Source organism: Vibrio sp. 10N.286.52.C3 (genome assembly GCF_041468865.1).
GTDB lineage: Bacteria > Pseudomonadota > Gammaproteobacteria > Enterobacterales > Vibrionaceae > Vibrio > Vibrio crassostreae_C.
Window position 1 is genome coordinate 1 of the sequence record NZ_JBFRJM010000017.1, and the last position, 88,223, is coordinate 88,223.

Sequence of the window (88,223 nt, forward strand, 5' to 3'; positions counted from 1 at the left end):
GGAATGCTCCGAAATATGCACAAAAAGAGGTTTGTTTATGAATACGAATATGTTGTCTGAAAATTTACAAGCCGAAGCACTTATTGACGATGTTAATCAGGGATTGTTTTATCCTGTTTTTCAACCGATAACTAATGGCAATGGAACTGTCGGTGCTGAGGTTTTGTTACGTTGGGAAAAAGGGCACGATGTTGAATCGTCAATTCGCTGTCTGTTAGACTCTAAGAAGATTGCATGGTTTACTCAAATATTCTTGTTAAGAGTGTCCGAGGAATTATTGTCTCAGAAGAAAATGATTGATTTTCTGACTATTAATATCTCCCCTGATCACGTTTTAAGTTTCACTTTTCTACGTGATATTTCCCCAATTTGGCAAGCATGTAATAAGTTGGGTATAACCTTATGGATTGAGCTTACTGAGAATGAACAATACCCGGTTGGCATTGACGAGAAAAGGATGATGTCCCAGTTTGGAGTATGTCGTGGTCTTGGAATTAAAATCGCGATAGATGACTATGGCAGTGGTTATAACACTGGTGAAGCACTGATTAGGGTTGTTAAACCGAACATAGTGAAAATAGATCGGTCGTTAATGAGAAACCGGAGTGATAATTCGACCTTTTGGGAGCGTCTTAGATTTTTAGCTCGGAAGTATCAGATTGAATTGTTATCTGAAGGTATAGAAAACCATGAAGATTTACGTTTTGCACAATCGCAGGGCATAGATTATTTTCAGGGCTATCACTTAGGCAAACCTGGCTCATTGAGTCAATTGTCGAAACAAGGTGCAGCATATTGCTGATCTACTTAAAAATAGCGTGAATAAATTCGGGTTACTTTTAGTGTGTAAAGCATCATCGTTAGTTTCAAGAGTTTTAGGTTTGCCGGAACATAATGCCATTCTATTAGTTTAATCATGCCTACTTAGTATCAAGTGTTTAATGCCTGCCAGTTTATCTATTTATAACCATTTGTTAGCATTGGGACAAACAACAAAACATTGGAATCGTTATGTCGCAGTCACCTTTGGATCAAAAGGCCTTGGAGCAAGAGCTTTCAGGTCAACAGCCCTCCTTATCTCAAATTAATGTGTTTCCGGTTAAATCAGTAGGTGGGATTGCACTCTCTTCTGCTTGGGTCGAAAAACAGGGCCTTACCTTCGACAGACGTTTTATGTTGGCCTTGGCTGACGGCTCAATGGTGACGGCGCGTAAGTACCCTAAAATGGTCAAGGTGTCTTCTAGCTTGCAGCCAGACGGTTTGATTTTTACTTACGAAGGCAAAGAACCGCTGCGCCTAAAATATGCAAACTTCAAGATGCAAGAAGCGCCTGCAACAGTGTGGAAAGATAGCTTCACTGCGTATACCACCAACGACGAGGCGGATGATTGGTTTAGCGATGTGCTTGGTGTTCGCGTAGAACTTCTGTTCTGTGGTGAGCAATCTAATCGTGTTCGAGAAAAGCTTGGTCAGAATGTCAGTTTCGCCGATGGTTACCCGATGTTAATCATCAGCCAAGCTTCGCTTGATGAGTTGAATCGCCGTAGTCCTGAAACGCATTCCATGGATCAGTTCCGCACCAATTTTGTCGTCTCAAACACTGAAGCGTTTGCTGAAGATGGTTGGAAGCGCATTCGAATTGGTGAGGTTGAATTTGAAGCGGTGAAGCCTTGTGAGCGCTGTATCCTAACGACAGTCGATGTTGAGAGCGGCGAATTCAGAGCAACAAAAGAGCCACTCAATACCTTTTCTACGTTCAGAGCCAACGAGCGCGGTGGCGTTTTCTTTGGCCAAAACCTTGTGGCTAAAAATGAAGGCTTAGTCAAAGCCGGTGATGTTGTTGAAGTATTAGAAACTAAAGAAAAAGAGCACTACGAAGATACATGGGTAGAATCGCTACACTTAACTTGCGTTGAGCGTGAAGAGATCGCCCGAGACTTTACGACGTTCTGGCTAGAACCAGCGAAAGAGAACTACGCATTACCAAGCTATCAGCCAGGGCAACATCTACCGATTGAAATGGTAATTAATGGCGAAAAAGTGTCTCGTCGTTACACGTTATCTTCGAGCCCATCACGCGCAGGTCGTTTGGCGATTTCCGTGAAGCGAGTGGACGATGGTCAAATCTCAAACTGGCTCAATGATCACTTCCAAGTCGGTGATACGCTTGTTGCTCAAAATCCAGATGGCGCTTTCTATTTAGAACAAAACCCTAAGCACCCACTGCTGCTTTTGTCTGCGGGTAGCGGTATTACGCCAATGTTGTCGATGCTTCGTTATTTAGCCGACCATGCTCAGATTGATGATGTGGTTTTCTATCATCAATGCAGCAGCGAAGAAGATATCCCTTATCAAGCGGAGATCGATCAAATTGCCAATGACCATGCAGGATTGCGTGTTATCTATTCGTTAAGCCAGCCAGCGAAAGAGTGGGATGGTTTATCAGGACGTTTGAGCGTGTCTCATGTAGCTAAAATCGAAGAACTACACAAACGCCAAGCGTTCGTGTGTGGCCCTGATGGCTTTATGGATAATGCCAAGAAACTGCTGATTCAAATGGGGCTTAACCCTCAGCATTACCATCAAGAAGCGTTTGGTGTCGCTCAGTCGACTGAGAAAGCTGTGAAGCAACTGCAATTGAGTGTCAATGGCTACTTGTTCGAAGGTAATAATCAATCCACTTTGCTAGAGCAAGCTGAGTCAGCGGGCGTGTCTATCGCTTCTAGTTGCCGTGCGGGCTTCTGCGGTGCTTGTAAAGTGACCCTTGAGTCCGGGCAAGTTCATCAACCTGATGTACCGGCGTTGCAAGAGCATGAACGCAACATGGGGCAAATACTGGCGTGTTGCAGTGTGCCTCAAACTGATATCGAAGTTGTAGACTAACTCGGTAGGTCGGAAGGCCAGAAAGAAAAGCACATTGAATAGAAAAGGCCGGAAGTTCACTGAAATGAACTTCCGGCCTTTTTGATTCTAAGATTAATTCAAACAATTAATCGTAGATCGTTGGGATCGGTTGACGCTTGTGCTGTGTTGCTTTGTAGATGCCTACTAAGCGGTCTGACACGTCTTGAGGGACTTCTTTACCTTCAAGGAAATCATCGATTTGGTCGTAAGAAAGGTTCAATGCTGCTTCGTCGGCTTTCTGTGGATCAAGCTCTTCTAGGTCGGCAGTAGGCACTTTCTTAACCAATAGCTCTGGCGCACCTAGCGTTGCTGCAAGTTCACGAACTTGACGCTTGTTCAGGCCAAACAAAGGCGCTAAATCACATGCGCCGTCACCGTGCTTGGTGTAGAAGCCAGTGATATTTTCAGCTGAGTGGTCAGTACCGATGACAAGACCGCCAACGTAACCTGCAATTTCGTATTGTGCGATCATGCGAGCTCGAGCTTTCACATTGCCTTTCACAAAGTCGATTTTTGCTGAATCTGTTGGTAGTAGGCCTGTGCCCTCTAGAGCAATGTGAGATGCAGCGTGAAGCCCATCAACACCCGCTTTAATGTTTACAGAAACAGATTGAGAAGGCTGAATGAAAGACAGCGCAAGTTGCGCTTCGTCTTCATCTTTTTGTTCACCGTAAGGCAGGCGAACCGCGATGAATTGGTAGTCGTTGCTACCAGCGTTTTCATTTAGGCTATCAACGGCCATTTGTGCTAAACGGCCACAAGTTGTCGAATCCACACCGCCACTGATACCAAGGATCAGAGACTTGCAGCCTGACTGCTGAAGTTTCGTTTTAATAAAGTCCACACGACGAGTCACTTCGAAGTGAGGGTCAATTGAAGGTAGTACGCGCATTTCGTCACGAATTAACTGTTCCATTCGTATTCCTTTCCTGCAAGCAAATTAAAAATCTAGTGTTATCATACCTAAATCATCCGATTTAAAAACCTCTTTGCACAAGCTTAGAAAGAGAAGGCAGTAATAAACAATGGAAAAAATAGCCATTTTCGGTAGTGCGTTTAATCCACCGAGCTTAGGGCACAAAAGTGTGATTGATTCGTTGGCTCACTTTGACAAAATTCTACTCGTTCCAAGTATTGCCCATGCTTGGGGAAAAGAGATGCTAGACTTTGATATGAGATGTCAGTTAGTTAACGCATTTATTAGCGATCTTTCACTGGATCAAGTGGAGCTTTCTTTGATCGAAAAGAGCCTATTTACCCCAGGTGAAAGCGTCACGACTTATGCAGTGCTCAGTGAACTTCAAAAGTTACATCGTGACGCTGAACTGACGTTTGTTATTGGCCCAGATAACTTCTTTAAGTTCTCATCTTTCTATAAATCAGATGAGATTACCGAGCAGTGGTCTGTAATGGCTTGCCCTGAAAAAGTGAAAATTCGCAGCACAGACATACGTAATGCACTGATAAGTGGAAGCGATGTTGCAAAACTGAGTACAAAGTCAGTTACAAAGATGTTGCAAGATAGTGTACTGTATCAGATAATGTAAGTTCACTAATCAAGAGGTCAGAGGACTATGCTAAAGAGCGCGATATCAGCGACGTTGATCATGGCAGCATGTAGTATGCCTGCGTATGCTGAGTGTGATTTTTTTAGCTTAGATTCAATCATGCTGACTTCTGATGAAGATGACAATTGTCTAGATTTCTCGACCAGCATTGAGTCTTTTGGCCAACGTATGATGGAAATCAGTGGGCTGAGCGATGATGAACCTGAAAGCACACCGGACTATTGGTCTGATTGGGTACTTCAAAGTAAAGACTCGCCATTGCTGACACAAAGCATTGAGTCAAACTATGTTGGCTTGGGTATGTGGTTTCCAGAAGACCTTGAAGACGAGGAGTATGATATGTCTACAGAGGAGTGGTTGATGAATCATGGTCTTCAACTCAGCATCGGTTTTGGCGAGAAAGTCGAAGGGCAGCCGCGTATGCGCTTTGATTATCGTTGGCACGACTCACGTGACGCCGACCTAATGATGCAGGTTGAGTTGCCATTTTAGACAGGCAGATGCACAGATAGATTGCTATCTACGTCTAAATAGTAAAAATTAAAAAAGCCGCAAAAACTCAGTTTTTGCGGCTTTTTAGTATCTGGCTTGCGAGTTTTAATACCAGCACTCACTTTCCGCCAAGCTATAAATCTTCACCAAAAACAAGCATACACAGTTGCTCGAACTCTTCTTCTTTACCTGAGAACAGATCATCAATCACAAGTGAACGTTTTTGACCTGACTGCATGCGCTTCTTCGCTTCTCGCATCACCATCACCAGAGTGTGCTCTTGTGGCAGGTTTGAATCATCAATGTTCCATTGATTGAATCGCTGAGAAAGAGCACTTTCGCAAAGCAGGGGTTTAAACGACAACACTTCTTGCTTCAATACAGAAAGCATATCTTTAAACGCTTGTTCCGTATTATTGGCATTAGAAGCGCGAGCTTTGGTTTGTTCTAGCTTTTCTAGTAGTGCCGAAGAGAGGTTCGTTTGCGTGATGTAACCCGCTTGTCTTGGGAATGAATCCGTCAAACGAACAGAAAAATCGACACGGTTAACCTGAGTGTTTGGAAAGTAGGTCAGTGACGTTAGGCAGTCGTATGGAATCCAGACGCTTTGTCCTGGTTCAACGGCATACTCTTGTTTGCCTAACTTAATCAAAACCAAGCCACTTTGAACCGATACAAGGCTATGTTTAAGTACTTTCTTGCGTGGTGTGATCACCAAGTGTGAAAAGTAAGCCGATGTATATTCAATAGCGAAGTTCATAGATAGTACCTTAATTTTGGGGCGTCAAGATTACCGTTAATCTTAAAGAATGCCAACAATAACAGGGGATTTTCAATGTTTCTGGTCTGACCTTGTCAAAAGTATGGGCTCTGTAGCTGCGAGAAGTCAAAACAACGCGTAGAATGAGCCAGCTTTTTATTATATGAATTAAAAAATGACCTCTCCAACCGATCCATATGTTGATATTCGTCCTTACGGCGATGATGAAATTCCAGCGGCACTAAACCGTCTTATTAATGATGAAGAATTTATCAGTGCAATCTTGCACTACCGTTTTTCAAACCATGCGTCTTGGTTCAAAGCATTAATGAGCCCGATTTTGCGTGTGTACTTAAAAATGAAGTGGAGCAAGCTGACTAGCGTTGAATCCATTCAGATTGAAGTGAAAAAGTACTTACGCGACACGTTAGCGAAAACCACTAACGGTGTGACGTACACGGGTATCGAGTCACTGGATGCGAACCAAGCTTATCTGTTTGTATCAAACCATCGTGACATTGCTATGGATCCTGCGTTAGTAAATTACGCTCTGCATCAAAATAATCATCAGACTTGTCGTATCGCTATCGGAGACAACCTGTTGAAAAAGCCATGTGCGACTGAATTGATGCGTTTAAACAAGAGCTTCATCGTAAAGCGTTCTTTGAAAGGACCGCGTGAGATGATGAAAGCGCTAGGGCAGTTGTCTTCTTACATTAAGCACTCTCTAGAAACGGGCAACTCAATCTGGATCGCTCAAAAGGAAGGTCGTGCGAAAGACGGTAACGATTTTACTGAGCCAGCAATTTTGAAAATGTTCCACGTTGAAGGACGTAAGCAAAAAATTGCTTTCCCTGAATACGTGAAGTCATTGAAGATTGTTCCTGTGGCTATTTCTTACGAGAACGACCCATGTGACACGGCTAAAGCGATAGAGCTTTTCGAAAAAGACGTAAACGGCAGTTACGAAAAGGGTGAGTTTGAAGATATCGAAAGTATCATTCAAGGCATCATCGGTGATAAAGGACGCGTTCACGTTGGTTTCGGTCAGGTTATCGACCAAGATTTTGATACGCCTGAAGCGCTTGCTGAAGAGATCGATCGTCAGATCCACGATAACTACAAACTGTTCCCAGTAAACTTGCTGGCAGCAGAAAAAGAAGATGAGTCGATTACAGCGGCCGTTAAACAAGAGTTTGAAGCTAAACTGTCGAGCCTGCCACAAGGTGCGCGTCAGTACTTGATCGATAGCTACGCCAACCCAGTGAAGAACATTGGTTAACGAGCGTTAGTTAGCTTGCTAGTTGATTAGCAACTTGATTGAATTGAAAAAGGAGCCTTGGGCTCCTTTTTTGTTTCTGAATCACCATTTGTTGCTGCGATCGAGCATTAGAGCATTAGAGCATTAGAGCATTAGCCTGAATTAGCGAGCGACTGCACCACCGAGATCTAGATTGGTTGGCCATTTGGTTACGGTGTTGCCGCCCAGATAGATGTTGCCTTTGACTGTCATGGTCTCGGGGAATGTTGTAATCCCAGAACCACCTATATAAAGGTCGCCGTCAATCACGATCCCGTTGGGTAACTCGGTTAAAGGAGTGCGGATCACGCTCAGATCGCCTTTTACTCTAAAGCCATTCGGTAGCCTTTCCAGTGGAGTGTCGGTGAGGTTGATAAAGCCGCCCACTCTTACACCTCTTGGCCAGCTGGTGATTTGGCTGCCAATCAAGTCGACGTAACCTTTTATCTTAACCCCGCTCGGGACTCGAGCGAGTTGGCTGTTAGAGCCTTTAAGGCTGCCGTTCACTTCTAACCCTTTGGGTAGGCGTGTGATCGCAGTATTCTCTATATTGAGATTACCATCTACCACCAAGCCAGTTGGAAGTGATGTATAAGGCTTATTTCGTAGATATAAGTTTCCGTAATTATCGAGATGGTTCAATATTTGATAGTGATCGAGTGGTTCAGCACTGACATTTGTTATGGTTAAGGAACCAATAATAAGTGCAATTATTCTGAGCATAACAGGCTTCTTATTACGATAGACGCTTACACTATAATGGAAAAATTAATCTCGCATAGTGTTTTACCCATTTGGCGGTAGATTAACGAGGAATGGAGCAAAGATGATAGGTAAATCAATGATTAGAGTAAATATACGAATTATTAAGGTCTTTCTGATAGCCGCTTCATTGTTTGGCTCAATGTCTGCGAGTGCCAATAAAGTAATTTCAACGCCCGGTAAAGCTGCGGTAGTGGTGACACAAGGCAGTCAACAGCAACGAGTTTGTTATTATGATGACAAGGCTTATAGTATTGGGGCAGTGTTAGAGGTAGGGGGCGTAGTGATTCAGTGCGCTGCAGAAAATGATTTTGAGCAAAATGGGTCACTGGCTTGGGTTCAATTAAAAAAAGACGAGTAATTCACTCGTCTTTTAATAAGCATATAAATGCTTATATTAACGCGCTAGAGAGCGAGTCTTAAGTTCAAAAATAATCTTCTCAGCGCTAACTTCAAATTTAAAGCGAGCGTGCAACTCTGTGCTTTCTTCAGTCATCTCTGATGCTTCGAACTCAACGTTGCTAGACACTTGTTTAGCAAGTTCAACATACTTAGCAAACTCAGCTTCAATCAGTGCTTTTGAGTTTCCGTAAACCGTTACTTCAGCAACATCGTCGCCTTCTTTAATGATGAACCCGATTTCGCCTGCACAGCCGCAAGCCTCACATACATCGTTGTTACCAATATCTTGGCTCATAAATAATCCTCTTACAAAGTCTGAGGTTATTCTAACGAGCAATTTGAACTGTATCTACAAAAATTAAAACCTTTGAACTAATTTATACTGGTATGCTATGTTGTTTGTTAAGGTGTTTGATGAATATCTATATTCGCGCCGCCAAATATGTATGTGATTTACCTCACGTTTTGTTGAAGAGGAATGTTATTAATATGTCAGAATATCATTCACTTAGTTGCGCCAGAAATGATTTTATAAGACTATCTATCGCTTGATAGGTATTTATACAATGAATTTTTCGTTGGGTATTTCATATTCTAAGTAGTTATTTAAACTTATCGACTTAGGATTGTAAGGTGATTTTCGAAGAATAATTAGACAAAGTGTCCAAAGAGGCATCACTGTAAAATTGTTCGTACATAGTATTTGTGTGAATTTAGTTATAAATACTTGCGAAAAAATACCTTGCTCACATAATGCTGATAACGATTTTCATTCTGACTTCATTTGATTGAGTTAGATGGATTTACAAAGAGAAGAGCCTGAATATGCCAAAGCGTAGTAAAGAAGATACAGAAATCACGATCCAGAAAATCATGGATGCCGTTGTAGACCAGCTACTAAGATTGGGTTACGACAAGATGTCATACACGACGTTGAGTCAACAAACGGGTGTTTCTCGTACAGGTATAAGTCATCACTTTCCAAAGAAAACGGATTTTACTGCTGCTCTAGACGGTCGTATTTTCAAGATGTTCGTGGAACACATTGACTTCGAAAATGGCCTTGACGCATTTTCAGCTAGCTGGGTTGCAGCACTTGAAGACGCTGAGTTCCTAGCAATCTTACGTTTACTTTTCCATCATATCGTTACTGCTGAGAGCGCGCATGAGTTCGCTGCAAACGGTATTGATCGTCTATACAAGCTGACTGAAACTCAGTTTGGCGATACTAGCGGTAAAGAACTAGAGTGGTTGATTGGTAAATCATTGATTCGTATGAGCCAATAATCAGCACTCAATAAAAGAAGCTCCTGCGGGGGCTTTTTTTGTGCCTGCCGTTTCACTTCTTGTGCGTTTTTCTCTCAATCCCACACCGATGTTGCTGTTTGCTGAATGATGTTATTTCTTTTCTTTTTATATGCTTACGCCCGCGGCTTGTTTTTCTCTTCAGTGTTAAAAGCTAAGTAACCCTAACAAGTAGAGTTCATTTCTAGAGCCTCAAATGCTCAAGGTGAGTCGTTTTGGTGCTTGCTGTTGTGGTTGTTAATAAAATTGAGTTTAAGCCGAGAGAGTGGCTGTGAGCCAATAAAAAGCCCCGAACAAATCGAGGCTTAGGATTACGTCATTGTTATCAAGAACGAATACTCAAAACGAGTCGCTCCTTAATCGGACTTATTGTGCGGGGTGAACCTGAGGGAAGCTCATGGTTGGGTGTTTTTCTACGATACTTTTGTAACCATACACATCTTCTATCATCGAAGGTTTCAGTGCATCCCAAGGCTTGCCATCACACACCAAATTGCCATCTTTCAATACCACCAATCGATCGGAATACTGCGCGGCTAAGTTGAGATCATGCAAAACCACGATAACCGCGGCATTGTGGTTATCGGCTAATTCTCTCGCAATCTTTAAGGTGTTGTGCTGGTGGGCAAGATCCAGTGCAGAGGTTGGTTCATCAAGCATCAAAATACATTGGTCACCAGAGTGGTGAAGCTGAGTTAATACTCGAGCCAAGTGCACTCGCTGCTTTTCACCGCCTGATAGTGAAGGGTAAAGCCTTTCACTCAGGTGAGTCACATCAGCAACATCCATTTTTTGGCTAGCAATGCTAGTTAGTTTTTTGTTGGATTCTTGCAGAGGAATCCCACCAAGCTCGACAACTTCATGTGCCAAGAATGGGAAGGTCAAGGTGCTGTGTTGAGGAAGCATAGCAAGGTGCTTAGCTAACTTGTGAGAAGGCCACTTGTCTTTGCTGTGTCCAAAGTATTGAATATCGCCGTTGCTTGATATCTCTTGGCATAAAGCTTTAAGCAGCGTGCTTTTACCTGCGCCATTTGGCCCAAGCAGTGTAGTTACCTTTCCCGCTTCAATCTCAATAGAAACGCCATCTAATATCACTTTACTGCCGAACTTCACTTCGATATCGGTCGCTTTTAAAGCTGAAGGAAACATTAAAGGATTCTCCCTTTCTGTTGAAATAGTAGATATAAGAAGAATGGGGCACCGATAATCGCAGTGACAATACCTACAGGTAGCTCTGCCGGAGCAAGTACCACACGTGAGAACATGTCTGCGGCGGTTAGCAGCAGTGCGCCTAGTACCGCTGATAGTGGCAACAGAACTCGGTGGTCAGGGCCTGCTAACATGCGACCTAAATGTGGGATAACCAATCCAATAAAACCAATCATGCCAGACAGGCTAACTGTGATACCAACGCCCGCAGCCGTCAGTAGAATCAGCTTTCGTTTCAGCTTTTGAACTGGGATACCAAGGTGTTGCGCTTCTGACTCGCCCAGTAATAGAGCATTTAGAGACATCGCTTGGCGGTAGAAAACAACAAACAAGCCAACGAGCGTGACAGCTGCCAGCAAAATTCCTGACCACTTAGCGCCCGCCAATGAACCCATCGACCACAATGAAAGATCGCGCAGCATTTGGTCATCAGCAATGAAATTCAAGAAGCCAATACCTGCGCCAGAGAGCGCACTGATCGCCACACCCGCCAACAACATGATGGTGACAGAGGTGCCGAATTTACCTGTACCCAGCTTATACACCAGCAGCGTGGTTAAAGCGCCGCCAAGAAAAGCGAACACAGGAACCGCAGCAAAGTTCATGAAAGCAGGGTATTGAAGCGATAGCTCAGAGAACAAAACGATAGCCAGTGCAGCACCTAATGCTGCGCCCGCAGACACACCTATGATGCCAGGTTCTGCAAGTGGGTTTCGAAACAAACCCTGCATCACTGCACCACACAAGGCGAGGATCGCACCAATCAGCATGCACAAGATGGTTCTAGGTAAGCGGATCTCTTGAATCACTAAGTTGATGTGAGGTGCTAAGTCATTGTTTGGTTTAATTAAGCTCGCTGCGCTGTCAGCTAAGCTAATGTTCATTGGCCCAACAGTGATCGAGTACAGCGCGACAAAAGCTAGGGTTGCACCTAGAGCTAACATCGACGTTTTCAGTGGGACGGAGCGTAACAACATAAAGGGCCTCAATATCTATCGCTAACTTCGACCTCCTTCAACAACAGCGTGAGTCAGTTGGTGAGGGAAGCGAATTAGCGATAGCAGAAATAGGGTGGTTGAGTTATAGCGGGTAGATAAGTGCGTTTAGACGCTTTGCTTCAGAGAGGCTTTCTAGGCCAAGCCCGCCAACCAAAGCACTGCCATTTACGGTAATGATTTGCTTGTTCATACCTGCAGGCGTTGCCGCTAACATAGGTAGCGATTTCAGGATGGCATCAGCACCGCCCATTTTTTGGTAGCTACGACCACTGACTAAAATCACATCTGGCTGCATTTCTACCAGTGATTCCATCGACAGTGGCTTGTAAGACGTTAAGCTCTGAGCGGCAGGGTTGATACCGCCAGCTAACTCGATGATTGCGTTTGGTGATGTTTCACCGCCAGCAACGTTGGCAGGGCGACCTTCATGCAGCAACAGGAATAGAACTTTCTTCGCTTCGTTGCTTGGTACTTGGTTCGCTTTCAGTGCTGCGATCTTTTGATTCACATCGGTTTTCACTTGCTGCGAGTGGTCTTCGGTATGGGTGATCTTTGCGATTTGGTCGATACGCTTTAATAGCCCTTCCACGTTTGCTTCAGTGTTAACAATCTCTACATCGACGCCTGCCGATTTTAATTGAGAGATAGCGTTGTCTGGTCCCATTTCATCCGAGCCAATCAATGTGGTTGGCTCTAGGGCGAGTAGACCTTCAGCAGACAGGTTTCGGTGATAACCAATCTTTGGCAGGTTTTCTCCTTGAGGGAAGTGGCTGGTCACATCAATCGCGACTAACTGCTCTTCGGCACCTAATGCCAAAACCAATTCAGTAACGGCACTGCCAGCACTGATGATTCGAGGTTGTTCAGCGTCGTTGGCCATTGCGGGTGCGCTAAGTGCCAGGCTGATTGCAGCTAATGAAAGAAGAGGTGTCTTGGTCTTTAATTTATTGAGCACGTTTAAGTTGTTCATAATAAGTTCTTTATATTTTCTTTTTGTATCGCGAAGATACTCAGTGAGCAGTCCGTTCGCATTGTGAGTTCGAATCGATAGAGAGGCTTAGTCTGCTTGTTTAGTTTTATCAACCAGAAGCCAAACCTCGTGAAAATTGAGTGTCGCTCTAGCCATCGTCCGTGAGCAATTGAGTCGCTGGTATTCCGTTTTCTTGAAGGAATGAAAGCAACTTCACTAGGTTCTCCACGTTAGCGGCTTTATCTGCGCCAATGATGATCGGTTTTTTATCCGTTGAACCAGTCTCTTCTAACAGGGCAATCTTGAAATTTTCCCAGTCGATGTATTCTTGGCCGTTAATTGCCCAGTAGGGTTCGCGGTCTAAAATATTGACGCTAATCGAATCCTTGTGGACTTCAGAAACGTTTTTGACATCCGAGCTTGGTAGCTCAACTTCCAGTGACTCCAGCTTTACTGATGCCGTAAGCAATAGAAAAACCATCACGATAAAAATGATGTCGAGCAGCGGTGTTAAGTCTGGCGCTAGGCTCTGTGTGTGAGATGAGTGGGGCGTTTTAATCATGCTTGACTCACATCACCGATAGAGGTTTTGTTGATAGGCTTACCTTGAGTATCATCAGACTGATTGGTTTGAATCGACATGCCTTCTAGCCACACATTCACATAGTTCAATGTATGCTCCAATTGAGCCAGCACTCGATCGGCCCATAGCCCTAGTAGCTGAGCACCAGAAATAGCAGGAAGCGCAATCATCAAACCTGCTGCTGTGGTTCGCATTGCTAATCCAAGACCGTCTGCCAAATCATTAGGCGTGATGCTGCCTGTTGTCGCGGCAACGCCTTTAAACATCTCAATAAGACCAAGTACCGTACCAAGCAAGCCGATGAGTGGGCTGATCACGCCGATCAAACCAAGCAGTCTTAAACCTGCATGAAGCTGGTGGCGTTTTTCTTGTAGCCAGATCCCAGCGGCATCTTCACGTAACCCTTTTGAGAAAGAGTGGTGAGCAAGCAACATTGACACGCCCTTGTACAAGAGCGGGCGTTTACCTGAAATCGACTGAGCAAGCGCTTCAATCTCTTTGCTGTTGGTTGGTGAGGTTTGGTTTAACTCGCGACGAATGGCACGTTTGCCCACACCAATGCTGAGCATGACTTGGAAGACACGTTCAGCGATGATCATTGCTGTTAATGCTGAGCAGATAAGAAGAGGCCAAGTCATTAAGCCAAGTTGATCTTGTAAGTAACTGATTTGTTGCATGATTAATCCAACCTAAAACGAACAGGTATTTGTACTCGGTGAGCAATCGCTCGACCATTGACAGTGTGAGGTGAGAATTTCCATTGTTTAATGGCATCTAATGCGGCGTTATCGAGCATTAGCGCGCCTGATGAATTTACTAATGCTTGTTTAATTTGTTTGCCTTCAGCGTCTAGCCAGATCTCATAAGTCGCGACACCTTCAACGCCACGACGTCTTGCTTGGCGAGGGTAATTCGGTGGGGTAGGACGCGCAGAGAACGAAGGCTTAGTAACTAAAACCGGCTCTTGGTTTGATACGCCTTGGTTTACTTCCTGAGACTGGTTGGCAGATTCGTCCATATTCTTATCGACTTTCTTGTCGGCCAGTTTCTCTGGTTGAGTGGCTGGCTCTGGGCGTTCTTTCTTCACCACCTTTTTCTCAGTCACTGGTTTCTTTTGAACAGGCTTTTTCTCGACAACCTTCTTTTCAATCACTTTTTTCTCAACTTTCTTTGGTTGAGGTTTATTGGTGATCGCTTTTTTCTTTGGGGTTGGCTTAGTTTGCTTTGGCTCAACCGTTTTTGGTTCGGCTTGTGAGACGGTTTCTTTTATTGGCTCAGGTTTAACTGGCTCTGTGATTGTTTTTTGCTGAGCTTGTGAAGGAACGCTCTTAGGAGTGAAGTTGATCGATACCGTGTTCGATTGGCTACCTGCAGGCATCGCAAATACTTTGGATTCTTGAGCGACAAACAACAACGCGGCATGAATCACTAACGATGCACCGCCTGCAATAACATATCTAGGAACGTTCACAATCAATCCTTTACCAAATCAAAATTCTGTATCGGATTATTGCTTAGAATCTAAATAAGATCAATTATCAATTGCATTATCATTTGCGTGTATTTATGATTCTCTCAGTTTTTAGCGAATAGTCTTCCAGACTTTGCTATGTAAGTGTTTAGAGAGATTATATGAGTCTTAATATTTATAAGTTTGACGAATCAATCTTGGGCGTTTCTAGCCCTGATCCGCTTCGTTTTGCGTTTGCGAAAAAGCATTCTGCACACGCCGGAGGAAGTTCAATTCCGGTCGACCCCAGTAAGAAGTTAGAACTCTTTGACGAACTGATGCTGAGTGAAGGGAAAAAACAGGATACGCGTTGCTTGTATATCCACATTCCTTTCTGTCGTGTGCGTTGTACGTTCTGCAATTTCTTCCAAAATGCCGCAAGCCGTAAATTAGTGGATGAGTATTTCGATGCACTGATGGTCGAGCTAAAGCAGAAAGCCAAAACACCTTGGGCTCAGTCTGGACTATTTCACGCCGTCTATATTGGTGGCGGAACTCCCACCGATTTGTCGTCTCAACAAGTTGAGCAGCTGGGTAAAGCGATTCGTCAATATTTCCCACTAGCAAACGATGTTGAGATGACATTGGAAGGGCGCATCAATCGATTTGGTGACGAGATGTTTGATCGTGCGCTTGAAGGTGGCTTCAATCGTTTCTCGTTCGGTATTCAAAGTTTCAATACTCAGGTTCGACGTAGTGCTAAGCGTCTAGATGACCGAGAGGTTGTGCTAGAACGTATCAGTTCACTAAGCCGCACCGAGCAAGCGCCAATCGTTCTTGATCTGTTATACGGATTACCACACCAATCTATGGAAGTGTTCCAACAAGATTTAGAAGACTACATGTCTACTGGCGCACACGGCATTGACCTCTACCAACTGATTGTTGCGGGCAATGCACCTATGCTTAATCTTGTTGAGAAAGGAAAAATCCCACCGCCTGCGAATACGCCAGATAAGGCGAGCATGTATTTGGCGGGTGTGGAGTTCATGGCAAAAAATAAGGTCAAGCAACTGAGCGTAAACCACTGGACTCGTGATAACCGCGAACGCAGCATTTACAACAGCTTAGCGAAAACTTATGCCGAAGTTCTACCCATTGGTTGTGGCGCTGGTGGCAACATCGGCGGTCATGGTGTGATGCAGCATCGAACTTTAGACAGCTACATGGAGTCTATAAAGCAAGGTCAATTACCTATTGCCATGATGACTAAGCAAAGCTCATTAGAGCCTATCTTCTCAACATTAAAGGCAGGTTTCGATTCTGGTGTTGTTAGAAGAAGTACGCTACCGAGATTTATGGGGCAAGATACGTTCGACTACCTCAAGCCTTTGTTCGCGCATTGGGAAAAGAACGGTTTAGTTGAGCTTTCGGAAGATTATCTGAGCCTGACTATTGCTGGCAGCTTTTGGGCGGTAAGCCTAGCGCAGAGTGTGATTCAAGTGCTTAACGCTGAATACCAAGCTATGCACCCAGCGCCTAAAGCGTCAGGTTCGGGCGTACACCCGCATGCAAGTTTGAAGCACGCTTAATATCGAATTTTTAGTTTATAACTTACTCGTTTATACGGAACATATTCAATGACAGATACAACATTAGAAATGACAGAAACTCTAGAACAACGCGTAGCTCTAATTTTAGAAGAAGAGCCAAAACTACTGCCAACAGCAATTGCTGAGAAGCTAGGTGTTTCAGAGGTTGAAGTGGTTGCTGCTTTTCCAAACGACATGGCGGTAATGCTAGATGGCAGCCGTGCTCAAGATATTCTAGAAGGTTTAGTGGGTTGGGGCCCTGTGACCACTATCGTGCATTCATTTGGTTCTATCTTTGAAGTTAAAGCGCCATTCCCGAAAGGTAAGGTAGCGCGTGGTTACTACAACCTAATGGGCAAAGAGGGCGAGCTTCATGGTCACCTTAAACTTGATAACGTTAAACATATCGGTTTGGTGAGCAAGGCGTTCATGGGTCGTGAAAGTCATTACTTCGGCTTCTTCAGTGAAACCGGTGAGAACATTTTTAAGATTTACCTAGGCCGCAACGAAAAGCGTGAGCTTATTGCCGACCAAGTAGAACGCTTCAAAGCGCTAAAAGAACAAGCTTAAGTTCAATTTACAGTAAATAATCAGCAGCAATCTTACATAGGGTTGCCAACTGGCTTAAACAAGACATCAATGCTCGAGGATCGTTTAGTTCGCTAATGATCGCTCAACCTTGGGCAAAAATAATAAATCAGAGAAAGTGAAGAAAGGAATTACCCATGGAACAGCAAGTAAAACAAGAACGTCTACAAGGTCGCCTAGGTCCAGAAATTAAAGAGTTTCGCCAAGAGCGCCGTACCCTTCAACTTGCAACGGTTGATGAAGAAGGTCGCCCGAACGTAAGTTACGCACCTTTCGTTCAGAACCAAGAAGGTTACTTTGTTCTAATTTCTGATATTGCTCGTCATGCTCGCAACTTGAAAGCGAACCCTCAGGTCTCTTTGATGATGATTGAAGACGAAGAGAGCTCGAAGCAACTTTACGCACGTAAACGTTTAACGTTTGATGCTCAAGCAAGTGTTGTAGATCGTGAAACGGAACTTTGGACTCAAGTGATTGGCCAGATGCAAGAGCGTTTTGGTGAAATCATTGATGGTTTGAGCCAACTTCAAGACTTCTCTCTGTTTAACCTTAAAGCTGAGAACGGCCTGTTCGTTAAAGGCTTTGGTCAGGCATACCAAGTGTCAGGCGACGATCTGGTGGATTTCGTTCACCTACAAGAAGGTCACAAAAAAGTATCTAACGAGTAATCTCGTTTAATCGATTTCTTTAGGAGCCCTCCAATGTGAGGGCTTTTTTATGTCTAAATCAAAGAGTTTGGTATATTGACGTTTGATGACTATTTATGTGTAAGGATCGGTACGTGAAACCAGTAAGTCGAGATTGGGACGAGTTCTGTTACCCGTTTATTTATGAAGACAGTCCTATCTGTGATTTTGAGATTTTGTCGGATGAACTTTGTTGCCGAGTTGGATTGGTATTGTCTTTAGAGCTAGAGCCTCAGGTTCGTGAGATCCTGCAACGCTTGCAGCCAAACATCTACCATTTGAATGGCTCTGTGCGCGGTAAGCTTGCCATCACCGAGTCTGAATTGGTCGAGCTCAAGCAAGATTATCATCGTATCCGTGAGCAGTTAGAAGGGGGGGTTAAAGGCTTTGTCTTACCCGGTGGACACCGAGTGTCTAGTGAACTTCACTTGTGTCGTTGTCAGGCTAAGAAAGTTGTGCGAGCTTTGGTGAGTATTGAACATCATGAAAGCAAAAAGTCGCCAGACCCGATTCTTTTTAAATACGCCAACCTAGTCGCGAACACTCTCTATGCATTGGCCTCTTTTACCAATCATGTGAATGAAGTCGAGGAAGTGGAATTTGTGAGTAAGAGCTACTCTATGCCGAAAAAGTCTATGCCAGAAAACAAAGACTAACGGTTAGCTCTATTCTTATTAAGATTTGAAGAAAGAAGAGACTAAGAAGCTAAACCATTGAGCACTATGCCAGGTTTAGCTTCTATAACAGAGCCTAAGCAGCCGTAGAGGCGCCGTTTAAGACTTTTGCGCCGCGTAGCATAGCTTCGATTAATTCACCCGCGTTGAACTTCTCAAGCGCTTCATGCGCCCCCACCTGATTAGCACGGTCGACACAGATCTCACTGGACAGTGAGGTATGCAAAATACAGTAAGCGTGACTTAAAGCGCTGTCGTTTTGCACTTCAAATGCAAGCTCATAACCATCTAATCCCGGCATCTCGATATCACTCACCAGAAGATCAATGGCATTGCCAGCGCTGGCTTGACGTCGCATCAGGTCAATCGCATCTAAGCCATTGTTACAGATGCTATAAGGGATGTTGATGCTGTCTAGAGCGTCAGATAGTTGCTTACGTGCAATTAACGAGTCATCAACCAACAAGATGTTCAACGCTTTGAGACGTTCCCTTTCTACATCGGTCAGCATCGGGATATGAGCATTCTCATAAGCTGGGTAGATCTTAGAAAGCAGCAGTTCCACATCGAGCATTTGCACAATACGGTCTTCAAAACGTGTAATACCCGTTACAAACACATTGCGACCCACACTGGTGGGTGGAGATTCAATACTCTTCCAGTCGCATTCAATGATCTTATCAATCGAACGAACCAAGAACGCCACAACGGTTCTTAAACAGTCGGTGACGATGAGTACGCAATCTTGGTATTCAGCGGGTGTTATCGGACGGAAGCCAATCGCAGCGGACATATCAATCACAGGAACCGTAAGGTCGCGGATAGTCACTGTACCAATCACGTGATGATGAGAGTAGGGGATCTGAGTCATCGGCTGAAAAGGGACGATCTCTCTGACCTTAAGCGTGCCAATCGCAAAACTTTGAGTGAGGGATAACTTGAACATCAACATTCCCTGTGACTGACTCGCTTTACTGATCGGTTTGGCCATAAGTGGCTCCTACTTAATACGCGCTTAATTTATAAGGATTAATTTAAAGGGAAATGGAAGCCGCAGCAAGTCGCGATGCGGTTTTTAGTGGCCTTTAAGGCAGTTGTTTTCGCTTATAGAGTGAAGAATAGCGGTTCTTGGGTTAAAATCACGTTAAACGCTGGCTGTCGATGGATTTATGTCGATAAGCCGTTAGCGGCAAACAGATTTACAACAGTCAGTTCATTAGCGATGTTCAAAGCAACCGTCGAAAGTAAACTGGCAGCAACAAACTGAGAATTATCATGGCAAGAACAGCAGCAGCGCTTCATATTTTGGTGAAGCATAAAGAACTAGCAGAAGACATCATGACGCAGCTTAAAAAGGGCGCTAAATTTCAAACGTTAGCGAAGAAACATTCAACCTGTCCATCAGGTAAAAAGGGCGGCGACCTAGGCGAGTTCAAAAAAGGTCAAATGGTGCCTCAGTTTGATAAGGTTTGTTTCTCTGGCGAGACGCTAGTACCACACCTTGTGAAAACAAAATTTGGTTGGCATGTGGTTAAGGTTCTTTACAGAACTTAGCAATAAATATGTGATAGATTGAATAAAAGGAGCGTATATACGCTCCTTTTTTGTGACTTTTTTGCGCGTTTTAAAGCAATACGGTTGAGTGTTCATCCCAGACGTTATGCGATAATTGGTGCTACGCCCTCAACCATCCACCGTGAGTAATTGGTAGGAGGAGGAGGGTTTTTAATGAGTAACTCATATAATAAATGCCATTCTTGAGGAAATTTATTGCAGCTTTGCCTTTTAGCCTTTGCCTTTTCTAAAAAGCTGTAAACGAGTTTGGTAGGAGAACAACATGGAGAGTTCAGCTATGTTAAGCAAACCAGCGACAGATGTCATATTGCATGCCTTTGACTGGTGCTACGCTGACGTAATGAAGAACGCCCCACTGATCCAAGAGTTGGGTTATAAATCTGTTTTAGTATCACCGGCGATGAAATCGCTGCGCGGCCCTAAAGGTTGCGATCGAAATTCTGGCACTCAATGGTGGCAACGCTATCAGCCCCAAGACTATCGTGTGATCGATAATCAGTTGGGTGACACACAAGATTTTAAAGCGATGGTCGACACGTTAAAGCGACATGGGCTTCGTACTTATGTGGATGTGGTGTTTAACCACATGGCCAACGAATCGGGTATCCGCGGTGATCTAACGTATCCCAATCAGCAAGACATGGCGTCTTATCAAAAAGATGCTGACTATTATGAATCCATACGTTTGTTTGGTGACCTTTCTGAGCCTCTATTTGATGAGAACGACTTCGTGGAGGCGTTTGGCATCAAGAACTGGAAAGACACTTGGGAAGTGCAAAACGGGCGTATTACCGGTGGCGCGAGCGACCCTGGCCTGCCAACGCTGCTTGATAACGATAATGTGGTGGCACAGCAAAGAGCCTACCTAAAAGCACTGAAAGAGATTGGTGTGAAAGGGTTTCGCATTGACGCGGCAAAGCACATGACACTGGCACATCTACGCAAGGTGTGGACGGATGACATCTGCGAAGAAATGCACATCTTCGGTGAGATCATTACCGATGGCGGCGCGACAGAAGAAGAGTATGAGCTGTTCCTTGAGCCTTATCTTAAACACACTCGCTTAGGCGCTTACGATTTCCCGTTGTTCAACACCATCTTCAAAGCATTTGAAGAGCAGGGCAGCTTTAAGTCTTTGATTAACCCATACTGTTTTGGTCAGGCTCTGTCGAATATGCGAGCGATCACGTTTGCGGTCACTCATGATATTCCCAATAACGAGGTGTTTTTGGAGCATGTGATGGATGAAGTGGATGAGCGATTGGCTCATGCTTTCATTCTTGGTCGAGACGGCGGTGTGCCGCTTGTTTACAGTGAACTGAGCACCAGCGGTATTCTGGACAAGAGCGGTCAGCCTCGTTGGCTTAACGACTGGCAAGCGCCTTACATGAAAAGCATGATTCAATTCCATAACCATGTTCATGGCGAAGCGATGCGTGTGGTTGAAGCGAATGATGATTTGTTGGTGTTTGTCCGTGGCGATAAAGGCATTGTGGTGATCAACAAGTCGAAGCGAAGCAAAACAGCCTCATTAAATTGGACTGGTGCGGTAACCGATTTACTGTCGGATGATGTGTTTGAATGTGTTGGTAAGGATTTAACCATCAAGGTGGAATCGAACCAATGTATGATGTTAACGACGAATGAATTGAAGCCTGTCACGAGTTAACTTGGATAGACTAGAAAGAGAAGCCCCGCTTACTGGCAATCAGTAATCGGGGCTTTTTATTTTAAGCTATTGCTCGGTAACTAAACCAAATGGCGACTCAGCCAAACGGCAACTGAGCCAAACCTTGGTTAAACCGTAAACTTATTCAATAGCTCGTCTTGTTGGCGAACATTGTCAGTTTGCTGCTGCATTGCGGTATTCGCTTCTTGGGCCGCTGTTGATACTTGTGTTGAAAGGTCTTTGATCTTAACAGTGTTGTTATTGATCTCTTCCGCTACTAAGCTCTGCTCTTCTGCCGCTGAAGCAATCTGGATGTTCATATCTGAGATGCGTTGAATCGCGTCACGGATACGGTCAAGTGAAGAGTTCGCTTGCTGAGCGCGTTCAACGGCGTCAGTGGCTGTGTCTTTACTTTGGTTCATCGCGTTCGATACTGAGCTTGCACCCGCTTGGAGCTGCTCGATCATGTTGCGGATTTCCGTAGTTGATTCTTGAGTACGTTGTGCCAGAGTACGAACTTCATCGGCAACGACTGCGAAACCACGGCCTGATTCACCAGCACGCGCCGCTTCAATAGCCGCATTCAATGCCAGTAGGTTGGTTTGGTCTGCAATATCGTTGATTACTTTTAGAATTGTTTCGATGTTGGCTGTTGCTGATTCAAGTACTTGTACTTCGGCAACCGCTTGGTCGATACGTGCTGAAAGGTTATCAATCGCTTGAGTGGTGTCACTTACGACAGATGTGCCGTCTAGCGTTGCTTCGTCTGCTTCACGGGCTGCCGCTGCTGCGCCTTGAGCATTGTTTGCAACTTCAGTTGCAGTAACCGCCATCTCGTTCATTGCAGTCGCTAACTGTTCAAGCTCTTCCAGTTGGGTATTCATCGCTTTCGCTGATTCGCCTGCACCTTTAACCGTGATTTCAGTACCACGCTTAATTTCAACACCAATCGCTTTCGATTGAATGATCTGATTTTGCAGGTTTTCAGTAAAGGTGTTGAAACCTTTCGCTAGGTCAGAGAACTCTTGGTCTGTGTTGGTATCTAGGCGCTTAGTTAAATCACCTTGACCGCTCGCCACATCTTGAATGGCTTGGTTAAGCGCATCCAGTGGACGCATTAACACACGAATCAGAACAGTCAGTGCAATGATGCTGAGAATAACTGCAATCAACGAGTAGATCATTGAGCTGTTCTTCAATTCTTCAACGGTTTGGAACGCGATCTCTTCATCGAGGATTGCACCTATATACCAATCTTCACTAGGGATGTGGGTGAAATTAACTAGGAACATTTTGCCGTCGACTTCAATTTCTTGAGAGCCTTCACGAATAGTCGCTTGTGGCATGTAGCTTGATAGCGTTTCACCGTTGTTTTTCGCATTTGGGTGAGCAATCGTGGTGCCGTCGGCTGTTACTAGGAACAGGTAACCCGCATCAAACAAGTTCACTTGGTTGACCAAGGTAGCAAGGTTCGTCAATTCTAGGTCGTAGAACATACCCGCAGTAAAGCGGCCGTTGTCTTTAACTGGAGTACCTACTGATATGATGACTTTCTTACTTGATGCATCCACATAAGGAGCGGTAACAACTAAACTGTTTTTGGATTTAGCATCAATGTACCAAGGACGAATTCGTGGGTCGTAGTCTGGACCGGCATCCCAACCATCATCATTTTCAATAACGAAACCGTTTGCTTCATAACCAAAACCAACCGCTAGGAAGCTGTTTTTAAGCTTTGGCTTTTCTAAGATTTCTTTAACGTAAGCGCGATCTTCAGGGTTGATCTCGATGACTTCAGTCGTCGATTGAGCCAACGCTTTCTTGGCGTTCATCTCCGATACGACGGTATTTTTCACGCCCGAGACCATCTCTTTCAGGCTCGCATTGACGTGGTTTTCTACTGCACTTCTTACGGTGTAAAGTTGTTGTATTGAAAGCAATGATACTGTCACTAGCAGCAAGGCTGATGATGCAGCAACCACCTTATGGCTAAATTTCATTGAGTTTTCCCCTTCTCACAGGCTTTGCGAAGACTAAAGTTAATCGTGTTTTTGTAATTATATATATCGACTAGATTGGATTTTACTTGAATGTAATTTCACAAAATAGACTACAAAAATACAACAACCTAAACAATGCAAAATTCACTAAAGCGCATATTTGTTGCTTTTAGTATTTGGTTAAATGAGTTGGGGAATGGGGCTAGACGGAGTTTAAGGAGGAATTAAGAATGTATTAATTTGATAGTTATGCGTTCAGTTTTCTATTAAAAAGAGGCGGGGTGAACAAACGATATGAAATCAAATGACATGCAGAGCTTATAAATTAATTGAACTCCAAATAATACTGTGTATATATTTTCGCAAATAAAAAGCCCCACAAAAGTGAGGCTTTATAAACTGAATCTTTATTGAGTTACATAAGTAGTATCTAATTTAGAATATTAGATGCGCTACACCAGCGATAACTGGAAGCGTAATTAACGTACGTAGAATAAAGATAATAAACAGTTCTAAGATGTTCACTGGAATCTTACTGCCTAGAAGTAGAGCGCCCACCTCAGACATGTAGATCAGCTGAGTTACCGACATTGCTGCAATAACAAAGCGAGTCATCTCGTTGTCGATAGAAGCCGCAAGGATTGCTGGGATAAACATGTCCGCAAAACCAACAACAATCGTTTCAGATGCTGCAACCGCTTCAGGAACACCAAGTAGCTCTAGGAATGGAATGAAAGGCTGACCTAGGATTGAGAACACAGACGTGTATTCCGCAATAACCAGTGCCATTGTACCTAAACCCATAACAACAGGCAGTACGCCAAATACCATATCTACGGCGTTACGAACGCCTTCGCCAAATACAGATTTAGCCGACTTTACTTGAGATGCTTTATTTACCGCTAGCTCAAGACCCCAAGAGAACGTTGAGTGACCTGCTGGGATCGCGTCAGCGTCTTTGTGCGGCTTGCTGCCATCAATGAAAGTATCTTTCTTCATGCTTAGTGGTGGAAGGCGAGGGATGATCACCGCTGCCACAATACCCGCTAAACAGATTGCTGCGTAGAAAGGTAGGAACAGGTGCTCTAGTTCTACCTGAGCAATAACCACAAGACTGAATGTGATAGATACTGCTGAGAAAGTCGTACCAACAACCGCAGCTTCACGCTGAGTGTAGAATTTCTTCTCGTACTGTTTGCTTGTAAGCAGGATACCAACACTGCCGTCACCCAACCAAGAAGCCATACAGTCAATAGCACTGCGGCCTGGTAGGTTGAAGATTGGACGCATGATTTTACTTAGTAGCGTGCCAAACAGCTCTAGTAGACCAAAGTTAAGTAGAAGCGGAAGTAGCAAACCAGCAAAGATGAATACTGAGAACAGTGTCGGAAGCAGGCCTTCTAGAACCAGACCACCAGTATTTTCTTCCCAAATAACCTCAGGGCCAACTTGGAAGAAAGCCATAACGGCTGCAGCACCACCAATTAAACGAACCAGCAACCACAGTGGAGATGGGTTGAAAAGGCCGTTTAAAAATGAATTTGATGTAATGAATGTAGGCTTAAAAATGGTGCTTAAAACTGAAGCTACAGACATGAAAGCAACGATCGCAGTGATGATAGGGACTAGATATTCACCGAAAACCGCTTGAATTGATTTGGCTAAGATAGCTACAGGGATGGTTAGATCACCTTGATAGCTGATTGGCGCCATGAAAAGGAATAAACCAATCAATGATGGGATTAAGAAAACCCAGAAACTGCCTTTAGATTTCTCTGTTTGAGCAGTATTCTTGTTGTTAGACATGTTATTGTTCTCGAATTTCTACACGTAAAAAAGCCACATCCTTGGCATTTTTATTCACTAAACGTCCGTATTTTCTCATTGGGTGCAAGATTACCCAGTATTAATATCGCTTGCAATACTATTCATCAAATATCGCTAAATATTCATACTGGTTATTCTGCAACGTATTAAGAGTTTAGAATAAAGTGTTGCGGATGTTACGTAGTTTGAGGTTATATTGCCAGATATTTATAAATTGACTGGGGTTTCAGTTCGATAGGTCAAGTATAACCAGTAGCTAAACGCAATAATGAAAGCAAAAGAGGCAGGGAAAGCCAATGCCAAGATTTCGAAGCGTTGGAACAGACAAGCGCCAATTAAGCCGCCAAACAGGAAGCCAACCACAATGAAAATTAGCAGTTTGGCTTTACGGCGGTCAAAAGGCATCCCCTTTAAGCGAGCGCCAATCATGATCCCAAGATCGGTAATGATCCCGCTCATGTGTGTTGTTCGAATGATTGCCCCGCTGTAAGTGGTGATCATCGCGTTCTGCAAACCACACGCGGCTGAAGCGAAATACTGACCTGAAGTATAGCCTTGCAACAGTGTCCACAGCGCCAAAAACAGCAATCCACCCTCAATACATAGTGCAACACCGTAACGGCGTCCTAACTTCAATGCTTGGTTTTCAATAAAGAACCCGCTGAACGCCGCACCTAACATGAAGCTCATGATCACCAATAGGAGGTGAACAGAAGCCGAGGTCGGTGTAAGCAGGCTACTGCCTAGCAAAGACATGGTGCCGGAGATATGGGAGATAGCTTGATGTTGGAAGCCAAGTAAGCCGATAGCATTAACACTGCCAGCAAGACCAGCTAACAAAAGGGCGCCGTATTCAACCCAGCGAGGTAACTTAGAAATCATGTGGTTCACCCTGGGTTAAATAGAGGAGCAAGATTATAACGCTAGACAAAAGATACGCTAGCGCTGTGAAGCGGTGATATTTGATCTTAGGCAACAGTATTGCAGTTTGTTTTAATACTGTTGCTATATAAAGATAACGGTCAATAACGAGATAAAGATAACGCTCAATGACGAACTAGTTGTAATGGCTCATTTGGTGGTCGAACTTAACCCAACCGTGTTTGCGTTCTTCATAAACCGAAAAGCTCGGCAGTGGGAAGTCTTGCTCTTTAAATAATCCGAGCGGGACGATATAAAAATCAGCGGCGGCAACCGACTGCAAAAGCATGGTGGTGCCACACTTGGGACAAAACTGATAGGTGACTTCATTACCCGTATCGCTGATGCGTGAAAAAGAGGTCACTTCACCGCTGAGTGTAACTTGTTCTATTGGGAACCGAGCCTGAATGCCGAACACACTTCCGGTGCGTTTCTGACACTCATAGCAATGGCAGACAGATGTACGTTGAGGTTCACCTCGGCATACTAGGTTGACTGCTCCACAGCGGCATTCGCAACTTCTGATATTTCTATCTTTAATATGATTGATATCCATCCATGCTCCACTTCTGGTTAACCCTGTATTGATAATTATACTAAAGCCCTTTATGGTCTGCACAACTGGATGAAAACAAAAGAATATAATTGCCCATGAAAAAGAAAATCTTACCTATCCCTCTGATTCTACTGATTCCAATTGTCATGCTGGTTGTCGTGATAGTGGCGGGTATTTATCGATTTAGCTTAAGTGACGAAGAGATCTTGGCGAAGTTTCCTTCTTCTCAAGTGAGTTATGACCCAGTCGTAGAAACCGTTTTTGATTTGAAGACGACCAATCCATGGACAATTAAAGTTCCTGAGACTAACGCCTACGCTTTTATCAATGAAGTTGATGAGCCTAGAGCCATCGCGTTTGGACGCTATGACTCAGGTGTTGAGCGCGGTGTGGTAACGGTAGACACAAATAATCTTTCAGCCGCCACGCTGGGCAAGGCGAGTTTCTTTGTCGCGCCGATGTGGATATCTAACCAAGGCAGCGGTGTGTTCTATTATCTAGGCCTGTTTAAACATGACCAGCAACGAAGCCGCGTGGTGTTAGTCGACCAACTTTTACTGGGTGACCGTATACAAATTCAGACATTGGAGGTCGCTCAGCTGCCAGATTCGCAATCACAGAATAAACTTACTGGGGAAGGTTTTATCGGCTTTACTCAGCATTCTGCGGAACAATCATTTGCAGAACCCCCTTCTGAAAAGGTGTTAATGAGTTTTTCTTTTGATACGCAATCAATTGGTAAGCAATAACGTTTGCGTGAATGTAAGGATCTGTTGTTTATGTGAGTCAAATTACATATTATCTTAGTTAGATGAATGAAATTTAGACACACTTAGCTTTGTGTCCGCTTATTTTTACAAATGGAGCTTGCGAATGATTAATAAACGTTTTTTTAAGACGAAAGATGAAGTTGAAGTGACCTTCGAGCTAGAAGCTCAGGAAGCGAACTCTGTATCCATCGTTGCTGACTTTCTTGATTGGAAAGCCACCCCAATGAAAAAACTGGCCAAAGGGAAGGTTTACAAGTTTAAAACTCGTCTACCTAAAGATGGCGAGTTTCAATTCCGCTACCTAGTTGATGACCAACAATGGGTGAACGATGCGAATGCCGATCGTTACATCCCAAATGAATTTGGTGAAGACAACTGCCTAGTGTCGACGGTAAACGCATAATCTTTTCTTAAAACCAGCGACTAATTCGCTTCGTTTATTAATTATTCGAAACGGAATAACGTCAACCAATAGAAAGCAGAAACTAGCCGTTTCTGCTTTTTTATTTTTAAATTTAGCGGTTAATTTTATTTCTTATCTAGTGGCTCTTCATCTACGGCAACTCAATGACTTAGGCTAAGTTGGGAAGATTCACATCATATTATGACAATGCATTGATGATTTATGCGTTTGAAAAGCATATCCTATGCCTTTATATCGTAGAAAGACCTGTTTACCGTGTATTCAAAAATATTTCCCTCTCCGTTTGCTGAGCTTTCACCTGTAAAAAAAGTAGCTATTTTGGGACTGCCACTTATTGCTGCGATTGGTGTTGCTTTGCAATCGTCACAATCGGATCTGACGAAAACGATCGATCTTGATTTGCCCGACTCAACCGTTATTGAGTCAATTCTGTCACCATCTTCTGTTACCGTTATTGAGCCGCCGACATTTGAGTATCAAATTCAAACGGGCGATAACTTGAGTAGCATCTTCACTCAGCTTGGATTTTCTTACAAATCGATGATGAGCGTGATGGAAACTGATTTGAACTTCCTTGCTTTAGATACGCTTCGTCCGGGTAATACATTACGCTTTTGGCGTGATGAAGCGACCGGCGACCTTTCTAAAATGGAACTTCAATTTAGCGTCGCGGACAAAGTGGTTTACCGATTACTTGATGACGGCAGCTACGAATTCGAAGACATCTCTATTCCTGGTGAATGGAAGCAAAAACCTTTAGTGGGTGATATTCAAGGCAGCTTCTCTATGTCGGCGAACAAGGTTGGCCTGAGCAGTCTTGAGATTGACCATATTGTGACTCTTCTTAAAGATAAGCTGAACTTTAGCCGAGACCTACGTGCTGGCGATCAGTTTGAAGTGCTTCAAAAAGCGCAATATGTTGATGGTGTTGCAACCGGAAAACGTGAAATTGAAGCAATTAAGATCATGAATCGTAACCGCGTTGTGTCAGCATACTTACACACTGACGGACAATATTACGATGCTAATGGCGATAGCTTACAACGTGCTTTCCAACGTTACCCAGTGAGCAGTAGCTGGCGCCAAAGTTCTCAGTTTAACCCTAAGCGCTTACACCCTGTGACTGGCCGCATTTCACCGCACAACGGTACGGATTTCGCGACACCAATTGGCACACCTGTTCAAGCAACGGGTGATGGCAAAGTGATCATGACGCGTAAACACCCTTATGCGGGTAACTATGTGGTGATTCAACACGGTAGCACTTATAAAACGCGCTACTTGCACTTAAGCAAGATCCTTGTTCGTAAAGGACAAACGGTATCTCGTGGACAGCGTATTGGCCTATCGGGTAAAACGGGTCGAGTGACAGGTGCTCACTTGCACTATGAACTGATCGAACGTGGTCGCCCTGTTGATGCGATGAAAGCGAATATCCCAATGGCCGATTCTGTGCCTAAAAAGGAAAAAGCGACATTCACAGCCGCGAGAGATGAAGCCGACAAGCTATTGAAGGCAGCGTTAGAAACGCGCAATCTAGCAATGGTTAATAATGCTAGTAAGTAGCTAGCCATTAAACTGTTTTAAAGCCGCAAGAGCATCACAAAGCACAGTCAGTGTTAAGTGATGCTCTTGCGGCTTTTTAGTTCTCAATAGAAGGTTCGGTAAGGGTTTAAACTAAAGGCTCTAAGTGCGCGACATAGCTAACGATAGCTTCAGGCCGCATTGGAGGTGAGTAGAGGTAACCTTGGATCTTGTCACATCCCATCGCGTGCAGCTTTTCTAATTGCTCACGCTTCTCAACACCTTCCGCAACCAAAGATACATCGAGTCTATGGGCCAGTTGAACAATCAGCCATACTACGCTCTCTGAGGTCGAACTAGTTAACAAGTCTCGAATAAAGGTCGCATCAATTTTAATGCAATCGATAGGGTAGCTGTGGATGTAGTTCAAACTGGAGTAGCCTGTACCAAAGTCGTCGAGTGCAATCGTGAAGCCTTGTCCTCTCAGAAAGTTAAGCGCGGATTTTGTCTCTTGTGTTGGCGATAACAGAACGGTTTCGGTTAACTCGATAACAAACTCATTCGCCTTAAAATGGTGCTGTTCAATGGTTCGAGTCAGGTAGGATATATAACGTTTCGAATCAGTAAGCTCGTGCGCAGAGCAGTTGATTCCAAGTTTAACCTTGTAGCCCAAGCCTTGCTCTAGTGTGGTTTTAGCGCGGCACACCAATTCAATAATGCGTTCACCTAATTCGACAATCAGCCCTGACTCTTCTGCCACTTGAATAAACTCTACGGGTGAGATGTCTCCATGTCTGGCGGTTTTCCAGCGAGTCAGTACCTCGAAATATTCCCATTGCGTTTCACCTTGACCCACAATCGGCTGTACCACTACGTACATTCCATTGCTGTCGGGGATATAGCTTTGTGAAATTGGGTTTTCCAGCTCACTTCGTAGCGCTGCGACTAGCTCGGTTTTTCTTTGGTAACGAACTCTTAAGTGAGTGTCATAACATTGAATATGAGTATCTTGGCTGTGTTTACACTCTTTAAGCGCCAAGCTGGTATTGAAGATGATTTGCTCAACGTCTTTGTTGTCTCCATCCGAACTGGCAATACCGATGCTGACGTCGAAATCTATCTTGATATCAACGCTACTGTAGCCCTGCTTAATTTTGGCCAGTATTTGTTCGCACACGGCTATCGGATCAGAATGGTAGGTGATGAAGGCGAACTCGTTGCCAGCAGTCCGGAAAGTCAGGTTGCTTTCAGGTAAAGTTCGGCGCAATATTTCTGCGACAAACTGCAGCACCTTGTCGCCAATATAATTACCGTGCATATCATTAATGGCTTTGAAGCTATTGATATCGAGTAAAGCCAATGTAAACGGAGTGACGCTCTGTTGAGTAATCGACTCTAAGGTATCTGATAAACAGCTTCGGTTGAGTAACCCGGTTAGGCTGTCGTGTGACACCTCATAACTAAGCTGATTTACAAGTTGTTCGGAACGGTCGTTAAACCACATTTCACGCAAGGTATGGATGATGATGTCGGCGAACAATTGATGGTGCTTTACCACGTCTTGTTGCTGATCAGGGCTAAGAGGCGAGGTGAACGTTGAAAACAGCACGCCCATCACTTCGCCACTTTGAGTTTGAGTCGGGATCGCGATGGAGTTTTGTGAGGTGATTTCCTGCCTAAATGCCGATGTTGGCAATGACTGGACGACGTACTGAGCAAACGAGCAATCTGGGTGTCTTTGGTTGACGGCTTGTTGGTAGATGTGACCATGGCGCGCATTGATTTTGTCATGCAATACATGATCAGAATGGGCGATCACCAAAGGAACGGTTTGGTCAGGGAAGTACTTCTTCTCAATGATGCTGGTGTATTGAGTATCAAAGGTCTGATGTAAAGTAAGCACAGCTGACTCTAAAAGGTCGATACCTTCCAATTTCAGCAAACGGCCAATGCGCTCTGTGTCTATCATGCTATTGTGCGTATGTTGAGTCATAGCCACCACCCCTAGTTAACCAGATTCACTGTGTAAGCGGTATACGTATTATCTTGTATATGTGCGAACTTGTATAATCTATATGCGTCAAGTTTATTATTGACCGTGTTGTATAACTTTTCAAATTAAAACGTGACTTATTTCACAGAGCTTGCGTGCTACGCTCTTTGTCTAGCCTGTCTTTCAGATGGTCCAAAAAGAGCTTGGTTCGCGTGTGCGAGTAATCAAGCTTAGGGTAGTACGCGTAAACCATCACTTCGTCGGCGGTAATATTTGGCAATACTGGAACTAATGTCCCTTGCTTTAGATCCTCTTTGATCATCGCTTTGATGGTTAACAGTACGCCCATTCCTCGCTTCGCAGCATGAAACAAAGCCTCTGGATTAGTGGTCGCAAAGTTACCGTTTAACGTTATTCGCTGCCCTTTGGTGAGTGCTACTTCACGGGTCGGACGCTCTCCCCAAATTAACGAGTTGTGTTGCTCCAAATCTTGCTCGCAAGTGGGGTAGCCGTGTTTGGCAAGATAGCTTGGTGCTGCATAGAAGCTGGCTCTGTGTTCAAACAGCGGTGTTTTCTTGAAGCTTAATGAGTTGAGTTGTTCTAGTTCACGACTGATCACCAGATCTAAGCCCAGTTCAGGTAATTGGCCTGGCGTGGTCGTGATCAGCTGCACCTTAATATCAGGGTATTTTTCTAAGAAGTCGTCCATGTATTGCACCAGAAACTTAGAGCCAACCGCAATCGTAGCGCCAATCTTTAATAGGCCTGCTGGGGTTTGGTTAACCGAGCGAGTCTCATCAATAATGGACTGCCAATTGTCGAGCTGATCCTTGGCTCGCAGGTAAAAGAGCGCACCTGCTTCGGTTTGGCTAATTGATCGCGTGGTGCGCTTTAACAGTTGGGTGCCTATGCGCTCTTCTAGCCAGTTCACTCTTTTGCTGATCGCCGAGCTGGTGGTGTTAAGTTTTCGAGCAGCACCATTGAAGCTACCTTCTTCCACTACTCTGACATAGCTTTTTACGTTAAGAATCCAATCCATATTATTTCCTGTTAGGACTTAATAAAATTCCAATTTAGCTAATTATCAATTATTGGTTTTGAATGTAAACTCATCTAATGAACAAATATCAAACGAATAGGGAATTTTTTGAGCCAATCGACCTTTAAAAAAACGCCGTTACTCTTAGCAATGATGATTATTGCTACGGGGCAGGTGGGTGTGAGCATCTACTTGCCAGCATTGCCGTTAATTGCTTCTGACTTAAGTGCTACTCAAGTAGATGTACAGCTGCTCGTCACGCTGTTTCTGGTGGGTTTTGGCTTGTCTCAGCTATTTTACGGACCGATGTCCGATGCGGTGGGAAGAAGACCTATCTTCTTGTTAGGTCAGGGTGTTTATTTGATTGGTACAGTCGTTTGTGTTGTGTTTTCTGACAATATGACGGCGCTAGAAGTTGGTCGCTTGCTGCAAGGTTTAGGGGCGGGCAGTGCCTCGGTTCTTGGGCGAAGTGTGCTTCGTGACAGCTATGATGGTTCACAGCTTACCAAAGCGTTGTCTTATATCTCGATCACCGCGTCGATTATGCCGATCATCGCGCCTGTATTTGGTGGCTGGATTTCATTCCACCTTGGTTGGCAGGCGGTGTTCCTTTTCGTTCTATTGTATTTACTGGCGATATTCACACTGGGTTACTTCGTGTTGCATGAAACTCTGCCATATGGGAAGAGCCGTTTTGAAATCAGCCAAGTGGTAAAGAACTACGGACGCTTGTTAACGAATCGCCAAGTGATAAGCAGCGCCAGTTATAACTGGATGAGTTATATGGCGAGTTTGGTATCGTTATCTTTATTCCCATTCTTAATGCAAGAGCAATTGGGGCTGACCGCCGCTGAGTATGGTTCATTGATGATTGTCCCTTCGGCAGGCTTACTGATCGGTAGCGTGGCTTTGAACTTGCTCAATCGTAGGTTTAGCACTCCGCAATTGATGAGCCTTGCGATTTTGATTATTTTGGCTTCGGGAACTTGGCTTCTTACTCATGAGTTATCCATCTTTAACTTGGTTTGGGCGTTTACTTGGTTGGCGATAGCACAAGGCATTTCGTTCCCATTATCAATCAGCATGTTATTAGAACCTCATAAGAAGCAAGCGGGCGCAGTATCGGCATTGTCGGGCTCTATTCAGATGTGTTTAGCGGGTTTATTGGGTGGGTATCTAGTAGAGAGTTGGGTCACGACTCATCTACAGTTAGGCGTGTTCTACCTCATTATTGGCGCAGCCATGGGCGGAGTGCTTTGGTCTTCAACCAAAATGAACAACAAAGGCGATACTGTTGAAGTGGAATATAGCTAAACACTAAATTCACTATCGTTTAACGCACCATCGTTAATACGTTGTATTTGTGCTGATGGTTTTCTACAATGCTTCGGTCCATTGAATAGGTAAAAACAAAATGCAGCAAAATGAATTTGAAGTACTGGTAAAAGCTATCTGCGCACTAGATGGCCTGCCTCAAGCGCTTGAGCTATTGAAATCCAATGAGGATACAGAAGTCGCTGAGGCTGCTGCATCACTGACTGGTCAATTTGCACTTGCTGAAGTGGAAGGCGAAAAGCGTATTTACCACGTGACGCTTCAAGAAAATGAACAAGGCGAAGAGCAAGAGTACATCGAACATGTTATGAATGAAGGCGATGACTTAATCAAATTTGCAGCTTGGTTCTTTGAAACGATGTTTGAATTGAAGCAAAAAGACACATACCAAATTGCCGGTAAAACTTACAGACAGCCAAAGCGCAGCTAGGTTTCTCAGTAAAGCATTTTAGAAAGCAGCTCTATTGAGCTGCTTTTTTTATCAGTGTCTAAATCAATGTCTTGGGTTGTTATTAGGAATGGAGCATTAAGCTCAAACCAGAATTTAGGTTAACTCATTGATATACAAAAACAATGCTGATTAGCACAGAGACAAAATTAGGCTAATTGCAAATGAATGCTTAATATTGCATTAAAGTGTGATTTAGATCTTGTTTTTGGGCGTTTTAAGTGTAGAATCCGCGCTAAAGAAAGTTGATTATGTGCGGAGATAAGCATGAATTACGAACTAGGCCACGCATACCTTGGTCAAATGGCAGCAAAAAACATGATGCACGAAGCATTGTACGGCACTTCAAAGCCAAAGAAACCATCGTTCTTTAAGCGAATGATGAAGAAAATGGCTAAATAAGCATTTTCAAAAACGGAATTTTAAAAGGCCTTAAACTCGATGAAGTTTAAGGCCTTTTTCGTTTTAGCGATTGGTGAAAGTTATCGCTTTGTTTTGTTGTGGATGGACACAAAAAACACTAATTAAGCTTCTGACTAATGGCTTTTAATGAACTCAGCCAGCAGATTGATTGGATAAGTCGACCACATTATTAGGGATGCTATCTAAGCCATTCTCTTTCATCCACGCTTCTAAGTTATCGGCACCACCGATGTACTTACCATCAAGCCAGATCTGCGGGACGGTGACCGGTGTTTTCTCACCAATGTGTGCTTTTACCTCTGGAATCATACGGTACAAAGCGGCGCTATCTTTTACGACATCGTGGTATTGGTATTCAACACCCGCTTCATCCAGCATTTTCTTCGCTTTAACACAGAATGGGCAGGTCGCCTTACCATAAACGATGTTGCCTTTTAGGCTGTCTCGTTTGGTCCACTCTTTGATCACCGATTGGATTAACACACCGCGATTCAGCGCTTCACCTTGGCTGACCACTTTGCCTTCAACAACAAGGATTGGAGCATGCCAAGAGCCTAGTTTTAGCGGCTCCCACCAGTGAGACAACCAATCTTTCACTTCCAGTTCGACATCGACATCGGCCAACTCATTCTCAAAAGTATCCTTCAGAATGTCTTTGGTAAGGGTACATTCTCCACATGGGATATTAACTTTAAATGGACCCCAACTGCCTGCCCAACGGTATAGTGTAATCTTGACTGGTTTCTTCATGGTTACGGCCTCGTTTGAATTCTCTTATCCATATAGAACGGACTGTTGAACTATTTATTTCACTAACCCTAAACTTTCTTCAGTTTTGACGGCTTTTTCGTTTCCCAGTGCGTTATAAATGCGACTGACGCAATAATAATAGCAGCCCCGAGCCATAAACGACCCGGTGGAACCCAGCTAAATACAATCCAACCTGCTAGGACATTTAGCGGTAATTTTGCGTGGTCAAAAGGTTGTACGAATGAAGCATCAGCGACTGAGTAGGCTTTTACAATTGCCCATTGAGCAAGTGCCGTCATAACACCGATGACAATTAAGATCGCCCAAATCGTACCGCCACTTGGCGTCTGCCAATCTGGCGCAGCAAGTAGGATGTTAAATGGTGTAATCAATAGTAAAAGGTAGACCACCATGGTAGAAGGGCTGTCTTGTGAAGAGAGCTTTTTCACCATCAGTGAGTAGCATGCCCAGAAGAAAGCGGCACCGACTGGTAATAACGTTGCCCAGTTAAAATCTTCAGCCCACGGCTCTAGAATCACCATCGCACCCACGAAGCCTGCTAAGGTCGCGCCCCAGCGAGCAGCCCCAACTTTCTCTTTTAAGAAAAGCCCTGAACCAATGGTTGCAAACAATGGCGATGTCATGAGAAGGGCAATGCCTTGCCAAATTGGTACTGGGTAAGCCAGTGCCCATATCCAAAGTTGAATACCAATAACAGACAAGAAGACACGGAATACGTGCAATTTGAGGTTGTCGGTTTTTAGCGCGCGGCGAATACCCAGCGTTTTTAGGTAAGGAAGAATAGCGAATAACGCGATGGCGTATTGAATGACGGCAACGGTGGTAGAAGTCAGTCCGAAATGAATGCTAGCAATTTGAGTTAGGCTGTTAATAACGGCAAAGGCTAGGCCTGCGGTTAGCATCCAGCTAGCGCCTTGGATCGGATGGTGTTGTGACATGATGCTTCTAATTATTTGATGTGGTTCACCTATGATACGGATTTAGCACCACTTAACCAGAAAAAGCATTGATGAAGTCAGTCAGAATATTTGAATATGAAAAAAGGTTGAGCCATTGCCCAACCTTTTTAGTCTGTATCTAAAGTCGATTTAGATTAGAAGTCGTAACGTACACCTAGGCGAAGAGAGTCTTCACTTTGTGTTTCTAAACCTGCAACTTTTACGTCGTCTAGATTGTTTAATTGGTAAGCAACGTATGTACGGATAGATTTGTTGAACTTGTAAGTACCAGTCAGCTCAAAGAAGTCAGCTGTGTCTACAGTTAAGTTCTGTGTCGCGTCTTTTTCTTGTTTTTGGTACAAAGCAGCCAATTCAAACTGATCTGTTAGTTTGTACTTAGCCGCAACTTCTACACCAGAGAACTCAGTTTTTGCTTTGTCGTCTAGGTCACCCATTGTGTAGGTTGCACCTAGATATAGAGCATCCATTTTGTAATTAATACCAGCGATTACAGCCGTTGCTGAACCATTACCAGTACCGTTGTCGTTACCTGAGTAACCAAGACCAAAACCTAAGCCCATTGGTAGTGTGTAAATACCAGAGATACCGTAACCGTCAGTATCTTTGTCTTCACCAGCAATCAAACTTGCTTTAAGAGAAAGTGCGTCTGCGTCGTAAGCGTATACAAACGTGTTATTGATTTGCTCGTCACCTGCATTGATGAATGCTTTTTGGTCACCAGAGTAGATAGTAACATCCGACATTTCTGAGATTTGAGCTGCAGCTGTATCTTGACGACCTACTGATACTGCGCCGAAGTTACCTTCAAAACCTGCATACATGTAACGTTGCTTAAAGTTGTCAGTTTCATCATTGTCAGCTGAAGAATTTACGCCTTGTTCTGCTTCGTAGAAACCAAAACCAGATAGGTCGCTAGTGATTTCTGTAGTACCGCCAACATTTAAACGTACACGGCTTTTATTTTTCATTGTTCCGTCGATTTCTTTACCGCCTGAACCAATGAAATCACCACGGAATTCCGCACGACCGCCAATTTTAAGTTCTGTACCGTCAGAGCTGTAAACTGTTGCTGCTAGAGATGAACCTGAAACTAGTGCCGCTACCACTGCAGAAGCTAGAACTGCCTTTTTCATAATCACTTACCTTGTATTTTAAAATCCGTGAGCAATGTGCTCTCCGTTTCGATATGAAGCTAATTTAGAGCAGATAAATTAAGCTTTCATTTCCATAAAATTACATTTTCGTGAATGGGGAACTTTTTTAAGTGTTGATTTTATTGCATTTTTATTTCATGCGACTGAGTGTTCTATGAATAGTTATACAAGTTGCGTGTATTTCAAAGGTCACATTGGCAAGTTTTACCTTGCAATCACGTATGTCGATGGTGGTGAATTTTGGCTGCGCTGAGAGCTTGTTAATCTGATTAACTGCTTGTACTGGTAAGGATATCCTCTATGATGCAAAAACTTAGAAGAGAATAGATTCTGCTCAACAATATGGAGACGTTGGATGAAAACAGAGTACTTAGGCGATGTTTTACAAGGTAGGCAGGTTATTGGCTCCTTGAATGTTGAAGACCTACCCGTTGGAGAGCACCAGTTTTGGTTTCAAGTCACCAGTGATGGGCTAGGGCAACCTAAGAACATGCCGGTTTCTGTTTTCAAAGGCAGTCAAGAAGGTCCTAGTTTGATGATCACCGCCGGTATTCACGGTGATGAGCTAAACGGAGTGTTGGCTGCACAGCAAATTATCAGGGACTTAGTCGGTAAAACGCTCAAAGGCACGGTAACGATTGTACCTACTGTGAATCTGTCTGGCTTGCTGAACCATAGCCGTGATTTCATCTCTTCGGATCCGGGTTCTTGCCCTGCTAATCTTAATCGACTCTTTCCGGGTGACGCGAATGGCTTGGCTGCGGAGCGCTTTGTTGCGTCTTTGTGGGAGCGTTTGCTTAAGCATAATGCCACCTTCGCCGTTGACCTCCACACTCAAACTCGTGGCGCAGTTTATCCACTTTATGTGTTTGCTGATTACCGCATAGAACAATGTTTGGATATGGCGAGGCTGATGCAGCCCGATTGTGTTCTGAATGACCCTGGTGACCCAGGTATTTTGGAAACGGTTTGGAATCGAAGTGGAATTCCGAGCATCACGGTGGAAGTTGGGATGGGGAAATTTACTCAGCCTGACATGATTCAACGAGCGGTAGACGGTGTTTTTAACATGCTGTCTTATTATGAAATGTTCGAGGTTGAAATAAATCATCCCGAGAAAATGCAGCTGCCGAGTATGGATTGGATAGAGGGTAATGATGTGGTTTCTATCCGCGCTGATATTGGTGGTTTCGTATTGCCGCAGGTTGAGCTTCTGCAGAGCGTAGAGCAAGATGATCTGTTGGCTATTCAATATGACGCTTTTGGTAATGAGTGTCGCCGTTATCACGCGCCGTCTGCCGGACGTGTCCTTAGCTATAACGTGGATGCGTTAAGGGAGCCGGGTGCGCTTGTTTGTCGTTTGCTAAGTTAAGGCTCAGTCGGTTTGACGTTTCCGTGTTAATGCACTGTGTTGTTATCTAAAACACGTAAAAAAAGACCGAGCTAGGCTCGGTCAAAGGACAGTTGTCTAGAGTAAGCACGTCTTGGACTCATCGAGAGAACTGCTTTTAGAGTAGCGAGGCTAGATTAAGAATCCATTGCAAGATAGTGACACTTCGACTGCTTTTCTGTTTCAAAAATAATATTGAAAACATTACCTTAAGCTCATCAAAAGCCGACTGTGAGTTACGCAGGTCGGCTTTTTATTCACTTCTCTTTCGAATTTTTATCTCTATCTACAGTCGATTAAAAAGCGTCATCCACGATATCTTTAAGTCGGTCGTAAGGCACATACCCTGGTAAAACATTTCCGTTCATCATCATGGTTGGAGTGCCCGTTAAGCCGAGTGCACTGAACGTTTGATGGTTAGTGGTTAGAACCTGGTTTTGTTCGTGAGTTGTTTTTAATTCCGCCTCTGTTCCCGTCTTCTTGGCAACGGCTTCTAGTGAGCTTTTCGAGTGAATACCGCTTTTCGCCATCAGCAATCTATCAACTTCAGGGAATGCTTCTGGGTTATCTTTCCATACTTTCATCGCGTATAGCGCCGCGTTGGTGTCTAGCCCCGCAACTTGTTGTTGCTTAAACGATAAGTACACGTTGATCACTTTAATGTCGCTGTTTTCAGAGGCTAATTGAACCAAGCCTTTTTCCAAGCGCTTACAGTAAGGGCAGTTATAGTCGGTAAAGTTAATGATGACCGATTTGCCATCCGGATTGCCCGTGATTGGGTGAGCGTCATTGTTGTACAACCAATCATGGCTTCCTGCTTGAGCTTTCTTCGATTGTTCTTGCCCTGCTACGTACTGCTCTAAGCTGGTATGTAAGCCAGAGATCGTAGAAGGGTTCTCTTTCAGAAATTGGTTAATCTCTTCAAGTTGCTGGGTTTGTTCTGTGCTTAACTCAGCGAAGGCAGTGGTGCTCATTAGTGAGCCTAAAATCAGTGTACTAATCAGATGTTTTTTCATGCTATTTGTTCTCTAATTCTTGATAATCGTGAGCGCTCATTGGGTCGCGCTCACGGAAACTCTGTTCGTTAAACGGGCTAAATCGAGTTATTCACCTTTCTTTGCTCTGTTTTTCTTTGTAGCGAGTTAGGCAAAGTAGGTTCTCAACCAAAGCCCTATCGGGGAAGTAATGCCTGTTGCGATACTGCTAATCTTTCCATCTTTGATGATGACGATGCTTGGAGTGACATTAACGCCCCAACTTCTGCTGATAGATCCAGAAAGATCATTGATCACAGGGAAGTCATACTCTTTCGCCTCTAAGTAGCGCTGAACACGCTCGTCTGGACCAGACGATAGAGCGACCGAAACCACCTGATGGGAATCACTGAAGCTATTGACGGTTGGGCTTACAAATTTGCAGGCGCCACACCAAGTCGCCCAAAAATAGACAATGACTGGCTTACCATTTTTGCTTAGCTCGATAACATCAATATCTTCGCCTTGGAGCGATTGACCCACAATTGGAATCGCGTCGCCCTGAGGCATGCTTCTGCTGTGATAAAAGTCCATCGCAAATGAAACCACGCCAACGATCAATATCATTGAAACCAGTTCCTTTCCCCACTTCTTAAGACGACTTGGCTTTTTGGCCTCACCCTTTACAGCGTCGTCTTCAATCGTGCTAGATTTATCTTCATTGTTGGGAGTCTTCATCAGTTATCTCGCAGCGTCGATGGCTTGAACGACAGTGTCACTGTTGAGAATGACAGGCAGTGGAATACCGCTTTTATAGCTCGGGCCGTAGACGATATTAAATGGCACACCAAATCGCCCATTACTTTGTAAGTATTGAGTGACACTTTCACTTGGTGTTGTCCAATCACCTTTCATCAAAACAATGTCTTCTTGCTGTAGGTGACTGTAGACAGGGTCTTGAAGGATGACGCCGATCTTGTTGGCTTTACAAGTGATACACCAATCAGCAGTCACATCAACAAACACCGTTTTGCCTTCATCAACGAGCTGAGGGATTTGCTTCGCATCCAGCTTTTGCCAAGCGAGATCGTCAACAATCGGAGTCGCCCAGTTATCAGCGGTGACACTACCGACGATCAATGCAGCACCAAACACCAAGGTTGTGGTTGCGACGATAGGAATAAGTACCTTGCGGCCCAACTTACGGCCAATCCAAATCAATACTGTAATCACGATAAACAGTGACAACAAGATCGTCGGGAATTTACCAATAAATGGGCTCATTAGGCTTGCTAACCATAGACTGGTAATGAACATCATTAAGCCAAATACCAGCTTAACTCTGAACATCCATGCCCCAGGTTTTGGAAGCAGTTTTGTAAGACTCGGGAACAGCGCGAAAATCAACCAAGGTGCACTCATACCGATGCCGAGTGCGATAAAGATAGCCCACAACTCTTGGTAGCTTGCCCCAAGTGCATAAGCAACTGCGGTTCCTAAGAACGGAGCACTACACGGCGTTGCCAACAGCGTCGCAAACATGCCTTGAATAAAGTGGCCTGAATGTGAGTCATCACCTTTGGTTGCCATCCAAGTGTTTAAACCTGATGGTAGTCTGAATTCGAATAATCCAAGTAGATTAATCGAGAACAGCAAAGTGATGATCAGCATGAACCCGATGAACCAAACATTTTGGAACTGGATTCCCCAACCAATCGCATTGCCACCCATTTTTAGAACGGTCATGCCAAGGGCTAGGAATGCAAATGATGTAATGACACCTGACGCAGAAGCTAAGAATGAGAGTCGGATATGACGATTAGATGCGCCTTGGTTTTGAATGATGCTGTTTAGCTTCATTCCTAATACAGGCAGCACACACGGCATAATATTGAGGATTAAACCACCAATTAAAGCGAAGCCTATCATCGCCAAAAAGCCGTTGTTGCTTGTTTGGTAAGCGATCGGTTCTGAGCCAACTTTGGCCGTCATCTCTTCGGCGAAATTAGTGTCTGAAACGGTGACACTCACGTTACGGTCCGTTAAGTCGACTTCACCTATCCAGTTGCTCACATCAAATACGGCCGTCATTGTATTGTCTGTGATGTGGACGCTTGGTTGAGAGAAGAAGTCATCAATCACTTCTTGCCCGTCAATCAACACCATCGGCTTATCCCAGCCATTTTTACTTGTCAGCTGAGTAACCAGTTGCTGCTTGCTCTTGTCCCAAAATAGACCATTGACTGAAGTGCGATTAGCTTCTCGTGGAGATTGGCTCATGCCTTGGTTGAACAAGAACATCGCTTCTTCATCGAGCGCTAAAGTTTGTGGGTCAATCGGCAGTTCGATATCGTAATCGGTTAACACACAGATATTGGTACACGACGGAAAGGTAAACGATGCCCTGAATATCGCAGGCTTCGTGTTGTCTTTCAGGGATAAAGTGACAGGAAAGCTGACATGTTTTTTGTAGCCTAACGTCATGACGTCAAGCTGCTCGTAGTATTTAGGTATCGGCCAGTGCCACTCTACTGACTCAATGTTTGTTGAACCAGACCAGTCCCAGCTTGGCGGAATGCCACCTTCGCCTGGGCTGCGCCAATAGGTTTTCCAGTCGCCGTCGAGCACGACATCGAGCACGGTTTGGATCTTAGAGCCGTCATCCGACTGTTCACCCGTCGACATCATTCGCATTTTAACAGGCGGATGCTCAGGCACACTAAGCCAGCCCGTTGTCTGTGCCAAGGCGGTAAATGACGTCATAACCAAAAGGGCAGTGACTAAGGTTTTCGCGCATGTACGCATAGAGAATGCCAATGAATCGACAAACTTAGTTAGTAGTGTGTTGTACACAAATGTATCTCCAAAAAATAAATAAAAGGGTGTAGTAGCCCGGTTATTTACTCTCTAAATATACAGTGCTTTAGATGCAATCGGTGTTTTGTCGGTCGAGTAGAGCGATGATTGTCTCTAGATAATCTCGAGATGTGAGGAGGTAAGTTAAACGCAACAGCAATAATAAGTACGAATGGGATCAGCCAGCCGGTTTTTGGGGCGGCAAAGGTCAGCATTTTTGAACTTAGGCTGCATGAACTTGAATTGGGGGACGTTAACATTTTTGAGGCTTCTAAGCCGAAAACACTGGCGTATAGAGTGGCCATTTTTTCTGAAGAAGCGATGTCGGTTTGAGGGTTACTGGTTTCTGTATGAGTTTGTGCGCCAACTAGGACTGATTGACCATTAGCGGATGCAGATAACGATACTTTCTTTACGGCCAGAGTGCTCGCCAGACAAGTTACGATAACCAGTCCGGTAAGGAAGAGCGCCCAAAGCGAATGCTTTTGTCGGCGGTTCTTTGTGGATAAGAAAAGTAGTGATGTGTTCAGCAAATTAGTCAGTAATCAAATTTGTTATTAGTTAAAGCCAGCTCATTGAATTGTGGCTAGCTTAGATAAGTTCTCTTCGCGCCACAAGTCATAAAATGGTTAAAGTGAAACTATGTATAAACGCGGAAAACGGCAGGTACACGATAAACGACGCATAAACACCAATTCACGCGAATACGACCTAGAGTTCTAGCTAAAGTTCACAACAACTGAAAGTTATCGCTAATTATTCTGTATCGAGTGGTCTAACCAAGATGAGGCGATACAAAAAAGCCCAACAGATCGTCAGTGAACGTGTTGGGCTTTAATCATTGGTGCTATTGGAAAGGCTTAGTGAGTGCGGCGAGGGCCGTTACGTACCAAGTCTTTACCGTTATCAAACACCTCTTTGGTGATCCAGCGAGCAAGCAGAACTTTGTGGCTGCTATTGAATACAGCAACGAAGTGACGACCATCTGAATTATTGGTTGCCATGCCTACACCTTCAACGCCTTCAAGGCCTAAACCGCCAGCTTCCACTGAAATTAGGAATTGCTCTAGTTCTTCTAGAGACTCAATAATATCAAGTTCGTTGTTCATTTTTATGCTCTCTTGCTGTGAGCCAACATCGTATTTAGGGCGCTTTAGTGCTGTGCTCGAATGAAGATATTGGCTGTTGTTCTTTGTTGGATGCGTACTCTACAGGTCATAAGAGGGGATTGGAACTCTCAAATATTAGAAGCAGGCTGATAATTTGCGAATTTTTAACATAACATACGTTTAAATGCTTGTTATCCATATTCTTTTTACTACTATTTATAGGGTCAATTTAGACAGTGATAGGAATTAATATGATGAAGGTTTGGCGTTGTCTATTGTTAATGTTGGCGTTTGTCGCATTTGGAAGTTATGCGCAGAGCGTTGAGAAAATCGCAGAAGTACAAGATCAGTTAATGCTCGATCTAGCAACATTAGAAACGGCGCATGATGCTGAGAAGCCCTTTCTTGAAGATATCTTAAGGCGTAAGAATCAGGGCCTACGCGAAGAGATTTTTTCACAGCTATCGTCAGATAAAAAAGAGGGGCTGGATGTCACTCTTGCTCAGCAGGTCGAACTGCTACAAAAATTGCTGTCGTTGAATGAAACTAAAATCGTTTCAATGAGTAAAGAAAACCGTTCAGCTGAAGGTGACGCTAAAAAACGCCTTGAATTGCGTATTCAAAAACGAATCGGAATGATGGATGTCTATTATCAGCAGCTTGCTAAGACATTAGATTGGTCGAAAGAGCGTGATGTTGATGTTGCGGTTCCTGAAGGTGAGCTCAAAACGGCACTTGTTTCTCGTTCTCAATATCTTACTAATGCAATTCTATACACGGATACACAACGTCAAGATTTAGAACGCCGGTTATCTTATGTAAGTGAAGAAGAGAAAGCGACGATTAAAACTGAGCTTGAACGCTTCAGTGAGCGAACCAGTGTCATGGTGGCGAGCTTAGAAGAAACCATCACGCTAATGGAACCGTTTGGCGTGGATGTGACTTCGTACAAACGTGTTTTGCTAGCGACGACAGGTGACATTAACGCCGATGTGTTGGATGTTGATGTTGCACTGGAGCTGTTGGATGGTTGGCTTCGTTCGTTCAGTTCATGGGCTTTTGAAAATACCCCTTCTTTTATCGTTAAACTTGCTCTGTTTCTCGGTATTTTGTATGTAACTCGCCTTATTGCTAACGTGGCTCGCAAAACCGTTCGTAAGAGTGTTTCGCACTCTAAAATGGACTTCAGTGTATTGATGCAGGACTTCTTTGTATCCATCGCATCTAAAGCGGTCGTGTTTATTGGTTTGCTTATCGCACTGTCTCAAATAGGGATAGAGCTAGCACCTCTTCTTACTGGTTTCGGTGTAGCCGGTGTCATCATTGGTTTCGCATTGCAAGACACACTATCTAACTTTGCATCGGGTTTGATGATCTTGATCTACCGTCCTTATGACGTCGGTGACATGGTTAAAGTGGCAGGCGTGCAAGGCACGGTAAAAGACATGAGCTTAGTATCGACGACTGTTCAAACCATTGATAACCAACGCTTGGTGATCCCAAACAACAAGATTTGGGGTGACGTGATCAACAACATCACGGCAGAACGTGTAAGACGTGTTGATATGGTTTTCGGTATTGGTTATTCAGATGATATCGATAAAGCGAAAGCGGTATTGAACGACATCATTCTTGCACACCCTCTAGTGTTGAAAAAACCAGAGCATATGATCAAGCTTCATACCTTGAATACGTCTTCTGTTGATTTCGTAGTACGACCTTGGGTTAAGACTGATGACTATTGGGATGTGTACTGGGATGTAACGGAAACCGTGAAGAAACGCTTCGATGAAGAAGGCATCACGATTCCATTCCCTCAACGAGATGTACATATTTACAATCACGAAGAGAACTAAACGAAAGATCTAGTATGAAAAGCTATTACGAAAAAGCTAAGCATGGCTTAGAGCCATCATTCTTAATGTGATATCAAATGGACGCTGAACAAGCGTCCATTTTTATTGGTTGCCGCTTATGTTGAGCTTCATTCTTTTATGTCACTCAACCACCTTAGAATTACGTTATGATGGGGTAGGCTTAATCTGGAAAGTTGAAATCGAATGGACGATTCACAGCAAAAAACGAATACTAGAAATACAACGGTAAGAAAAGCGACGCGAATTGAAAGTGTTATGAACTCTGCGATGTGGCATTTAACTCAGAGAGACATGACGGAAAGCGAGTTAGTGGCGAAGCTCAAAGTGAAAACCGACAATCAAGAATGGATCGATGAAACTCTAGGGACATTGAAAGGCTTCGGGTATCTCAAGTCTGACCAAGTGTTTGCAGAACAATTCGTGGAACAAGCTTTTTCTGGTGAATTTGGTTCTCGATATATTGTCGAAAAACTGAAGAAGAAGGGTCTGACGGACTCTATGATTTCTGATGCGATTCATAAGGTGTCCTTCGAAAAGTCTATTGATGAACAAACCATCTTGATAGAACGAATCAACCACTATTACTCAAGCTTTACTATGAGCCGTGAAAAGCTAGTCGCGACCCTGCAAAAGCGTGGCTTTAGCTATCAACAAGTTAAGGTAGCGATTGACCAGCACCCACAAGCGCATCAACTGAAAAGTAACATTCAAATTAAGGCCGAGAAAGCCGATTTGGAAAAAGAGGTGTTGAAGTATGCTCGTAAAGGCAAGGGCCTGACTGCCATTCAGCAAGAGCTTAGGCAGCGACAAATCGACACAAGTGAACTGTCATCGCTAATCGAACGATTGATTAACGAAGAGCAACTAGACTTCTATTCTTCGTGTTTAGAACAGTTACAGAAGAAATCTTACGATCTAAATGATCATAAAGAACGATCCAAGGCTTACGCGATGCTAAGTCGAAAGGGGTTCTCTTCTGACGAGATCAAATTTGCATTGAGTGAAGATAACGAATAACTAAGCCGGAAAAATTTCCTATTGTAGTATGTTGGTTTGTCCTAAGTAACTATTGGACATTTCCAAGTTACGATAGTCAAAACACTATAGCCTTTCGGATTACCTTTACTATTGCTAACTAACGGTTGGACACACTTTTCTCCGCTAGGCTTAAGGTGCTGCATGAAAACTGCTATGAACCGTCTTGAACAAACGATAATTTGAACTGCCACATTCACGTAATACGCAAATTTCGAATTGTATTGGCGTAGATATTTTTAACCCCCAACTCCATCTTGATGCGAGCTGAACTATTGGCAGAGTGGATTCTTATTTTTGGTGGTTGGAAACGATTAACAATAACCTGCTCTTCAATCCACACAACGACGTCATAGCCAGTCCCGTGCGTATCATCTCCAAGATCGTGGTCTAAGCTAATTTCTTCTACCTCTCCAGACTGGAGCAACTTTATAGCCTCTTCGGGCCAATAGACTCTTTTCCATCCTTCTGGAGCTATTCTTTCATCATCAAGATAGACTTTCATACGCTCACCATAATCAATAGACATATTTATGCCGAGAACGATTAATTTACAAACGACTTCCAGACCAGTCTGTTCTCGATCTCAATCCAGATCATGTCGGTGCAGTTTTGAAGCATTTTCTATATTATCCAACATCTTATCTACGATATCTCGAGTCGCCCAATGTAGAGAAACTCGTTCGTTTTCTATCTTCAAATAACCATGAGGATGCGGTGACAGAGTAGAGATATTTTCCAGCAATGAGTCTAACAAATCGCCGATTACATTCCTTGCTTTAGTGTATTCGGCCGTTTCTTTATGGGTCAAACGCCAACTCCTATAGGTAGCCATATGGTATGGCGGCTTTTCTTCTAGAGTGCCGAAGAAAACATAACCCTTGGCTTCCTTCAGCTTTGGATAGATATCGAGTACTTCGAAGATAATTTGCTCTTGTTTTTTCATAACTAAGTCAGCATTGCTCTTAATAGCAAGTAGGATATCGATGTGAGCGACACCTAATGTCTTATTGATGCCTCCTCGGGCGAGACGTTACATGACGTCTGTCAACGTAATGTTACCTAAAGTACTAAATAATAAAGAATAAATTTAAAAGGATAGGCCACAATATGAGTGACATCGCTCAGGAGCGCAGAAGAAAGAGTGCTATTTTAAGAAACTTAGTTATGGTTGATAGCATACCTGTTTACCCTCAACAAGGCTCAACAACCGCAGCTATTCATCGCACCTTACTTGATGAAGGGTATGAGATTTCCAAAAGAACGGTTCAAAGAGATCTTGAGAAGCTTGCTGAGTGGGCTGCTTTAGATTATGAAGACGATGAGCGAGGGTATCGACGTTGGTTCAGGGATTTAAAGAAGCCAGACGTAATGGATGTTGTACCTGCCTCAGAGGCTTTCCTTCTTGTGCTGTCGGAGAAACTACTTCGTAAAACAGTTCCAGTAAATTTATCTGAGAAACTCGAAGAGTGGCTTAACAAAGCCGACGCAAAGTTATCAGCAAAGCACTTGTTTTCAAACTGGAAAAGTAAAGTTAATGTAGTTTCAGATAGTTATCCTCTTATCTACGATGAGTGTCATATTGATGAGGAGTACAGAAAAGTTATTTATGATTGTGTTCTCAATGAGGAGCAATTACAGATTTCGTATCAATCAAACAAGTCAGAACAGTCAAAAGATTACACACTAAACCCTCTTGGTCTGATAATCCGAGATCAAAGTCACTACCTAGTGGCGACGAAAGATATAACTCCTGAAGCGCCTCAGCTTTTTTTATTCCACAGGATCTTATTTGCTGAGAAGCTGTATCTGGATATAACAACACCAAAGACGTTTTCAATTGAAGATTACTTTGCGAAAAACCCGACTGGTTGGCTACTCGGAGACAACGTTGAGGGAATTATACTAAAGGTAAAGGGTTACGCATTAGATGTACTGACTCACAATAAATTAGCGCAAGATCAAGTCTTGGAGCAGTACGATGATACATGGTGGAAAGTAACGTTTTCATGTTACCCCACCTACGACTTGATAAGCTGGATACTCAAGTTTAGCCAAGATGTGATTTGTGAGGCACCGAGCGAACTAAGAATTAATGTATTTAAGAGACTAAAACGCTCTTTGGACAACTATAAATAGAGGATATATGGACACCATCAAACTCAAGACATCTAGCAGTATGACGTTGCCAGAGGATACTCACATGGTAACTCAATTTACACAGTGGTTTCTCGATATTCAAGATAATGCAATTCAGGAAAAGAAAGCTAAAGCCAAAGCAAAGGGAGATGAAAGTCAATGGCAGAAAGAGATCTGGAAAAGTCCTGAAAAAAATGCCGCCATTAAACATAGATTTCGAGACGAGGGAGAGCGATTAGGTTTTAAATCTCGACCATCCTACAAAACAAACGCAGGTGAATGGTTATATGACTTCGTCTGGCGTGAGTTCGATGATAATAACCACTTGAAACGCGTTGCTCTTGCTATGGAAATTGAAGTTTCTGATCAAAGCTTTGTGTATGACTTCAACAAGCTACTTCAGGCTGAATCTAGATATAAGATCATGGTTTTTCAGGTCAAAACTGAAGCTGAGGTTGAAGCAACGTTTCGGGTGCTACAAAAAGCAGCGGCCATTTATGAAACCCGAGTCCCAAGCCATTACTTACTTGTAGGGTGGTGTACTTCAAACAACTGCTTCTCTTTTTTAGACTTCAAGAAAAATTGTAGCGAGTAAACGATAATAGTCTCACCCAGACGAATGGCGGCAAACGTTAGCTGTCGCCATTATGCTTGTCGATACTATAACAAAACTTGCTTTGCATAAGCTTCCAACATTAAAAAATGTTGGTCAATGTAATCGTTGTTGTTTAGTGAAGAGTAACAACTCTAAGTTGAAAAGGGGCAAAAATGAGTTATGTCACTACTCATTTTTGCCTTTTTCATTAGCATTAAAACTCAATCTATCGACCGTATTGCTCAATAATAAAGTGCTCAAAATCATCACACATTTGGTCATTCGACTTTGCATTATTCGCTAATTCAGTTGCTCCATCAACGATCGATACCTTCGCATTCAAATCCGCGACTGGTGCACGTTCTCTTGTCGACAGCTGTTTGATTTTTTGCTCCTCAATCGCCCAAGCCTCCTCTGGCGATAAGTTACACTCGTCAGCGAGATATTTGGCATTAAAACCTTCCCCAGTCAGGCTTTCGATTGTACCGTTATGGTTCACGCTATTGCCTTTATGCCAATAGTGTTTCGCCAACAAAGGCCCGATCTCTGGGTTATCTGTTAAGTAACCAAACTTGTCGGTGAAATAAGCTCGTGTTTGATACACCGCCATATGAGCCAATAGATAACCTTGGTATGAGCAAGATGCTTCATCAGACAATAAGTGAGGGATCGCCATCAGTGGACGAGGGCTGCAAGACAATCCAAGAATTGCCTTTTCACTGCTACGAGCAAGTGCCGTGATTTTTTCAGGCGTGAGGTCTTCATCAGCTAATTCGTACAGGGCTCGCTCGAAATATGGAACCACAAGAATGCTGCGTTCTTGGTAAGCTCGGAAGGGCTGTTTATTGTCGATGATGGCTTTAATTAGATCATCTGGCACAGGTTGCCCGTCCGCATTTAGAGCGTACTGTTTTAGCCAGTCAGCGTCATTTAACAAGCTGTCGCAGAACATGGATTGTGTTTCAGCATAAGCCATCGAAGTCGGCGCAAACTCTTGAGAGAAACAAGGGGCGTTCATTTTTACATTAGCAAAATGCGCCGCGTGACCACCTTCGTGAAATAGTGTGTTAATCCCATCATAGCCACTGCCTATTTGATCGGGCTTAGCGTTGCTAGTGAAATTAACTTGGGCCGCAACCCAAGCATCTTGGTCATAGAAAGAAGGGATAGGGCCATGGCAGAAGCCATTAGGGTATTTTCCTTTGCGATCAAGTAAATCGAGTTTCAATGTCGCTTGAGAGTATTCAATGTTGAGGCGACCAAAAGACTCTATCCAGCGTCTTAATGATTTTGAGAACGGAACATACGGGTCAAGGTCATTCATAACATCACCAGCGAAAGAGTAGGTGAAGTTATGAGCTTCGAGTGCACTTTTGCCTTTCTGCTTAGCTAAGTTCGCTAGGCTTTGTTGATGGCTATCACGCGTGCGTGCTTCGAAGTCATCCAGAATCGTAAACAGTTGTTCTGTCGTCATCTGTTCGGTTTTTACCACCGAGTAATCAAAGAAGGTTTTAAACCCCAGTGATTGAGCAAATTGGTTACGTTTTTTGATCAGCTCAATAAAGCCGTTAACCAGCAGCCATTGCTCTAAATCTAATAATGCTTGATGTGCAGAAAGCCTAACTTGTTCATTACCATTACTTCTAACGGCTGAACCTAAAACGGGCAGCGATCCTTCTGTTTCATCACCTGTTTCATTTACGTAAGTCATTACATGATTCTGTTTTTTCTCAAACAGTTCAGCCTCAAACTTTATGAGATCGGATTTAAGCTTCTGTGACTGCTCAGACTCAATAGCGTGAGATCTAAAGGTCGCCAACCAACCATTCAAGCCTGTCAGCGTACTCTCTTTTTCGAGAGGATCTTGAATTTCATCAATAGCAGCGAGTTGCGTTTCGATAGCAGTAATCTGTTCGGCAGAGCTTAGAAATTCCGTCCACTGAGTCTGTGCGAGTGTCGAACCATCGTGGTCGTCACTGATACCCATATATGTATCCCAAAAGAAGTCTTCTTTCGCTTTATGAGTCGCAAGATACTTTTGATTCAATTGGTTGAGATAGTTCGTTGCAGTCATGACATTCCTTGAAATTTAACCAGTAATTTCAACATTATGACACATTCATTGAATGTATTTTGTGACGATAGATATAACTGAATGCAGTCACAGCCTATCGGTTTTCTTTACAGCGTATTAGTGATAATTAACTGTTAATGGTTTGTTGTTTGCTAGTATTAACTAAAGAGAGTGTGCTGATTTCTCCGGCTTTTTATTGAGTAAATTGATGTTCTCAAGGTCAGCGTTTTTGTAAGGAAGAGGTTTAGGATGGATCCTATTTTATATATCGAAGTTGGTGGTGTTGTGTGGCAAGTATTCCCTGATGGGACTTGGCTTCAATTACCTGCTACGCAGCCAAAAGTTGAAGGCGTGCAAGTCGTCAGCATTGAACCTCAGAATTTACAAGAGGCTCAGCCCCTAACCGAACCACAAATCGCCGCAGTTGAACAACAGTTGGAAAAGGTGGTCACCGAACTCGTCAACAACATTGAAAGCGCACCTCAACAGCCTAACTCAGTAAATGATCAACCTAGTTCCAGCGCCTCTTTTATTGCTTATGTTCGTTCCACCTTAGATGAAACGCTCGCTGAGGCGGGTTTTGATACGCGTCCTGCAGAATATGCCGACGAAGATACAACCTCGAATGAGGGTAACCTTGATATTCTGTTACCTAGTGCACTATTAACCGTTGATATTTTGGATGGTGGAGACGGTTACGAAAATCAGTTTGAAGTACCAAGTGTCACGATTACGGGCACGGCAGTGGATGTTCGAGACGGGCGTACCGTTGTTCTGACCATCACTGATGTTAACGGAAACACAGTAACCACCACAGCCATCACAAGCGATGAAACGTATGTCGTCAATGGCGTCGACCTCTCTTCATTGGAGGAGGGGGATCTTCAAGTCGATGCTGTCATTGCTGATGATTTTGGCAATAGCATTGCAGCTAACGATTCCACAATCAAAGACACATTAGCCAACATTGAGGTTGACTTCGATGGCTTTGGTGATGAGTTTTACAATCAATTTGAAATATCGAATGGGGTGCTAGTTGGTACGATTGCCAATGTAGAAGATGGGCAAACCATCAACATTTCAATTACCGATAGCCAAGGAACGATACAAGAATACACAACGGAAGTATCCGGCGGAACTTGGACTCTGACTCTTCAAGACTACTCAAGCTTTGCAGAAGGTGAGCTAACCGTTGTTGCCAATACTATCGATATTGCTGGAAACCCTACAACAGCGACCGACACGATCGTGAAAGATACGCTAGCGGACATCACCGCTGCGGTTGATGATGGTGGCGACGGTGTCCTCAATAGCTTCGAAATTCAGTCGGCTAAATTCTTTGGTACGGTACAGAACGTAGAAGATGGCCAAACGGTCAATATTCGTATTTCTGACAGCACAACGAATGTCATTGTTCTGACGGCAACTGTGATTGATGGTGCTTGGTCAGTTGAAGGCGTGGATCTAACCAGCTTTTCCGATGGTGGCATTCAAATTGAGGCTGACACTGTTGACGTTGCCGGTAACCCTGCTTCTGCAATAAATAGCGCAGGGCAAATTGATATTGATACTGTTTCGCCTGTTATAGACATTGATACGCTAGACGGTTTTAGTATTTTGGCATTTCGTGGCGGCCAACTTACAACCATGCAAGGCACAACCAATGTTGCCGAAGGTCTTCCTGTTTATATTGAAGTTAATGATGGCTCTCAGACTCTTGTGTTTGAGGGTGTTGTTGATGCATCAGGTAATTGGGTTGTTGAAAATATAGATGTCTCGTCCCTAAACTTGGCGTCAGAATGGACGGTTGATGCCAAAGTTTTCAATACGGTAGGCAATCAAGCTATCGATGATATGCCAAGCATTATACTGCCCGAGTCGGTTGTGTTCTCAGAAACTGTTGTCGGGATTTTTGGAAATCAAACTCAGACCTCTGATATTCGCATCGATTATGCGGACTTCTCTTTTAGCGATGATCAAAGCATCGCAGAGTCACTAACTTCTCAAACCCTATCGATAACCGTTGCTGTATCGGCTGATAAACAAAGCCTCATTGGCACACGAAGCGATGGGCAAAAAGTATTCGATGCGTCAATTTCCGGCAGCAACGTAAATATCAATTTTTATAAGGCGATTGATCAGGAAGCTGGGTTAGATTCAATTCTGACGGCTTTGCTCATCGAAGGTTTGCAAACCGATGCTGATGGTACAACGGAGTTAGTGATAGGACGTTTACCTATTGTCATCAAAGATTCTGAACCTCTGGTTTTTGATGAGTCTTATCAAATGATCGAGGGTGAGATTGCGTCAGGGAACGTGTTGAATAACGACATCGATTTGGATACTCAACTTACGATAAAAAGTGTTGAAGTTGATGGTACGACCAAGACGATTGTTGGTGGCTCTCCGGTTTCATTTGCTACTAGCGAAGGCACCTTGACCGTATTTGCGAATGGCCACTGGACGTTCGTCGCCAACAGGAATTTGGACCACACAGTTGATCAGAACATCACCTTCAACTATGTTGCTGGCGACATCAGTAATGATTTCGGAAACGGCACTGCGGTCATTGATATTTTTGATGGTGATGCAGGGCTAGTTGTTGATGGGACAACGACCAGCTCTGAAGGTGATGTGTCTGATGGAATTCAAACTGTAGTCGGCCAGTTTACCGTTTCCGCCGGATCAGATAATCCAGATCCCGCTTCTATTGTATTTAATGCTAATACTCTGGTGCAGTTAGACGCCTTGGGCTTGACGACCGGAGATGAGAACTTTCCTCTAACCTACACGTTAGCGAATGATGGTAAAACGATTACCGCACAAGCAAATGGTGAAACGATATTCACGCTAACGTTGAGTGCAGTCGCTAGTGGTATCGATGTTCTAGCAGATGTCACATTAGTGTTAGAACAGCCTATCAACCACCTGTTCAGCAACGACTCCATCACCCTGCCACTTATTATTGATGGAACGGATTTAGATGGCACTTCTTTAAAACAAGGGCAATTCGACTGGATCATCCAGGATGGAGCCGACCCAATATTAACTTCAACTAGCAATGCTGCTGTGGACGAATCAGATCTTATTCACGGCAGTGTTTCAGATACTGGCACTTTCAATCTCAACGTCGGAAGTGACTTTGTTGAGTCTGTATTTTTTGATGTTGGAGATCAGCCGCAGTTGTTTAGTGGGGGTGTACAGATCATCTATGTGGTCTCTGCAGACGGAAATGAACTTACTGGTTATGTTGGCTCTGAAAGTGCTGAAAATAAAGCGTTCACCTTGAGCTTTACCTCTCTGTCAGGTGAGACCGATACTGATGTCACTTACACCTTTGAACTATTCAAGGGCCTCGACCAAACGAATGGAACCGACCAAATTCCTTTTGTCATCACAGCAAAAGATGATGACAACGATGAAACTCAATTAACCTTGAACGTCTCGATTACGGATGGTGGGGAGCCTACGATTGGCTCTGGCATGGTCGAGTTGAGTGAAAACCCTGTTGCTGATACAACCCCGTCTGGTGTTGGAACAACAGCGAGTGCAAGCTTAGCCGTGAGTGCGGGCAACGATCCACTCGTGTTCTTGGGGTTAGATGTGACAACTGGCCAAGCCGTTCTTGATAGTGACGGTGAGGCGGTGACACGTAATGGTGAAGCATTGTCTTGGCGAGATAATGGGGATGGAACGTTTGATGCGGTATTGTCGAATGGCGATGCTGTTTTCCAAGTGAGACTTCCTGAAGATTTTAGCTTAGAAGCCAATGGTTCCACGAATGTCACGGTTGAGATTGATTTGTACCAGTCAATAGACCACGGAACCGGTGTGAAGGACACAGAGCTGTCGATTCCAGCCTCAATCGTCACAATCGATTCAGACGGTTCACGAGATACACAAGAATCTGATATTAAGATTTACGATGGTGCAAACCCTAAAATTACTGTTATCGGAAGCATTTCTGTTGATGAAGACGGTCTGCTTGGAGACAGCGAACAGGTTGGTGTTGAAGATTCTAGCCCTTCGTTAGGAATAATCGAAGGTTCCGATGATGTTGTCTCTGTGACGGTCGACACCGCTGCGTTTGATGCACTTTCATATTCGAGTGCAGGGAAAGACATTTCACTGCAAGCTGTCGATTCTGATGGTTGGTATTACGGTCAAGATTCTGATGGAAACAATATATTTAGGATTCGTTTTAATACTGACGGGACAACAGAGTTCGACCTTTATGCACCTCTCGATCACGCCAATGCTGATGGAGAGAATAATCTAGCCCTCAATTTTGAACTGGTGGTCAACGATGCGGACGGCGATAGCTCTGATCCGGCAATTTATTCTGTCAACGTAAAAGATGATGTGCCGACTGTTCGAGATGGTTCTATCGAGTTAGTTGAGGGAGATGATCTGAGTGGCCAATTCCTCACCGAAGAGTTTACTGGGGCTGATGGTGCCGTCATTGTTAGCTTCGAATATCGTGGTGCTACCTACACTTTTACTGATGCAATTACGTCAATCGAGATTGATTTGATTAATAGTTTTGATGGTACCGTGTATGGTCAGTTTACGCTTCACTCAGATGGTCGCTATCAATTAATTACAAATCAAAATGTAGCTACAAATCCAAATGATCCTAAGTTAGTGGATGAAATTGAGTACCTAGTCCGAGATACAGACGGCGATGAAGTCACTAGTAGTGCCACACTTGTTCTAGATGATAACGAAGGCTTTATCCGTTATGAAGATTCGGAAACCACAGAAGACAATGACGCGATTATCGTTGTAAGTGTGGCAACCGGCGATGTCGACCAAAGCGAAACCGTTACTGCTATCGAGTTCTCAGAAGCATCGCTAAACGGTGGTAGCTTGTACCTTGATGGGGTGTTGCTTCAAGTTGTAGACGGCAAGGTCACCTTGTCTGGAAGTCAATTGGCAGCGATTGATAGTCAGTTCACTGGGCCTAATGGACAGTTGACTTATCGTCCCGCGCTTCATGAATCCAATACCACCTCAACGGTTATCCTAGCGATCAACGCAATCATTAGCACTGATACGGATCCTAAAGAACTGACGGCTGATGTTGCAGTGTCTGTTTTACCGGTGGCTGATGCACCGGATTGGTCGGCTTCCGTATTCTCCTATCATTCAGTAGAAGATGACTCAGACCCAGTCAGTTTGGACATAACAGCTCAGCTGGTGGATCAAGATACGTCAGAAACATTGAGCTACCAGATTAGTGGGATTCCTGACGGCTTGAATTTGACGTTAAATGGCAACGCAGTTAAAGAAGGGAAATCTTACACACAGGCTCAGATTGATAAAATGGAAATCAGGGCTGACGACAACCTAGCGGGTCGCTTTGAGTTTGAGATTACTGCGGTTGCAACAGAGTCTGGCAATTCATTCGCTGACCCAGATGATAAAACGGCAAGTATTGTACATACCGTTACTGTCGATATTTCACCTGATGCTGATACTCCTCATGTGTCTGTTAAAGACTACAAGGGACTAGAGGATGAAGCTATTTACCTCAAAGACGTTATTGAAGGCGCTTTGGCGGACACCGATGGTTCTGAATCGTTAAGTTATATTATCCAAGTTCAAGATGGCTGGTCTGTTGAAGGTGATGGTACCGCAAAGATAGGCAATAATTCCTATTCAGTCACTGCCGAAGCTATCGCCAATGGTGTTGCTTATATCCAGCCTAAAGAAGACATCAGTTCCTTTACTGAAGATCTGTCAATAGACGTAACAGCAATAGCGACTGAGTCGACGATCGATTCACTTATTCCTATCAATGGGCAAGCGTCAAGTGATACAAAAACCATCAATATCTTTTTGAAAGGTGTTGTGGATGAACCTATCGCGGTAGACGGTGGTAATGGTCATTGGCAATACGACAGTGACAGTAAAGTCATCAGCAACCAATCGGTCTTGAATGAAGATGGGTTAATACAGCTCGACTTCCTCATACAAACGACGGATGACGATGTTTCAGAAGAGATCAACATACTGCTTACTAACATTCCTGAAGGCACTTTGCTGGTGGATGCGTTGGGTGAACCAGTATCGCTGACGATTGCGTATGTTGATGATGTGACAGGGCCCGTATTCCAAGTCTCTAACGCTCAACTGGATGATCTGTATCTCAAGCCAGTTCTTGATTTTAGTGGTGAATTAGAACTCACCGTTATTGCTATCTCAACTGAGCCCGATGGTGATTCGGGCGAGTTTCCTATGACACTTAAAGTAGAGCTAGCGCCGGTCGTTGATCAAGAAGACGGTCAAGTGGTCAGTACTCAAGGCATCGAAGACAGTCAAATCGGCCTGAACCTTGAACCTTCAGTGAATCAGGATATTGATGGCAGCGAATCCTTGACGGGATATGTCATTGATAGCCTACCTGCAGATCTCACTCTTTATTTTGATGGGAGTGTTATTCAGGTCCCAGCTTCAGGCTTAGATTTGGATACTCTACTGGACTCAACAACGCCAACGCTTTCGGATCTTCTAAGCAGCGGCAGGCTTTCTGTTACAGCGACAGAAGATTTAAGCGGAACATTCTCAATTCCTATCACCTATGAAGTCACGGATACCTCTCCAACTGGTGCAACGGATATTAAAGATATTACCGGATCCATTAACGTGACTGTCGATGCTCGTGTCGAGCTAGATACTCGATTAGAAGGCTCTACAGAGCTGTTACAGAGTACAGATGGCTCGCCTGTTGATATCTCTAACGCCGTGACGTTCGTCGACGCGGATATCGATGGGTCAGAGTACCTCGATTATATTTTGATCGAGATTCCCGACGGCTATTCGTTGATTGTTGAGCACCCTAATGGTGCCGCTCAAGATAGCTCTGGGAATTGGATCATATCTGCGGATGGGTTAACGAGTGACTCTTTCCAAGAACTCGCAGCGTACATTTTAGATAATGCGACGATTTCCAGCCCAAGTGATACTCCGGTACTGGATATTGTGGTTCGTGCTCGTGTGATTGATGGTGATGATGCGAGATATATTGATGCGACTTTCCCGCTGCAAATTACTGGTCATGACGGCGGTGGCGGTTCTTGTGACCCTGTTGGCCCACCAAGCCCGATTCAACCCGATGGCGAAATTAAAACACCTGAAGGGGAAGATATTGATCTCACTGGCTTGCTAAACACCGATGTTGGCAGTGATCCAGACAATGAAATCTCTTTCTATATTCCTGCCGATTCACTTCCTGAAGGCGTTGAGATCTCCGGTGATGGTGTGATTGCTGAATACGATGCTTCTGGTGAGATCGTCGGTTATTCAATCACTGCAGATGGACTTTCGAAACTAACGTTAACGGGCTTGGATGAAGATTTTGCAGGGTGTATTGATTTCACCATAGAGACAATTGAGACCTCACCATGTAGCGGTGATACGGTGACGACGGCCCAAACCATTAGTATCCAAGTTCTGCCTGTGGTCGATGACATTACGGTTGAAGCCGACTCCACAACCATTCAAGAAGACATCGCGACAGACCTTAACCTTGAACTGGTTCTTGGTGATAGCGTTGAAGATGGACAATTAATCACTGGTGAAGGCAATAGCGCTACCGGTAAAGAAACCGTTAACTCTCTAACGGTGAGCATTTCGAATGGAGCGACCTTGTCTGAAACTCCAACTGACACCGGGTTGTTAGTTGATAATGGCGATGGGACTTGGACGGTCACAGCCCCTAGCCGTTTGAGTGATGTGTTAGTTACGCCACCTGAGCATTACAGTGGTGAAATTACCCTCACTGTGACAGCAAATATTACCGATGAAGCGGATTGCGTGACAGAAACGGATACGCAAGATAAAACGACCGTAGTCACGATCACCGTTGAGCCAGTCGCTGATGCGGCGAACTTGGTGACAGAGGATATAGTCGGCGACGAGGATAACTACATTTCATTGTCATCACTTAGCGCAGAGCTGATTGACCAAGATGGTTCTGAAAACATGTCGCTTTCGTTGAAGGGAGTTCCTGAAGGCGCAGTTGTCGCGATTAAAATCGGAGACAACTATGAGTTGGTTCCAAACAATGGTGCTGATGGCGGTACCTTCGATGGAAACCCTACCTATGAGTGGCAGTTAGATCCAAGTCAGTTATCTAATCTAGTCATTCTGCCACCAAGAGACTTTAGTGGTGACATTAATCTGTCTCTAGAGGCGATTACTCAAGAAATTGGTACGACGGATATCCGTTATACACAATCTGAATTCACTGTAGGTGTTAACCCTATAGGTGACAAAGTTGAGTTCTTCGATTTACCTGAACAGCTCACTGGAAGTGAAGATGATGGCATCGTGATTCCTCTTGATGCCAATAGCTTTGAAACTAACAGTGATGAGTTTTTAGCAATTACGGTAACAGTGAATGGAACTTCGGACCCATCAGGGTTAGTTGGGTTAGACCGAATTCGAATTGGATCAGAAACCAGTTCTTTCACCAGTGTTGGTGGCATCATACAGGCGACGATCCTCGTTAAAGCAAGTTCTGTTGATGAGCTCGAATTCTTTGCAGGCGATGCGTTTGGAAACCTCGATATTACGATTACCGGCCGAACGGTTGATCAAAATACGGTACTCGGTGAGTTAGTGGTCGACACGGGTGACCCGAGCTCGCAAGACATGACGCTTATTATCACACCAGAGCCTGATGCACCGTTATTGAGCGTTGAATATTCTTCGATCGTGGCAGAAGCAAGTGGCACGATTCCTCTTGGTTTAGACCTTTCTCTTGTAAACCCTGCTGATTCAGAAGTGGGCTTCATTACAATTCATGATATTCCCGCAGGTTTGACGTTCTCACACGGCTCTATGGTCTATGGTCAATATGTGGTGGACTTGGCAGATGTGCCTAACCTAGCGATTACCGGGGGCTACAACAGTGGTGATCAATTTGACCTAACGATAGAGCCGTCTGCAGAGATAGGCAATAACCAAGCGGTCGGGTTACCCCAAACCGTATCGATTGAGTTTGTCGCTGAAGGGGATTCTACGATTACCGCGACAGATGATAACGATCTGTTGATTGGCGGTACAGGCTCTGACAATTTTGTGTTCGCATCTTCAGGCTTAGGGAGTGCAGAAGCACCAAGCTACGATGTGATTCAAGATTTTGATGCGTCTCCAGACACTGATGCAATTGACCTCTCGGGTATTTTGGGAAGCCTAGGGCTTAATACAGGGCTAGGGGCAACACAATATCTAGATTTAGAAGAATCTGGTGAAGGTGTGACCATTTCTATTAAACCTAATGGTGACGAAGACGTTCAACAAAACATCTTGCTAGCTGATGTCACGTACGACGATCTGTATCAAGGTGACAGTAGCAGTGCATTAGAAGCACAAATTTTACAAAAAATGATAGAAGACAATAATTTAACGCTGTAAGTTAGATGTACAGTCTATAAAAGGAAGTTTAGATTGGTAGAACAAAAAGACAGTTGGCTAGCTTGTGTTGAGTGGTTGTGTGAGCATTTTAATGTTCGCAGTCACCCTTCCAAAATAGTGTCTGGCCTACCTTTAAATGAAGGCAGGCTCAATGAATCCCTTTTTCCAAGAGCGATTGAGAAATCGGGGTTAACGCTGAGCCACGTTAAAAAAGAATTATTGAATCAATGTCAGTTCCCTGTTGTTGCTGTTGAGTCCGCGACAGGGTCTCCTCTTGTCGTAACCCAAAGCTCCGTTGGAGACTTTCAAGTATTGAATTGTGAATCCAACTTAAGCCAACAAATTCTCCTTAAAGACTTAGTCATTAAAGTGGATGCATTTGTTTGGCAAGTGGGTGCTCAAGCGCTTGATGACGCCCGTGTTCAGGCACATGAGCGCAATGACAGTAAATCCAACACCCGTTGGTTGTGGCGGGTGGTCAAAGAAGTGAAGCCTTGGTATCGCGATCTGTTTATCGCTTCGTTCTTGATCAACGTGCTTGCGCTAGTGGTTCCGTTATTTACCATGAATGTGTACGACCGTGTTGTGCCAAACCAAGCGTTTAACACGCTTTGGGTATTAGCAGCAGGCGTTGGTATCGTTGTTATTTTTGATTGGGTATTGAGAAGCTCACGAAGCTCTGTGACTGATATGGCTGGGCGCTATATTGATAACAAGTTGTCTTCTCAGCTGTTCTCGAAAGTCCTTGGTATGAAGCTCGAAAATCGACCTCAATCGGTAGGCGCATTTGCCAGACAGCTTCAAGACTTCGATAGCGTGAAAGATTTCTTCACTTCTATCTCGTTAGTCACTTTAGTCGATCTGCCATTCACTTTGTTATTCCTACTGCTTATCGGCTGGCTCGGTGGCGCAATGATGTTCATACCTGTCGCGATCATGCTTGTTTTGATTGTGCTGAGCATCGCGATGAAAGGCAAGGTCGAGAAAACATTCGATGAAACCGCACGTCTCTCGACACAAAGACAAGCCCAGCTGTTTGATTGCTTAACAACCCTTCCGGATATCAAGCAAAACAATGCTGAGGGTATTACCCAGAAGCGTTGGGAACAGACGATTTCGTCGCTCTCTCAATGGCAGACTAAATCTCGTCATTACTCCAATATCGTGACGCACTCTATTCAGTCCAGTCAGCAGATCGTTACCATCACTCTGATCATCTTCGGCGTGTATCAGATCTCTGAAGGCTTGCTGAGTATGGGTGGTTTGATAGCCGTTGTGATGTTGAGTGGGCGCGCTGCAAGTTCGGTGAACCAGCTTTCTCTTCTATTGCTGAGGTTCCAGCAAACACGTTCGGCCGTTGAAGGGCTGAATCAGATTATGGAGCTACCTCAGGAAGAGTCCAAACACCAAGTTATCGACAAAGGAGACTTTGATGGTGGGGTTAGGTTAGATGAAGTGACGTTTACTTATCCAGAGACTCAAAGCCCTGCATTAAAGGAGATTTCCCTAGAGATCAAACCGGGTGAGCGAGTTGGTCTTGTCGGTGCGGCAGGCGCGGGTAAAACAACTCTACTATCGATTGTTGCGCGCCAGTATTTGCCAACAACAGGACAAGCTTTCTATCAAGAAATCGATGGGCAATTATGGCCAACCAGCGTTCTGCGTAGTGGCATGGGTTGGGTAGGGCAAACCACTAATCTTATTTTTGGCAGTGTTTACGACAACGTTACGCTTGGTGCGACCAACGTTGATGAAGAAAAGCTAAGACAAGCTCTTCAACAGTCGGGTTTGAATGGTTACATGGGGCGCCTAAGCAATGGCCTTGAAACACCTGTCGGTGAGGGTGGTCGGTTACTTTCTGGTGGTCAGCGTCAAGCCGTTGCCATCGCGAGAGCTCTGTATCGTTGTCCAAAGTTGTTGATTATGGATGAGCCAACCAGTGCATTAGATAGTCAAGCTGAGATTCAATTCTTCAATGCGCTGCAAAGTATGCCGAGAGAAACCTCAATGCTAATCAGCTCCCATAAGTCTTCATTCTTGATGATGTGTGATCGAGTGATTGTATTGGATAAAGGTCAAATCGTGGCAGAAGGTGAACCTAAAGAAATTCTCTCTTTACAGAAGAAAAGTGTACCTAAAGGTACGAGCCGGTTTAAGACGGTATCTGTGGTGAAGGGAGGTCGTCATGAGTAATGATATTCAATGGACCAACAACCACTTAGCATTCCGCTCTCGAAAGCTGATTTGGTTGAGTGCTCTACTCATTGTATCAATTATCGGTTGGGCTACGTGGGCAACATTAGAAGAAGTCGTGATCGGTGAAGGTAAAGTCGTTCCAAGTCTTTCGGTGCAAACCATTCAGAGCTTAGAAGGTGGACTGGTTCAAGAGATCATGGTGCGACAAGGCCAATCTGTAGTGAAGGGGCAACCTCTAGCTAAGTTAGAAGACACACGTTTTAAGGCGGCGTTTTTAGAGTCGGCTCAACAAGCGGATACCTTGCTTGCTCAGCAATTAAGATTAAAGGCTGAGCTGTCGACGGTCGTTTTAAATAACGATGCGAAAGAGTGGTATGAGCGAGTGGTCTTGGTGCCTCAAGATATTGCGGTTGATGTATCAAGCCACCCTGCGTTAATGAATGCCAAGGCGAACTACCGAGAACGTTTAGGACAGTTGAAGTCTGAACTGGAAGAGGCGGCACTTCGTATCGAGCAACAAGACCAAGCTCGTGTCGATACGTTTAACAATATCCAGACTCTTGAAAGCAGCCTCGAGATTGTGATTCGTGAGCGCAACATGCTGAAAGACGTGGTAGCGAGCGGTGCTGTTGCGGAAGTTGAGCTACTTAAACTCAACCGTGATGTAGTCAAACTCAAAGGTGATATTGCTAGCTCAAAAGTAGCAGCGCAGAAGCAGATAGCTGCCTACTCAGAGTCGATAGCGGATCATCGAAGTATCGCTTTAGATTTTCGTACCAAAGTGCAAGGCCAGTTGAATGAAGTGGCGAGCAAGATAGCGCAGCTGAACGAAAGCCAGCAGGCGATTGCCGACCAACTCAAGCGTACTGAAATTGTCGCGCCCGTTGATGGCACAGTCAAAGAGATCTTTGTGCGTACCATTGGTGGTGTAGTTCGTCCCGGCGAGCCGATCATTGAGATCATTCCATCAAACAGTGACCTGATTGTTGAAGCGAGAATCTCTCCGCAAGATATTGCGTTTGTTCATAACGGGTTAGGTGCAACAGTGAAATTCACGGCCTACGATTTCGTCATTTATGGCGGACTTAAAGGCGAGGTGATTTACGTGAGTGCCGACGCCTTACAAACGGAAGACGGCAACGCCTATTATCGTGCCCATATTCAGTTAAACGAAGACCAGCAACAAAACTCTGCCTTTAGCATTATCCCAGGGATGCAAGTCGCGGTCGATATATTAACCGGAGAGAAAACAGTATTGAGTTATTGGTTAAAACCTATTTTACGAGCTAAGGAAAACTCACTTCGTGAACGATGAAGTGGGTTAAAGCATAAATATAAAAGGAAGTGTAATGCATTCAAAATTCTTACTCTCTTCTTGCTTGCTAATGAGTGGGCTGTCTCAAGCAGCTTCATTAGAAGAGTCCGTGGCCTTTGCCATCGACTATAGCCCAGAGATATTGGCGCAATACTCCCGATACCAATCGGTGGTCAGAGACGGAGACGCTGCGAGTGGTTTGTATATGCCACAAGTGAACTTGTACGCGGCAGCAGGCTATGAAGAGACACGCTACAACAGTGGCAGCAAACTCGATAGCGATGATAGAGGCCTAACGAGAACGGAAATTGGCGTTAAAGTATCCCAGTTACTATTTGATGGTTTTAAAACCACATCGAATGTCGATCGACTGACGTTCGAAGCAGAAGCTGAGCGTCTAACTCTGATTTCGCGAGCTGAAAACGTATCGTTAGATGTGGTGAGAAATTACCTCGATATCCTAAAAGCAGAGACGCTACTTGAATTGTCTAAGCGTAATGTAAAAGAGCACCAAGAGATCTATCAAGATATCCAAGATAAAAAGAGCAAAGGCTTGAGTAGCAACTCGGATCTGGCTCAAATCTCCGCCCGTGTCGCGACCGCGCAGTCTTCACTTATCGCCGCTCAGAACAACCTGTTTGATTTGCAAACTCAGTATCTACGCTTGGTTGGCAAACCTGCGGTGAACTTGGTTTACCCCCGGTTTGATTACGCTCTATTACCAAGCTCAGCACAGGTCGCACTTGAACAAGCTGTCGAGAATCACCCTGAAATCAAAGCCTCTTTGCTTGATATCGACGCGGCTCGTAAAGAGATGCGCCGCGAGAAAGGGGATTACTACCCAGAACTAAAACTTGAGCTTCATGCCAATAAGAATGACAACGTATCTAACCCGCCAGGCGGTGTCGATGAAGATGCACGTATCATGTTGACGATGGATTATGACCTGTTTAATGGCTTCTCTACCGACTCCAGGGTTGAATCGTCAGCTTGGCGAGTGGAAGAGGCAAGGGCGATCCGATTACGAACAGAGCGTGAGGTTCGAGAAGGTACACAACTGGCTTGGAACGCTTACAAAATGCTTGAGCAGCAAAAATCCTTACTTCAACAGAATGTTGATGCAGCGAAAATTGCAGAGCTTGGCTATATCCAGCAATTCAATGTTGGCAGACGAAGCCTTCTTGATGTACTGGATGCAAAAGTAGAAGTGTTTTTGGCTCGAAGAAACTTCATCAGCACTGAATATGATCAAACGTTAGCGGCTTATCGAGTGTTAAATGCGATGGGTATGTTGACGTATGCGTTGAGGATTGAACATCCAGAAGAGTGGCAAGGGGAGAATAAGTAATGAGATATTTTAAACTAGCGCTACTTAGCTCTATCTTGCTAATGGGATGTGCAGAAACGCCTGATACGACAATGACACGCCACCAAATTGATGACTTAGCGGATAATGACCGAGATGGTGTGATTAACCAGCGAGATCTATGTGCCGATACGCCAGAAGGTGTAACGGTAGACATTAAAGGGTGTGCTAATTGGAAAATTGTCGAAGATGTTGAAGTATTAAGTGTGGCATTTGATTTTGATAAGTATGACCTTAAACCTGATCATACCGCTGTATTAAATGAGTTGGTGCGTTTACTAGGAGAGCAGCCTGATGCTTCGGTTACCTTGGTCGGAGATACCAGTGCTGAAGGTACAAACGTTTATAACAAAGCATTGGCCAAGAAAAGAACTGGCGTGATTCGAGACGCATTGATTGATAGAGGCATCAATGGTGAGCGTATCTTCGAACAAGAGTTTACTCAGATAACCAGCTTAACTCAGCACCTTCACAAGCGTAAGCGCAGAACGATTGCGGTGATTAAGACAGAAAGCATGGAAGTGAATCCATCTTGGAACATCTTCACTTCAGAAATGCAGCTCGATAGTAATAGCGATGTTGAGTCTAAAACGTCGATTGATCCAGTAGGAGGCCAGTAATGAAACGTCTATCGAATAAATCGGGCTTACTGCTTGCTGCTGTACCTATGTTGTTCTCTGCATCGACGTTCGCGAATGATGCCAGTGACATTGGTTTGGTCGCGATTGAGCCGAATATGCAGGGGCTTGTAGAAGATCTGCTTAAGAGCCAAGAGATCGACTTAGAAATCTTGTTGAGTGACAGCGTCCCAGAACAGATGATCATGCAGCGCTCGCGTGTTGGTATCACTTCCAAAAAGTGGACTGACAAAGAGATGGCAAGGTTTGATATGCGTTACGGTTATAGGCCAACAGAGCTGATGTTTACCGCTGACGTGATTGCGATTCTAGCCAATGAAAATAACCCTGCGACATCAATCACCGTCGCTGAATTAATTGATGTGTTTGGTTGTTCTAACGATCCTAAACATCCAAAATGGTCAGCAAGTAGTGATATTCGTAACGGTGAAAGCCTAGATACTCATATGTTGCCCTTTGCCATTGATCACAACCTGAAAGGCCATACTACCTTTTCAAGTTGGGTCGAATGTGGAACAGAAGGAGAATATGCCCATACTCAGTTCTTAGCGGATTTACCTGATCTGATTAATAAGATTGAAGACGAAGATGCCGCCATTGGTTACACCGTTTACTCAGATCAGATCTCTGATGTGAAATGGTTGAGCGTGGTTGATAACCTAGGTGTGAACTACGACCTAAACAAAGAAACGATCCTCTCTGGTCGTTACCCGTTAGCAACGGTTTATTACATGTACTTGAATATTCCAGCGCATCGCAAAGGCTTTACGGAACAAGAGGAGTTCTTTGTTGGGCTTACCTTGTCACAAGATCATCAAGTCGTTTTGAACCAATACGGCTTCATCAGCTTGCCGCCAGAAGCTATTCAACGTAACAAAGTCAGATTGTCGCTTGAAGAGCCTGCTATTGAAGGTGGCTACAAGTAATGGGTATGTCATTTTGTAACTGTTGTGGGAGAGTGATATTCTCTCTTTCGTAATGGTTCTCAACGTGACGGATTACGTTATTCGGTGATGAAATTATCTAGCGGGCATGTATGCCCGTTTTTTTTCGCCTAAAATTTGCAACTCGAGCAGTTGTTTGTCGTTTGGTCACGTATAATGGACACTTCATATAGCGCTAAATAAGCCCAGTCGATGAAAATCTTTCAAGTTCTAATCTTGCCTCTAATGCTGTCCCTCAATGCTATTTCATTTTCAGCGCAAGCAACCGAAAGCTGGTGGCTAAGAACAGTATTTAACAGCAGCCCAAGTCAGCCGAATTCTCAAAACTATATTAACGACATCGAGTTGATGGATTGTGGTGAGATCGAAGATACGCTGTTATGCAGTGACTTAACCCAATATTACGATCTGGATGTGTATGTGGAACTGGAACTGGGCGACTCAAGCGTTGAAACAGTTCGCTTAAACCTGCCATATTCGGACCTAAGTTACACAAAGCTTCAGGCATACCTTCGCCAAGATGGCTTTGCTCTCAGTTCAATTCGTATTGGTGAAGATGAATTCGATGTTACAGCTCAACTCGAACAAGCTCGAAATGAAGGTGTTGGTTTCGATAAGGTGGATAAACAGCTGGTCGAATTCATCAACGCGCCTCACGGTTCAGCAGAGCAACTGAGTGTGTGGAATGTGCCTAGCTTATCTTCTTCTAGCTCTACTTCTCCTTGGATTCAGTTACAGAGTGATGGTGACAACTTAACGGTTGAACTTAATCGTTTTTAATTGCTCAAATTTATAGATAGTTTCGTTATTTATTAGGCTAAACAAGCCTTTCAGGAGAACGGCTCGCGGGCAGACAGCAAGTTATAATTCATTTAAGTGTTCGTTTTTCTGCGGCTCTCACATTTTTAATAAGCGTTTAGCTTTGCCATTTGTTATACGTTGAGCCTTCGGTAAAACGAGATTAGGATACGTTCAGTATTGATAAAGGAGACAACCCATGGTTGCAAGAGTAACGATAGCGCCACAAGGCCCAGAACTTTCTGAGCTGGTGCAAGGATACTGGCGTACAGCAGAGTGGGGCATGACCCCGCAACAACGCCTGACTTTCCTGAAGCAACATATTGATCTTGGCATCACAACTGTTGATCACGCGGATATTTACGGTAACTACCAATGTGAAAAGTTGTTTGGTGAGGCTTTAGCGCTTGAACCAAGCCTTCGTGATGATATTCAAATCGTCACCAAGTGCGATATCAACCTATGTGGTGACCACACTCCAGATCGTAAGATCAATCACTATGACACCAGCGCGCAGCATATTTACCAATCAGTAAATAACTCATTAGAGCACTTAGGTGTTAACGATATCGATGTATTGTTGATTCACCGCCCTGACGTGTTAATGGATGCCGATGAAGTAGCAGAAGCGTTCGCAGAGCTACACAAAGTAGGTAAAGTTAAGCACTTCGGTGTTTCTAACTTTTCACCGCGTCAGTTCGAACTGCTTCAATCTCGACTCGGTAAGCCGTTAGTGACCAACCAAGTTGAAATCAACCCATTGAACTTCGAAGTGGCTCATGATGGCACGCTAGATCAACTGCAGATGAACCGCATTCGCCCGATGGCGTGGTCTTGTCTCGGTGGTGGTAGCATCTTCAGTGGTGATTCAGCGCAAGCGGTTCGCGTTCGTGATGAGCTAGAGGCGATTCGTCAAGAAGTCGGTGCAGACAGCATTGATCAAGTGATTTACGCTTGGGTTCGTCGTTTACCATCTAGTCCAATTGCAATTATTGGTTCTGGTAAGATTGAGCGTGTGAAGACGGCCGTTGATGCACTGAAAATCGAGCTGACGCGCGAACAGTGGTATCGCGTATGGGTGGCATCTAAAGGTCACGGTGTGCCATAGAAAGCAATTCGTATAGAAGTCAAAGCCAGCTAAGTAAGCTGGCTTTTTTGTGTTCGCCTAACATGTTTCTCCAAAACTGTGATTAAGGTGGAATAATTTTCAAAAACACTCATAATGCACTCTGTTTTTCACCAGTTGGATATTTCCATTGAGCACTTCAAAATTCTCTTCAATCGCCCTTAAACCAGAGCTTCTAAATACGTTAGATTCTCTTGGTTATACTGAAATGACGCCGATCCAAGCGTTAAGTCTTCCTACTATCCTAAATGGCAAGGACGTTATCGGTCAGGGTAAAACGGGTTCAGGTAAAACAGCTGCTTTCGGTTTAGGCGTGCTGCAGAACCTACGCGTTAAGCGTTTCCGTGTTCAGTCTTTAGTGTTATGTCCGACTCGTGAGCTTGCAGACCAAGTAGCAAAAGAGATTCGTACTCTTGCTCGTGGTATTCACAACATTAAAGTGCTGACACTATGTGGCGGTATGCCAATGGGCCCACAGATTGGTTCACTAGAGCATGGCGCACACATTCTTGTAGGCACACCTGGTCGTATTCTTGATCACCTAGAGAAAGGCCGCATTGACCTGTCTGAGCTGAACACACTTGTGTTAGATGAAGCGGATCGCATGCTAGAGATGGGTTTCCAAGACGCTTTGGATGCTGTGATTGAAGCGGCGCCAAAAGAACGCCAAACTCTGCTATTCAGTGCGACTTTCCCTAAACAGATCAAATCTGTTGCAGACCGCATTATGCGCAATCCAGAAATGGTGAAGGTTGAATCAACACACGATCACTCAAGCATCCAACAACACTTCTACAAGTTAGAAGGTTCTGAAGCTCGTGATGACGCTCTAGAGCTGCTGTTGTTGCATCACCAACCGGAGTCTGCGGTTGTGTTCTGTAACACTAAGAAAGAAGTGCAGAACGTAAACGATGAGCTAAGCCACCGCGGTTTCAGTGTTATCGAACTTCATGGTGACATGGAACAGCGTGAACGTGACCAAGCTTTGGTTCAGTTCTCAAACAAAACCATCTCGATTCTAGTGGCGACAGACGTTGCGGCTCGCGGTCTTGATGTTGATAACCTAGATGCTGTGTTCAACTTTGAATTGTCTCGCGACCCTGAAGTTCACGTACACCGTATTGGTCGTACTGGCCGTGCAGGAAGCAAAGGCGTAGCGATCAGCTTTTTTAGTGAAAAAGAGATGTACCGTGTTGCTCAAATTGATGAGTACATGGACATGCCAATCGAGCCATCTGAACTGCCAGCAAAACCAATTGCTAAGCCGTACTACTCAAACATGGTTACCATCCAAATTGATGGCGGTAAGAAAGCTAAGCTTCGTGCTGGTGATATTCTTGGCGCACTGACGGGCCAAGGCGGCATTGATGGTAAATCAGTAGGTAAGATCAATCTGTTTGCAATGCGTGCTTACGTAGCGGTAGAAAGATCTGTGGCTAAAAAAGCACTGAACAAAATCGAATCAGGTAAAATGAAGGGTCGTCAATTCCGCGCCCGAATCCTGAAGTAATTCGAGACTGAATCCCTTTGCTGCGATATGTCTAATTAACGACATTGCTAATTAATGGCATTGCAGTAAAGGGTGTTCCACAAAATGCCACTTAAGTTTCTTATTTTAGGTTTATCGACCTAGTCCTCTATACCAAAGCATTATTCATCGGGTCTTATCGAATAAAGATCGTTGATATGTTTTCCTTCGCTAAGATACCAAGTCATCGCTTCCTGTCGATTGTGAACCAATATCGTGATTGTGGTTATTGAACCATCATCAAAATAACAAAGCTCATATTCTAAATCGCTTGGATGATCAGGAATAGCGGCCATAGCTTCCCTCCCAAATATCAATCATTTTAAATACGTCAACCCAACTCATTTATAGGGTTCGTATCACGTCAAATGAGTAATAAAATCAAGTCACATCACTGCCATTAATTATTTTTAGTTTAATCATTTGCCTAAATAGCTAGATTAGCAAGTTTGGGTCTCAATTTATCTCAAAGTTCTTACGACCACTGTTTATTAAGACTACTTTTATAAGAGCTAGAATTAGCGTTATAAAAACTGGGCTAACCTTAAAGGGATGAGTTAATCGGTTTGTGGCTTTGTTGAATGTCGTGAGAGGGTAGAATGAGAAAGTGCCGGTGGTTAGTTTTAGTGATCTGTTTTCTATTTACTGGGTGCGGGACCAAGTTCGCCTATAACAATATAGGTTGGTTTGTCGTTAGCTATATAGAAGATTTTGTTTCCCTCTCAAATAGCCAAGAATCAGAGCTTGAAGAGCGATTAGATATATTACAGAAATGGCATAAAGAAACTCAGCTACCTCTGTACATCTCGCAATTAGAAGCGATTCAAAACGTAGATCGGTCGGATATGAATCCCGCTTTTATTGTGGGCCAAAGTGAACAAACGAAAGAGCATATTCGCACAATCGTCAATAAGTTCGCTCCAGATATTTACGCCTTGAGTATGCAGCTTAGCCCTAAGCAAGACAGGGAGTTTTTAAAGAACTTTCGTGAAAAGCAGCAAGACTATTATGAAGAAAGGTTGTCGTTGAACGATGACGATTCGAGAGAGCGATACCGAAACAGAATAGAAGAGCGTGCAGAACGGTGGTTAGGTTCAGTATCGAAAGAACAAAAACAGATTATTTTGGCTTGGTCTAAAGAGTGGGTAAATACCAATAGCAGTTGGCGACAATATCAAAACAACATCTATGAAGAGCTAACGACGCTGATGGCAAAGAAGAGCGACCTACATATTGCTCAGCCAATTATTATGAAGTTGCTTTTAAACAATGAAGCTTATTATCCTGCTGAACTTGAGCCGCAGCTTAACCAAAATATGGAAACATCAGCCAAGTTTTTAGTAGATATGGCCGCGACCAGCAGTAACAAGCAGTGGGCGTATTTTATGAATGAGTTAGAAAGCCTCAAAGGAACGTTGGAGTCATTGCAAGAGTAGGGCGTCCCTTTTAAAGGCTAGCGGTTATTGTCGAGCTAGCCTTTCATCACACTTTAAGGTGAATTTCGGAACCTAACCCCTGTTACTCATCAGTAGTTTTGGAATCGAACTTTTGGCTGTCTTCGATATTTTCTGCATTAATTGGAAGCTCGGTTGTTGAATACCGTGGTCACTCTTCAGCTCATCGATCATTAATAACCACAACCTTGCTGTCATTTCTGAATCGGCTAATGCTCTGTGGAAAGTGCCGTCGTTATCTATGCGCTTGAATCGAACTAGGTCGCCCAACTTATGGGTCGGAGCGTCTTGGATTAGCCGACGAGCAATCAACATTGAGCATGCAAACTGTCCATTGTAATCACGTCCAATATTGTCTAATTCTGCGTCGAGAAAGCGTTTATCAAACGAGGCATTATGAGCCACAAGCTGACTGCCTTGGATAAAGTCTGCAAACTCATCCATCACTTCGCTGCAACTGGCCGCAGTGCTTAACATACGGTTACTGATCCCGGTATAGCTTTCAATGAAGCCACTCACACGAAACCCTGGATTCATGAGTTGTTGGAAGGTGTCGACGACTTCGCCGTTAACGAGTTTTACCGCACCGATCTCAATCGCTCGGTCGCCCATATTGGGTGATAAGCCTGTGGTTTCGAAATCGAGAACGATAACGGAATCTGCGGAGTTTGGAGCCATCGTGTTTCCTAATTGCTGTTTGGTAGTATCGCTTTGTATGGGGCGTTTGGTGTTGCTATGGGTAAATCAGTTATTTGCTATTGCTGATAGTAAGTTCAGTGTAACCCGTCGAATCGTCATGCTCTCTGTTGAAGGTCAAGGTATCGTAGCGGTGAACAATCAATTCAGCCGTGGTCGCGATAATCGTCCCTTCAAGCAAATGCCCACCAATTACATTGCCATTCTCATCAGCAACGGAGATATGAATATGCTGGTGGTTTGGGGTTAGCGTTGCCATCACCGAGACTATTTCGAACGGAGCTTGAACTAGCTTGGTGTTGTTGGCATTAGCTAAGCGAATATTGAGTTGAGAAACACATCCGACACAAGACGCAATAGAGCCCGCGGAGATATTGTGCGTTGTCACTAGCCTCTGGATCTCTAGCTTTAGGTCTTGGCCGCGGGTTAATCTCGTTGCGATAGGAGTGATCATCTTATTGCCTCAACGTTATATGTATTTCAAAGAACAAAACGAAGCCACATAGGGCTTCGTTTTATTTTCATTTTGGCTAACGCGACTTTTCTTTTGGTTAATGCAACTTTGCATTTTCTGTCGCTGAAATTACTTAGTCTTGTTGCTGTTCTCTTTTCTTCTTAGGAACGAAGTTCAATACTGAAATGGGTACTTCTTTGCGTGGTTCGAAACCTTCAACAACGCGACGTTCAATCAAGTGACCAAGACGCTTTTCAATAATGCACAGGTTTTTGAAGTTATCTTTTGATAGGAAAGAGATCGCTTCGCCAGATGCATCAGCACGGCCTGTACGACCAATACGGTGAACATAATCATCTGCTGGGAATGGCATGTCGTAGTTCACTACGCGGCTTAGGTTGTCGATATCGATACCACGAGCAGCAACACCCGTCGCGACTAAGTATTTTAGGCGACCTTTCTTAAAGTCAGCCAAGATTTTTTCACGAATCGCTTGGCTACGTCCACTGTGGAAAGCTTCCGCTTGAATACCACGTTTCTCAAGTTGAGCAACCAACTTAGCCGCGCCGTGCTTGGTTTCGATAAAGATAAGCGCTTGGTCCCAGTTACCTTCGGTAATCATGTGGCTCAATAGTGCTGACTTACGGTCTTTATCTACCGTTACCAACCATTGCTCAATGTTCGCTTTAGACGCATCAGTCTTGGCAATCGAAATCTCTTCCGCTTCACTGATTGCACTTTTCGCTAGTGCACGCACTGGCGTTGAAAGCGTTGCCGAGAACAGCAGGTTTTGGATGTCTTGTGGTAGACGCGCGATGATCTTGTTGATGTCTTCAATGAAACCCATGTCTAGCATGCGGTCAGCTTCATCTAGAACCAGTACTTCCACTTCATCAAAGTGAACGGCACGTTGTCCGTACATGTCGATCAAACGACCTGGTGTTGCCACAAGAATATCCACGCCTTCAATAAGACGATCTTTCTGGTGTTGGTAAGACACGCCACCGTACATCGCTAGTGATGTTAGGTTTAGGAACTTCGCGTACTTAGTGATGTTCTGTTCAACCTGAACTGCCAGCTCACGCGTTGGTGTCAGGATAACTGCGCGGATACGTTTTTTACGCTGCGTTTCACCTTTGCTTAGCATTTCTAAGATAGGGAGAACAAAGCTCGCAGTTTTACCTGTACCTGTTTGTGCTGCAGCAATAAGGTTCTTACCAGAAAGAACAATCGGAATTGCTTTTTCTTGAATAGAGGTTGGCTTTTCATAGCCTTGTTTTGCAACGGCTTTAACAATAGGTGAGCTTAATCCAAGCTTGGAAAATGGCATAAGTTTCTCGGTATGATTTGGCTAAATAGCGATGGAAAGGTTCAACAATCTTATATGAGGATAAGATTAATGGCTGCATTCTACCATGTTGCTTGCTCACCGCTAGTCACATGCACATAAAAAAATCCAGTGTCGACAAGACACTGGATTTTCAGTTTTGGGTGTTCGCTATTTAGCTTGGGTTTATCGAAAGCGTTTAAGCGATCTCAATCTTCTCGGCTTGGTTCTGCTCTACCATTGATAGTGCTAGCGCTTCTGCGGCCTTAATGCCGTCGATACCAGCAGACAGGATACCGCCTGCGTAGCCTGCACCTTCACCAGCCGGGAAGAAGCCCTTAAGGTTGATGCTTTGGAAGTCTTTGCCACGTTTGATGCATACAGGAGAAGACGTACGTGTCTCAACACCGGTAAGTAGGCCGTCTGGCGTAGAGAAACCTTTGATCTTCTTCTCGAACGCTGGGATTGCTTCACGAATCGCTTCGATAGCAAAATCAGGCAGCGCTTTTGAAATATCAGTCAGGTGGATACCCGGCGTGAATGACGGTTGTACTTCACCGATTGCACTTGGATCGCGACCTTTCAAGAAGTCACCGATTTTTTGAGCTGGTGCATCGTAGTTTTCACCACCAAGAACATAAGCGCCGCTTTCTAGTTCACGTTGTAAACGGATACCAGCCAGTGCGTCACCTGGGTAATCACGCTCTGGGTCGATACCAACTACGATCGCGCTGTTTGCGTTACGTTCTGCACGAGAGTATTGGCTCATGCCGTTCGTTACTACGCGGCCTTCTTCAGACGTTGCAGCAACCACAGTACCACCTGGGCACATACAGAAGCTGTATACAGTGCGGCCATTCTTACAGTGGTGAACCAGCTTGTAGTCCGCCGCACCTAGAATTGGGTTGCCTGCGTTTTTACCGAAGCGAGCTTCATCAATCATTGATTGCTTGTGTTCGATACGGAAACCAACAGAGAAAGGCTTCGCTTCCATGTAAACGCCACGGTCGTGTAGCATTTCGAATGTGTCACGAGCACTGTGACCAACAGCCAGTACTACGTGGCGAGATTTGATCTCTTCGCCGTTAGAAAGTGTTAGACCAGTGATTTGGCCATCTTCCATGTGAACGTCGTCTACGCGAGTGCTGAAACGGATTTCGCCACCGAGTTCAATGATAGAAGCACGCATTTTCTCGATCATGGTAACCAGTTTAAAGGTACCGATGTGCGGCTTACTTACGTATAGAATTTCTTCTGGTGCACCCGCAGCAACGAACTCTTCAATTACTTTACGGCCGTAGTGCTTTGGATCTTTAACTTGGCTGTACAGCTTACCGTCAGAGAAAGTACCTGCGCCGCCTTCACCAAACTGTACGTTTGATTCTGTGTTCAGCGTACGCTTACGCCAGAAACCAAAGGTATCTTTCGTACGCTCACGAACTTCTTTACCACGCTCAACGATGATTGGGTTGAAACCCATTTGAGCAAGCACTAGGCCAGCGAATAGACCACATGGGCCAAAACCGATAACCACAGGGCGCTCAGTTTGGTTCTCAACCGCTTTAGCAACAAACTTGTACTCCATATCAGGAGTCACTTTTACGTGCGGGTCGCTAATGAATTGTTCTAACAACTCAGCTTCGTTTTCAACGAGAACGTCAAGCGTGTAGATAAGTAAGATCTTTGATTTCTTACGAGCATCGTAGCCACGTTTAAAGATATTAAAAGAGAGTACCTGATCAGAGTTAATACCAAGTTTCGCTTCAATAGCGTCTTGAATAGCAGACTCTTCATGGTCTAGTGGGAGTTTAATTTCGGTTAAACGTATCATTTCGATGTCTCGTTTTTATAGGTGTCTTAGCTAGATCGTTTCTTAATACAGAGTTTGATGGAAACGCTGATGTTCAAAGAAGCGATAAGCTCACAATGGCGCGCATTTTACGAGAAATTGATTTATCTGTCATACTAATTTGGAAACATGGAGCAAATAGACACGATATTAGAGCCGTATGATGTTGAATTTTGCTTTGGGATGAGTATTATCCCCATTCTTCAATTTTGACTAACTTATAGAGCAGAGCATCATGGCATTTGTCGTAGGCGATAATTGTATTCAATGTAAATACACAGACTGTGTGGCAGTGTGCCCCGCAGATGCGTTCCATGAAGGCCCAAATTTCATGGTAATCAACCCGATCGAATGTATCGATTGTGGTTTATGTGTACCTGAATGTGATGCTCAAGCGATCTTCCAAGAAGATGAACTGCCTGAAGATCAAAAGATTTTCATTGAAGTGAACGCAGAACTTGCTGAGATTTGGCCTGTGCAAACAGAAGTAAAACCAGCGATGGATGATGCGGAAAAGTGGAATGGTGTGCCTGATAAGTTGGCAATGCTAGAAAAGTAATTGTTGAAAAGAACTCAAATAAAAAGGCGTACTGATTTAATCAATACGCCTTTTTTAATATCTGAACACTGTCGATTGGCTAGTTAGCTTAGAGGTCTAGCTATGCTGACGACGCATGTTGTCGAGAATAATGCCTGTCGCCATTGCCACGTTCAAAGACTCTGCGCCGCCGAATGCTGGAATCGTAATCTTATCAGTCGCGTATTTAGCCGCGTGTTCACGGATGCCGTGAGACTCACTGCCCATCAATAAAATGCCGTTAGCAGTAAACTCAGTCTTATGAACACTTTCGCCTTCTAAGAAAGCACCGTAAACCGGTAGGTTCGCTTGCTCTAAGTAAGCTGGTAAGTCTGTTTGGCTTACGTGTACGCGGCCAAAGCTGCCCATAGTCGCGCTGATCGTTTTAGGGTTGTATGGGTCTGCGCAATCGCTGCTCGCAACGATATGCTTGATGCCGTACCAGTCTGCTACGCGAATAATCGTACCTAGGTTGCCAGGGTCTGAAACGCCATCAAGCGCAATCATCAGTCCTGTTGCTTCTGGTAGTTCAAACGTTGGGATCTCAACAACCGCAATCGCTGCGTTGTTACTGACCAAAGTGCTCGCTTTGGTTAGATCATCCAGCGAGGCTTCAACACAATCAAACTCAATCAGTGAAGCATGATTTTCAGATAAGAAATCAGCGGTAGCAAAGACATTCTTCACCACTAAGTCACTATTGAACAGCTCAAGAACGTTCTTTTCACCTTGAACTAGAAACAGGCCGTGGGCTTTACGTTGTTTCTTTTGACCCAAAGCACGAAGGAGTTTTAATTGGTTTTTTGAAATCATGTTTTTATCCTAGATATAAGCCCGCGCATTATAGAGCAAAGGTTAGCGAACCAAAAGCGTGATAGCTCAATGCGATCCATATAAAAAGCAAAAGCGATCCACTTAAAAAAGAAAAGCGCACTAAATAGCGCGCTCTTATGGGATTTACTTACTTAAGTTAAGCTGAACTGACAGCCTAATACGGAGCAGGGTAGCGCTTAAAGACTGTGTTGATATCAGTCAGGATCTCTTCTGATAACGGTTTACTGAAAGCGGCTACGTTCTCTTTTAGCTGCTCCATGGTCGTTGCACCAATGATAGTGGACGTCACCCCATCAACTTGATTACACCAAGCCAATGCCAGTTGGCTTGGAGTGAACCCGTGAGCATTCGCCACTTCAACATAGCCTTTAACCGCTTCATTGGCAGATTCAGTATCACGAAAAATGCCTTTACGTTGCATGTAAGTCCAACGGCTGCCTTCCGGTCTTGCGCCATCGATGTACTTTCCACTCAACATGCCTGCAGCTAAAGGTGACCATGGCAGGTAAGCGACATCTTCATGCACACAGTTCTCAATCAGATATGGCCAGTCTTTTGCGTGCAACAAGCTAAATTCATTCTGAATCGAAACCATACGTGGCAAATCGTGTTTCTCGCTCAGCTTGAGGTATGTGTTAATGCCCCAAGTAGAATCATCTGAAAGCCCGACATGGCGAATTTTCCCCGCCTTAATGCAGCTTGCCAGTGCTTGTAGGATTTCCAACATCTCAGCTTCATGCTGCTTTCGGTCAATATCACTGAATCGAATGTGATTCGGGAAATGCTTACCAAAGTGAGGCGTTGTACGATTTGGCCAATGAAGTTGGTAAAGGTCGATATAGTCTGTTTGTAGGCGTTTTAATGATGCGTCAACGGCTGCGATCACCGCTTCACCCGTTATCGGGCCGCCATCTCGAACCCAAGGAAGCCCTGGCCCGGCAATTTTGCTCGCAATGATCAACTCTTGTCGACGCTGTGGGTTACGCGATAACCAGTTACCAATGATCGCTTCTGTTTTTCCGTAGGTATCTGGAGAAGGTGGAACCGCGTACATCTCTGCAGTATCGATAAAGTTAATACCTTGGCTTAATGCGTATTCGATCTGTTGGTCGGCTTGCTGCTGCGTATTTTGTAGCCCCCAAGTCATGCTGCCAAGACAGATACGGGAAACGGGAATTTGACTACTTCCTAGCTTTGAATATTCCATTGAATTCGGGGTTCCTGTGGTTAGGTTCTCTGGTACTCGCATTATAGTTTTGAAAAGAGGGCGAGTGAGGAATGAAAACGAATATGAATTATTAGCACAAAATGACACGACAAGGTATGGCATCGGGGAGTTTAGTGAGTCATTTCTCAGCGCTGCAAGCTAGTGTGTGCAATGCGTGAAAATACATTCGCGAGAAACTATGAGCCAATTGGTGATCGAGAAGTGAAGAACAACAAGCAATGAGCGAAGGTTTAATGTTCAGCTTGTTTGGGAGTGGGGGAGAGGAGAACAGATCAAAAATAAAAAAAAGCTCTACCGGATAGAGCGTAGAGCTTTTTTATAGGGGTCTTAATAGTGCTAGGTATTCATTGAGTTACGAGGTCGCGTTTGTGTCTAATCCACCCTGGATCTGCGCCTGTCTTAGAGCTTCCTGCCTTTGAACTTCTTTCTCAGTTAATACTGGTCGAAGCGTTTCCTCAGAGGCTTGAGGAGAGAAAATGAAATATTTATTAATCGTCATAACTGTGTCTCCGTGTAACGTATGACAGATTCTGCATCAAGGATAAATTGTGATCATCATCCACTTTGTACTTTTGTTAGGCTGAGAGCGGAGGGCGTAGAATGCGTACAAAGCGATCTCTTATCATCCGTATGCAATGTTGAACTGACGAAACCCTCTGTTTTCAAGTATAGGAAGCGCATCTAATTTCGCACAATAATGATTTAGAGCAATTACATACATGGTCAGGGGCGTAAGATGAAAACCCTCGCTACTGACTCTGTGCTCGTATTTATTTAACGATGTATCACTTATCGACATAATAATTAAGTCAGTAAATCAATTACTTAATCCATGGTGAGATGAATTATGGAAAAGCTTGTAGAACGTTTTCTGAATTACGTTACTTTTGATACCAAATCCGATCCTTCTAATCAGCAATGCCCAAGTTCACCGGGTCAAATTACCTTTGCTGAAGCCTTAAAGTTAGAATTGGTGGCATTAGACTTAGTTGATGTGTCTTTAGATGACAATGGATACTTGATGGCGAAACTGCCGTCGAATGTCGATTACGATGTGCCTGCGATTGGCTTTGTGGCGCACATGGATACCGCTCCTGACGCATCAGGCGCCAACGTGAAACCACAAGTGATTAAAGATTACCGAGGTGGAACGATTGAATTAGGGGAAAGTGGCGAGAGTTTGAACCCAAGCCAGTATCCAGATCTTGATTCTTTACATGGTCACGACCTGATTACGACTGACGGCACAACTCTGCTTGGTGCCGACAACAAAGCGGGCATCGCTGAAATCATCAGTGCAATTGCTTACCTGAAAGCGAATCCAGACATCAAACACGGCGACATCTGCATTGGTTTCACGCCGGATGAAGAGATTGGTCGCGGTGCGAACCTGTTTGACGTTGAAAAATTTGGCGCCGAGTGGGCGTACACCATCGATGGTGGCCCAGTAGGGGAGTTGGAATTTGAGAACTTCAATGCCACGAGCGCCGATGTTATCTGTCATGGCGTGAACGTTCACCCGGGCACCGCAAAAGATAAAATGGTGAACTCGATGAACATTGCAGCGCAATTCCAATTGATGATGCCTGCGCAAGAAACACCAGAGTGCACAGAAGGTTATGAAGGCTTCTACCACCTGAAATCGGCGGAAATGGGTGTGGCTCGCTCTGAACTGGGATACATCATCCGTGATTTTGAACGTGAGGGTGTAGAAGCGCGTAAAGCATTCATGCAGCAGAAAGTCGATGAGCTGAATGAGCGCCTTGAGAAAGGCCGTGTTGAGCTGGTGCTAACCGATAGCTACTTCAACATGAAAGAGATGGTTGAACCGCATCAACATATTATTGAATTGGCCAAGCAGGCGATGATTGAGTGCAATGTCGAGCCAATGGTTAAACCAATCCGAGGTGGTACAGACGGTGCTCGCTTATCTTTCATGGGGCTACCATGTCCGAATATCTTTACTGGCGGTTACAACTTCCACGGTATTCATGAGTTCATTACCATTCAAGGCATGGAGCAAGCGGTAAAAGTGATTGTTGAACTGTCACAACGTACAGCAACGCATTACCAAAAATAGAACATCAGAGCGTTATATCTCTTTGTATTTTTGAGAGTATTCAATAATACTCTCTTTAAGCATAAGGGAGTACGCGATGAAAAAGTTAGTTTTACTTTGCACCCACTTAGCCGTGGGTGCTGTTGGTTTTGGGCTAGGTGTTTACGCATTGCCTATCTTGATTGAGCCTGATTCTCCTTCCTCAAGTTCTGTTGAAGCGATCAGTGAGCAGGCTATCTACACGGGCGAGTTCACTAAAGATCGACAAGACAGTGACTTCTTGCACTGGGGAGAAGGCATCGTCTCAGTATCCGAAAGTGCGATCGCTTTTGAAGGTGAATTGGCGCCGGGACCTGATTACAAGGTTTATCTCTCGCCTAAGTTCATTGAAACCGAGCACGCTTTCAATGACAGCAAGAACGAGTTATTGAGAGTCGGAGATGTGAAAACATTCGACCGCTTTATGGTTGAGCTTCCCGAAGGTACTGATCTTAATCGATTTAATACGGTTGTGATTTGGTGTGAAACTTTTGGCCAATTTATTACTTCTGCCAAGATAAAATGATAGCCTTACCAATAGCTGATTTAGGCACGTAAAAAAGCGCTCTATTTTTGAGCGCTTTTTCATAGCGAAGTCTCCGCTAATCGTTGTAAAGCTCGTCGTTGTAATGCTAAGGAATAAGTAATGGAAAAAGTGTGGCAAGTAATTGATTTTCTACTCGCTCATAAGTTTATTTTTAGTGCGTTGATTATCACTATTATTTTAATCATTCGCCGAATCACCTTATCTCAAATAAGAGGTGATGTTGCTTTCCTTAGTGAAGACCAACGTAACTGGATGTCACGAACCAAAAACGGCACATTCGCGATTATTGTTGCGACGTTATTTGTGCTGTGGAAATCCGAAATCAGCGAGTTTGCGCTATCTGTCACGGCCATTGCTGTTGCGATAGTAGTGGCTTCAAAAGAGATCATTTTGTGTTTCACCGGTTCTATTCAGCGTGCGAGTTCTCGTTCATTTAGAATCGGCGACTGGATCGAAGTGGGTAAAATCAGCGGTGAAGTGATTGAGCACAATCTGATGGCGACCGTGATTCAAGAAATCGATTTGTATCATGGGCAATATCACTTCACTGGCAAGACAGCCACGCTGCCTAATAGCATGTTCTTCACTTATCCGGTTAAGAACCTCAACTTCATGAAGCGTTATGTTTATCATAACTTTTTTGTGACGGTGAAAGACTTTGTAAACCTATACCCTATGCTGTCGGGTCTTATTGTGAAAATTGAAGAGCATTGCGAAGAGTTTATCGATGTTGCTCGCCGTTACAACGGTGTGATCGAAAAGCACGCTGGTGTTGACCTTCCGGGTTCTGAGCCTCACATCCATATCACAAGCAGTTCGACAGGTGAGCAAGAAGTCCATTTTATGATTTTCTGTCCAACCGAGAAGGCGGTTCATCTAGAGCAAGAGATTCGTAAAGATTTCATGGAAGCATACGCTGAAGCATTTCCTGTCAGTGCTTAATCCTGCAGTCCGCTGAGCCCCAAACAAAAGAAAGCCGAGAGCGATAATATCGACTCTCGGCTTTTTTGTTCTAACTATCTGTTCGTTTAATCTAGGTCAGCCAGTGGCAACCAATCGACTTTTACGCCTGCTTGTTCAAACATATCTTGGCTCACTTTGATTTTGTCTCCCCAGCGAGAAAGAAAGTCTTCACTTTGCTCTGGGCAGTGAACCGCAGAAATACCGGTTTGGATGATTTTCGCTGCGCAGTTTGGGCAAGGGAAGTGAGTCACCCAGATTTCACAGCTGTCCAAATCACGCTTGGCGAATAAGATCGCATTTTCTTCAGCGTGAAGTGTCTTGAGGTACTTCATCTCTCTGTCATCAGTATCCGCACTATCAGACACGCCATGTGGGTAGCCATTAAAACCAACAGAAACAATGCGGTTGTGCTTAGTGATTACGGCGCCGACTTGAGTTGAAGGATCTTTACTCCAAGAACCGACCAATTCCGCCATTTGATAGAAACGTTTAGCCCATTTTGAAATCATGAGAATTCCTTAACAATTAAATGTGAATGCTTATCTGTCTGACAATACATTATGTTAGACAATATCCATAGAGAACAAAAGCTGAGAGATTGATTTACTTAGGAATTGTAGCGTGTTTGTAATCACTTTATAAGCACTTGGTTTCAATTAACATATTGATACACTTTGGCCAGTTATAATTGATATTCCTCGGACATTTGAAGCAATTGTGTTACGTAACTTTTATGCTGTTCAATTTCTCATAAGTGACGGTATAACCATGCGTAAAAAGTTAATCCTTACGGCTCTTGCAAGCTCTCTTATTCTTGCTGGATGTGGGCAAGATGCTCAGAATGCCAAGCAAGCGCCTTTACCTCTCGTAGCTGTACAGGATGTTAGCGTCGTTTCTCACCAACAAAGTAAGTCGTACATCGGTCGTATTGAAGCCGTTGAAGACACGGCAATTACTGCACAAGTTTCTGGCTACCTGCAAAGCCGCCATTTCAAAGAAGGCCAAATGGTTGAAAAGGGTCAATTGCTTTATTCGATTGAACCTTCTTCGTTTGAAGCCGAAGTAGCAAGCGCAAAAGCGTCTGTTGCTCAAGCGAACGCGAACCTTAAGAAAGCCGAGCTTGATTTTAACCGTGGTAAAAACCTACTTCCGAAAGGCAGTATTTCTCAATCAGAATTCGATGCATTAACGGCAAACTTATTAGGCTCTCAAGCACAGCTTGAAGCCAGCCAAGCTCAGTTAAACGCCGCGAATGTCCAACTTTCTCACACCAAAATTATCGCGCCTTTCTCTGGAAGAATCAGTGACACTAAAGTAAGTAAAGGTGACCTAGTTTCACCGTCTTCAGGTGTTCTGACAACTTTGGTTAGCCTAGACCCAATCCATGCATCGTTCAGCATCAGTGAGCGTGAGCGTATTGAGTTAGGTATGGACCGAATTGAAGGTGACGGCAGCAGCGATTCTGATCGTGTTGAAGTGCAAATCATGCTTGAAAATGGCGAAGCATTCGAACATCTAGGTCAGCTCGATTTCTTGGGCAACCGTATCAACCTAAACACTGGTACGATCGCGATGCGCGCTATTGCCGATAACCCAGACCAGCAATTGCTTCCTGGTCAGCACGTTCGTGTTGATCTGCGTGAGAAGCAATCTATTGATGTCGTAACCATTCCTCGCCGCGCGGTTCAAACCGACCTTGAAGGCGACTTTGTTATGGTGTTAGTTGAAGGCGAAGCTGCTCCTGTGGCTGAGCGTAGAAACATCGAAATGGGTCGTCAGGTTGAAGGTGGTGTGATTGTTCATTCCGGTCTGGAGAAGAATGACACAGTGATCACTCAAGGCTTACAGCGTGTGCGTAATGGTATGTCCGTTCGCATTCAACCTGCTGCTGAAAAAGCTGACTAAGGGGCTTATTTATGTTGAGTCGTTTCTTTATTCAAAGGCCCAAGTTTGCCCTTGTCATATCCATAATCTTAACGCTGGCGGGTGCGATTTCTCTCGCTATCTTGCCAGTGGCGGAATATCCAAAAATCAGCCCGCCTTCTGTAAGTGTTACCGCATTCTACACAGGTGCAAGTGCTGAAGTAGTAGAACAGGCGATAGCCGATCCCATAGAAACGTCGGTTAACGGCGTTGAAGATATGATCTACATGTCTTCTAAAAGCGCTAACGATGGTTCATACAACCTTAATGTGACCTTTGATGTTGGTACTGACCCAGATATGGCTCAGGTCAACGTTCAGAACCGAGTTGCTCAAATCGAATCGAAGCTTCCGCAAGAAGTTCGAATGGTGGGTGTCACCGTTAAAAAGCGTTCACCAGACCTTTTGATGGTATTGAACTTCTATTCGCCAAACGGTGAGTACGACGATCAATTCTTGATCAACTACGTTAACCTAAACATTAAAGACCAACTGGCTCGTGTGAAGGGCATCAGTGAAGTTAACGTGTTGGGTGGTGGTGAATACGCGATGCGTGTTTGGTTAGATCCTGAGAAAATGGCTAACCTCAATATCACCACTTCAGACGTGAATCGCGCGTTGGCAGAGCAGAACGTTCAAGTTGCTGCAGGCCGTATTGGTGCTGCACCTTATAACAACGCACAAGAAGTGCAGTTCAACTTGGTAACAAAAGGCCGATTAGAAACAGCTGATGAGTTTGAAAATGTTGTTCTTCGTGCAACTCAAGACGGTTCAACGGTTTACTTAAAAGACATTGCACGTGTTGAGCTTGGTAAAAAGTTCTACGACGGTAATGGTAAATACCGTGGTCAAGATGCGTCGATCGTAACGCTGTCACTTCAATCAGACGCTAACGCGCTGGAAAGTGGCAAAGCTGTGATGGCGATGCTGGAAAACTTAAGCAAGAACTTCCCAGAAGGCGTGGCGTATGAAGCAAGTTACGACACTACACTGTTTGTTGCTGAGTCGATCAAAGGGGTAGTAAAGACCTTAATCGAAGCCATCTTGCTGGTTATTGCGGTAACGTACCTGTTCTTGGGTAGTGCGCGTGCAACCTTGATTCCTGTAGTTGCGATTCCGGTATCTTTGATTGGTACGTTTGCCATCATGCAGATGACGGGTTTCACCATCAACACGGTAACCCTGTTTGGTTTGATACTAGCGATTGGTATCGTAGTAGATGATGCGATCTTGGTTATCGAGAACGTTGATACCACAATGGCTAAAGACCCAACCATTTCACCGCGTAAAGCCACGCTTATTGCGATGAAAGAAGTAACGGGGCCGATCATTACGTCGACCTTGGTTCTACTTGCGGTATTCATCCCTGTTGCAATGCTTCCTGGTATTACTGGCATCATGTACCGTCAGTTCGCTCTGACTATCTGTATCGCGGTTGTTATCTCTTCAATTAACGCATTAACGCTATCACCTGCATTGTGTTCACTGGTTCTTAAGCAGGGTGGTGGTAACACGGCGCGTTGGTACCAAGCATTTAACCGTGGTCTAGAGTCTGTTACTAACAAATACGGTCAAGTGGCTGGCTTCTTAGTTAAGAAAGGCGTTCTGCTGTTCACTTTCTTCTTTGTGGCTTTGGCGGCTGTGACTTATTTTGCGAAGACAACGTCTACGGCGTTTGTACCTCAAGAAGATAAAGGCATTTTGCTGGTTAACGTTCAGCTTCCTGACGCGGCATCCTTGTCTCGAACCGAAGAAGTGACTAAGCAGCTGCTTGAAATGGTTGAACAAGAGCCGGGTGTTGATGGCGTAACACTGGTTAACGGCTACGCATTTATGACGGGCGCTTCTGCGTCGAATGGAGCGTCAATGTTCATCAAGCTTCACGATTGGGACATGCGTAATGCACTGGATGGTCAACACTCTGCTCAGGCTATCTCACAGCGTATTAATGGTCGTGCTGCGACTGAACTTCCTCAAGCTGTCGTGTTTGCGATGGGGCCTCCAGCAGTACCGGGTATGGGTGCAGCGTCTGGTTTTGAATTCGTTCTTGAAGATACATTAGGTCGTAGCCGAACTGATCTAGCGATGGTTATGAATGACGTGATTGCAGAGGCCGCTAAACAGCCCGAGATTTCACATACATTCAGTACCTTCCGTGCCAATGTACCGCACTACTATGTCGACATTGACCGTGAGAAAGCGCAGCAATTAGGTATTCCGTTGTCGGAAATTTTCCAAACACTACAAGGTAACCTTGGTTCGTTGTACGTGAACGACTTCACCATGTTTGGTAAGAACTTCCGCGTAACCATGCAAGCTGACAGTGAACACCGTAGCAGCATGGACGACCTACAACGATTCCACGTTCGTTCGTCTAATGGCGAGATGATCCCGTTAAGCACATTGGTGACTTACGACCAGATCTTTGAACCAGATGTAGCATGGCGTTACAACATGTACCGCAGTGCCGTGATTCAAGGTCAACCTGCAGAAGGTTACTCAAGTGGTGATGCGATTGCGGCAATGGAACGCGTAGCTGCAGAAGTATTGCCTCAGGGGTATCAGTACGAATGGACAGGCATGGCTTACCAAGAAGTACTAGCAGGTAACCAAGCGATCTTTGCTTTCGCACTGGCTCTGATCTTCATCTACCTGTTTATGGTGGCTCAATACGAGAGTTGGACAATTCCGATTGCGATTATCCTCGTGGTACCTGTCGCAACCTTAGGCTCCTTCTTGGCATTGAATCTAACGGGCACTCCGCTGAACCTTTATGCACAAATAGGTTTGGTTCTCTTGATAGCCTTGGCCGCGAAGAACGCAATCTTGATTGTGGAATTCGCAAAGGTAGAGCGTGAAGAGAAAGACGCACCGATTGAAGATGCGGCGGTGAAGGGCGGTACTTTACGTTTCCGTGCTGTGAACATGACGTCTTGGTCGTTCATCTTAGGTATCTTCCCGCTTATCTTTGCTGCGGGCGCAGGTCACGTGAGTCAGAACTCTTTGGGTATTTCACTGATCGGCGGCCTGTTATGTGTGTTACTGGCGGGTACGTTCCTAATCCCTGGCTTCTACGCATTCGTGCAACGTAAGCGTGAGAAAGCACACGGTGGTAATACCAAGCTGGTTCCGCTTGATGACGAATAGAGGATTGAGTGTCTTGTAAGATTCGTCTCTTACAAGACCAACCCTCGGAAAACTAATTCCTTGTAAAAACTAAGGTTTAGCATTGCGCTAAGCCTTTTTTTTGGTTCATCGCG

76 protein-coding genes are annotated in these 88,223 nt (G+C 44.3%); 40 read left to right on the top strand and 36 right to left on the bottom strand.

Features of this window, described 5'->3' with window-relative positions:
* Together AB4138_RS07190 and AB4138_RS07195 are read left to right on the top strand one after the other, a co-directional pair.
* Positions 1–802, top strand: an 802-nt coding sequence (locus tag AB4138_RS07190; protein WP_372305469.1) for an EAL domain-containing protein, incomplete at its 5' end; no start/stop codon positions are given.
* A 209-nt stretch (positions 803–1,011) separates the two neighbouring features.
* Positions 1,012–2,883, top strand: coding sequence for an MOSC N-terminal beta barrel domain-containing protein (locus tag AB4138_RS07195; protein ID WP_372305471.1), 1,872 nt, complete (start codon positions 1,012–1,014; stop codon positions 2,881–2,883).
* A gap of 106 nt (positions 2,884–2,989) precedes the next feature.
* Here the strand turns inward: AB4138_RS07195 and nadE are convergent, their stop codons facing one another.
* Entirely contained in the window at positions 2,990–3,820 is an 831-nt protein-coding gene (gene nadE, locus AB4138_RS07200; protein ID WP_102393916.1) for an ammonia-dependent NAD(+) synthetase, read from the bottom strand.
* Positions 3,821–3,929: 109 nt separating this feature from the next.
* Here nadE and AB4138_RS07205 point away from each other — a divergent pair, with 109 nt between their 5' ends.
* Entirely contained in the window at positions 3,930–4,451 is a 522-nt protein-coding gene (locus AB4138_RS07205; protein ID WP_372305474.1) for a nicotinate-nicotinamide nucleotide adenylyltransferase, read from the top strand.
* Between the two features lie 27 nt (positions 4,452–4,478).
* Positions 4,479–4,964 (top strand): hypothetical protein, encoded by a 486-nt coding sequence (locus AB4138_RS07210; RefSeq protein WP_372112659.1) that lies wholly within the window; start codon positions 4,479–4,481, stop codon positions 4,962–4,964.
* 133 nt (positions 4,965–5,097) lie between these two features.
* Here AB4138_RS07210 and AB4138_RS07215 read toward each other — a convergent pair whose 3' ends face one another.
* Positions 5,098–5,724, bottom strand: coding sequence for a hypothetical protein (locus AB4138_RS07215; protein WP_017064307.1), 627 nt, complete (start codon positions 5,722–5,724; stop codon positions 5,098–5,100).
* Positions 5,725–5,899: 175 nt separating this feature from the next.
* Here AB4138_RS07215 and AB4138_RS07220 point away from each other — a divergent pair, with 175 nt between their 5' ends.
* On the top strand, positions 5,900–7,006 hold the full coding sequence (locus tag AB4138_RS07220) for a 1-acyl-sn-glycerol-3-phosphate acyltransferase (protein ID WP_017062764.1): 1,107 nt from the start codon (positions 5,900–5,902) through the stop codon (positions 7,004–7,006).
* Between the two features lie 141 nt (positions 7,007–7,147).
* On the opposite strand, the gene AB4138_RS07225 is transcribed toward AB4138_RS07220, so the two are convergent.
* Entirely contained in the window at positions 7,148–7,747 is a 600-nt protein-coding gene (locus AB4138_RS07225; RefSeq protein ID WP_017062763.1) for a hypothetical protein, read from the bottom strand.
* A gap of 103 nt (positions 7,748–7,850) precedes the next feature.
* On the opposite strand from AB4138_RS07225, the gene AB4138_RS07230 reads away from it, so the two are divergent.
* Positions 7,851–8,147 carry a YnjH family protein gene (locus AB4138_RS07230; RefSeq protein WP_102332681.1) on the top strand — a complete coding sequence of 99 codons (297 nt, stop codon included), beginning with the start codon at positions 7,851–7,853 and terminating at the stop codon, positions 8,145–8,147.
* A 36-nt stretch (positions 8,148–8,183) separates the two neighbouring features.
* On the opposite strand, the gene AB4138_RS07235 is transcribed toward AB4138_RS07230, so the two are convergent.
* On the bottom strand, positions 8,184–8,483 hold the full coding sequence (locus AB4138_RS07235) for a YfcZ/YiiS family protein (protein ID WP_017062761.1): 300 nt from the start codon (positions 8,481–8,483) through the stop codon (positions 8,184–8,186).
* 530 nt (positions 8,484–9,013) lie between these two features.
* Between AB4138_RS07235 and AB4138_RS07240 the strand changes: the two genes are divergently transcribed.
* Positions 9,014–9,475 (top strand): TetR/AcrR family transcriptional regulator, encoded by a 462-nt coding sequence (locus tag AB4138_RS07240; protein WP_017062760.1) that lies wholly within the window; start codon positions 9,014–9,016, stop codon positions 9,473–9,475.
* 384 nt (positions 9,476–9,859) lie between these two features.
* On the opposite strand, the gene AB4138_RS07245 is transcribed toward AB4138_RS07240, so the two are convergent.
* The 6 genes from AB4138_RS07245 to AB4138_RS07270 all read right to left on the bottom strand — a co-directional run bounded on the left by AB4138_RS07245 (position 9,860) and on the right by AB4138_RS07270 (position 14,724).
* Positions 9,860–10,642: a heme ABC transporter ATP-binding protein gene (locus AB4138_RS07245; RefSeq protein WP_050620596.1), complete on the bottom strand. Its 783-nt coding sequence runs from the start codon at positions 10,640–10,642 to the stop codon at positions 9,860–9,862.
* The gene (locus tag AB4138_RS07250) at positions 10,642–11,679 is read right to left on the bottom strand and encodes a FecCD family ABC transporter permease (protein WP_372082829.1); all 1,038 of its coding nucleotides are present in this window, start codon (positions 11,677–11,679) and stop codon (positions 10,642–10,644) included. The genes AB4138_RS07245 and AB4138_RS07250 overlap by 1 nt, the downstream gene beginning before the upstream one ends.
* 103 nt (positions 11,680–11,782) lie before the next feature.
* Entirely contained in the window at positions 11,783–12,670 is an 888-nt protein-coding gene (locus AB4138_RS07255) for a hemin ABC transporter substrate-binding protein (RefSeq protein ID WP_017062757.1), read from the bottom strand.
* A 148-nt stretch (positions 12,671–12,818) separates the two neighbouring features.
* On the bottom strand, positions 12,819–13,232 hold the full coding sequence (locus AB4138_RS07260; RefSeq protein ID WP_017062756.1) for a biopolymer transporter ExbD: 414 nt from the start codon (positions 13,230–13,232) through the stop codon (positions 12,819–12,821).
* Positions 13,229–13,930 carry a MotA/TolQ/ExbB proton channel family protein gene (locus tag AB4138_RS07265; RefSeq protein ID WP_065583702.1) on the bottom strand — a complete coding sequence of 234 codons (702 nt, stop codon included), beginning with the start codon at positions 13,928–13,930 and terminating at the stop codon, positions 13,229–13,231. Before AB4138_RS07265 ends, AB4138_RS07260 begins: the two co-directional genes overlap by 4 nt.
* A gap of 2 nt (positions 13,931–13,932) precedes the next feature.
* Complete coding sequence (locus tag AB4138_RS07270) at positions 13,933–14,724, bottom strand: energy transducer TonB (RefSeq protein ID WP_102321339.1); 792 nt, start codon at positions 14,722–14,724, stop codon at positions 13,933–13,935.
* Positions 14,725–14,885: 161 nt separating this feature from the next.
* Between AB4138_RS07270 and hutW the strand changes: the two genes are divergently transcribed.
* From hutW to AB4138_RS07290, 4 genes are all read left to right on the top strand, one after another.
* Positions 14,886–16,295, top strand: coding sequence for a heme anaerobic degradation radical SAM methyltransferase ChuW/HutW (hutW, locus tag AB4138_RS07275; RefSeq protein WP_017062753.1), 1,410 nt, complete (start codon positions 14,886–14,888; stop codon positions 16,293–16,295).
* Positions 16,296–16,343: 48 nt separating this feature from the next.
* Entirely contained in the window at positions 16,344–16,865 is a 522-nt protein-coding gene (gene hutX, locus AB4138_RS07280) for a heme utilization cystosolic carrier protein HutX (protein ID WP_372174560.1), read from the top strand.
* Positions 16,866–17,020: 155 nt separating this feature from the next.
* The gene (gene hutZ / locus AB4138_RS07285) at positions 17,021–17,551 is read left to right on the top strand and encodes a heme utilization protein HutZ (protein ID WP_081229408.1); all 531 of its coding nucleotides are present in this window, start codon (positions 17,021–17,023) and stop codon (positions 17,549–17,551) included.
* 113 nt (positions 17,552–17,664) lie between these two features.
* Entirely contained in the window at positions 17,665–18,225 is a 561-nt protein-coding gene (locus AB4138_RS07290) for an ATP:cob(I)alamin adenosyltransferase (RefSeq protein ID WP_017062752.1), read from the top strand.
* Between the two features lie 94 nt (positions 18,226–18,319).
* Here the strand turns inward: AB4138_RS07290 and AB4138_RS07295 are convergent, their stop codons facing one another.
* A complete protein-coding gene (locus AB4138_RS07295) occupies positions 18,320–19,234 on the bottom strand; it encodes a chemotaxis protein (RefSeq protein ID WP_017062751.1) in 915 nt (304 codons plus the stop codon).
* A 281-nt stretch (positions 19,235–19,515) separates the two neighbouring features.
* Here AB4138_RS07295 and ppiC point away from each other — a divergent pair, with 281 nt between their 5' ends.
* Entirely contained in the window at positions 19,516–19,797 is a 282-nt protein-coding gene (gene ppiC, locus AB4138_RS07300) for a peptidylprolyl isomerase PpiC (protein ID WP_258185064.1), read from the top strand.
* Between the two features lie 283 nt (positions 19,798–20,080).
* Positions 20,081–21,487, top strand: coding sequence for an alpha-amylase family glycosyl hydrolase (locus AB4138_RS07305; protein WP_017062749.1), 1,407 nt, complete (start codon positions 20,081–20,083; stop codon positions 21,485–21,487).
* Between the two features lie 128 nt (positions 21,488–21,615).
* On the opposite strand, the gene AB4138_RS07310 is transcribed toward AB4138_RS07305, so the two are convergent.
* The 4 genes from AB4138_RS07310 to AB4138_RS07325 form a co-directional block, all read right to left on the bottom strand.
* The gene (locus AB4138_RS07310; RefSeq protein WP_017062748.1) at positions 21,616–23,487 is read right to left on the bottom strand and encodes a methyl-accepting chemotaxis protein; all 1,872 of its coding nucleotides are present in this window, start codon (positions 23,485–23,487) and stop codon (positions 21,616–21,618) included.
* A 435-nt stretch (positions 23,488–23,922) separates the two neighbouring features.
* Positions 23,923–25,293: a YjiH family protein gene (locus AB4138_RS07315; protein WP_017067418.1), complete on the bottom strand. Its 1,371-nt coding sequence runs from the start codon at positions 25,291–25,293 to the stop codon at positions 23,923–23,925.
* Positions 25,294–25,521: 228 nt separating this feature from the next.
* On the bottom strand, positions 25,522–26,196 hold the full coding sequence (locus tag AB4138_RS07320; RefSeq protein WP_017062746.1) for a YoaK family protein: 675 nt from the start codon (positions 26,194–26,196) through the stop codon (positions 25,522–25,524).
* A gap of 175 nt (positions 26,197–26,371) precedes the next feature.
* Complete coding sequence (locus AB4138_RS07325; protein ID WP_170791798.1) at positions 26,372–26,854, bottom strand: GFA family protein; 483 nt, start codon at positions 26,852–26,854, stop codon at positions 26,372–26,374.
* A 32-nt stretch (positions 26,855–26,886) separates the two neighbouring features.
* On the opposite strand from AB4138_RS07325, the gene AB4138_RS07330 reads away from it, so the two are divergent.
* From AB4138_RS07330 to AB4138_RS07340, 3 genes are all read left to right on the top strand, one after another.
* Entirely contained in the window at positions 26,887–27,540 is a 654-nt protein-coding gene (locus AB4138_RS07330) for a hypothetical protein (RefSeq protein ID WP_017062744.1), read from the top strand.
* 124 nt (positions 27,541–27,664) lie between these two features.
* Entirely contained in the window at positions 27,665–27,964 is a 300-nt protein-coding gene (locus tag AB4138_RS07335) for an isoamylase early set domain-containing protein (RefSeq protein ID WP_009845720.1), read from the top strand.
* A 276-nt stretch (positions 27,965–28,240) separates the two neighbouring features.
* On the top strand, positions 28,241–29,551 hold the full coding sequence (locus tag AB4138_RS07340; protein ID WP_108110734.1) for a peptidoglycan DD-metalloendopeptidase family protein: 1,311 nt from the start codon (positions 28,241–28,243) through the stop codon (positions 29,549–29,551).
* 106 nt (positions 29,552–29,657) lie between these two features.
* On the opposite strand, the gene AB4138_RS07345 is transcribed toward AB4138_RS07340, so the two are convergent.
* Positions 29,658–31,502, bottom strand: coding sequence for a putative bifunctional diguanylate cyclase/phosphodiesterase (locus AB4138_RS07345; protein ID WP_372074929.1), 1,845 nt, complete (start codon positions 31,500–31,502; stop codon positions 29,658–29,660).
* Between the two features lie 142 nt (positions 31,503–31,644).
* On the bottom strand, positions 31,645–32,541 hold the full coding sequence (locus tag AB4138_RS07350) for a LysR family transcriptional regulator (RefSeq protein WP_017068382.1): 897 nt from the start codon (positions 32,539–32,541) through the stop codon (positions 31,645–31,647).
* Between the two features lie 108 nt (positions 32,542–32,649).
* Between AB4138_RS07350 and AB4138_RS07355 the strand changes: the two genes are divergently transcribed.
* From AB4138_RS07355 to AB4138_RS07365, 3 genes are all read left to right on the top strand, one after another.
* A complete protein-coding gene (locus tag AB4138_RS07355) occupies positions 32,650–33,855 on the top strand; it encodes a multidrug effflux MFS transporter (RefSeq protein WP_372159042.1) in 1,206 nt (401 codons plus the stop codon).
* Between the two features lie 100 nt (positions 33,856–33,955).
* Positions 33,956–34,306, top strand: coding sequence for a hypothetical protein (locus AB4138_RS07360; RefSeq protein WP_017057980.1), 351 nt, complete (start codon positions 33,956–33,958; stop codon positions 34,304–34,306).
* Positions 34,307–34,591: 285 nt separating this feature from the next.
* Positions 34,592–34,726, top strand: a complete 135-nt coding sequence (locus tag AB4138_RS07365; RefSeq protein ID WP_010431176.1) for a hypothetical protein — start codon at positions 34,592–34,594, stop codon at positions 34,724–34,726.
* 153 nt (positions 34,727–34,879) lie between these two features.
* Here the strand turns inward: AB4138_RS07365 and AB4138_RS07370 are convergent, their stop codons facing one another.
* The 3 genes from AB4138_RS07370 to AB4138_RS07380 form a co-directional block, all read right to left on the bottom strand.
* The gene (locus tag AB4138_RS07370; protein ID WP_017062739.1) at positions 34,880–35,497 is read right to left on the bottom strand and encodes a glutaredoxin domain-containing protein; all 618 of its coding nucleotides are present in this window, start codon (positions 35,495–35,497) and stop codon (positions 34,880–34,882) included.
* A gap of 68 nt (positions 35,498–35,565) precedes the next feature.
* Complete coding sequence (locus AB4138_RS07375; RefSeq protein ID WP_102465584.1) at positions 35,566–36,456, bottom strand: DMT family transporter; 891 nt, start codon at positions 36,454–36,456, stop codon at positions 35,566–35,568.
* A 155-nt stretch (positions 36,457–36,611) separates the two neighbouring features.
* Positions 36,612–37,610: a porin gene (locus tag AB4138_RS07380; RefSeq protein WP_372132747.1), complete on the bottom strand. Its 999-nt coding sequence runs from the start codon at positions 37,608–37,610 to the stop codon at positions 36,612–36,614.
* 376 nt (positions 37,611–37,986) lie between these two features.
* Between AB4138_RS07380 and AB4138_RS07385 the strand changes: the two genes are divergently transcribed.
* Positions 37,987–39,003: a succinylglutamate desuccinylase/aspartoacylase family protein gene (locus AB4138_RS07385; RefSeq protein ID WP_372305480.1), complete on the top strand. Its 1,017-nt coding sequence runs from the start codon at positions 37,987–37,989 to the stop codon at positions 39,001–39,003.
* A gap of 314 nt (positions 39,004–39,317) precedes the next feature.
* On the opposite strand, the gene AB4138_RS07390 is transcribed toward AB4138_RS07385, so the two are convergent.
* The 4 genes from AB4138_RS07390 to AB4138_RS07405 all read right to left on the bottom strand — a co-directional run bounded on the left by AB4138_RS07390 (position 39,318) and on the right by AB4138_RS07405 (position 43,960).
* Positions 39,318–40,037, bottom strand: coding sequence for a DsbA family protein (locus AB4138_RS07390; RefSeq protein WP_372305483.1), 720 nt, complete (start codon positions 40,035–40,037; stop codon positions 39,318–39,320).
* Between the two features lie 126 nt (positions 40,038–40,163).
* Complete coding sequence (locus AB4138_RS07395) at positions 40,164–40,733, bottom strand: protein disulfide oxidoreductase (RefSeq protein WP_372147759.1); 570 nt, start codon at positions 40,731–40,733, stop codon at positions 40,164–40,166.
* 3 nt (positions 40,734–40,736) lie between these two features.
* The gene (locus tag AB4138_RS07400) at positions 40,737–42,800 is read right to left on the bottom strand and encodes a protein-disulfide reductase DsbD family protein (RefSeq protein ID WP_372305503.1); all 2,064 of its coding nucleotides are present in this window, start codon (positions 42,798–42,800) and stop codon (positions 40,737–40,739) included.
* Positions 42,801–43,711: 911 nt separating this feature from the next.
* Complete coding sequence (locus AB4138_RS07405; protein ID WP_017062732.1) at positions 43,712–43,960, bottom strand: hypothetical protein; 249 nt, start codon at positions 43,958–43,960, stop codon at positions 43,712–43,714.
* Positions 43,961–44,211: 251 nt separating this feature from the next.
* Here AB4138_RS07405 and AB4138_RS07410 point away from each other — a divergent pair, with 251 nt between their 5' ends.
* Together AB4138_RS07410 and AB4138_RS07415 are read left to right on the top strand one after the other, a co-directional pair.
* Entirely contained in the window at positions 44,212–45,816 is a 1,605-nt protein-coding gene (locus AB4138_RS07410; RefSeq protein WP_017062731.1) for a mechanosensitive ion channel family protein, read from the top strand.
* A gap of 204 nt (positions 45,817–46,020) precedes the next feature.
* The gene (locus AB4138_RS07415; RefSeq protein WP_372305486.1) at positions 46,021–46,854 is read left to right on the top strand and encodes a RecX family transcriptional regulator; all 834 of its coding nucleotides are present in this window, start codon (positions 46,021–46,023) and stop codon (positions 46,852–46,854) included.
* Positions 46,855–47,068: 214 nt separating this feature from the next.
* Here AB4138_RS07415 and AB4138_RS07420 read toward each other — a convergent pair whose 3' ends face one another.
* Both AB4138_RS07420 and AB4138_RS07425 read right to left on the bottom strand, forming a co-directional pair.
* Positions 47,069–47,401, bottom strand: coding sequence for a cyclic-phosphate processing receiver domain-containing protein (locus AB4138_RS07420; protein ID WP_372155788.1), 333 nt, complete (start codon positions 47,399–47,401; stop codon positions 47,069–47,071).
* A gap of 57 nt (positions 47,402–47,458) precedes the next feature.
* Positions 47,459–47,818 (bottom strand): hypothetical protein, encoded by a 360-nt coding sequence (locus AB4138_RS07425; RefSeq protein ID WP_372155789.1) that lies wholly within the window; start codon positions 47,816–47,818, stop codon positions 47,459–47,461.
* Positions 47,819–47,982: 164 nt separating this feature from the next.
* On the opposite strand from AB4138_RS07425, the gene AB4138_RS07430 reads away from it, so the two are divergent.
* The gene (locus AB4138_RS07430; RefSeq protein WP_372155790.1) at positions 47,983–49,011 is read left to right on the top strand and encodes a helix-turn-helix transcriptional regulator; all 1,029 of its coding nucleotides are present in this window, start codon (positions 47,983–47,985) and stop codon (positions 49,009–49,011) included.
* 7 nt (positions 49,012–49,018) lie between these two features.
* Positions 49,019–49,606 (top strand): hypothetical protein, encoded by a 588-nt coding sequence (locus AB4138_RS07435; protein ID WP_372155791.1) that lies wholly within the window; start codon positions 49,019–49,021, stop codon positions 49,604–49,606.
* A 226-nt stretch (positions 49,607–49,832) separates the two neighbouring features.
* Here the strand turns inward: AB4138_RS07435 and AB4138_RS07440 are convergent, their stop codons facing one another.
* Positions 49,833–51,680 (bottom strand): M3 family metallopeptidase, encoded by a 1,848-nt coding sequence (locus tag AB4138_RS07440; RefSeq protein WP_372147763.1) that lies wholly within the window; start codon positions 51,678–51,680, stop codon positions 49,833–49,835.
* 249 nt (positions 51,681–51,929) lie between these two features.
* Between AB4138_RS07440 and AB4138_RS07445 the strand changes: the two genes are divergently transcribed.
* The 9 genes from AB4138_RS07445 (at position 51,930) to dbpA (ending at position 70,996) form a co-directional block, all read left to right on the top strand.
* On the top strand, positions 51,930–61,103 hold the full coding sequence (locus AB4138_RS07445; RefSeq protein WP_372305490.1) for an RTX toxin: 9,174 nt from the start codon (positions 51,930–51,932) through the stop codon (positions 61,101–61,103).
* 33 nt (positions 61,104–61,136) lie between these two features.
* Entirely contained in the window at positions 61,137–63,296 is a 2,160-nt protein-coding gene (locus AB4138_RS07450; protein ID WP_372305493.1) for a type I secretion system permease/ATPase, read from the top strand.
* Positions 63,289–64,614, top strand: a complete 1,326-nt coding sequence (locus AB4138_RS07455; protein WP_017059471.1) for an HlyD family type I secretion periplasmic adaptor subunit — start codon at positions 63,289–63,291, stop codon at positions 64,612–64,614. The genes AB4138_RS07450 and AB4138_RS07455 overlap by 8 nt, the downstream gene beginning before the upstream one ends.
* A gap of 34 nt (positions 64,615–64,648) precedes the next feature.
* The gene (locus AB4138_RS07460) at positions 64,649–65,962 is read left to right on the top strand and encodes a TolC family outer membrane protein (protein ID WP_102321358.1); all 1,314 of its coding nucleotides are present in this window, start codon (positions 64,649–64,651) and stop codon (positions 65,960–65,962) included.
* The gene (locus AB4138_RS07465) at positions 65,962–66,600 is read left to right on the top strand and encodes an OmpA family protein (RefSeq protein ID WP_017059473.1); all 639 of its coding nucleotides are present in this window, start codon (positions 65,962–65,964) and stop codon (positions 66,598–66,600) included. Before AB4138_RS07460 ends, AB4138_RS07465 begins: the two co-directional genes overlap by 1 nt.
* Complete coding sequence (locus tag AB4138_RS07470) at positions 66,600–67,544, top strand: PstS family phosphate ABC transporter substrate-binding protein (protein ID WP_102333940.1); 945 nt, start codon at positions 66,600–66,602, stop codon at positions 67,542–67,544. The genes AB4138_RS07465 and AB4138_RS07470 overlap by 1 nt, the downstream gene beginning before the upstream one ends.
* 210 nt (positions 67,545–67,754) lie before the next feature.
* Complete coding sequence (locus tag AB4138_RS07475; protein ID WP_102321359.1) at positions 67,755–68,342, top strand: hypothetical protein; 588 nt, start codon at positions 67,755–67,757, stop codon at positions 68,340–68,342.
* Between the two features lie 217 nt (positions 68,343–68,559).
* Positions 68,560–69,468 (top strand): aldo/keto reductase family oxidoreductase, encoded by a 909-nt coding sequence (locus AB4138_RS07480; RefSeq protein ID WP_017064347.1) that lies wholly within the window; start codon positions 68,560–68,562, stop codon positions 69,466–69,468.
* Positions 69,469–69,616: 148 nt separating this feature from the next.
* Positions 69,617–70,996 carry an ATP-dependent RNA helicase DbpA gene (gene dbpA / locus AB4138_RS07485; protein WP_017064348.1) on the top strand — a complete coding sequence of 460 codons (1,380 nt, stop codon included), beginning with the start codon at positions 69,617–69,619 and terminating at the stop codon, positions 70,994–70,996.
* Between the two features lie 140 nt (positions 70,997–71,136).
* Here the strand turns inward: dbpA and AB4138_RS07490 are convergent, their stop codons facing one another.
* Positions 71,137–71,310, bottom strand: a complete 174-nt coding sequence (locus AB4138_RS07490) for a hypothetical protein (RefSeq protein ID WP_017064349.1) — start codon at positions 71,308–71,310, stop codon at positions 71,137–71,139.
* A 303-nt stretch (positions 71,311–71,613) separates the two neighbouring features.
* Here AB4138_RS07490 and AB4138_RS07495 point away from each other — a divergent pair, with 303 nt between their 5' ends.
* Positions 71,614–72,450 (top strand): DUF6279 family lipoprotein, encoded by an 837-nt coding sequence (locus AB4138_RS07495; RefSeq protein WP_102320724.1) that lies wholly within the window; start codon positions 71,614–71,616, stop codon positions 72,448–72,450.
* A gap of 72 nt (positions 72,451–72,522) precedes the next feature.
* Here the strand turns inward: AB4138_RS07495 and AB4138_RS07500 are convergent, their stop codons facing one another.
* The 4 genes from AB4138_RS07500 to AB4138_RS07515 form a co-directional block, all read right to left on the bottom strand.
* Positions 72,523–73,146: a PolC-type DNA polymerase III gene (locus tag AB4138_RS07500; protein ID WP_102320725.1), complete on the bottom strand. Its 624-nt coding sequence runs from the start codon at positions 73,144–73,146 to the stop codon at positions 72,523–72,525.
* Between the two features lie 70 nt (positions 73,147–73,216).
* Positions 73,217–73,618 (bottom strand): PPC domain-containing DNA-binding protein, encoded by a 402-nt coding sequence (locus AB4138_RS07505; protein WP_372305497.1) that lies wholly within the window; start codon positions 73,616–73,618, stop codon positions 73,217–73,219.
* 133 nt (positions 73,619–73,751) lie between these two features.
* On the bottom strand, positions 73,752–74,948 hold the full coding sequence (locus tag AB4138_RS07510) for a DEAD/DEAH box helicase (RefSeq protein WP_017064352.1): 1,197 nt from the start codon (positions 74,946–74,948) through the stop codon (positions 73,752–73,754).
* Positions 74,949–75,144: 196 nt separating this feature from the next.
* A complete protein-coding gene (locus AB4138_RS07515) occupies positions 75,145–76,776 on the bottom strand; it encodes an NAD(P)/FAD-dependent oxidoreductase (protein WP_017067485.1) in 1,632 nt (543 codons plus the stop codon).
* A gap of 253 nt (positions 76,777–77,029) precedes the next feature.
* Here AB4138_RS07515 and fdxA point away from each other — a divergent pair, with 253 nt between their 5' ends.
* Positions 77,030–77,353: a ferredoxin FdxA gene (gene fdxA / locus AB4138_RS07520; protein ID WP_004737806.1), complete on the top strand. Its 324-nt coding sequence runs from the start codon at positions 77,030–77,032 to the stop codon at positions 77,351–77,353.
* Positions 77,354–77,449: 96 nt separating this feature from the next.
* On the opposite strand, the gene AB4138_RS07525 is transcribed toward fdxA, so the two are convergent.
* From AB4138_RS07525 to AB4138_RS07535, 3 genes are all read right to left on the bottom strand, one after another.
* Complete coding sequence (locus AB4138_RS07525; RefSeq protein ID WP_017059484.1) at positions 77,450–78,184, bottom strand: RNA methyltransferase; 735 nt, start codon at positions 78,182–78,184, stop codon at positions 77,450–77,452.
* A gap of 175 nt (positions 78,185–78,359) precedes the next feature.
* Entirely contained in the window at positions 78,360–79,412 is a 1,053-nt protein-coding gene (locus AB4138_RS07530) for an aldo/keto reductase (RefSeq protein WP_032545660.1), read from the bottom strand.
* A 373-nt stretch (positions 79,413–79,785) separates the two neighbouring features.
* Entirely contained in the window at positions 79,786–79,932 is a 147-nt protein-coding gene (locus tag AB4138_RS07535) for a hypothetical protein (protein WP_017059486.1), read from the bottom strand.
* A 348-nt stretch (positions 79,933–80,280) separates the two neighbouring features.
* Between AB4138_RS07535 and pepT the strand changes: the two genes are divergently transcribed.
* From pepT to AB4138_RS07550, 3 genes are all read left to right on the top strand, one after another.
* Entirely contained in the window at positions 80,281–81,513 is a 1,233-nt protein-coding gene (gene pepT, locus AB4138_RS07540; RefSeq protein ID WP_017059487.1) for a peptidase T, read from the top strand.
* 76 nt (positions 81,514–81,589) lie between these two features.
* On the top strand, positions 81,590–82,057 hold the full coding sequence (locus AB4138_RS07545) for a DM13 domain-containing protein (protein WP_017064357.1): 468 nt from the start codon (positions 81,590–81,592) through the stop codon (positions 82,055–82,057).
* 120 nt (positions 82,058–82,177) lie between these two features.
* Entirely contained in the window at positions 82,178–83,020 is an 843-nt protein-coding gene (locus AB4138_RS07550) for a mechanosensitive ion channel family protein (protein WP_065584751.1), read from the top strand.
* Between the two features lie 86 nt (positions 83,021–83,106).
* Here the strand turns inward: AB4138_RS07550 and AB4138_RS07555 are convergent, their stop codons facing one another.
* A complete protein-coding gene (locus AB4138_RS07555; protein WP_017059490.1) occupies positions 83,107–83,550 on the bottom strand; it encodes a dCMP deaminase family protein in 444 nt (147 codons plus the stop codon).
* Between the two features lie 259 nt (positions 83,551–83,809).
* Between AB4138_RS07555 and AB4138_RS07560 the strand changes: the two genes are divergently transcribed.
* Both AB4138_RS07560 and AB4138_RS07565 read left to right on the top strand, forming a co-directional pair.
* On the top strand, positions 83,810–84,946 hold the full coding sequence (locus AB4138_RS07560) for an efflux RND transporter periplasmic adaptor subunit (RefSeq protein ID WP_372305500.1): 1,137 nt from the start codon (positions 83,810–83,812) through the stop codon (positions 84,944–84,946).
* An 11-nt stretch (positions 84,947–84,957) separates the two neighbouring features.
* Positions 84,958–88,110 carry an efflux RND transporter permease subunit gene (locus tag AB4138_RS07565; RefSeq protein ID WP_372146441.1) on the top strand — a complete coding sequence of 1,051 codons (3,153 nt, stop codon included), beginning with the start codon at positions 84,958–84,960 and terminating at the stop codon, positions 88,108–88,110.
* Positions 88,111–88,223: the final 113 nt, after the last annotated feature.

Excerpts from the sequence above, each read along its gene's own strand:
- AB4138_RS07195 (WP_372305471.1), top strand. The coding sequence starts at position 1,012 with ATGTCGCAGTCACCTTTGGATCAAAAGGCCTTGGAGCAAGAGCTTTCA.
- nadE (WP_102393916.1), bottom strand. The coding sequence starts at position 3,820 with ATGGAACAGTTAATTCGTGACGAAATGCGCGTACTACCTTCAATTGAC.
- AB4138_RS07205 (WP_372305474.1), top strand. The coding sequence starts at position 3,930 with ATGGAAAAAATAGCCATTTTCGGTAGTGCGTTTAATCCACCGAGCTTA.
- AB4138_RS07210 (WP_372112659.1), top strand. The coding sequence starts at position 4,479 with ATGCTAAAGAGCGCGATATCAGCGACGTTGATCATGGCAGCATGTAGT.
- AB4138_RS07215 (WP_017064307.1), bottom strand. The coding sequence starts at position 5,724 with ATGAACTTCGCTATTGAATATACATCGGCTTACTTTTCACACTTGGTG.
- AB4138_RS07220 (WP_017062764.1), top strand. The coding sequence starts at position 5,900 with ATGACCTCTCCAACCGATCCATATGTTGATATTCGTCCTTACGGCGAT.
- AB4138_RS07225 (WP_017062763.1), bottom strand. The coding sequence starts at position 7,747 with ATGCTCAGAATAATTGCACTTATTATTGGTTCCTTAACCATAACAAAT.
- AB4138_RS07230 (WP_102332681.1), top strand. The coding sequence starts at position 7,851 with ATGATAGGTAAATCAATGATTAGAGTAAATATACGAATTATTAAGGTC.
- AB4138_RS07235 (WP_017062761.1), bottom strand. The coding sequence starts at position 8,483 with ATGAGCCAAGATATTGGTAACAACGATGTATGTGAGGCTTGCGGCTGT.
- AB4138_RS07240 (WP_017062760.1), top strand. The coding sequence starts at position 9,014 with ATGCCAAAGCGTAGTAAAGAAGATACAGAAATCACGATCCAGAAAATC.
- AB4138_RS07245 (WP_050620596.1), bottom strand. The coding sequence starts at position 10,642 with ATGTTTCCTTCAGCTTTAAAAGCGACCGATATCGAAGTGAAGTTCGGC.
- AB4138_RS07250 (WP_372082829.1), bottom strand. The coding sequence starts at position 11,679 with ATGTTGTTACGCTCCGTCCCACTGAAAACGTCGATGTTAGCTCTAGGT.
- AB4138_RS07255 (WP_017062757.1), bottom strand. The coding sequence starts at position 12,670 with ATGAACAACTTAAACGTGCTCAATAAATTAAAGACCAAGACACCTCTT.
- AB4138_RS07260 (WP_017062756.1), bottom strand. The coding sequence starts at position 13,232 with ATGATTAAAACGCCCCACTCATCTCACACACAGAGCCTAGCGCCAGAC.
- AB4138_RS07265 (WP_065583702.1), bottom strand. The coding sequence starts at position 13,930 with ATGCAACAAATCAGTTACTTACAAGATCAACTTGGCTTAATGACTTGG.
- hutW (WP_017062753.1), top strand. The coding sequence starts at position 14,886 with ATGAGTCTTAATATTTATAAGTTTGACGAATCAATCTTGGGCGTTTCT.
- hutX (WP_372174560.1), top strand. The coding sequence starts at position 16,344 with ATGACAGATACAACATTAGAAATGACAGAAACTCTAGAACAACGCGTA.
- hutZ (WP_081229408.1), top strand. The coding sequence starts at position 17,021 with ATGGAACAGCAAGTAAAACAAGAACGTCTACAAGGTCGCCTAGGTCCA.
- AB4138_RS07295 (WP_017062751.1), bottom strand. The coding sequence starts at position 19,234 with ATGGCCAAACCGATCAGTAAAGCGAGTCAGTCACAGGGAATGTTGATG.
- AB4138_RS07305 (WP_017062749.1), top strand. The coding sequence starts at position 20,081 with ATGGAGAGTTCAGCTATGTTAAGCAAACCAGCGACAGATGTCATATTG.
- AB4138_RS07310 (WP_017062748.1), bottom strand. The coding sequence starts at position 23,487 with ATGAAATTTAGCCATAAGGTGGTTGCTGCATCATCAGCCTTGCTGCTA.
- AB4138_RS07315 (WP_017067418.1), bottom strand. The coding sequence starts at position 25,293 with ATGTCTAACAACAAGAATACTGCTCAAACAGAGAAATCTAAAGGCAGT.
- AB4138_RS07320 (WP_017062746.1), bottom strand. The coding sequence starts at position 26,196 with ATGATTTCTAAGTTACCTCGCTGGGTTGAATACGGCGCCCTTTTGTTA.
- AB4138_RS07330 (WP_017062744.1), top strand. The coding sequence starts at position 26,887 with ATGAAAAAGAAAATCTTACCTATCCCTCTGATTCTACTGATTCCAATT.
- AB4138_RS07335 (WP_009845720.1), top strand. The coding sequence starts at position 27,665 with ATGATTAATAAACGTTTTTTTAAGACGAAAGATGAAGTTGAAGTGACC.
- AB4138_RS07345 (WP_372074929.1), bottom strand. The coding sequence starts at position 31,502 with ATGACTCAACATACGCACAATAGCATGATAGACACAGAGCGCATTGGC.
- AB4138_RS07350 (WP_017068382.1), bottom strand. The coding sequence starts at position 32,541 with ATGGATTGGATTCTTAACGTAAAAAGCTATGTCAGAGTAGTGGAAGAA.
- AB4138_RS07360 (WP_017057980.1), top strand. The coding sequence starts at position 33,956 with ATGCAGCAAAATGAATTTGAAGTACTGGTAAAAGCTATCTGCGCACTA.
- AB4138_RS07365 (WP_010431176.1), top strand. The coding sequence starts at position 34,592 with ATGAATTACGAACTAGGCCACGCATACCTTGGTCAAATGGCAGCAAAA.
- AB4138_RS07370 (WP_017062739.1), bottom strand. The coding sequence starts at position 35,497 with ATGAAGAAACCAGTCAAGATTACACTATACCGTTGGGCAGGCAGTTGG.
- AB4138_RS07375 (WP_102465584.1), bottom strand. The coding sequence starts at position 36,456 with ATGTCACAACACCATCCGATCCAAGGCGCTAGCTGGATGCTAACCGCA.
- AB4138_RS07380 (WP_372132747.1), bottom strand. The coding sequence starts at position 37,610 with ATGAAAAAGGCAGTTCTAGCTTCTGCAGTGGTAGCGGCACTAGTTTCA.
- AB4138_RS07385 (WP_372305480.1), top strand. The coding sequence starts at position 37,987 with ATGAAAACAGAGTACTTAGGCGATGTTTTACAAGGTAGGCAGGTTATT.
- AB4138_RS07390 (WP_372305483.1), bottom strand. The coding sequence starts at position 40,037 with ATGAAAAAACATCTGATTAGTACACTGATTTTAGGCTCACTAATGAGC.
- AB4138_RS07395 (WP_372147759.1), bottom strand. The coding sequence starts at position 40,733 with ATGAAGACTCCCAACAATGAAGATAAATCTAGCACGATTGAAGACGAC.
- AB4138_RS07400 (WP_372305503.1), bottom strand. The coding sequence starts at position 42,800 with ATGCGTACATGCGCGAAAACCTTAGTCACTGCCCTTTTGGTTATGACG.
- AB4138_RS07405 (WP_017062732.1), bottom strand. The coding sequence starts at position 43,960 with ATGAACAACGAACTTGATATTATTGAGTCTCTAGAAGAACTAGAGCAA.
- AB4138_RS07410 (WP_017062731.1), top strand. The coding sequence starts at position 44,212 with ATGATGAAGGTTTGGCGTTGTCTATTGTTAATGTTGGCGTTTGTCGCA.
- AB4138_RS07415 (WP_372305486.1), top strand. The coding sequence starts at position 46,021 with ATGGACGATTCACAGCAAAAAACGAATACTAGAAATACAACGGTAAGA.
- AB4138_RS07420 (WP_372155788.1), bottom strand. The coding sequence starts at position 47,401 with ATGTCTATTGATTATGGTGAGCGTATGAAAGTCTATCTTGATGATGAA.
- AB4138_RS07425 (WP_372155789.1), bottom strand. The coding sequence starts at position 47,818 with ATGAAAAAACAAGAGCAAATTATCTTCGAAGTACTCGATATCTATCCA.
- AB4138_RS07430 (WP_372155790.1), top strand. The coding sequence starts at position 47,983 with ATGAGTGACATCGCTCAGGAGCGCAGAAGAAAGAGTGCTATTTTAAGA.
- AB4138_RS07435 (WP_372155791.1), top strand. The coding sequence starts at position 49,019 with ATGGACACCATCAAACTCAAGACATCTAGCAGTATGACGTTGCCAGAG.
- AB4138_RS07440 (WP_372147763.1), bottom strand. The coding sequence starts at position 51,680 with ATGACTGCAACGAACTATCTCAACCAATTGAATCAAAAGTATCTTGCG.
- AB4138_RS07445 (WP_372305490.1), top strand. The coding sequence starts at position 51,930 with ATGGATCCTATTTTATATATCGAAGTTGGTGGTGTTGTGTGGCAAGTA.
- AB4138_RS07455 (WP_017059471.1), top strand. The coding sequence starts at position 63,289 with ATGAGTAATGATATTCAATGGACCAACAACCACTTAGCATTCCGCTCT.
- AB4138_RS07460 (WP_102321358.1), top strand. The coding sequence starts at position 64,649 with ATGCATTCAAAATTCTTACTCTCTTCTTGCTTGCTAATGAGTGGGCTG.
- AB4138_RS07465 (WP_017059473.1), top strand. The coding sequence starts at position 65,962 with ATGAGATATTTTAAACTAGCGCTACTTAGCTCTATCTTGCTAATGGGA.
- AB4138_RS07470 (WP_102333940.1), top strand. The coding sequence starts at position 66,600 with ATGAAACGTCTATCGAATAAATCGGGCTTACTGCTTGCTGCTGTACCT.
- AB4138_RS07475 (WP_102321359.1), top strand. The coding sequence starts at position 67,755 with ATGAAAATCTTTCAAGTTCTAATCTTGCCTCTAATGCTGTCCCTCAAT.
- AB4138_RS07480 (WP_017064347.1), top strand. The coding sequence starts at position 68,560 with ATGGTTGCAAGAGTAACGATAGCGCCACAAGGCCCAGAACTTTCTGAG.
- AB4138_RS07490 (WP_017064349.1), bottom strand. The coding sequence starts at position 71,310 with ATGGCCGCTATTCCTGATCATCCAAGCGATTTAGAATATGAGCTTTGT.
- AB4138_RS07495 (WP_102320724.1), top strand. The coding sequence starts at position 71,614 with ATGAGAAAGTGCCGGTGGTTAGTTTTAGTGATCTGTTTTCTATTTACT.
- AB4138_RS07500 (WP_102320725.1), bottom strand. The coding sequence starts at position 73,146 with ATGGCTCCAAACTCCGCAGATTCCGTTATCGTTCTCGATTTCGAAACC.
- AB4138_RS07505 (WP_372305497.1), bottom strand. The coding sequence starts at position 73,618 with ATGATCACTCCTATCGCAACGAGATTAACCCGCGGCCAAGACCTAAAG.
- AB4138_RS07510 (WP_017064352.1), bottom strand. The coding sequence starts at position 74,948 with ATGCCATTTTCCAAGCTTGGATTAAGCTCACCTATTGTTAAAGCCGTT.
- AB4138_RS07515 (WP_017067485.1), bottom strand. The coding sequence starts at position 76,776 with ATGATACGTTTAACCGAAATTAAACTCCCACTAGACCATGAAGAGTCT.
- fdxA (WP_004737806.1), top strand. The coding sequence starts at position 77,030 with ATGGCATTTGTCGTAGGCGATAATTGTATTCAATGTAAATACACAGAC.
- AB4138_RS07525 (WP_017059484.1), bottom strand. The coding sequence starts at position 78,184 with ATGATTTCAAAAAACCAATTAAAACTCCTTCGTGCTTTGGGTCAAAAG.
- AB4138_RS07530 (WP_032545660.1), bottom strand. The coding sequence starts at position 79,412 with ATGGAATATTCAAAGCTAGGAAGTAGTCAAATTCCCGTTTCCCGTATC.
- AB4138_RS07535 (WP_017059486.1), bottom strand. The coding sequence starts at position 79,932 with ATGACGATTAATAAATATTTCATTTTCTCTCCTCAAGCCTCTGAGGAA.
- pepT (WP_017059487.1), top strand. The coding sequence starts at position 80,281 with ATGGAAAAGCTTGTAGAACGTTTTCTGAATTACGTTACTTTTGATACC.
- AB4138_RS07545 (WP_017064357.1), top strand. The coding sequence starts at position 81,590 with ATGAAAAAGTTAGTTTTACTTTGCACCCACTTAGCCGTGGGTGCTGTT.
- AB4138_RS07550 (WP_065584751.1), top strand. The coding sequence starts at position 82,178 with ATGGAAAAAGTGTGGCAAGTAATTGATTTTCTACTCGCTCATAAGTTT.
- AB4138_RS07555 (WP_017059490.1), bottom strand. The coding sequence starts at position 83,550 with ATGATTTCAAAATGGGCTAAACGTTTCTATCAAATGGCGGAATTGGTC.
- AB4138_RS07560 (WP_372305500.1), top strand. The coding sequence starts at position 83,810 with ATGCGTAAAAAGTTAATCCTTACGGCTCTTGCAAGCTCTCTTATTCTT.
- AB4138_RS07565 (WP_372146441.1), top strand. The coding sequence starts at position 84,958 with ATGTTGAGTCGTTTCTTTATTCAAAGGCCCAAGTTTGCCCTTGTCATA.